The following is a 115,343-nucleotide window of genomic DNA, read 5'->3' as shown; positions in this document are numbered from 1 at the left end:
CCGTTTTCCGTAAAGGCAGGATGAAGGATCACGTCCCCCAGTCCACCCTGCCCGCCATAAGCAATAGCAGGGAGCCCTGTAATTGCGCTCGAACGGCCGGTATCAAGATCCAGATGCTTGAGCGCGCCATGCTTTTCGGTAACGAGCAGCGTACCGTCAGGCAAAAAAGTCATAGCCCACGGCTGTTTGAAGGTAGCCTTAGCAGCTACGGTAAATGGCCATTCCTTTTCGGAAACACCTTGGGCGTGGGAAGGTCCACTAAAGGCTAAGAGAGCAACCGACAGTGCGTGAATGACAGGTCTGATGAAACGAGTCATTGGATTTTCTCGCAAAAAGACACTGCTAAAAAATAGCGCTCAACCAGAATGACGAGAAGTTTCTTTTGTTACAGAGCACGACATGGATTATTGAAGTATTCCGTTGTGCGATTACTTGATTGGATAACAAGACGTTCTCAAAGTTGTATAGATATATGCTTTCAGACGTCTAAACAGGTTCTGTAGCAACCCAAAGACTTCGCCTCATAAAATATAAACAGATTCGGAATGAGATACGCATGCAGCCGCTTGAAAGGCTGCATGCATGTTCTTAACGAGCGTTAAAGTTAATAGCTCAAGCCAAATCCAAAGGGGAATAACGTGTCCTTGGCAGGATAGCCAGGCGCATCTGGATCGTTATTGATCACGGCTTCCAGGTTGTTAGCCAGAGCAAATGGTAGCTTTCCACGAGGCTTATATTTACCTGTGATAACGTCCATAAGCACGGAATCGCTTACACCAAAGCCAGCTAAAATCGCCCCTGCATTCTTTAACCCACTTGCATCATCCATAACATATGGTTGGCGGAAATAAATGGCGAGGATAGTTTTTTTCGAGCCTACCTCTTGCATAACTGCCTGAATATCCTCCAGTTTCGGCGAAATACTCCACGACGCTGTTTTAGCCATTTCAGTAAACGACAACGCATTTACCTCCCAGGGAAGCGCACCGCCATAAATCAAGCCGTCATCAATACTGTCGGGGTCTGCTGCACCCCAGGTCTTTTGTGTTTGTGGATTAATATAAGCAGGATTGGCACCGGTAAGAGAATCCTTGCTCTTATAAGTACCGGTAATTTCTTGAGGATTGGATACTTCTATTCGAAGAATCGCATAATCAGCGCCAGACGCACTTGGTCGGCTCTGGCCTTTTTCAGCATCATAATCTCCGTTAACGACGGTATAGCCGCCATACTCGGCTCCCCCTACCACGTCGGCATTCATGTTCATTGTATAAAGCTTGAGTGGCTGCCCTGTGCTTGGTGCTGGAATAGGCAGTATTTTTTTGGCGCTTTTAATAGAGCTCTGCGCTAGATTCTGCAATAACACAATGGATTTACGCTGAGCTTGTAAAGCCTTGGCTCGGAACTCATCATTACCAATGATTCCAGCCGCTTTGCTTGCATCTACATAGGGATTTTCGAACAGTCCAAGTTCAAACTGCTCCTTGAGGAGTCGCCTGACTGCCTCATCGACACGTTCTTCACTCACTAAACCAGATTTGACTAGATCAATAATGGTTTGCTTGGTGTTGAAACCCGACAACACATCTGTACCACTATTGATAGCGGCTGCAGCTCGCTCAGCTACCGTTTTGTTTTCCAGGCCCCAGCCTCTCGCTGAAATTATGCCAGTGTCTGAATTTACGTAGCCTTTAAACCCAAGCTGCTGACGCAGTAGGTCATTTACGATTTGCTTGGAAAAGGCCATACCGGTTTGCTCGTATTTAACGCCTTTATAGGTCAGATCAATCGGTACACCGTAATAAGGCATGACTGATGAGACACCGGCCTCTATCGCAGCTCGCCATGGCTTGAGGTGATATTCGAAATTCCCTGCTGGATAAACCTGATTCTTACCAAAAGTATAATGGGGATCCAAGCCCATTTCCTGGGGACCGCCTCCAGGGAAATGCTTCATGGTCAAGGCCACAGGCGTGTTTCGGTTTACTGGTCCTCCCTGAAGATTTTCTACCAAAGTCTTCATGATTTCAGTCCCGAGGTCAGCATCCTCGGTGAAGGTTTCATGGACACGGTACCAGCGCGGTTCGGTGGATAGGTCTGCCATGTAACCATACATCCCTCTCAGGCCAATGGCTTTCCACTCTTCCCCCATGATGCGGGCAAAATCTCGAATTATCCGCATGTCACGTGTAGCAGCTAAACCGGCTTCTTTTGGAAACTCCGAGAAAGACCCCGCTTCGGTGTTGATACCGAAGCGGGCATTACGCTCGTAATGATTTCGAGCATTTGATTTGAAAAGAACAGGAATGCCGAGCCGTGTCTTTTCTGCCATTTCCTGAATTGCATTTGTCCACCGGGCAGCCTGCTCAGGCGTGACCTGCTGTCCATTCCTGCTCGAGGTTGTACTTTCTACAGGATTGGCCGTCACCACACTACGGAATATAAAGCGTGTCATTCTTTCCGAATTGATGTACTGGTCAGCGGGTGCGTCAATAGTCCCCCCAAAGCCCGGATTCAATGTATCAATCAACATCATGCCGGCCTTTTCATTCAGGTTCATCCGGCTTACCAGGTCAGCAGCACGTCTCTCAGCAGGAAGTCTCCAGTTCTCATAAGCATCCAACTGATTGTTGGCATTCAGATCCTTAAATTTAAATCCATTAATTACGATCAGGGGCTTTGCGTGAGTCTTAATAGGCGGCTGCTTGGAGTGAAGGGAACTACTATGGCTTAGGCTACAAACACTCAACAATAAGCTGCCAACCAAGACTTGAACACCAAGCGTGTTGAGGCGGAAGGTAAATGCAGGCATTACGTGTCCCTCTCATTATTCTTATGGAACATCAACAGGCATCTTGCTTATCGAACAAGACGCCTGTTGATTGGAGTTTTTCTTAAGACCTTAAAGAACTTCCAATACATAATTTGTTGACCTTGTTACCTTTTCGGTAAGGCCTTTAGCATGGATATGCGGCAACTCAACTATTTCATTGCAGTAGCTGAAGAGCGCCATCTTGGACGGGCGGCTGAGCGTCTACATTTGTCGCAACCACCGCTAAGCCGTCACATTCAGGCACTTGAGGCAGAGCTGGGCGTACAACTATTCGAGCGAACACCTAAAGGAATGGTGCTTACTCAGGCAGGGGAAGTGCTTCTTCATGATGCAACCAATATCCGAAGCCTGGTTAAGCACGCAGCCCAGCGTGCCGTACGGTTTGGTAAAGGGCAGGTCGGATTGGCAAACGTGGGAGTATATGGATCATCCATGTTCGGCCCTGTTCCGCAAGTGCTTGCGCGCTTTCGAATGACACATCCTGAGGTAGAGCTCGCTTTACATCCCGCACAAACACCTGCTCAAGTGCTGGCTTTGAGGCAGGGACGGGTTTTACTGGTATTTGAGCGGCTCCTGCCTGAAGAAACGGATATTGCGGTAGAGCTGGTCGCTCGCGAGCCACTGTGGTTGGCGCTAAATGAAGACCATCCGCTCGCGGCTTACGACAGGGTTGATTTTCTGGCATTACGAGGCCAGTTGTTAGCCGTCGGCAGCTCACCAATTGCAACAGCGACGGCGGTCGACTTATGTCGTCGGCATGGTTTCGAACCACGCCTTACCTCTCCCTGCACCGATATCATTACTGCTACTCTCCAGGTGGCCATTAGTTCCGCCATGGCGCTTGTCCCCGAGTCGATGACTCATGTGAAATTTCCAGGGGTTGTCTATCGCCCTTTGAGAGTTCAAGGCGACGCCTATATGGAACTCCACTGTTTTTACTTGAAAAACGAGCGTTCACCCTTGCTGTCTGCTTTGCTGCAAACGATACGGGAATTTCGTGAGTCCGCTTCGTAGCCCATAAGAAAGCTCATAGCCTGGACTCAATAAAAGTTGGCTATACAAAAATTACTCGATACCAACGCTCAGTAAAATGAGTTCTATTTCCACTGATCACGCATTACGTTTTTCCGTCAGTTGAATAGGCAATTCTTGATTACGTTACGTTGCCGCCCCTGAAGACAATTAGGGCGAGTCTGATGGAAGTCAAGGTACGTCGCATGCCGCGTTAAAAGTGCGGCCTGCTTAATTACAGGCCGCTTGACTCAGATGACAAACAAATCGACGAAACGATGGACCGGAGTGCTTTCCAATCTTTGCTGGTCTTTACAGAGCGTAAAGATTTCCTCGCAACGTTGCCCCGGGAAGCGTGTAGCCAGATTGCTGCGAAACTTGGCTTCCAGCAGCGGGATGCCTTCATCACGCCGCCGCCGATGGCCAATCGGATATTCCACCGCAACCTTTTCAGTATGGGTGCTGTCTTTGAAGAACACCTGTATGGCGTTGGCAATGGAGCGCTTATCGGCTTCGAGATATTCGCGGCTGTAGCGTTCGTCCTCAACGATTTCCATTTTCTCACGCAACAGATCAATCAGTGGATGGGCTGCATGGAAGCTGTCTTCATAGTGCTCGGCAACCAGATCGCCATACAGCAGCGGCACGGCGATCATGTATTGCAGGCAGTGGTCACGGTCTGCTGCGTTGGCCAGCGGGCCCACCTTGGAAATAATCCGGATAGCCGACTCATGAGTCGTGACCACGATCCTTTCGATCTGATCCAGTTTTTCGCGTACCTGAGGATGCAGAATAACAGCCGCCTCGGCTGCAGTCTGAGCATGAAACTCGGCCGGAAAGCTGATCTTGAACAGTACATTTTCCATAACATAGCTGCCGAAGCCCTGTGAAAAACTGAACTGGCGTTTATCTTGCGGCTTGGTTTCCAGATCCTTGTTTGTATGGCTGAACAAGACATCATAGAAACCCCACTGTGGCGCACTGAGCACACCGGGAATTCCCATCTCGCCACGCATGGCAATATCAGCCAACCGCACGCCACGGCTGGTTGCATCGCCAGCCGCCCAGGATTTACGCGATCCGGCGTTGGGCGCATGGCGATAGGTACGCAGGGCTTGGCCATCAACAAAGGCATGGGAAATAGCTGCCAAGAGCTGTTCGCGATTCGCCCCCATCAATTTGGCAACCACAGCAGTTGAAGCAACTTTGACCAGGATAACGTGGTCCAGGCCGACCCGGTTGAACGAGTTCTCCAGTGCAAATACACCCTGGATTTCATGAGCCATGATCATGGCCTCAAGCACAGCGCGCATAGTTAACGGCGCCTCGTCTTGAGCGATACGCTTCTGGGACAGGTGATCCGCTACAGCCAGAATACCGCCCAGGTTGTCGGAAGGATGCCCCCACTCAGCTGCCAGCCAAGTGTCGTTATAGTCTAGCCAGCGGATGATGCAACCAATGTCCCAAGCGGCCTTGACTGGATCGAGACGAAAACTGGTCCCTGGCACCCGAGCGCCATAGGGGACAACAGTGCCCTCTACAAACGGACCAAGATGCTTGGTGCATTCGGGAAAACGCAAAGACAAAAGACCACAGCCGAGGGTATCCATCAGGCAATTACGTGCCGTGTTCAGGGCCTCGGTGGATTCGACCTTATAGGTCAGGACGTAATCGGCAATATCCTGCAGTACTTTGTCATACTCAGGACGATTGTTCAGATCGACATTGGCGCTCATGCTTTTTTCTCAATAGGCTCATTGGTATACGGAAACGGCAACAGCCACCGTTTACTTGATTAACGCTGCTCCAACGGAACATAGGGCCGTTGCGCCTCGCCTGTGTACTCAGCGCTGGGGCGGATAATTCGATTGTTGGCACGCTGCTCGAATACATGTGAGGCCCAGCCTGTTACCCGTGAGCAAGCAAATATAGGCGTGAACAGCTTTGTAGGAATGCCCATGAAGTGGTACGCCGAAGCATGATAAAAGTCGGCATTGGGGAAGAGCTTTTTTTGCTCCCACATGGTGTGGTCAATGGCTTCGGACACGGGAAACAACACCGTATCGCCCACCTCCTCGGCCAGCCGTTTGGACCAGACCTTTATAACCTCGTTACGAGGATCGGACTCTTTGTAGATAGCATGGCCAAAGCCCATGATCTTGTCCTTGCGCTCAAGCATGCCCAGCGTCCCCTCAATGGCCTCTTGGGGCGATGAGAAACGCTCAATCATTGCCATAGCGGCTTCGTTGGCTCCTCCATGCAGAGGGCCACGTAAAGTGCCAATGGCTCCTGTGATACAGGAATACATGTCTGACAACGTAGACGCACACACTCTGCCGTTGAAGGTAGAGGCATTGAACTCGTGTTCGGCGTAAAGGATCAGCGAGACGTTCATGACCTTGCGGTGCAGCTCGCTGGGCGCTTTTCCATGCAAGAGCCTTAGAAAATGGCCTGCGATAGAAGGCTCATCCGTGACGCACTGAATGCGCTTGCCCTCATGGCTGAATCGATACCAGTAGCACATGATGGCTGGCAGTGCTGCAAGCAGCCGATCAGCAATGGCCTGTTGCTGGCTGAAGTCTCGCTCAGGCTCTAGCGTTCCCAGCATGGAAGCGCCTGTCCGCATGACATCCATGGGATGAGTCTGCGCCGGGATACGTTCGAGCACCTCTTTGAGCGCCAGCGGCAGCTCACGTAGCTTCATCAGCGCATTCAAGTAGTCATTAAGCTGTTCACGCGTCGGTAAGTTACCTTTGAACAAGAGGTAGGCGACTTCCTCGAATTGGGCATGTTCGGCAAGCTCACGAACGTCATAGCCTCGATAGGTCAGCCCGGCGCCCTCTTGGCCCACCGTCGATAATGCTGTCTGGCCAACGACCTGGCCTCGCAGGCCGGCTCCGCTCAGTACTTTTGCTTCAGCCATTGCGCTCTCCTTCTTGGATTTGTTCTGAGATGATGCAACTGCTTTAAAACGAGCCCGCTAAACGGATCGTTTCGATTTAACGTCTAGTTTGGGCGAACAAGGCATCCAGCTTCTGCTCGAAATCGTGGTAACCAATGCTCTCGTACAGCTCCTGACGGGTCTGCATGGTATCGAGTACGTTCTTCTGAGTGCCGTCGCGTCGGATAGCGGCATACACATTTTCAGCTGCCTTGTTCATGGCACGGAACGCCGACAAGGGGTACAGCACTAGCGATACATCAGCTGATGCCAGCTCTTCGGTAGTGAAGAGCTGTGTCGAACCGAATTCGGTAATGTTGGCCAGTACCGGTACTTTTACGGCGGCAGCGAATTCCTTATACATGCCCAACTCGGTCATGGCCTCGGGAAAGATCATGTCTGCCCCAGCCTCTACGCAGGCACAGGCACGGTCAATGGCTGACTGCAAGCCTTCCACGGCTAGCGCATCGGTACGCGCCATGATCACGAAACTATCATCGGTCCGTGCATCCACGGCGGCTTTAATGCGGTCGACCATTTCCTGCTCGGAAACGATTTCCTTGTTAGGACGATGCCCGCAGCGCTTGGCCCCGACCTGATCTTCGATATGCAGGGCGGCAGCGCCTGCTTTTATCATTGACCTGACGGTCCGCGCTACATTGAAGGCAGACGAGCCGAAACCGGTGTCCACGTCTACCAAAAGCGGCAAGTCACATACATCCGTGATACGACGAACATCGATCAACACATCGTCGAGATTGGAAATACCAAGGTCCGGCAGTCCCAGCGAGCCTGCCGACACCCCACCTCCCGAAAGATAAATCGCCTTGAAACCGGCCCGTTTGGCAAGCAAGGCATGGTTGGCGTTGATGGTGCCGACTACCTGTAAAGGATGCTCAGCAGCAACCGCCTCGCGGAAACGCTGCCCAGGACGACTGGATAACGCCTGATTCATGACTCACCTCTGTTTTTATAAGCCCGGGCAGCCGGTCGCTTTACAGGCGCGACCGCAGCACGAGTCTGGGTTCCGAGTTGGTGCTCCATGTTGCGGCGAGACGCCGCGATATGACGACGCATCAGTAGTTCGGCCAGTTCACCATCGCGCTCGGCAATAGCATCGAGAATCCGGTGATGTTCAGTGAAGGCCTGCCGTGGCCGATGGGGTGTAGCCGAGAACTGAATCCGGTACATGCGCACCAGTTGGTACAACTCATCACAGAGTAGTCGTGCTAGGGTGCGATTGCCGCTGCCCTGAATGATTCGATAATGAAAGTCGTGGTCGCCTTCCTGCTGATAATAGCCCTGCCCGGCCTGAAAGGAGGCGTCACGCTCGTGAGTATCCAGAACGTTTCGGAGCTCAATGATTTCGCTTTCGCTCATGCGCTCGGCAGCTAGACGGCAGGCCATCCCCTCGAGAGATTCACGGATCTCATACAACTCGACGAGCTCCTCCAGGCTTAGCGACACTACCCGAGCGCCAACATGGGGAATGCGTACAACCAGCTTTTGCCCCTCCAAACGGTGGATCGCTTCGCGTAATGGGCCACGGCTGATGCCATACGTACGAGCCAGCTCAGGTTCGGAAATCTTGGTGCCCGGAGCAATTTCCCCCTTGATAATGGCCGTCTGAATACGGCGAAAGACATGCTCCGAGCGTGTCTCACTTTCGGCGGGAAGATCAGTAGGTGTTTCACTTGACTGATTCATACTGTCAACAATATTAATTTTTATTGTTATCAATATTTTCAGATTAGGCTTTGAAAACCTTATGTGTCAACAATCCAAAAGAGAGCGTCGATAGGCTGCACTGCTCTTATCTGCCTTGTTAGCAGAGTTTTTCACAGCGCAAATGAACACGTGGCTGGCGCACTGTTACAAGCAGTTTTTTGAATTCCTATTAAGCTCAAAAAGAATTCTCTGATGACATGGACTAAGGAACCTCTATGCGCTTGGCTCTCTCAAGGATCTTGACCTTTACTGCTGCTCTTACCCTTCCTTGCTTTACCTCTGCCGCCACGCTGGAAGGTGGCGCCGTGGCCGCCCCTAACTCCTATGCCGCTGACGTTGCTGCCCAAGTCCTTAAGGCTGGCGGCAACGCTGTAGATGCTGCCGTAGCAACTGCCTTTACTCTAGCCGTTACGTATCCCGAAGCAGGTAACATCGGCGGCGGTGGATTCATGACTCTCTACGTTGACGGCAAACCCTACTTTCTCGATTACCGAGAAACAGCACCCAAAGCCGCCACCCAAGGCATGTACCTGGATGAAAAAGGTGAAGTCATCGAGAACATGAGCCTGATCGGCGCCAGGGCCGCTGGGGTTCCGGGTACAGTGATGGGCCTATGGGAAGCTCATAAACGATTCGGTAAGTTACCCTGGAGCGAATTGCTGACACCTGCCATTGGCTATGCTCAGAAGGGCTTTACAGTCGCGGACAAACAGTTCCAGTACCGTGACGATGCCATCGCCTTCTTCGATGGCAAGACCAACTTTACTGACTACTTTGGCAGCATGCAGGCCGGTCAGCTCTTCAAGCAGCCCGAACTGGCCCAGACCCTGGAACGGATCGCAGATAAAGGTCCCGAAGACTTTTATACGGGCAAAACGGCTGATCTCCTGGTCGCTCAGATGAAGCACGACGATGGCTTGATCACCAAAGAGGACCTGAGCGGTTACCGTGCCAAATGGCGTGAGCCGATCCGTGTCGACTGGCAGGGCAATACGCTGTATACCGCACCGCTACCCAGCTCAGGCGGGATAGCACTGGCTCAGCTGATTGGTATCAAGGAAGCACGCGCAGCGGATTTCAAAGATGTAGAACTCAACTCAGCCCGATACATTCACCTGCTAGCCGAGATTGAAAAGCGAGTATTTGCCGACCGGGCGGACTACCTGGGCGATCCCGATTTTACCGAGGTTCCGGTAAACAAGCTGATCGATCCTACCTACCTCAAGCAACGGGCGGCCGAGGTGAACCCGAACGCCATTTCGCCAACCGAACACGTGAGGCCCGGCCTTGAATCGCACCAGACCACGCACTTTTCCATTGTTGATGCTCAAGGTAATGCGGTGAGCAATACCTATACACTTAATTTCGATTACGGCAGTGGCGTTGTGGTCAAGGGTGCAGGCTTTCTACTCAATGATGAAATGGATGACTTTAGTGCCAAACCTGGGGTCGCTAATGGCTTTGGCGTAGTGGGCAGCAATGCAAACGCCATTGAGCCCGGCAAGCGGATGCTGTCGTCGATGAGCCCTAGCATTGTTACGCGGGACGGCCAAGTCACCCTAGTACTCGGTACACCAGGCGGCTCGCGTATCTTCACAACGCTGTTCCAGGTACTAAACAACCTCTACGACTTTAAGTTACCTCTGGACAAGGCCCTTGCTGCGCAGCGTGTCCACCATCAGCTGCTACCCAAGGACACGATCTATTATGACGACTATGCACCTCTCACCGGCAAGGTCGCCGATGAGTTGAAAGCCATGGGATATACCTTGGAAGATCAGGGTTGGCGCATGGGAGATGTCCAAGCCATTCGCATCAACGGTACTTCACTGGAGACCGCATCGGACCCACGTGGCCGTGGTGTTGGCATGGTCGTGAAACCGTAAAGGTACGTGGCGCCCGATAAATGTTATACGGGCGCCTATTTACTCTACCTATCCCCTACTGTCGCGTCTGGTCGTAGATTTGAGCGGCTTGGTGCGTCAATTTGATCTTGGCTTTGCCTCAAAACTTAGGAAAGTTGGCCAATAGAGAATCGGCACCGCGCTTTCTTAAAGCCATTCCAATAAAAGCGGTTGTTACGCTGATCAGCACCACTATTAACTATGTTCTTTCTGAAGAACCAACTCTCTAAACTTTATTGTCTTTTTCGAGCGGAAATCAGAGATGACAGTCCGTTACGGGTTAGATGATTAATCGTGGAGCTGAATAGCAATTCAGTTTCTTCCAGGCAGCAGCGGAAGTGGCTTTGCAAGGATGATCGCTTGATGCTCAACGGTTTCTTTTGGGGCTGTCTTCAGAGGATAAGTGGCCTGAGATTCCAGATCACTTAGGAACATGGCAGACGGTCTGCCACAGTTTTCGTACATGGCGGGCCTGCTCAGACGGCTTCACATAAGTCTCAGACAGGACGGTCGTATTGATCCGTATACCATTTGCCAAACTCCATTCTGCGAGCTTAGAACTTTTCCCTAACTCCGATGGTACAACCAGTCATTGCTGATAATGGATTTCTCAACCAACACCTAGTGTGGTGAATCACAACCATCAGGCATAAATGTAATCTGGATGGTGAGTTCGGCTCATCGATTGCCTGATATGGAAAGGACGGCTTGCGCATCCTCTCTGAGCATCAACTCTGAGAAAGCACTTGCAAGGTACGTCAGCATAGACGCACCTTGCTCTGTGGGAGCGTTAGTCCGCTCAGTTCCAGGGACGATCCCCGTGCTCGTCTTTTATCCGTGTGGGCAAGCCCATCACGTCTAATGCTTTAAGGAACGGCTCAGCTGGCAGCTCCTCAACATTGACCATGCGTTGCACATCCCACTCGCCACGGGCAACCAGCAGGGCTGCGGCTACCGGCGGTACGCCTGCCGTGTACGAGATGCCTTGGCTGTCAGTTTCAGCGTAGGCTTCCTCATGGTCAGCTACGTTATAGATAAAGACCTCACGCGGCTGGCCATCTTTGGTGCCCTTGACCAGATCACCAATACAGGTCTTTCCGGTATATCCTGGCGCGAGCGAAGCAGGATCAGGCAGCACAGCCTTAACTACTTTCAATGGCACAACTTCCAGGCCTTCGGCTGTTTTGACCGGCTGCTCGGAAAGCAAGCCCAAGTTCTTCAACACAGTGAACACATTGATATAGTGCTCGCCAAAACTCATCCAGAAACGCACATTCGGCACATTGAGGTTCTTGGATAAAGAGTGCACTTCGTCATGACCGGTCAGGTACAGGTTCTGAATACCTACCACTGGCAGATCATCAGTACGCTTAACCTCGAACATACTGTTACTGGTCCACTGGCCGCCCTGCCAGCTCCATACCTGCCCAGTAAATTCGCGGAAATTAATTTCCGGGTCGAAATTAGTGGCGAAATATTTGCCATGGGAACCGGCATTCACATCAAGAATATCGATAGAGTCAATGCGGTCGAAATACTGTTGCTGGGCAAGCGCTGCATAGGCGTTAACTACGCCTGGATCAAAGCCCACGCCGAGAATAGCGGTAATGTTTTTCTGCTGACATTCATCAAGATGCTTCCATTCGTAGTTGCCATACCAAGGTGGCGTCTCACAAATCTTTCCTGGCTCTTCATGAATCGCTGTATCTAGGTAGGCTGCGCCGGTATCAATACAGGCACGCAGTACCGACATGTTAAGAAAAGCGGAACCAACGTTGATGACGATCTCTGATTCAGTTTCACGGATAAGCGCTTTGGTCGCCTCTTTATCCAGAGCGTTCAGCGAGAAGGCCTTAATATCGGCGGGCTGCTTGAGGCTGCCTTTGGCCTTGACGCTATCGATGATGGCCTTGCATTTGGAGATGTTGCGCGACGCAATAACAATACGACCAAGTTCATCGTTGTGTTGCGCGCATTTATGGGCCACCACCTTGGCGACACCTCCTGCACCAATGATAAGAACATTTTTCTTCAATTGCTTTATTTCTCCTTAGAAATAGCCATCTTAAGAGAGGCTGGAAACGTAGTCTTCGAAGCCAAATTCACGAACCAGCTCAACAGTACCGTCAAGCTGTTTCACTGCAATGGATGGCATTTTCAAACCGTTGAACCAGTTTTTCTTAACCATGGTGTAACCTGCTGCGTCGATAAACGACAGCCGATCACCAATTGCCAGCGGACGATCAAATTGGAACTCACCAAAGATGTCTCCGGCTAGGCACGACTTACCGCATACCATATAAGTATGCTCGCCCTGACTAGGCTCCATCTTGGCGTTAAGGCGATAGATCAGTAGATCAAGCATGTGGGCTTCAATGGAGCTATCGACCACCGCGAGATTTTTTCCATTATAAAGGGTATCAAGCACGGTGACCTCAAGCGACGCGCTCTGGGTAATAGCCGCTTCACCCGGCTCAAGATAAACCTGAACACCGTACTTTTGAGAGAAGGCTTTGAGCCGTGCACAAAAGGCGTCCAGCGCGTAACCCTCACCAGTAAAATGAATGCCGCCACCAAGGCTGACCCACTCTACCTTGTGTAACAAGTGGCCAAAGCGCTCCTCAATAGTACCTAGCATTTTATCGAACAGGCTGAAGTCACCATTTTCACAGTTGTTGTGAAACATGAAACCAGTGACCTGATCGATGACCTCCTCAATCCGAGTCGCATCCCACTCACCCAAGCGACTAAACGGCCTGGCGGGATCAGCTAGCAGGTAGTCGGAGCTACTGACTTGCGGATTAACTCTCAGGCCGCGCACCTTGCCTGCAGATGCCTCAGCAAAGCGCTGAAGCTGTCCGATAGAGTTGAAAATAATCTTGTCGCAGTTGTCGAGCATCTCTTCGATCTCGTCATCCGCCCAGGCCACACTATAGGCATGAGTTTCGCCAGCGAACTTTTGGCGGCCGAGCTTGAGCTCATAGAGCGACGAGGAAGTGGTGCCATCCATGTACTGCTGCATCAGGTCAAATACCGACCAAGTGGCAAAGCACTTAAGTGCAAGTAGGGCTTTGGCATCCGATTGCTCGCGCACATAAGCGATTTTTTGCAGGTTGCTTAATAGCTTGTTTTTATCAATAAGATAATACGGCGTTTTGATCATTTTAAAGGCCTCCGGCAAGGCCGTCCAAAAAAGACGCGAATTGTGCCGTTAATCACTACATATCGAAAGGGTTAAGGCTTGCTTCCCAAGAATTTTTCTAAATGACTTTTGAAATTAAGGGCTAGAGTATTACGAAATAGATGACTAGCTTATGACTGTCCATAACGTACTAAGCCCCGGTCAAAGCCTGAGCAGTAAGGAGACGCGCTATTGCATCGTATGGGTCCTACGTGCCGCGTCTTATGGGAAAACCTGCTTTAGGATGATTCGGTCATATCTGAACCAATGGCCGATACCTTACTAACGCATCAAGGCCAGATCAGGCGGATTTCACCCAGCTCAATTCCAATTTTCAGACGGGTATCATGCCGTACGCAACGACACAATCGTTACCGGATTTGAGATTTAGGCCAAGCCCTACCAGAATGAATCAGGTATCGCCTCGTTTTATTCGGCCTATCCAATACATACTTCTCTTTAGGACACTGCTCATGACTACAGACGATAACGCTGCCATAGGATCGGTTGATGACCAGCCTTTCGACAAGACGGCTTCAAACAACAAGCGGCTCGAAGCCCGGCAGGCTGTGCTTCATGATCCTAATGTACTGGACTGCACGGTCTATCGACCGGACGAGATCGATCCTGACGCGGAGCCCATTGATTTAGGGGACGGCAAGATTCTGTTCACTGGCGTGTTTCGCACGCCTGAAGAATGGGACGAAGAGGTGCGAAATGACTTTTATGGTGATATCGACCCTGAGCTGTTCATGACGGCCCACCTTGAATGCGAAGCCGAGCCCAGAACAGCCAATTTTTTCATGCCTGAAAGTGGCGATCTGGTTGCCGTCATGCCGGGAGCAGGCGTGGTAGAAATGTTCTACGTCTACGATTACAACGAAGACGATAACGGCAGGACATACATCCTCATCAAGGAAATCGACACGATGGAGTGATGGGCCTGCCCCTTAACTACTGATAAGCGTATCAATGCTCGCTCATGCTCTCGCTACACTGCTTCGAGCAATGAAAGAGTTACTCATCGTTAGCGTACAACCTTGCGACACTGGCCAGGCTGTCCGCCTATCCTTGTGCATACCGTATTATGCAGCTTGCGGTACAACATGTTTCGACTGGCACCTAGCTGCTCATCGCCACCTCGCCTAGGCCAATGCTGGGATCGGTGCATCATGCTCCGCCACTCTCAGTGGAGCCTTTAATGTCGAGATGAACTTCTGCCAGCGGTTTCTTCAGGCGACTGCTTACCAAACCAAGACGGTCATGCTAGAGGTAATAGGCTGAATCAAGGTTATCTTAATACGAAGAATACCCTGGGAGTACATTACAAGAAGATTTTACCTAAAAGAGCGACTAATCAGTATAGCTATAAAACTTACTCAAGCGTCTGGCTCGCTCACTCTCGCTTTCAAGTACATAAAGCCTGCGATAAAACTGGCTCCGGCTCACAGCGTTAGCTTCGCAGGCTTCAGTTGCCGCTATACCTTTTATGAGAAAATCTTCCAGCGCGCGAATGATTCGCTCTCCTCGGATAGAGGTTCCTTCCAAAAGCAGGTCGAAGTGTTCGCGCTCAAGCGTTCCAGGTTTTAAAAAGGATAAAGTGCGGGCACGCATATTGTTTCCTCAATCTTGTAATAGTGCTGCATATATCGCTGCTCCTTAGCCCCAGCACTTTGACAAGCTCAAAATACTTTTAGTGTTCAATACAAATCTTAGATCAGAAACGTATTATAAGTGAATAATAGTTACCTCGTAAGGTTACTTCAACCCTGCAAGAAAATGTTTCCCTAAAAGGTCACACCAGAGCGGATGATACTGGAAGTATCCACATTCTTATTTGGAGAAAGAGGGGCTGGGCCAACGCTAACTAATGAGCTCCGCTACCCCCCTTCGGCGCTAGATCGCTGCAGGAAAAACAATCCATTTAGTCAGGTACGTGAACCCAGCCATCAAAATTTATTTGAGAGCTGGTTCTTAATTACTACGTTGGCAGCTCAGGATATTTATAGAGATTCTTAAACCTTTTTCACCCCAAAACCGAATACATATTTCTCAACTTTCCAGGCAGACAAACAACGCTACCGGCTTTTAAAGATTTACAGCAAAGGCTTTAATGGAATATGCATAAAACGCCATTTATGATATGAAAGGCGTTAGCATTTCTTGCACTTTGCTTGCCAACGCGTCAATAGCAACCGGCTTTTTGATAACTTGAACATCCAACAGTGAATAATCCTGAGCCCCTAAAACTTCAGCATAAGCTGTAGCAAACAAGACTTTTAAAGTAGGCCGATGTTGCCGGGCAATATCTAACAACTGTCGCCCACTGAGACCTGGCAAACCTACATCTGAAATCATTAAGTCAATGTGCTGCTGGCTTTGGATGAAATAGATAGCTTCGTAAGCATCCGATGCTTCAAGTGTCTTATAGCCAAGCTCAACGAGCACCTCCAAAATCAACGAGCGCACAACAGGCTCATCTTCCACAACCAGAACTACTTCATTAGAGCCATGGGAAGGTACATAAGCGGCGTTTGTGCTCGTTTTACTTACTATACCCGTATAGGTCGGCAAATAAAGATAAACCGTAGTGCCCTGTGCTGGTTCAGAAAACACACGAATATGGCCCTTGTTCTGTTTAACAAAGCCATAGGCCATGGAAAGACCTAGACCTGTACCCTGCCCTAACGGTTTGGTTGTAAAGAAAGGCTCAAATACTTTAGCTAAAGTTTCACAGGTCATGCCCATGCCGGTATCAGAAATACGCAGCACGACATATTCGCCAACCTCAAGCTCGCTAAAGTCCCGGCTATTGCCTTGATCCAGAGTCAGCGTTGAGGTTGAGATAGTGATAGCCCCCCCGGTAGGCATGGCATCCCGGGCATTAAGAACTATGTTTAATAGTGTGGTTTCTAACTGATTAATATCTGTTAGAGCACACTCAACATCAGCTGACAGATTTGTATGAAGACGTATGTTCTCGCCTATAGTCCGCTGAAACAGATCCTCAAATGACGTAATCAGCTCATTTATATGGACAGGTTTTAAATCAAGGGATTGATGACGCGAAAAGGTCAAAAGCCGCTGAGTCAAGGCTGCCGCATGCTGTGCGGAGGTTAGCGCGCCGTTCATATGGCGCTCAAGGTTAGCTGTACGCCCTGTTTCATAACTTCGACGCATCAACTCTAAGCTGCCCATAATGCCCATCAACAAATTGTTGAAATCATGGGCAATCCCTCCGGTAAGCTGCCCAAGTGCATCCATCTTCTGGGCCTGAACAAGCGCTTCACGGGTTTGCTCAAGTGCGAGCTGTGCTTCTCGCTTTTCTGTAACATCACGTGTGACTTTTGCAAACCCGATAAGCTTGCCTGTCTCGCTGCGAATAGGGTCGATTACGACATGAGCCCAGAATCGCGTACCATCTTTGCGTACTCGCCATCCTTCTTTCTCACTACGCCCTTCCCGAACAGCTGTTTCAAGTCCCTTGGCAGGCTCACCGGCCTCTTGATCTTCTTTTGTATAAAAACTTGAGAAATGTTTTCCTATAACTTCCTGAGAAAGATAGCCCTTGATTCGTTGTGCACCTGAGTTCCAACTGGTGATATAACCTTCTGGATCAAGCATGTATATCGCGTAGTCGATTACTCCCTGAACAAGAAGCCTGAATTGCTCTTCGCTTCGTTGCAAAGCTTCTTGAGCCAACTTACGCTCTGTAAGGTCTCGGGTAACCTTTGCATAGCCTAAAAGCTTTCCTGAAGGTTCACGTATAGGGTCAATTACTACATACGCCCAGAAAAGAGTTCCATCTTTACGAACCCGCCAGCCTTCACTTTCGAATCGGCCTTCACACGCAGCGGTTTTAAGTGCGTGGGCGGGAATACCTTTATTTTGATCTTCAGCTGTATAGAAGCGGGAAAAATGCTGCCCAATAATTTCAGACGCCTCATATCCCTTGATTCGCCTAGCACCAGAATTCCAACTACTGACAAAACCGTTAGAGTCTAGCATGAAGATGGCATAGTCGATTACTGCATCAATAAGCAGGCGGTAACGATTCTCATCAGACAAAGAGGCCTCAAATACCGGACCATGTTCCATCAGGAATTCCTTTATACGTTAAGCAAGGCCACGTTATCGGCCACTCCAACGAGATGCTTAATATTTATTAAGAAGAGGTGCTTATTAGCCAAATAAGCATTGCCGCTAGGCTCAGCCTGAAAAGTCGACGTATAGACCTGGCATGCTACGGGCCGAACGATACCAGTCAAGTCAAATGCAGACCTTGTAATCAGGGCATTGAGCAAGACTCAATGAATTATGCAGGTGCCTTGATAGCAGTATGGTTTACTCCGATTAAGATAGCCAAATGCGAATCGGTATTTCCGTCTACGGGTGCTGATGTTTTGCAGCTCGAGAATCGAACGGACAACAAAAGGGAGCCATATGGATACCACGCTAACAGCGGCAGGATGGTAGCCGTTAACTGATACTTCAATAAACGGCCCCATCCGCACACTCACACTACCGTCTTTCTATAGCTCTTAACGGGAGCGGGATGACGACAGGTTCGTGTGACGAACCTTTTACCTTACCAATCATTTTAGCCAATGCCGCCTGGGTAAAAGGTTTTGTCAGCCTAGGCCAGCTCCCAGCCTTGATAGCTGAGGGCTCCGCATAACCACTCATAAGCAGGATGGAAAGGCCTGGCCTCTCAACCTGCACAATCTCAGCTAATTGAGTACCACTTATCCCAGGCATTACTTGGTCAGTAAGAACCATGTCTATCTGAAGCCCCTGCTTTATCAAAGCCAGAGCCGCCTTTGCCGATGCAGCATGAAACACCGTATGATCAAGATCCTCGAGCATGGCTATGGTATTTTTAAGTACCAAAGGGTCATCATCAACCACGAGGATTGTTAAAGGCATAGACGGCATAGTTATCTGTGTTGGCTCTATGGGTGTTAAAACAGATAAATGCTCAGCACAAAGCTCTGTCTGGGCGACTGGAAACCATAATTCAACCGTAGTACCTCTGCCCTTCTCACTTTTTATTAAAAGCTGCCCCCCTGATTGCTCAGCCAGCCCTTGCGCCATAGAAAGGCCCAAGCCTGTACCCTTGCCAACGCCCTTAGTTGTAAAAAATGGCTCTGTGGCTCGACTTATGGTTTCAGGATCCATTCCTTCACCTGTATCGGTTACAGAAAGGCACACATAATTACCGGGATTCAAACGACTTGTTGGGTCTTTATCCAGATGCTGTTCGGTTGTAGTAATGTTGATAGTACCGCCGTTATCCATGGCATCTCTTGCATTAACCACCAAGTTCAAAAGAACCATTTCAAGCTGATGTCCGTCGACATACGCCTTGGGTAGGGTGATTGGGAAATGAATACCGATTTGTATGGTCGGGCCAATAGAGCGCTCAAGCAGTTGGCTCATGCCACGCAAAAGATCAGGTATATCAACAGTGGTAGGGTTAAGCTCCTGCTTACGGGCAAAGCCCAACAAGCGCTGTGTAAGCGTGGCTCCTCGTTCAGCGCCGAGCAAAGCATTTTCAATCAGGGCGAGAGCTTTTGGGTCGTCGGCCAAGCGCTTGCGTAAGAGCTCGAGATTACCCATTACAACCGCTAAGAGATTATTAAAGTCATGCGCAACACCACCGGTAAGCTGGCCGATAGCTTCCATTTTTTGTGCCTGACGCAAGGCCTCTTCTGCCTGCTTGCGTTCGGTAACATTGATGAGCCCTCCCAACACATAAAGAAAGCCCCCATGCTCGTCCCGCTCAAGGCGTGCTGAAGCGATCACGTCCAGAATCCTGCCTGCACGGGTTACCATTCGGCATTCAAGGTCCTTGACCTCACCGCTCTGAAAAAGATTAGGCCAGTCCTGAGTAATAAATTGGTGGGCTGAAGAGTCCGTCATGAAGTTAGCCAAAGGCCGACCAATGATCTCTCCTCGCTCATAACCAAGCAATTCAAGCCAAGCTTCACTGACCGACTCAATTCGCCCTTCATAATCTAGAGAATGAAGGGGAAGCGGCGTTCCCTTATATAAAGATCGAAAACGAGCCTCGCTCAGCCGCAAGAAACCCGCCTCACGCTCCGCCATTAAAGCCACACGCCTGTCATACATAGCCGCAACAAGAGCTAGAAACAGGATAAGCAGCGTTGAAGCCGCTATGGCAGTCGCAAGCGTAATCTGATCTAAAGCATTGTGATGATTTAAGCTAGGCGTCATAGGTGCTGTAAAACTAGCGCCATACATAGCCGTGTAATGCATGCCTGAGATGGCAATTCCCATGGCAAGTGCGGCAAATATTCTTGCCGACAACTGGTTCATCCGTCTGGACAGCCATAGCGAAACGATAGACGCTACTATAGCAATCAGTAGCGAAACCCCTACCCAAAGCGGGTCGTTACTGATTTCCAAGGGCATCTCCATCGCCGCCATGCCTAGATAGTGCATGCTGGCAATCCCAAGCCCCATAAATAGACCGCTTGATAGTAGACCGGCAGTAGAATGGATGTGATTAACAGCTAGAAAACTGACGCATGTTACGGCTATTGGAACTACAAGCGAGGTTACCGTCAGATAAACGTCGTAGTGCATAGGCATTTCTGGTATCTCAAAAGCCAGCATGCCCACAAAATGCATTGCCCAAACGCCCCCGCCTAATGCAGTCGCTGCCGTTAATAACCAATAATGCCGTGGCCAACCAGAAGCCAAGCGAGCACGACTGGCAAGGTCTAAAGCGGTAAAACCAGCAGTGATGGCGATAAGGATAGAAAGGCCTACAAGAACAGTGTTATAGGTTCCAAGCATCTTAAATTAGATCACTTCGCTGGGCGTCAACCTCCTTTCAGGAGTCCGCAACGCCGCATGAGTAAAAGGTGGCCTTGTCATATCTCCCTTGATCAAAGCTTGTCCAGACCATTTAGCAAAAAACGTTCCGCTGGGTTATTGCGGCAAACTTTTACTGCATTGAAATCGACAAGTGGCTTATCCCAGCAGGGGATGCCATCCTTTTGAACCGCAACCTACTTTAGATATGAGCCAAGCGGGCCAGCAGCTATAACGTATATAGCATTGTTGCGTAGTATCGAGGTATTCATAGCATATCGGCCCTCTCCCTTTTTCACGCTGCATTGACGAACGTACCTATAGCAACAGATTAGTTATCCTTGATCGTCTAATTCATCAAAAAACGAACGGGCTAGACTCAGTTTGGCGAGCTCAATTGCACCCATAATGGCCTCCATAGGAACGCCTTGGTCTAACGCCACCTGAATAGCATCATCAATCGCAGCGCCCAAAGCCTCGATATCATGAAACATCTTTGGTGGGATGCCGTTTTGCATAGTCAAATTAGTAATTTTGCTCATGGGTCGCTCGGCCTAGAGGAAGAGAAGATGTTGATGATAGCGCATAGCAGCCTTGTAAAGGCTCGATATGGAGAGCCCCCCATCATCGTAGCTCTTACGCATTCACGGCTTTTTACTGTCGGCACTAACCAGAACATAATCTAGCTTGGTGCTTAACCAGCTCCTCTTTCTCAACCAAAGCCCACCGGCATATAGCAATCTGGCCTCTGGGTCCAAGCTGAGGTAGGCATTTAAAAGCAAGACGACCTATACTTGCCTGTAATGGTGCCTCGCTCTTGTTTCTGCTCTTAACAAGCTAGATAAAGAGTAGTACAGCAGCCTAGAACCTCAGGTAGGCGGCTATACCAACTAAACATTGCCATATACCCTCAGCACAAGATAAATCGGGCTACGCTAACTATTGACTATTTAACTAGCAACTAAAAGGCATTATCAATGGGGGCTTGGCTGACTAACCGTCATAAGAAAATCCCAATAAAAAGCCCGACGCTAAGGCCGGGCTTTTTATTTACAGGTGTATTTAATCAAGACGGTTATAGATGTAAAAAGCCGAAGCGATAAATGCAGTAATGCCTAAAACCAAGGCAGACAGCATAGAAAACATTACTAATGTAGAAAATCCATTTATCAAGCCTACAAGACCTCCCATCATTAGAATCCCAGCTAAGCCGACTCCTAAAGCAATTACTTGAGGTAGCAAGAAATCGCTCATTTTTTCGAACATAGCCATATCCTCTGAACAGCACATTCTGGCTGCCAGGGAGAAATAGCATGGAATCGTGATATACCAAACAAAACTTAGGTCGAATAGCCTACCATTGGTCGTTATGAGCAATATTCAAGTACTGAGTAATTTAATGCACTAAATAGGCTCGTTACCCTGTTCATCTTCAACATTAGCTTCATCTGGGGCCCGAGTTGGGTCAAGGGGACTCATATCATCATCATTAGCACCTGCCTCGTCACCTGGACCTAGTGGATCAGAACCTTGCAACTGCCATGCTTCACGTTGATAAGCTTTCATAAACACCTCTCTAGAGGACACGATTGGCCTCTATTGTTGGAGGTGATCTAGTAGACGTCGTTCTTACGCAACGAATCAATTCTATGTGACCAGACGTAACAAACTTTGATTCCACTTGGCCTGTATACGAGCTTTCTTCAGAAAGCCCACTCAGAAGAAACTTAGGCCCGGTTGATTAACCCTCGCCATGCCTGATTCTGGCTAGCCAAGGCCTTACAGTCTACTAAAAAGCAACCGTAATTTAGCGGATTAAGCTTTCCATACATGGCAACTTATCTTCTAAAACTTTAAGATTCTAGAAAGCCATCATCGATAGTTATTCTTCAAACTAGCAAGGCGCTTATAAATACTTCTGAAAATAAATCAGGCTACTGGCTAGACCACTCATTCATATCAAGTTGATATCGCCATATTTATGACTTCCGCACAGGCTGGAAGTTTTAGCCTAGAGCCATTTAAGCCTGCCGGGCCCTCCCGCACCGAACTCGACCAGCGGTCAGTTTATTAAAAGCCTTACTATCCAATGCTTTATATACATCACTAAGTATTATTTCATATTTACTTCAGCGAGCTACCAAGTCTTGGCATATAGCTTGTATTCGCAGCCACATGGACCTGAGAGCCCAAATCAATTTCAAACTACAAACACTTTTTGGTTTGGTTTCATGTTCAAGCAGAAAGGGATACCTACCTTTTATACCACTTAGTAGTACGGTGATCATGACCATGTCTGTACGTTTTACGAGAGATTTATTAAAGAGCCTTCCTATCATGCTGGCATTGGCGTTTGGCAGTACAACCGCACAGGCCGAGCAGATTGATTTGGTTAGCCTAAATCTATCTGGTGCCGGTTTCGCACCGCTGACATTGCCGGGCGTCAACGGCACCCATTACATATTCCCGGTGGAATCTTATTTCCAGCAGTGGAGTGCCAAAGGCATTAAAACGGTACGCTTCCCCATTCGCTGGGAGCGCTTGCAGCCCACGCTCGGCGGTGCGCTGGATTCCACTTATGCGGCGTTGATCGACCGCACCCTTAACTATGCCCAGAAGTACAATGTGAAGGTTATTCTGGATCTGCACAATTATGCTCGTTACCGGGGAGAGATCATCGGGACCACTAATGTCCCATACTCGGCTTACCAAAATGTAATGTATCGCATTGCTTACCGCTGGAATAAATATCCAGCCCTGTATGCCTACGACATCATGAACGAGCCCAACGGTGCGATGGCCTATTGGCCAACCGCAGCCCAGTACGGTATCAATGGCGTTCGAATTGTAGACAAAACTCGCCCTATTTTCATCGAAGGTAACGGCTGGGCCAGTGCTACGCGCTGGGCCTCATGGAACGACTCTTTGCTGAGCCTTAAGGATCCGTCCAATAACCTTATCTTTGAAGCGCACTCGTATTTTGATGAGAATGCCGGCGGTAGCTATAGCGATGTGGATGTCAATACGCTTGATGAGATGTATGGCGTCAATCGGGTCAAGCCGTTTGTGGAATGGCTAAAGAAAAATGGCAAGCGTGGCTATATCGGTGAGTTCGGCGTACCGGATGATAATCCGCGCTGGAATATCCTGATGGACAATATGCTGGCGTACCTGAAGCAGAACTGCATTCCGGCATCGTATTGGGCGGCGGGTCCGGGCTGGGGCAGTTACTTTATGTCGGTTGAACCCATCAATGGAGTAGACCGTCCACAATGGCCAACCTTGAAAAAGTACATTGACAATACCAGCTGCTCAGCCTACGGACCGCTGTAAGGTATTACTCGCTCTTTCACGATAGCCCGTGTGATGCAGGGCTCAGCCATGTTTCAGCCCTGCATACTGTTTTCAACTTTAGCCGTTAAGGCTGTAATCATCAGCGCATACCTCAGCGCCTGTAGTCGCCGGAGTAAGCAACAGGTTTATACGAGCAAGATCGGTGTTCGCTATAAACTGCAACTGCAACTGCAACTGCAACTGCAGGCAAGTATTGAGTTTTAGGCTATGTTTACATAAATCTTTTCTGGGCTTGTATTTAAGCTTTGATTTGATAAATACCATAACCGAACAGGATTTCGACGTTGCCTTCTTTCCTCTATAGAACTGCTTATCGTGTCGGTCTTTTAATCCCTTTTTGGCTTTTTACAGGCGTCATGGCCTCGGGGTTTCTTTATCCAGGCTACAGTCAAATCAACCAAGCCATGAGTGAGTTAGGGGCACAAGGCGCTCCTACTCATGTGCTTTCCCCACTTATCAACAATTACCCCCTTGGTTTCCTATTTATTTTTTTTGGTATCGCTGTCAGCAAAACTTTTCATGAGTCAAAACTGGCTATATTTACCGGGCTGCTGATTATCATTCATGGCATAGCCAGCTTTTGCACAGGCTATTTCTCCTGCGATGTAGGTTGCAGGCTTGAAAGTCCAAGCACCAGCCAAACGATACATAACTACAGTGGCTTAGTTATGTTCGCATCGATATTTCTAGCCAGTGCTATCTGGAGTTATCTCGGACGCAAACTTTTAAACTCGCTACCCTTTACTCTTTTCTCAATATTTTGCTCACTGGTCGCATTAGTTACCCTTCCTCTTATGGGAAACGCACTAGAGGCCGGCCATTTTTTTGGTTTATATCAGCGCATCAACTACGGTGCGTCAGTGGTTTGGATAGCCGGCTTGGCTCTGCTAATGCTAAAACGGTATTAAAGCAGTATCAGTTTATTGATCCGGCAAATGAAGGCCAGTGTCGGAAATAAAACGCGCCTCTTCATCGGATTGCGCATAGATAGCTGCAACGGCGAGCAGTCGAGGTGGAGAGGTCTGATAAACTGCCTGCCGATCACCATTAGCGTAATGCTTTAAGCTGGCTGAAGAGGAAACTTCTGGTGAGATGAGCTTTGCCAGGGCCATACTCATACCGAAATGTTCTGCAAGAGTGAGGCTATTCCTCCTTCAGACCCAAGCATCCATAGAGGCGGCACAATGGCCGTATCAGTTTGGACGGCGAGCGCAGCACAAGAATGAGTCACTAGAAATCTTCTCGTAGAAATGCCCAGAGTTCAGCGGCCTGTCGCGGAAAGCGATCGTACTCCACAGGGCTGCCCGGCGCCGTCAGTGCAACCGTACCAAGGTAGTTTCCGTTAGGAGTTCGTATGATGCCCAGGCCAATGTGCCCTGGAAAAATCCCAACCAAAAGGGAAATGTCTCGGCGAGCGTCTCACCCCAAACCATATAGATAAGCTGTCGATTATGGGATGGTATACATTTACAGTTACTCATAAGCTTTTCTTGTTCGAGGATTATGACAAGCCAATATGCAAAACAAGTTTCCCAAGGTTCCTCATTGATCCCACTCCAGAACCTTCCCGTCCCCGCGCTTTTTTCCGAGACCGAGCCCAGCGTCAGTTGCGATACGTGCAGTGCCAAATGTTGTCGGCTAGAGGTCATGCTTATTACGGACACCGGCGTTCCTATGCGTTTTATCGACACGGATCAGTGGGGCTCCATGACAATGGCTCGGTTGGATGATGGCTGGTGTAGCGCGCTTGACCGGGAAACGATGCGTTGCAGTATCTACGAGAACCGCCCGTTGATTTGCCGCGAATTCGAGATGAAGGGCGACGACTGTCTGGAAGAACGCAAGGCTGATTGGTAGTGTCCCGGTACGGCTTTTTTAGGAAACGCCGGAGAGTCCTTGGCAACCCTCCTTAGCGCAGGAGAAATGTACAAGAGACATGAGCGGATGAGCCAGAGTGAGCGTGTGAATTAGACGATACCCTTGATGACAGGGTGCTCGGATCACCAAAAACCTGCTTGCGAAAGATCAAGGGTAATACCAAAGAGTTCGGGTGCGACCAGATCGGAATCGTGACGGTTACCCACAAACTCGAGACCGTTTGCGAAGCTATCAATTGCCTGGTAATGGAGAGCGTTTACATAAACTTTTCAGGAAAAATTAAGGCAAAAAAAAGCCCCGCTAAGCGGGGCTTTTGAGGTTCAAGTCTTAGGCGACTTGAACCTGATCAGCTTGCATACCCTTCTGACCCTTGACGGCCATAAAGGTAACACTCTGACCTTCGCTTAGGCTTTTGAAGCCAGCGCTTTCGATCGAACGATAATGAACGAACAGATCCGGACCACTCTGGGGAGTGATAAAACCGAAACCTTTCTCATCGTTGAACCATTTAACTGTGCCAGTTTGACGAGTAGACATAATGTATCTCCAAGGTAAATTAAGACTGCGACACTGAAGTAGTCAGGCCGAGACTGAGTTGCGAAAAGTAAAACGAGCCGAGGAGATGAAACAAAAAACAGAACATCAAACTGGGTATCGAAGTGACAATTGCAGAGCAGTGACTTCACTGTACGCTATTTTAAGGAAATGTATACATTTATTTTAATTTTATAATTTTTTATTTTAAAACAAATAATCACTGGACTTTATAGAAAACATATGAAGCAAAATAAGATCATTCAAAATATATTTTTATCGAATAAACAAAAGAATGACTAAATAGTAGCGCTTAGGAATTCTTCTCTTTTAGCCTTTATAATTAATATTTACTAATTAAGTTTAGTGCAGATGGTTAGCTACGGAGACTACCCGAAGGGCTTAAGGAAAGAACTCATGCAGGGTACTACTTTTAACAAGAAAACCCGTTAAATTAATCGCTATTCCTACGATTTGGAATTTTTCGTGGAAGGCGTACGGTAAAAACTATGCCCTCCTCTTTGCTAGAGGTAACAGTAATCTCACCCTCATGTGCAGTAACGATTTGCTTAACCACATAAAGACCCAATCCTAAATTTTGGGCTCTTGAAGGGGTCCGCTCACTGACTGGGCGAATGGCGAAACGCTTTACCGGGTCAAAGAAGGTTCGCAACTTAGAAGGAGGTATGACATCGCCTTCATTTTGCACCGTGTATACCACTTCATCAGGAAGGCCGTACGTCGACACTTTGACTACGCTTTCCGGCTTGCCATGCTGAAGGGCATTTGCAATCAAGTTTGAAAACGCCTGAGCAATGCGTGCCCCATCCCATACGCCTATCAAATGGCCATCTGTTGTCAGGATAATTTTACGATCTGGATGGAATGTTCGCGCTTCCTCAACAATGTTTTGACATATTTCTAACAGGTCAACTGTATGAGGATCTACCGGTATCCCATCGCCCAAATGAGACGTCGAAAAATCCAAAAGATCGCGCACAATTTTATCCATTCGTTGCGAACTGTTGAAAATACGCAACCCTACTTTTAGTGCCTTGGACGGTAGGGTTTGATCGTGAAGCAGTACCTGTGCGCCCATGGTAATTGCGCCAAGTGGCGTTCGAACATCGTGTCCAAGAATAGCAAGAAACAAGTTCTGCGCTTCGCGCAGCATCTTCGTATAGCGTACCATTGACTCAGACTGCGCCTGATCAATAGCCTCGTTGAAGCGGATCATGTCTTGTATTTCGCTGGGCGTCGTTATTTCGACACGCTTCGACCATAGTCGAAGGACACTCGAGCGAAGAGCCCTGAACTCCGCCATGACTTGGTCGCTGTTCAAACCTGATGCTACACGATGAGCCGCGTGAAGTTCCGCAGCCGTATCCTGTACTCCTATTCCTGGAGGAGCAAGACCTCTGGATTTGGCGATGCTTTCCAGCTCTCCTTGATCCGTCTCCAGATCAGCGGCAATAACCTTTAACACGGCTGCCGCATGATCGCGCAGTTCAATCTTGTCTGCGTTATGAAGAGGCTCCAACGTAGATGCGAAGCCCTCCCACTCCTGCAATATGTCTTCGAGGTTTGACAGGATAAAAATTGATAACTTCATTTGTTTTCCTGGGTACCCTCACGGCGGGATAAGAAGTTTCTAGCAAGTAACGCTTGAACCTTGCTCAGCAGACTCTCAGCCAAAAACGGTTTCTTGATGAATGCGTCATAGCTCTTTACTGTAGCGGCAACCTGGCATTGCAACGAGCCACTCATCAGTAGAATGGGGAACGGAGAACCGCTTGGTGTGGCGTTTAATCGCTGGCTCAGTTCAAGGCCAGTCAAGTCAGGCATGCAACAATCGGAAATTAGGAGGTCTGGTTGCCGCTCTTTAATTTGCAACAAGGCTTCCTCCCCACTTAATGCAGTACTCACTTCATAGCCATACGCTTCCAATAACATTGAACAGTTCTCGGCTAAGTTTGAATCGTCATCTACTATTAAAATCATTAACATCATCCTGATGTGCCAAGCTCTGTTGCTAAACGCTTTAAAAGCGGCTTAGCTGTGCGTAGCGGAAATAGACAGGTTGCGCTTTAGTGGATAAAGGACACAACGGCCCAAAGCAGCCCGGATAAGGCGTGACTTAACTAAAGGGATTTAAACAAAATAGCTCTTTTGAAGAGCGAGACGGGACGATAACACCGGCAATAAGGTACGTATTACGGTACCAAGAGAAGAGACTTAGTACCGTACAGGAAACCACCACAATGTCCATTTCTTTCTTCTTCAGCCGCCGTAAGGGACCGCTTGCAATAGGCGCAGGTGGATAATTTAAGAAAATTTCATTTGTGTATTGGCATGAACTCCCACCACTACTTTTTGCTTTTTCAAAAACTGCCTGATTGGGCATTAATCGTTTATACGAGCCCATCTCATTGGCCAGAAATGATAGGACTGCTCGCTCTGAAATATTAAAGCTGCATTCCTACAGCCAAGCGGTTGAACGCGTTCATCAATGAAACGGCAAAAGTCAGGTCAGAAATCTGCGTATCGTTGAAATGCTCTTTTAGTGGCTGATATAGCGCATCGGGCGCCCCTTGATGAGAAATATGCGTCAGAGCTTCCGCCCAGGCAAGGGCAGCTTTTTCACGCTCATCAAACTGCTCACTGATGCGCCATCCAGCCAAGCAATCCAATTTGCTTTGAGCCATCCCCGCATCACGTAGAGCTTTGGCATGCATACCTAAACAATAAGCACAGCCGTTGATCTGCGAAACACGTAAATAAATGAGTTCGACTAGCGAAGCGCCAAGGGAACTATCGGCCAAGGCCTGGCTGGTTGCTCTTAACCCTTCATAGGCTGCTGACGAAAGAGTAGTAAATGGAAGACGCAGCTGACTCATGTGATTCTCCTGCAATGAGATATGACCAGGATAGATAAGATGTTTCAGTCAATTTGGCGCTAGTTCCTGAAATAAGGGCTTTAGATCCAATTGGCTCACTCATAGATGCTCTCCGGAACCTAAGAGCACTGTAGGCATTCAATGCCATACGCTATAGAGTCAAGAAATGGATAAATGACTAGGACATGGAATCTATTACCCAACCATTAGCATGCGGCGAGACGGCACCCATCTATCGGCAGATCTATCAGCGCTTTCGTGATGCGATCATTAATGGGCAACTGCGGCCTGGTGACCGTGTTCCGTCGGTACGTGCACTTGCGGCAGAGCTGAATCTAGCCAAAGGTACGATCGAGACGGCTTATCAGATACTTATTGGCGAGGGGTATTTAACCCCTCACGGGCCCAGCAGGAACCATAGTCGCGCATGACCTAAAGCCTGCCGCACTGCCTGCTATTGCACCACCAACAAAAGAGCATTCGGCCAGGATACATACCGGTTTTTCACCACAACCCCTGCAAATGGGCTTACCTGCATTAGATGCTTTTCCACGTAAACTCTGGAACCGCCTGGCTAGTCGTACGCTACGACAGGGTGGGCTGGATGGGCTTATTTATCCTGATCCGAGTGGTCATGCGTCACTGCGCGCCGCTGTGGCTGGTTATCTAGGAATTGCGCGAGGTATTAATTGCTTGCCAGAACAGGTCTTTGTGTGCGCTGGTTATCGTGCATGCCTGGAGCTTATCTATCGCAGCCTATTGCATACCGGAGACTTGGGTTGGTTCGAGGAACCTGGTTACTTCATTGCACGCGAGTTCCTAAAAACGACTGGCCTGCAACTGGTACCGGTTCCAGTGGATACTGCCGGTCTTAATGTACAGACTGGTATGGTTCTGGCACCAGATGCACGGTTTGCAGTAGTCACTCCAAGCCACCAAAGCCCTCTAGGGATATCGCTCTCTCTATCTCGTCGTCAAGCTCTACTCGAATGGGCCTCACAGCAAAAAAGCTGGATTATCGAGGACGACTATGACGGCGAATACCGTTACCAAGGACATCCACTACCGGCACTCAAAAGTCTTGACGCCGAAGGACGAGTACTCTACATCGGAACTTTCAGCAAAGTGCTTGCGCCTGGATTGAGACTTGCTTACGTGGTTGTACCTGCAGCCCAGGCAGAACGCTTCGCCTATGTAGCCGACACCCTGTACAACCATTGCCCATATATCCTGCAGTCAACAGTCGCAGCCTTTATTGAAGAGGGGCACTTTGGGCAACATCTTAAAAAGATGCGCAGCCTTTATGCCCACCGGCGCACGCTATTGATCGAAGCACTTCTCAGCACTCTAGATGACGCTGTTCACCTTGACCCGCAAGCTGGCGGCATGCACTTATTGCTACGGCTTGCCGCCGGCTACGACGACAGGCTGATCGAAGAGCGCGCTCAAAGGGCTGGCTTGGCAGCACAAGCTCTCTCCAAATGGTACGCCACATCAGAGACTTCGTCTGGTTTGCTGTTAGGCTTTACCAATGTCGTAGACAAGATTCAGGCAGCAGATCTTGCTACGCGCTTATCCAAATGCTTTTAACAGCAACCCACTCTTTGCCCTCCATTCAATACCAGTGGAGCTTAAACCTCTGGCAGTGGCTGGCTTTATTACCGGCTCATACGGTTAAGGCTATAGGCACCCGACATTGTGTTTCATCTGGGTTAAGTAGAAGAGTAAGTAAAGAACCACAATGAAAGTGCGACCATACTCACTGGGCGCTGAGTATGCGTTTATCTTTTTTCAATTTTCATTAATAAGCGCAACGTAACACCTTTAGCCTGCTTACGATAAAGACATTAATAAGGTAGCACTACAGTATCAACATCCAAAAAATTAGTTTGCGCGTCAAATTCTCTTCACATGCCAAATATAAAGCCAATTTTTTGACCAGACTGGCTTACAGAGAATGGTAGAGGCTTCGCCTAAGCCTGCACGAATTGCTCTATAGAGTCCTCGACTGACGGTCGTTCTTTATAAAAACCATTATATATCAATAAGTTATCTAAGCAACTAAAGATAATTTTCATATCTGACTCTCTACTTTTGTTCTTTTGGCATAGAGCTTGTATTAAGGATTGCATGTGCCTGGAGGCGCTTCTAACTGTTTCTAAAACTGGAAACTTAATTTTTGGTCTGGCCTCACGCTCATGGAAAGGAGATGCCTACACCTTCTCGCGCAGTAGCACGGTGATCATAAATATGTCTATCCACTTTCCAAAGAAGTTACTAAAGAGCCTTCCAATTTTAGCGGCCCTGGCACTCGGTACTACGGCCGTACAAGCCGAGCAAGTTGATCTGGTCAGCCTGAACCTGTCGGGTGCTGGTTTTGCCCCGCATGTGCTGCCAGGCATCAACGGTACCAACTACATCTTCCCGGTGGAGTCTTATTTCCAACAGTGGAGCGCAAGGGGCATCAAGACGATGCGTTTCCCCATCATCTGGGAACGCTTGCAGCCCAAACTGGGCGGTCCGCTTGATCCGACCTACGTAGCCCTTATCGATCGCACCTTTGGTTACGCTCAAAAGCACAACGTCAAGATCATCCTGGACCTGCATAACTACGCGCGGTATCGCGGCCAGATTATTGGTACGAGCAGCGTTCCGTATGCCCGCTACCAGGAGATCATGACCAAGATCGCTCAGCAGTGGAGCAAGCAGCCAGCGCTGTATGCCTACGACATCATGAACGAGCCGAACGGTGCTCTGGCCTACTGGCCGACTGCCGCTCAGTACGGCATCAACGGCGTGCGTGCAGTAGACAAGACGCGTCCGATCATTGTTGAAGGTAATGGCTGGGCCAGTGCTACACGTTGGGCTGAGTGGAACGATTCGCTGCTGAACCTGAAGGATCCGTCCAACAACATCATCTTCTCGGCGCACTCGTACTTTGATGAAAACGCGGGCGGCAGCTACGGCGACGTTGATGTGAACAAGCTCGACGCCATGTATGGCGTCAATCGGGTCAAGCCCTTCGTTGAGTGGCTGAAGAAGCACGGCAAGCGTGGCTACATTGGTGAGTTTGGCGTACCGGATAACAACCCGCGCTGGAACCTGCTGATGGACAACATGCTGGCATACCTGAAGCAGAATTGTGTCCCTGCTTCCTACTGGGCGGCGGGCCCGGGCTGGGGCAGTTACTTCATGTCGGTTGAGCCAGTCAATGGCGTGGAGCGTCCGCAGTGGGCAACTCTGAAAAAGTATGTAGATAACACCAGCTGTTCGGCTTATGGTCCAAAGACGACGGCTACGTCGACACCTGTGGCTACAACACCGACAGTTACCTCACCGTCTACCAGCACTAGCTCGACGGTTACCAGCACGATCAATAACTTCACCAACACTGATTGGCTGAACGGCGTATATCGCAAAAAGCCCGGCTTCTCGCTTCCAGCAACTGCTGCAAACAAGACAGCATTTAAGGTAGGCGCCTCGGTGAAGATGGCTAATGGAGAGGTTCGCAAGATCACTTCTGTACAGATAGGCAATAACCTAGGTGTATATCTGGAGGGTGCTGCGGTGAATGGCTCGACTGTAGGTTATCCGAAGACGCTGACACTAGTGTCTAATTAACCACTTTCAACCTAGGCTGATGGTCGTCATCAGCCTAGGTTGGCTCCATAGCGTATTCTGAAGCGGTATCGTGTTTGACAACTAGGCGTAAGAGTCAGCCAACGCTCTGAGTCATCAGCAGTACCCCTTCCCTATTTGTATTCAGTCGGCTTTAGGCAATCCAGGCCTAGAAAATATTGTTACCTGGCCTGCCTAGTGTTATGCCATCAGATTACCCAAGCACGACATGAGGCAAGAACCGGCTCGAATCCTTGGTAATAAGGCTGTCGTCCTCACGAATCCCAATCCCTGACGCCACATCCGCCACTACCCACGAACCAACCAGGGTATAGCTATCGCCAAAGCGTGGCAGCGGCGAAAACGCCTGCAAAATATAGGGCGCATCGGTATAGGGACCGTCCTCCACTACTACCTGGTCCTTATCGGTGCGGATCTCGATATTGGCCCCTTCACGTGAAAAGAAGGGCTTACGCACCCAGCCCTTGGGCACAGGATTCTTGGGATTGCTGTCGACATAAGCCGGTAACAGGTTAGGGTGGCCCTCATTAAACTTCCATAACAGTGGAAGAATACCCTTATTGCTGATGACAGCCTTCCAGGCAGGCTCCACAAATTGCGTGTCGCAGGCCGGTACTGCTCTGCCGAACTCCTCATTGAAAATATGTTCCCAGGCATGCAGCTTGAAGAGTCGCTCGATCCAGCACCCCTCCAGATCAACGAAACGGCCCTTGGCAGTGAGACCTATGTCTTCCACATTGATATGTCGGGCGTCGATTCCAGCATGGGCAGCCATCCGACGCAGAAAATCTGTAGTACCGCGATCCTCAACCGAGCCGGACATGGCCGAAAAATAGAACGCACCTCCAACTGGAAAAGCCGCAAAAGCCCGCACTAGATCTTCGGCAATGGTGTTGAATTGGGTTGCTTCAACCGGCAGCACGCCACGCGCAATCTGGTCTTCCAACCACAGGAGTTGAATCGAACCAGCCTCGAGCAGTGACGTTGGGGTATCCATATTGGCTTCCAGCAATTTGGCTGGCCCTGTCCCGTTATAGGCGAAATCAAAACGCCCATACAAATGCGGATGACCCTGCCTCCAGGAGTTCCGGACCAGATCGAAGAACTCAGATGGGATAGCCAAGCCTGAAAGAAGCTCCTCACTGCTGACAACCCGGTCTACAACGTCCAGGCACATCTCATGCAGCTCCCGGGTTGGCTCTTCCAGATCACGGGTAATTTGCGCTTCCGTAAACTCGTAGTAGCCACGCTCATCCCAGTAACGTTCACCATCAATGGTGTGAAAGTTGAAACCCTCACGCTCTACGGTTTCGCGCCAGTTCGGGCGTTCTTCGATACTGATCTTTTTCACGGCCCCGCTCCTTAGCTACTGCTGAACCCACCACTGCTTTTGCCGCTCCAGCCGCTTCGTGCAGTCGCCTGGCTACCAAAACCTCCCCGCGAGATCGTTGACGATACAGAAGAGCCCGTGCTGCCGGAACTTCTACCCAAGCTCCTACCCAGCGTTGACGATGTATAGGAATTTGTTGGACTGGTCCGGGCTTGGGTCGAGCGACTGAAAGTCTTACCCTGCTCGATCTGGCGAGAAAGGGTCGAGTTGTAATAGTTGCCCCGATTGTCGCGCGTCCGATAGATTGGCTGCGAATAATAGTGGTTACCACCCCGACCACTGAGCATATTGCCAATCAAAAGACCCATCAGTAGATTATCGAAATGGCCACCACTATTCTGTGCAGCCACCTGATCTACGGTCTGCCTGGGCAGATCTCCAGACATGGCCAGTTCAAAGCCACCGAGCTTAGGCATGTACTTACCGTCCGATGTGACCTGGCAATAGTCGGCCACGAAGTCGGCATCACAACTGGCCTGATCATCATAGGTAGGCGCGATGCGCTTGTGGTCAGCCATGGCCTGCATGTAGGCATCAGAGCAGATATCCACCGGTATCTGGGTATCCGCGCACTCCTGAACCGTGCTGAAGGTTTTTGTCACGTTGTAGGTAGCGGTGTCATCCGCCTTATTGCCGCACGCGGCAAGTGCCAGCGGCAGGGTACTGGCCAGCACCAGTTTGACGGAACTACGGTTTCTCATCCGATTCTCCTCCTGGCTCAGGCCGACGGGGTCATGCAGGCGGAATTGATAAAGCCAATGCTGATCGCAACCGAGGCCGAGTACACGGCGGCCGCTAGTTCGCCTCGAGCGATCCGGGCCGAAAGGTCCTTTACAACAAGGCTTGTACCCAGAAAGGTCAGCAGTTGGACAATGGCGGCAATCACAACCCAGACCACAAAATCAAGCACGCTTACGCTGTAGGCGATGATGTTGCTAGCTGGCAGGGCAAAGCCGATCAGCGAACCGCCCAAGGCAATAGCCGCTGCAGTATTGCCTTCGCGGATAAGCGCGAACTCCTTATGTGGCGTAAGCCGGGTATAGATAAGCTGGAACAGAGCGAACAGGATGACGGCTACGACTATATAGACAACAAAGCCGGTGACCGCGCCGGCGTTTAGGGATATACGAAGTGCTTCTAACATAGGATTTCCTTATCAGAGGACCGACAGGTCCGTGGGTTGCAGCGTTACGCCGACTGCAGTCGACAGCGAGATGACACCCTCTTCGTCCTCCTCTACCGAGAGCAATAGAAACTCCCGACGATTGACTAGGCCGATGTCGCGTGCATACAGCATGCAATTATGCCGGATGCGATAGGATTTCTCAGGGCTCTTAACGTACTCCAGCAGAGGCGTCAGCTCCGTCTGACCATCCTCGCTCCCCCACTCGCGCCCGTACTCTTCACCGTCAAGCTCATACCGCGGCATGCCCAGCTTGGCACCGGGACCCGAAAGACGCAGCAACTCTTGCTCACTATTGATCGTGGTCACGCTGTGATAGCCAAACAAGATGATGTCCTGAATGTCGCCATTGCTTGGGCCATTCATGACTACCTGAAGAAAATAGTCCTCGTCATCCAGATAGAAGCGCAGCAGACGCATGGACTGACCCAAGTCGATATTGCCGACCGCCCAGACTTTTTCATCGCCAGGAACAGTGACATGGGAGTGGCCGTCGAGCAGCAGCTTTAGCGAGCTGTCCAGACAAATCATTCTCCCTCGCGTTAGCCCCATGGGGCTTGCATTGGTAATAGCTCCCCCTTCCGTCTTGTCATTCTTGGGAAGTGGCGCCCCCATGCCGAGCGCTCGCTTTATCCAACTCATTAAACACCTCCTATTGTGATGAGGAATCGTTAGGCCGAACCAGAAACTAGCCGTCTGGAATGCATGAGCCAGCTGGCCAACATGCCTGCGATCGCCCCCATAATGTGTGACTCAAACGAAACGCCTGGCACAGGTAAAAATCCAAAAATCAGCCCACCATAGGCCGCCAGTGCAATGGCCGCAATGAGGAGGCTTAAAAGACTGCGCTGGAACCATGCCCGTGTCAGTACGTATGTCCAGAGCCCAAAGATCAGCCCACTGGCACCCACGTGAATACTGGGTCGTCCGACCAACCAGACCAGAAAACCGCCTAGGCCTGCGATCAGGATAAAGACCCGAACGTACCGCCCCAGACCTTCACTCGACACCAGCCAACTCAGTACTACAAAGGCTGGCAAATTACTCACAAGATGCCCTACTGAGCCATGCAGAAAGGGCGCGAACACGATACCTTGAAGGCCATAGGTAGTTCGCGGGATGATGCCGTGATAGAGAAGACTGTTGGCCGTCAGCATGTTTACCAGCTGTACGCCCACCATGACGGCAGCGAGCGCAGCGATAACCTGAAAACGTTTTACTAATCGCAAAGACATATGTCCCAGGGCAGGCAAAAGGGCATCCGGTGTGACCCGCCTACCCTTCTTTACAGTTATTGCGCTGGGCCGGCGTTCTGTTTTGCCTTGAGGCGCGCCAGCACATCGGCACCGCTACCCGCTTGAGAACCTATACCAGCATCTTGCAGGCGGCGCTCCAGATCGCCGCCCTTGGCGGCACCGGCCAGCTCCTCAGCAGCCTCAAGCCTTGCGTCCTGTTCGTCCTGACGCGCCTTGATACGGGCGAGTGAATCCACTGCTGTCTCAAGCGCACCATTGGCACCGCCAGTAGCGGCTGCGGTAGCTACACGGGCCTTCTGCACAGTTTCGCGTGCTTTGGCCATTTCGATCTGCTGTTTGAGGCCTTTGATCTGCGCTTCCGCTTTAAGCACCTGCCCATGCAGGACTTCCACCTGCTTGCTGAACTGGTCAGCCAGGGCCTGCTCCTGGTTACGCTGGGCCTCGATTTCAGCCACCTTGTTGGCACATTCGGTTGCCAACGCTTCTTCGCCCTTGTTCAGCGCAGCCATAGCCTTGCCTTCCCAGTTCTGAATATCGCTATTGAAAGCGTCCAGACGCTGCAGGGAGAGCTTGTGCTTGGCCTTGATTTCGACCAAACCATTACGGGCTCTAAGAAGCGCAGCCTCGGCATCACGCACTTCCTGATCGAGGATACGAATCGCGTTCTTGTCAACAATCGCTTCGCCAACTTCAGAAGCACCACCACGAAATGCGGTCACTACTTTCTTCCAAATGCTCATTTGTTCACTCCGGTGTTACTAAGGGGTTAGGCCTTGATATGGTCTTCGAAGGCTTCGGCTGCGCGAATCACGTTTTCAGCCAGGGTGTAGATTTCCTGAACGATGACGGTCAGCGACGACGCCGCACTTAAGGCGCCAAACATGCAATAGATTTCCTGGTCATCTACCGGCTCTATCCCAACAGAGGACAGCGGAAACATATCGCGGCTGCGTAAGAGCAGACTATTGAATTCATTAACATCCTTGACCTTGGCTACCTCGAACAACGTGGCATCAACCAGGATTTGATCGCCGGACACTGCCAAATAAATAGGCAGGTCGCCAAAGTCAGTCATGGTGAGCTTGATGCTGGGTACGGCCCCCTCGGCAATAGACAGAACAATCTCGCCCCTTTCCACTACATCAAGTTCCAGCAGGGCTTTATGTAGCGAGCTGATACTCCAATTAGTGCTCTCGGTCATGAAACTCTCCAGTTTTATTTTGTCGCCCAGAAAGGGCTGCCGTAACGCTTTCTCAATACCCCGGAGGGCATTTACGTTCTCAGGAAGAATCCAGAACTCTCGCTTGACCAAGCCCGCCTCACGCAACCGCATGCGCATCTCGCGAACATAGTCAGCAGTAGTCTTGCCTTTGCCAGAACCTGTTTTAACCATGCCATCATCCGGCAATTTCTTACGAGGCATGAGACCTCCTAAAACCTTACATATAAGCAAGATAGACTCTAAACGCCAGCTTCGCAATTATTACATGTAAGAATTTATAAATCTTACATGTAATGTGAAAAGCATAGCTTGACGCTGTGGTGACGAAAGGAATATTTCTCTAGCAGTGGCACCTATCTGAGACGAAACCCTTGGAACTCATCCCTCCTTTCAATAGCTGGAAGAAAGCCTAATGGCGCCAGTAGAAGTCAAACATCTAAGGTGACTAGCTCAGTATCGCTAACAATAGCGTCTGGTATATGACGAAAGCAGGAAACGGCAGGCAGAGGCAACGGGAGAGTTACAAACTTACCCCGTTTTCAAGGTAGGGCCGGACCGGCACGGCCTTGCCCTCCGCCCCTCAAATAGGTAGGTCTTATAGGTGAAACTAACGCCGCTAGTTCGCTTATACAAAAACCTTTGCTTTACCCGCCTCTGCCTCATAAAGATAACCGCTTGACTACCAGCTTAATGACGACACAAAACAGCTATTACAAAGGAAAAAGAAAGGTTTTCTGGCAAGTATCATTAGATCAAGGCGCTGATCTGCCTGACGTATCTTCCGCTCCTGACTGCTCATTGCTTAACGTCGAATCTGTCGCATCATTAGCCAGCCCCTGCTTCATTCTAGCCAGCATATCGACCAGCAATGCTCGTTGAGCCGAGTCAAGATGCCTAAGCATCTGAGCGATGACTACTTTTCTACGACTATTGAGCAAATCATAGACCTCTTTCCCTTGAGCGGTAAGCCGCAAAAGGATTGCACGACGATCCAACGGATCGGGGCTTCGCTCAATTAATCCATGCTCTTCCAGATCCCGCACGACACGCGTGATCTGGGCCTGGTCCCTACCACTGCGCTCAATCAAATCACGCGGCCTCGCCTCAGGACGCTTTGCGACAAACGCCAACGCACGCACTTGAAAATGGGCTAGCCCTGTTGATTCCAGATGAGCAGCATCCTTCATTCGACCCTGAAAGGCGTCGGTGATATCTGCGAAAAGCTCGGCGATGCGTTCTTCCATAAAGCCTCTCATTGACGACTGCGAATTACTTGATATTGTCAATTAAACTCGATTTATGTACCTCTCACGCCGGGTGCGCTTTCGTTAAAAACTGCCTCGAGGCGCAAAAGTTGTTTTCATTAAAGTCCTAAAAACATGATCTCACTAAAACATCTATTGATAGGCCTTGCCGCAGGGGCCGCCCTGACGGGTCTTGCTTCTGTATCAGCCACTGAAACGCAAGCCTCCCTGCTCGTCAGCACTGACAGCGGCCCAGTAAAAGGAAAGATGCAGCTGGACTGCATAGTTTCAAAGGGATCCCCTTTGCCAAACCGCCCGTAGGCGATCTGCGCTGGATGCCTCCCGTGCCTGTACAGGCCTGGAAGGAACCTCTTGTTGCTAACAAGCTTGGCAATACCTGCGGACCTGATTCTTGAGAAAGGTCCAGATTACATGCCGGTTGCCCAAGTCGTCGTAGACGGACAAATCATACCCACAACCTTCAAGCAAGCCTTTACCAGCGGCCAGTTCAATCAGGTACCAGTCATCAACGGATTCAACAGCAACGAAGGAACCTTCTTCGCCGGGTTCGCCGAGTTGATGATGGGTCGGAAGATGACTATGGACGACTATAAACCAGTACTGCAGGCATTTTTGGGCAGCGAGCGTGGTGCCAAGTTGTTTGGGATCGCTCAACAAACCGTTCTTCAACAGCCCCCCCCAGAAAACGTTGGTGAGAACTACGCCAGCTTTTTCGGGCGCGCTAAATTCATCTGCCCAGTCCCGATCTCAAGCGCCATGCTGGGTAAATTTGTGCCTGTGTACACCTACGAATTTGCTGACCCCACGGCACCTCAGCTATTGAAACCCGCCTTCTTCCCCTACCTAGCGTCCCATACTGCTGAGCTGCAATATCTGTTCAAAGGCTTCCATGGCGTGACGGGCAACCAAGGCGCTTTGTCCGGCGTACAGCAGAGTCTTTCCAGCCAGATGATTAACCACTGGACGAACTTTGCCAAAACCGGCGTTCCTGGCGGAGCTAATACTCCAGCCTAGGAGCAGTACAACGTTGATAAAAAGACTATGCGCTTTTCCCCACCTCAGGGTGAAATGGTGAAAGGTGTAGCTGAAAAATATAATTGCGCTGAACCCGAGGCAACACTCATTAATTGACGACAGCACCAAGTCGCCAATCATTGCTTCTCCCTCACCAGAGGGCACCGGGATACGCCCTGAGCTTTCGAGACGGGGCGTATGCTAAGTCGCATATCGCCGATCTTTTAAAAGGCTACGGTTATTAGGCTTGGGCAGGCATTTTCAGCACTAGTTAGGTCTCAGGAAAAAGGGATTTGGATCAGTTAAAAAGAGCCGTATCTATTTATGCTATTGCCCAAGGATAAAGCCAGTCGACGCTTGTGCTCTAAGCCAACGTAACGGACACCGTTACAGACCCATAGGTAGCCCCTGTATGATCCAGCAGCTGCCTAAGCGAGGCGCAATAAAATGCCTTGGCGTGCTCTGCTGATGGCCCGCTCACGCGTTCGACCTATTCATTGTCCAGGAATGAAACGGCTTGGTTAACCGATGCTCAATGCCATGACGATGACAGACTATTTTCTCCCTGGGATTAAACACCCAGGATCCTCAGAAATTTCGAACCTATGGACTCTACCGGTCCAACTGGTTTATCAGCATTCCTGGCGGCTCTCATCGCGTGCACGAGTATTTGCAGAGTGGGCATGTCCACAGCTGGAGAGATCGACGCCCCACCCTGCTAGTGGCTAGTTTCGTTTATGTCTTTTAAACCAGCTGTCTCAGTATTGTTAAATACGAAATCCAGTTAAGACCGAACCCTGTAATAAGCTGTAATTCTGCCTGGATAATGGACGCAGTCATAGCGCATTAAAGAGAACCAGGGCACGGCTCCTTTTCTTTGAGACTACATACTGAATGTCATCACCAGACCTAAGACGCTGCTATAAACATCTGGCAAAGGACATGGGTTGAATCGTCCGGCTCTTGTAGCGACCCTCTATAGATTAGAGAGGCAGAAGCGAGAAGAATAAGATTTCTGATTCGAGTTTTGCAAAATCCTCCTATGAGTGCTAAACGCACCCGCTACTTATAAAAGAAGCTACAACACTACCGTATACCGTAAAGCGCAGCTATTGCTTCGACAGCTAAGAACCTGTCGCCTCGAAGATCAATATGCCAATCTGGGCATAAGAAGCACGGAATTTAAAGTAAAGCTCGGCCAAGAGCGCGTACAAACTGTACGCAATGGAAAACTAACTATTCAAGCTTATAGAGCGGGACAAGCGCTAGGGGTATATTGGGTTGCTACCGTGAAATGCCCCATTTTCCTTCGAAACTAAAGAGATAGCTTTTCTTTTACTTAAGTGAGATGGAGTACTGCCAAAGCATTATGGGATGCCTATAGCAGAGCCGCTCTGCATGGGCACAGAACGGCTCGCTTTAAATCATGCCAGGGCTTATTGAAGCCAGCCCTCTACAACATCAGCGCCATGCTCGGCTTTCCACGCCTTTAACACCTTGTGGTTACCACCCTTGGTTTCAATCACTTCTCCTGTCTCAGGGTGCTTATACGTTTTTACCGTACGTGTGCGACGAGAAGCTTTTTCCGGATGTGCAACCAGACCCTTAGGTTTACGAGAATAGGCAGGATCAATAATCTCGATAATATCGGCAAGATTCTTGCCGTATTCGCTCATTAACTCCTGAAGCTTGCTTTCAAACTCTATTTCACGCTGAAGCGACTCATCTTTTTTGAGTGACTCAAGAAGCTGTAGTTGAGCTCTTAATTGTTCTTCGGCAGCACGAAATTCAGCTAATTTAGACATATTTTCTCGTTAAACTGAAATAAAAGACTTGGAGATAGCGCTTTTCAAAGGGCTACCTATTGGCAGCACATTATACATACTGAAGTAACGCTGTTGACTATACAATTTAAGTATATATTTCACTTGGCTGAAGCTCGACCACTTAATACCTGTAGGCCTAAAGGCACGAGTCCACATACTCATCCTAGGTATATGGCTAACCCGGCAAAAAAGCTTGGATTAATCAAGAAAAACTTCACGAGTTTTGAGCTGCCTGCTGTATTCGTTATTCTCTATCCTAAAATAAACTTGTCTTACTTATTTGAATGCCCTTACATCCCTCATAGATTAGTGGAATAACGCCGCTCACTGGTTCCAGCCTTGATTACCTGACCTGGAACATCATGTCCGATTAAAGCTGGCAGATCACGCGCTACGCCTAACAGACGCTCTAAATCAACGCTTGTGTCATACCCCATGCGCTGAAACATATGCACCAGATCTCCAGTACAAATATTACCGCTGGCACCAGGCGCATAAGGGCATCCACCCAATCCGCCTAAGGACACATCGAAGCGGTCGATGCCAGCATTAGCTGCCGGCCGGCTCGCGGATATACCCAAAGGCATCGTACTCAGGAATCAGGCTTTCCATCATGCCGAACACTGACTCGTAGAGCGCCACGTCGATCATCTGCCCTTTCTCGCTGCGCTGCCGCTCCTGCAAGGCCAGAAGAACGCCAATGACGCCGTACAGCGAGGACAACGAATCGCCAATGCTAATGCCAACCCGTACAGGCGGCTGGCCGAGATAGCCCGACAGGTGACGCAAGCCTCCCATGGCCTCGCCGATGACACCAAATCCAGGAAAGTCACGGTAAGGGCCATCCTGCCCATAACCAGAAATACGCAGCATAATGAGACGCGGATTGATATCGGCCAGCGCTTCCCAGCCCAGCCCCCACTCCCCCAGCGTGCCGGGCCGGATGTTCTCAACCAAGACATCGGCTTCGGCAATCAACTGCCGGGCAATGCCCTGTGCTTCGGCCTGCCGTCAACCTCGATACCGGCCGCGGGGCTGCTGAATAACTGCCAGGCCAGGTAGGTCAGCCAAAGCACGCCAACTCCGGCCATGGCACGCTGAAGCAGTGGATAGCGCAGTAAAGACTCGCCCACACCGAGACCAACCGTTACCACGATGGCCGCCGCACCTGTGCAATCCCCCAGGATGATCAGTACGGCTGCGCCCCATCCATAGCGTGAGCTGTTACTGAGGACAAGAATGTTCGTTGGCCCTGGGGTAATGGACGCCACAAAGGCGAATAGAATGAATGAAAGCATCTGACTCAGACCTCCCTGCTCGCTTGACCGCACCCGCCCCCGTACTGATGAATGACATAACATCCCCTCCACCAGTGTATAGAGGGTCGATTTTGCGACGGGGCGGGTCAGACGTCTGGAAGATTTGAGCAACGCCTGCGGTAATGGGCCGGGGTCAACCCATACGTGCGGCGAAACCAACGGCCGAGATGACTTTGATCGGCAAAGCCCAGCGCTGCAGCTATATCGGCTGGCAAGTCCCCGCGTGCCAGCAAGTGCCGCGCCTTGGCCAGGCGCAACTGGATCAGATAGGCATGAGGCGCCAGACCGAATGCAGCCTTGAAGGCACGAGTCAGTCTGAAGCGATCGGTACCGGCCATACGGGCCAGATCGTCCAGCCCTACATCCTCATTAAAATGTGCATGCAGATAGCCACGAACCCGCTGCGCCAGCACGGGTAGACGGGGGTCAGGATTCAGGAGGGTCCGCCATTTCAGATGCCGGGTCAGCTGGCACAAAAGCGTATCACGTGCGGCCTGCCGAACAATTCGCAGCTCCGACTCCCTCAAAGCGCTGAAGGCCTGGGCGATAGCCTCCAGCAGGGCAGGATCATGCATCAGTACTTTAGAAAATCCTGGCTGGCAACAGGCGGGCGCATTCTCGAAAAGAGCCCGGAGCTCACGTTCGATCCAGTTCGGGTCCAGGTACAGCATCGAGTAGGTGAATCCACCCGGCGTCGGTGCATGACCATCGTGAATATCGCCCGGTTCCAACAGAAATACCTGGCCGGGTGTGCTGTGGTGCACGACTCTGCGACACTGGATTTGCTGAACGCCCTGCTCCGTGAAACCGACCAGATAGCTGTCGTGCCAGTGCGGATCATAGGCAGCCCTTCGAAATGGGCACGGATCTTCTCGATGCCCGTCTCGGCGTCCTGGGTCAGGTCAACCCATTAATAAAGGCTCATGATGATGTCCGATATAGCGCTCATGTAGAGAGAGAGTGGTCTATCCGTACACCCTATCCTAGATCCTGAGGCCGCTGATGTCTGGAAGATTTGTGCAGTCTGAAAGTTATGCGTCTTGTGCCTCGCTCCTGCCAGGCTTCGGCTTCTCATGCCATAACTCGAGACCGTCAGTTTTTCTGCCTGCCTCCAGCACGGGTTCATCCTTTAACCGCTCCACCAGAAAATCAATGAACACTTTCAATTTAGGTGGCAAATGACGCGTGGCAGGATACAGCAGCCAGGCACCGCCGCTGTAGGAGGACTGGAATGTCCAGTCGGGCAAAACCTGAACGATACTCCCTTGCTGCAAGGCATGGCGCGCCGTGAAATACGGCAAGCTGCCAATGCCGATGTGGTGGAGCACAGCATCCAACCTTGCCCCGGTATGATTGGCCGCGTACCGCCCACGCACATTGACGGTGACAGCCTTACTACCCTGCTTGAATTTCCATCGGGCATCCGCTGGTTCTTCGCCCAGGTAAATACAGCTGTGGCGAGCCAGATCACGAGGATGCAGCGGAATACCGTGCTCTGCCAGATAGTGAGGGGTCGCGCAGATCAGATGGTCGATACGCATGAGCTGCCGACCCATGAGGCCTGGTGGCGGACGATCTGTAATACGAATAACAAGATCTACTTTGTCATCGATTAGATCGACATAACGATCATCAAGCACCAGTTGCACATCTACCTGAGGGTAACGACGCAAAAATTCCGGTATATGCGGATGGATGACGAAGCGCCCTACCGCCTTGGGCACACTTAACCGAATCAGCCCTTCTGGAGCCTGATTGAATTGACCGCCGATTTCCATCACGGCACGGGCGGCGTTTACCATGTCCACGCAACGCCGGTAGACCTCTTCACCGCTCTCGCTCAGGCGGAGCTTGCGCGTAGTCCGGTGCAACAGGCGCGTCGCCAGAGCCTTTTCCAGCCGCGCCACACTGCGACTGGTTGACGACGGGGTGGTACCGAGCTGCCGGGCCGCATCAGAAAAGCTTCCAGTTTCCACGACCTTGACGAAAACCACCATTTCACCCATCAAGGCGACTGGAGTACTTGTGCTCACGGTGCAAAAATCCTTTGGTGTGTAGATGAATTATCACACGTTCGCCCTTTCCCTAGAATGTGTATTCATGCTCAAGGGGAGAAGGCAATGACTCAGCGACTGTATTACTTTTCCGATCAATTGGCGGTAGAGGTGCAGGTTATCTCCTGCCATGCACAGGACGCACTGTTTGCCATTGAGTTAGACGCGACCCCCTTTCATCCTCAGGGTGGCGGCCAGCCCAGTGATACGGGATCGCTCGGTGAGGTAGAAGTTGTTCAGGTTCGCCATGAGGAAGGCCGCATCGTCCATTATGTTACTAATGCCATCAAACCTGGCCGTACCATTGCCCAGGTTGATGAAAACCGACGTCGCCTGCATACCCATCTCCATTCAGCAGGACACCTGATCGGCCACATAGGCGAAGCGTTTGGCTGGCACCCTGTCAAGGCACATCACTGGCCTGGCGAGGGCCGCATCGAATTTATTCCTGGTCCAGAGGCACAACCGTTAGAGGCCTGGATGCTGCTAAAGCGTTTCGAGCAGTTGGTTACGGAGGACTTGCCCGTAACGATTACTCTCGACGAAGAAGGCCTGCGTGAAGTGCGTTTCGGAAGCTTTTCACCGTATGGCTGTGGAGGAACCCATGTACCTTCGCTTGGCTCGCTTAACAGCTTGAGCGAGCTAGCCCTTAAAGAGAAGAAAGGAAGGCTGTACGTTCATTATGACGTGACAGCCTGAGCCTAACTGCTTACTCGGCCAGCCATACTCCCGTTTTCAGTCTGTTCTCTGGCAGGTGCACAGGTGACAGGCTTATGCTTTCAGGAACCGAAATGTTCTCTTCCTATATGACCGAGTTTCTGAGCCTGGCCATTATTCATTTTTTGGCTGTTATTGCTCCAGGGCCCGATTTTGCCGTGACAGTGCGTCAAAGCGTTCGCTTCGGTCGACTGGTAGGTTTATTCACTGCGCTAGGGATCGGTGCAGGCATCTCGATCCACGTGCTTTATACCTTGTTGGGCATCGGAGCACTCATGCATGCCTGGCCATGGCTACTGGGCATAGCAAAGCTTGCAGGCGGCGCGTATATCCTTTATCTCGGGATCAGTCTTATCAAGAGTAAAGCATCGCCACCTACAAGCGAGGTCGCTCCAAACGCTTTTCATACAGAGCAACCCACTTTTGGAAAAGCTTTTCTGGTGGGCTTTTTGACCAATGCTACCAATCCCAAAGCCACACTCTTCTTTCTAGCTATTTTTACAACACTCGTCAGTAGTGAGACTCCGATTCATGTCCAAGCGCTGTATGGCCTCTGGATGTGCAGTGTCAACGCCGCATGGTTCATGCTGGTGGGCCTGCTGTTTTCAAGCCCCTATATACGCGCCGCGTTTTTGCGCCTGGGGCACTGGTTCGAGCGCACCATGGGCTTGGTGCTGGTCTTCTTTGCTGGCCGACTACTGCTGTCAACTTTTTGATGTCTCAAGCGGAGCGGGCCCTACTTTCTTGCGACTTCACTCCCGAAAGGGATAACGGAGCAATTCGTCATAAGGCAGCGGCTTGGCAAAAAGATATCCTTGCGCCTCATCGCAGGTCGCTTTTTTCAGGAGATCAAGCGTGTCGGTATCTTCGACGCCCTCCGCGACAACATATAGATTCAAGGCATGCGCCATGTCAGTAATAGCTTTGATGAAGGCATAGCGGTCCATGCCCTCCGCTGGCTGGGTAACGAAAGTACGGTCAAGCTTTACGACGTCGATAGGAAAGCGTCTGAGATAGGACAGTCCAGAATATCCTGTACCAAAATCATCGACGGCCAGGTACACCCCAAGCGCCTTTAGCTCACGCATGACGTGAGTCGACAGATCCATATCCTCAATAAAGGCGCTTTCAGTAAGCTCTAACTCAAGCAGTGCAGGGTCTAGGCGTGAGTGCTCGAGGGCTTGCCTTACTTGCTTTATTAAATGAGGCGACTTGAGTTGCCGTGGTGAAAGGTTGACAGATACACGCAACGAACAGCCAAGACAGGCGTTCAATGCGCTGATATCCATACAGGCCTTGTGCAAAACCCAAATTCCTAACTCATTAATTATCCCGGTTTCTTCTGCTACCGGTATTAGTTCTAGAGGAGAAATCACTCCCCGCTGCGGATGATGCCAGCGAATCAGCGCCTCAACACCTTGAACCTGCATATCCGGCAGCCGGAGCCGCGGTTGGTAATGGAGTGCAAATTCTTCTTTCTCTATCGCTCCCCGCAATGCCATTTCCAAAGCCATGCGCTGTTTCGTTTCGATGCTCATTTCCGCTGAGAAGAAGCGATAGCACTGACCACCTGCTGCCTTGGCTCGGTACATGGCGATGTCCGCATGCTGGATGAGCTCTTCCTTTGTCTTACCCTGCTGGGGATACAAACAGATTCCAATGGAGGCACCTGGAAAAAACGGATGCCCTGCGATATCGACAGGCAATGCAATTGCTTTCATCAGCTCATCAGCAATAGCCTCGGCTGATTTAAGACCAGAAGAGACGTGTGCAAGCACCACGAATTCATCCCCACCCAGCCGAGCAACTAGATCGCCTGAGGGCAAGGCCGCTTTGAGCCGATGGGCGACCTGACGCAACATAGCATCGCCTGATTCATGCCCCATTGAATCGTTTATATACTTGAAGCGATCGAAATCGATCAGCATGACTGCAATCGATTCATGATCCGGCGTGAAATCAATCAGTTCCTGAAGGTGTTCGTTCAGGTAGATCCTATTAGGTAATCCTGTCAACGTATCGTGCGTGGCAAGATGGTGAAGACGCTTCTCGCTCTCCTTGCGCTCGGTAACATCTGTATAGCTTCCAGCCCACTCCTTCAAAACGCCTTTGGCGTCATAGATCGGCACGACATAGCCACTCAAATACCGATACTGACCATCGCCTCGACGTAACCGGTACTCGGCATATACAGGCCGTGGGCTCTGTAACATACTCATTCCCAGGGAAGAAGTTTCTGCCTGATCCTCAGGATGAATGGTCTCCATCCATCCAAACCCCTGCATCTCTTCGTAGGTCTGCCCAGTGAAAGCGGCCCAGTCAGGTTGGGGCGACACGATTTCCAGCGTTGGCGAGGCTGTCCAGACAATTGCATTCGTAGCCTGGACAAGCGAGCGAAAACGCTTCTCGCTTGCCTGTAAGGCTTGCTCGGCTAGGGCCCGCTCCTTTGTCTCCCAGTCACGCTCGATCACCAGCGCCGCGGTATTGACCAGCAGTGCCATAGCAGCCAGTTCACTGGCAGTTGGCTCACGAGCCTCATTACAATAAAAAGCCATCGTACCCAGCACTCTGCCCTGCGTTGACAGAATGGGTAGAGCCCAGCAGGCACGTAGGTTGTAACTTAAGGCCAGATGGCGAAAATCAACCCAACGCGGATCGGTCTCAACATCACTGACAATAACAGGACGACGGAAAAACGCGGCTGAACCGCAAGAGCCCGCCAATGGGCCAATGGCCAAGCCATCAATGGACTGGTTATAAGCCTCAGGAAGCGAAAGGCTGGAACCCATCCGCAAATGCTTACCGCTTTCGTCTATTAGCAGGACGACAACATTAACGTTTCCTCCCGACTGCTCTTCCGCCGACTGGGTCAGAATATTGAGAATAGAGTGCAAAGGTGCCCCGGATACGGCTAGCTCCAAAGCGCGCTGTTGGCCTTGTGCGATCGCCTCAGTGCGTTTTTGCTCGGTAATATCGATGACGATTCCTTGCAGGCATCGCCCTTGTGCGCCGTCATCGCGACCACTGCCTTTTACACAAACCCAACGCATTCTCTGTGCAGACAACTGAATTCGGCATTCGAACCGAAACTCCCGAAATGACTTCGCGGCCTCGCTGATAGCCGTCTGAACCAATTTCCTATCTTCTGGATGAACGCGCTCAAGAAAAGTGGCAAGTGTCTGGCTGTCAGGGTAACCGGGATAAACAAATAGAGAGTCATCACGTAAAGAGCAGTTCAATAAACCACTATCGAGATCAAGCTTCCACTCACCCAACGAAGCGGCTTCTACAATAAACTGCAGTCGAGCTTCAGTTTCATACAAACGTTTAATACTGCATATGGCCGATTCAGCTGTCGAATCCATGTCAATAACGGTTTGGGCAGTACGTTCGGACATCGCAGGGAACTCGGCTCAATTACGCAGATACTTTTAGTCACTCACTGCTAACACATCAGTAATGTGAGCAATGCTTGGTGTGCTGGCAGATTATCCGCAATAGTCCTACAGACTTTAGATGCGAAAGCATTACCATAAAGCCTAATGTCTGAAACGGATAGCATTAAGTGACTACCGAACCGGCTTAATGAATAAGCGGGTTACCTTTAAAAACACAAACTAAAAACCATAGTACTTACAAGGGTAACCTTTATTAAATTACTTCAATTTTTATTTCTACTTATTACATACCGATGGTGTATTAAGACTGCCTAACTCATTCTCAATTCCGCTTCGATTGCGGACTGCTTATCCATTAAGCATATAGCTTAGGTGGAAAACCCAATTTTACTTATAAGTTAGCTCACAAGATTACTTCTGCCGGTTAGCCGATGAGAATACAGGCTCTATATAGGTGTCCGATAGATGACATACCGCTCCTCTAACCCTACCGGAGCGGACGAACTTTTCCGTCTATCAGGAAGGCACCGCTTATGAAGCAGAGAGACGTTCAGGATCGAGAGAATACTGTCTGGACCTGCGTGCAAGCTTTCTCAAGTAGTAACGCCAAGCGTAGTAAGGCCGCAGAAAAACGAGCACAAGATAATAATGGCCATGTTGCGGTGAGCTGTACGCCTAGTGGAGGGGCGCAGTCTGTACGACTGTCATTACCTTTAGAATGGCATGAGCGCTTTTCCGATGAAGAACTATTACAGGGAATTCAGGCAGCACGTCGCTAGAACTTCTTTATACCTACAAGGTGTATAAATATACAGATAAGAGTTGCTCCTAAGTTCGCCATTGCGCATGCTGTATGTCACGGTAACAACTTTGACTCATGGCAGCTATGCGGCTTTTTTTGTGTGAAAAACCCTCCCAAGCAAAAGATATCGCTAAGGTACTCGGTGCAAACCGACGTGGTGAGGGATGCTGGGTAGGCGCGAACGTCACAGTGACCTGGTGCATTGGTCATTTGTTAGAGACAGCACCGCCAGATGCTTATGATGCCCGCTATAAGCGTTGGGACCTGAACGATTTACCTATCGTACCCGAGCATTGGAAGATGCTGGTCAAGCCCAAGACAGCCAGTCAGTTTAAAGCTGTTAAACGCCTGTTGGGCGAAGCGCGGGAACTGGTTATTGCTACCGACGCTGACCGTGAAGGCGAGATGATTGCCCGCGAGCTGGTCGAACATTGTCGCTACCGTGGCCCCATACAGCGGCTCTGGCTCTCAGCCCTGGATGAAGCGTCTATTCGTAAGGCCTTGGCAACCCTTAAACCCGGGGCTGAAACCTTCAATCTTTATCATTCGGCGCTTGGTCGCTCACGGGCGGACTGGCTGATCGGCATGAATATGAGCCGATTGTTTACCCTCTTGGGTCGCCGCTCCGGCTACCAAGGCGTCTTACCTGTAGGCCGGGTGCAGACACCTACGCTGCGCCTGGTCGTTGACCGTGATCGTACCATCACAAATTTCGTACCGGTTCCTTATTGGGCCATTGATGTTCAGCTACTAGCGGAAGGCATTCCCTTTATTGCGCAATGGCGCGCCCCAGAAGATGCTTGTGATGAGCACGGGCGTTGCCTGCACCATGAGCTGGCCCAAGTAGCGGCTGAGACCATGCGTACCGTAACGACAGCCCAAGTGACAAAACTCACGACGGAGCGCGTACGCGAGGCGCCGCCCCTGCCCTTTGATTTGGGTACATTACAGGAAGTGTGTTCGAAAAAGCTTGGCCTCGGCGCTCAGGAAACGTTCGATATTGCCCAGGCGCTGTATGAAACTCACAAGGTCATTACCTACCCTCGCAGTGATTGCGGTTATCTTCCACTAAGCCAACATGGCGAGGCGCCTGCCATTTTGGCTGCGCTAGGGCGCGCAGACCCGTCCTTGAACGCATTGATGGAACATATAGAACCGCAACGCCGTTCGCGTGCCTGGAACGATACAAAAGTCAGCGCCCACCATGGCATCATTCCTACCGCAGCGGCTGTGGCCCTGGATCGGTTAGTAGGTAAGCAACGTGCCGTCTATACACTCATCCGGGCGCGTTATTTGGCTCAGTTTCTGCCCAACCATGAATACGATCGTACTCAGGCGGATTTTGAGTGCGCCGGCTATGACCTGCGCGCAGTGGGCAAACGCGTTATCGAACCGGGCTGGAAGCGTGCATTACCGGAAGCGCTTACGCCTGCTCGAGGACGAGAATCCACATTGCCCCAACCCCTGCCTACCCTAAGCAGAGGCCAAAACTGCAGCGTAGCGGAAGTAACGCTCAAGGATCTCTGGACCCAGCCGCCCAAGCCTTTTACCGAAGGTGACTTGATCAAGGCCATGAAGAACGTCGCCAAACTCGTTGAAGATCCTCGTTTGAAGCAAAAGCTCAAGGACACAACAGGTATCGGTACGGAAGCGACACGGGCCGGTATCATTCAGGGATTACTGGACCGTGGCTACCTGACCAAACAGGGTAAGGCACTGGCAGCCACTCCGGCCGCCTTCACTCTCATCGATGCGGTGCCCCGCGCGATTGCCGACCCGGGTACGACTGCTATCTGGGAACAGGCGCTCGACATGGTGCAAAACGGTGAAATGAGCCTGGAAGATTTTGTAGCTAAGCAGTCTGCTTGGATGACTAAGCAAGTGGAGCGTTGCATGGGACTACACCTAACCATCACCGGACCGGCTCTTTCAATAGATCGTACAGCGGCGCCCTGGAAGAAAAAACGTAAGGCTAGCCCTCGGAAACCTTCAACGAAAGGTACCCGATCAGCAGGGAAACGGACAAAAAAACCGGTTGCACCCGCTTGAGGCTCCAGGTCAGCTGGCTTATCAACGAACGACCTATTTGATAAGAATCCAAGTGTGACTCTTCAGCCCCTGTCGTCAATCTAAGAATCGCTATACGTTCGATGCGCGTTACTCTTTGCTTTACCTACGCGCTGATCTCGCTATGGCGCACACTACGCTCATTTGCTCCGGTAACTGCCATGTCATCGTTAATCAGTCGTAATAGCCTGGGGCTCGCTCTTTTTTTCTTGGGCTTGGCAGGCTGTTCATCACAACCCGCCGTGTATGAACATGAGAATTTTGACGATTCCGGAACGTTCTCGCGTAACTATTCCATCAGCGATACAGCTGCTTGTGAAGCCGCTCGCCGTGCGCTTCTAAGTCAGGGCTACATCATCACCAACAACGATCCCAAGCTCGTCAGTGGCCGAAAAAGCTTTCAGCAAACCGGCGAAACGCACATGGAAATCAGCTTTAACGTAGTGTGCGTGGCTAATGGCGCTACAGGTTCGACCATGTTTGCCAATGCGCTGCAAGATCGCTACGCACTGAAAAAGATCAATAACTCGGCTAGCCTGGGCGTAGGAGTGTTAGGCTCAGTATCGATGCCTATTGGCTCTACCAGTGATTCAATGGTTAAGGTTGCCAGCGAGACCGTAACGGCCGATAAATTCTACGACCGCTATTTCATTCTAGTTGAAAGCTTCCTCCCGCCTCATATCAAGCAAAGCGCGCATCTTCTGGAAAAACCGAAAGGAGATTTAAGCCTACCGGAAGCGAAAGCACAAACTCCTGCTCCTGCTGCTGCCACAGTCCAGCCAGAGCCAGCTACTTTCCAAGCTCCGCCCGATGAGATTGGCTTCTCTTCAGTGCCGCTTGCGCCGCCTCCAGAAGCGGCTCCACTTATAACGACCGACACAGCTTTACCAGCTGAAGCAGAGAACCTCGTATCAGACGACACGGCTCAGCAACCAGCCGAACTCGCTGCTCCCTCGCCTCCAACTGCATTACCTTAGTAGCAGGTAAAGTTATCCTGACGGATGAATCCGCTGGCCAAAGCACCCGCTACAGGACAGGCGGCCGCCCTAAAATCTATTTCACCCAATTGCATTGTTATCATTAAGCAATCGGAAGGCGGCAGCCACCCGCCGCCTCGCATGCGCTGGCTGTTTAATCCTGAATTACAATATGGAAATGCCGCTTCTTACCCAGGCTCAGCCGCCCTCCTTCTACCTCTTGCGTCAGAAGAGCATCCGGATCCTGGACAACCTTGTCGTTAAGACGCAAACCGCCACCGTCTGCTAGACGACGTACAGCGCTACGTGAAGACTGCAGTTCTGCATTTACCAAAAGATCCGTCAATGACAACCCAGCCTGTAAATCGGCACGACTTACAATGATCGAAGGCACGGCTCCGCTTTGCTCACCCTGGCCGAACAGCTCACGGGCGGCCTTTTCAGCATCGCGCTGAGCAGCCTCACCGTGGCATAACCGAGTCGCTTCGTTAGCCAGAACGATTTTCGCCTGATTGAGTTCAGCACCTTCCAATGCACTCAGGCGGCGAACCTCATCCATAGGCAGTTCAGTGAACAACGCTAGGAAACGGCCCACATCACGATCATCGCAGTTACGCCAGAATTGCCAGAAATCGAAGGCTGGCAGCTTGTCACCGTTGAGCCAAACCGCGCCCTGAGCTGACTTACCCATCTTTTTGCCGTCACTGGTAGTCAGCAGTGGCATGGTCAGGCCGTACAGTTGCGGGCCGCCCTGGCGACGGGACAGCTCGACTCCATTAATGATATTGGCCCACTGATCCGCACCGCCCAGCTGTAATGTACAACCGTGACGGTGAGCCAGCTCGACGAAATCGTACGCCTGAAGCAGGGTGTAACCAAACTCCTCGAAGGACAACGAATGCTCGCGGTCCAAGCGATTACGGACAGCATCAAAGGTTAACAAACGGTTGATCGAGAAATGCCGGCCGACTGTATTGAGAAAACTCAGGTAGCCCAGGCCATCAAGCCAGTCGGCATTGTCTACGACCTTGGCCGAACCATCGTTATCGCCTACTTCCAGGTACGCTGAAAATACCTTGGCGATGCCCGACATGTTATGCGCGATCTGCGCATCGTTCAGGACCGGACGGCTGCTGTCGCGAAAGCTGGGATCGCCAATACGGGTCGTCGCGCCCCCGATGAGCAAAAGGATATTGTGCCCAGCGCGCTGCATCCAGCGCATCAGCATCAAGCCCTGAAGATGCCCGACATGCAGGCTGTCCGCCGTGGCATCGAAGCCAAGATAGGCTGTTAGCGGGCCGCTGCTGAGCGCTTTACCCAGACCATCACGGTCGGTAATTTGATGCACAAAACCACGTTCTTCCAACAGATGGAGAAGGTCTTGCTGAGAGGTATTCATGGGTAGGTCTCCTAGGCTAGTGGGCCTGCAGAGACTTGAGTGAGAGTGCATTCACTGAGCCGCAACAGGCGGTTCGGAATGCTGCGCAGCACCTACCACCCGAAAGAGATCAGGTAGTAATAATACGCGGCGATAGGATTGATGAAGGTTTGCATGGGCGCCCAAACTAAACAATTTACCAACAAAGTCAAGCGAAACGGCGCTTTCTATAAAACCCATACTATTACTGGCAATAAAAACAACCAACATTATTACCTTCCGCAAAGCTTCCTAGCCTACAATATGGTCTTGGCCAAAAATCAGGTGGGCTTCAGCTCAAAAGCTGATGAAGGCCTTTCTGACTCTGCTATATGTAGTCGCTACTCCGCCACGGTCAGCTCTTTTTTAGAAAGGGATATGATCATGCTTACGCTTAGGTACAACCTAGGTGCAATACTCGATAGGTCAATATATTCCTCCGGTGAATGAAGCCCAGCCCCAACGACACCCATAGTTTCGAGAATGGCAGGCTTGTTTGTACCAGGTATATAGGCATAACCCGCATCAGTACCAAATCTCATTGCAACAGGTTCTAAATTACGTCCAATGGCCGAATAGAGACTTTGGGCTCGTTCAGCAAGTTGTTTTGAGCCTGGGTTACTTACCAGGGGAGGCCGGCCTTTATCGATACGAAACATAACTTCTGTATCAGGAATCAGCTTTTTCTGGATAAGCTTTGTGCCCTCTGAAAGGACGCGATCATATTCAGAGAGATCTGAATAACGCATATCCCCCTCAGCGACAGCTGAAGCCGGAATAATGTTTCGCTTATCTCCTCCCCTTACAATGGTCCAGTTCACGGTAGTTCCTTTTTCAGGACTCCCTAAATCTTTAAGCCTAACAAGCTGATAGGCAAGTTCCATCACAGCATTTCGCCCCGCTTCGGGAGCGGAACCTGCATGAGAGGCCTTACCTTTAACAGAAAGATGAACGGCATTGATTCCGTTTGTAGCTACGGTAACGGCCTCTTTTTCAGGCGGTTCATAAGAGAAAACATAGTCGTGCTGGCGCGCCAGATCTGCGATAACCGCCTTCGATCCAGCCGAGCCGGTCTCTTCATCAGGGTTGAAAAGAACGGTAATGGTCCCGAACTGCTCAAAGCTTTGCTCTTTCAACAACTTTAACGAATGAAGAATCATTGCTATGCCCCCTTTTGCATCCGCTACGCCAGGCCCATAGGCACGCGCTTCATCTTTGCGGAAAGGGCGTTCAATGACTGTCCCGGGCCCGAATACAGTGTCGTAGTGCACCATTAACAGGAACTTGGCCTTACCCGTGCCTTTAATCGTACCAATAATATTACTGCCGACTGATGGGCTGGCCGAGGTTACACTGACATCGGCGCCTAGCGCCTCAAGACGGTCAACCAGTATTGTCTGGACCTTAGCAATCCCCTCCTCTTGGCCTGTGCCAGAATCAATCGAAACCAACTGTTCCAGCGTTCTGAGATAATCAGGCTGATGGGCTTCGGCTCGATCGAGTAGAGTATTAGGAATCTGATCAGCCGCTGGCGCCATGAGCGGAGTGAAAGACAACATGAAGGCCGCGGCCAGTTTTAACGGTTGCCCTATCATAAGGGGAGCGTCCTAAAGTCAGTGATCTACAGATTCAGGGATGTGCTTAGGCAGCCTGAAGTTCAAATTATTACTGACTTCTACCTGTAATAGGCTCACCTATGAAAGTCTTGCTAGGAATCTACAGCTACCGAGATTCGAAGACCGGTTCCTTGTTGGATGTTCTGCCCCTAAACACATGGCGTTCAATCACAAATCATAATCTTATTGTTATTTATATGCCGAAAGGAACCAAGCAAAGGAAGCTGGGAAGGAAGCCAAATCGTACTCTGGCAGTCTGTAAATCAGAGGTAACCTTCGCCTAGCCCTGTCTAAAGTCGAGACCGCCTTCAGTCGCATAGTAAGATCTTTTCCTAATCACCCTTTTGATTTCTTTATGCCGCAAAGGGGGAAGGTCTTATCTATTAAAACTAAAACGCTCCACTAGCACCCGAAGATCTTGAGCAACTTTTTCAAGTTCCTGCCCACGGTTAACTGTAATATCAGCATGGCCAGCGCTAGTCTCGACTGTTTCAGCAACCTTGTTAATTTGCTGTGCGATATCTTCAGCAACAATAGACTGTTCTTCGGATGCAGTAGCCATTTGTTGACTCATGTCGCTGATTCGCTCAACAGCTGTACGTATTCCTTCTAACGCCTGTTGAGCTTCAACTACATACTAAACTCCCTGTTCTGCTTCTCAGCCACTACCGCAAATCCACGCCCGTGCTCTCCGGCTCTGGCTGCCTCAATTGCAGCGTTCAAGGCCAATAGATTGGTCTGATAGGCAATGCTTTGAATCATGCCTGAAGCAACAGTAATCTGGTGAGTTTCTTCTGCTAACTGATTAACTGCACAGCCGATGCTTTTCACTGTGCTGGCCAAACGCTGGGTAGCTGTATGAGAAGCCCCTGCTACTTTATCTCCTTGAAGAGCCAGCTCATAAGCCTTATAGACCTCACTTGCTGTTTGCTGTACATGGCTTGCCACTTCATTAATAGAGGCAGCCACCTCTGTCATAGCCGCTGCGGTCATGTCAGTTTCAGCACGCTGCTTGAGCAAATCGCTTTGCATTTGCCTTCCGGATGTGTGTTTAGGCGCTAACTCTCTGGCTTATAGGCTTCTTTGGCCCTAAGTAAGACCGAACGGCCGTATCGATTTAAATACGCGGATGGCCAAGCTCAAAATCTGTCCGAGCTGATATCGGCAGCATCGTGCTGTTACCCAATAGCGTTTACTGAGCAATCTTTTCAAAAAATCAGCTACTGATACATGCCGTCTGCCCTGTAAAAAGGGAACTGATGACCTTTTAGCGTTGCACTCTTTATCGCTGACCTGGCAGCCTTGCAATAATGGCATTTAGCCTATACTCATAAGGGGCCGAAAGCATTGAGGCTCATGGAAATTACTTTCTCAAAGTCCGCTCAAGGCAAGGTTTTATTAGAGCTAGACTACGATAAGAACATACGTATTTTAGAAGCGTAGCCTTTCGCTTACATAGCCCGGCAGATGAGATCAAGACCGATGCCTAAGGATCCACAAGAATCTGCTCTGGCTACTACTGAGTACAAGCGTTTAGCTCGTCTGCGTACACTGGGCCTGCTGGATACTGACGCTGAGCCCGTTTTCAACCGCGTCACGGAACTGGCAGTGCAAACTCTCGACGTTCCTATCGCCCTGGTAACCCTAGTAGATAGTCATAGGCAATGGTTTAAGTCGCGAGTGGGCATGCGGCTTACCGAGACGCCTCGTGAGCAGAGTTTTTGTGCGCATGCCATCAAGCAAAATAAGCCCTTGATTGTTACGGATGCATTGAATGATCCCCGCTTTGCAGAAAACCCGCTTGTTGTAGGTGAACCCAAGGTTCGTTTTTATGCCGGTATTCCTGTGACAACCATGGATGGGTATGCGCTGGGTACGCTTTGTATTATTGATACCCGCCCCCGCCAACTGACAAACAGCCAAATAAGAACCTTGCAGGGCCTGGCCGACATCGTCACGCATGAGATTCAAAGCCGGGAAGCAGAACTTGTTAAAAGCGCTCAGCTTCTTACCGCTCAAGAACAGGCACAAGCCAACGCATCAAACTTTCGCACTATTTTTGAACGCGCCGGTGTTGGAATTGCTCTGGTTTCACTTAAAGGGCAATGGCTCGACGTAAATGACACTTTATGCTCAATGTTGGGGTATAGCCGAGAAGAGCTTCTTAAGCTGACCTTTCAGGACATTACCGTACCAGCAGATCTCCCCATAGGCCTAAGCCTGGTTAAAAAGATGGCTACTGGGGAGATCGATCAATTTCAGCTGGAAAAGCGGTATATCAAGAAAGATCGTAGCCCTATCTGGATCAACTTGATGGTTACGAAGCAACAGGACCACCAGGAGAAGTTAACCCATTATGTCTGTGTTATTCAGGATATACAGGACCGTAAAAGCGCTGAGGAATCGTTGACTGCTTTTCAGCATAAACTTGAGCAAACAATTGAAGAGCGCACCAGCGTTCTGCTCAAGCGCGAAGCTGAGCTTAGCGCAATCTTGGAAAATACAAGTGACGCTTATATTGGGATGGATGAAAACGGAATCGTTACCGCCTGGAATCGTAAAGCTGAAGAGATTTTTCTTTGGAGCCGAGAAGAAGCCGTGGGCAGACTGATTGAAGATCTTATTATCCCGCCCGCTTTTCGAGTAGCTCATCGAGAAGGTATAAAACGTTATTTTACCGCAGGGGAAATCCACCTTATCGGTAAGTCGCTAGAGTATCCTGCGCTACGCAAGGATGGGGTACTTATCCCTATTGAAATACGAGTTACTGCTGTACACATTGAAGACCGCACGATCTTTACCGCGTTTCTCCAGGATATTACCGAGCGGAAACTTCAAGAAAATAAGCGCCTCCAGGATGCTCAGGAAGACGCCCTGACAGGGCTGGCCAACCGACGTGCCATGTATAGCTTTCTTGAGGCCAAGCTCAAAACGCGGCCTACCCTGGAAAATCCATTACAGCTTTTCTATCTAGATCTGGATAGCTTCAAACCTGTTAATGACACACTGGGTCATGCCGCTGGTGATCAGGTCCTTGTAGAGATTGCACGGCGCCTTAAAGAATGCATGCGTGACGATGATCTCGTCGCCCGTATCGGTGGTGATGAGTTTGTTATCGTCGCCAGTGGTATGTCAGGCCAGTTGACTATAGAAAAATTTTGCCGACGTCTGCTTGAAACCCTGCGAAGCTCGATGGTAATAGACAAGCACGAAGTCAATGTCGGCTGCAGTATAGGTATCGTCTCGGCACCTCAAGACAGCTGCCAGGCCGATGATTTGCTGCGTTTTGCTGATATAGCCCTTTACGAAGCCAAGGCAGCAGGTCGTAATACCTGGCAGTTTTATACAGCCCAGATGAGTAATCGTCTTTTACTGCGTAGACAGATTGAAACAGATTTGAGGCTCGCGCTACGGCGAAGCGAGCTGCGCCTGGAATTTCAGCCCCGTTATGAGGTGCAAAGCGGCCGTCTTATGGGGGCCGAAGCCTTGGTGCGGTGGCAACATCCGATCCGTGGATATCTGAGTCCAGATGACTTTATTGTGATTGCCGAGGAAAGTGGGCTGATCGTACCGTTAAGTGATTGGGTACTGCACCAGGCCTGCCTGGAAGCGACCACCTGGAAGGACTCGGCTTTTGTCTCGGTTAACTTATGCCCTCTTGAGTTTAAGCAAGGGAATCTCGTATCTCGTATACGGGCCGTTCTGGATGGAACTGGTCTTTTACCTGAGCGGCTAGAATTAGAAATAACCGAAAACGTTATGCTTGAAGATGCCGACGAGGCGTTACTTACTATGAACGAACTCAAGGCATTAGGTGTCCGGCTGTCCATGGATGATTTTGGCACGGGCTATTCATCATTGAGCTATATCCACACATATCCTTTCGATGGCATCAAGATCGACCGCAGCTTTATTGCGGCGCTGGACGGATCGGCCAATGGTGAGGCAATCATTGAGGCCATTGTAGGCTTGGGGCAGGCCCTGTCGCTTACGATCACTGCTGAAGGAGTTGAAACCCAAGAGCAACTGGATCTGCTAATACGTCTGCATTGTAATCAGGCGCAAGGCTTTTATCTGGGTCGACCAATGCCAGTAGAGGGACTAAAAGTACATTAGCCACAACCAGAGGCTATGCAGCTTTAAATGCTGTAATACCTATCAGCATGCAATGTTAAGAACTTATGTGTGGTTTACGCTTGAGTGTTTAAACATTCAGCATAATCGCTTAACTAGCCGTTGTTCTAGGGGTGGAGGGGCTTGGTTAGACGTGCTTAATACTATGCCGTAGCAGACCACATCGACAGGATAGGCCTGGTAGCTTTCAGTATCGGTCTTCTTCGCCCAAAGGATTCCATCAGAGCATAAAGCGCATAAAAAACCCCTGCTCTGCTAGAGAACAGGGGTTTTCCAAAGATCAGGCTGGTTTCGAAACCGTAGCGGCTCTTTTGTCAGCTCAAACTCAGACCTTAACAACCCAGCCCGCTGGACCTTCGACATCACCAAACTGAATGCCGGTAAGCTCGCTGTAAAGGCGGCGCGTTATTGGCCCTACATCGTCCTGACTGTAGAAAACGTGGAGCTTTCCGTTGTACTCAATGCCTCCAATGGGCGTGATCACGGCTGCGGTTCCGCACGCACCGGCCTCTTTAAAAGTATCGAGCTGATCAATAAAGACATCACCTTCAACTACCTTCAGCCCTAGGCGAGACTGAGCTAACTCGATCAAGGACAAACGAGTAATCCCAGGCAACACCGAGGCGGATTTAGGTGTCACGAACTCATCGTTATGGGTAATGGCAAAGAAGTTTGCGGACCCCACTTCTTCGATCTTCGAATGCGTTTGCGGGTCCAGGTAGATACAGTCAGCAAAGCTTTGCGCCTTAGCCTGCATGCCCGGCATTAGGCTGGCAGCGTAATTACCACCAACCTTGGCCGCACCAGTACCGTTCGGTGCGGCACGGTCATAGCTGGAGATCACAAAGTTGTGCGGCTTTAGCCCGCCCTTGAAATAAGGGCCAACCGGTACGCAGAAAATCGAGAAGATGAACTCAGGCGCTGTACGTACGCCAATGTTGTCACCGACGCCAATGATGAAGGGACGCAGATACAGGGAGCCACCTGAGCCATACGGCGGGATAAAACGCTCGTTGGCCTGTACGACCTTTTTGCATGCTTCAATGAAAACATCTGTCGGGACGGAGGGCATCAGCAACCGTGCGCAGCTACGCTGCATGCGCAGCGCATTTTGGTCTGGCCGGAACAGGTTGATCGATCCATCCTTGCAGCGGTAGGCCTTGAGACCCTCGAAGCACTGCTGACCATAATGAAGCGCGGTAGAGCCCTCGCTGATATGCAGCACGTTGTCTTCCGTCAGCGTACCTTCCTGCCAAGCGCCATCACGCCAATAAGACAGATAACGCAGATCGGTCTTGATGTAATCGAACCCTAGCTTGTCCCAGTCAATGCTTCCCTGAGTCATGGCATCCCCTCAATCGAAAATCTGATAATCACTTCGAGATGAACGCCTCGGCCTTTCCGCTAAGGCGGTATCCAATCTGTCACAGGCGATCATAGCCCATCCGACAAACAAACTCATAACGGTTTGGCAGTCTACGATAGCGGCTTGGCCCTTTTGTCAGCTTGAGTATTGCTTACTTTCAACCTATTGAATCTAAAGCCAATTCATAGGGTCAGGACAGTTCCGGGTGAGGCGCTAAAGCATTGCAAAAGAAAGTAGCTACTAGCGTAACGCTGGTTCTCGGCAGAATTAAAAATGTGCTCGTAAACAGAGTAAGCTTATGCTGTTTACCCACTCGCCTGGCTTATGGGCGAGCGCTGAGAAAACGCTCTAGACACCGAAAGAGCCCTTTGTATACATCTGAAAAGTCGAGTTCCTTATCAGACTCTGCTACTTCTTCATCTACAGCTGCATCCTCGCTCCGCACATAATAAATGCCACCCTTTTTACGGATGGATAGCCTGATCCAGACAAGACGCTTGGGAAAAATATCAGCAGCCTTTTCGAGGATGACGCCTATACCAAAGTGAATAGCTGAATTGATACCTGGCAGATCCGTAGAGTGCGTTTCGATGAATTGATCATCTTCAGGCCTACCCAGCCGAACATAAGATTTTTCGGCGTGGTCACTGTCGTGAAAGGTACGTTGCGGTAACTCTAGATAGGCTTCGAAGCCGTCTCTGATCTGTTGGGCTTTATCTGAAAGATCTGACCAGTATTCGTTCGTTTCTCGCTCCTGATTCGTGAATGCCGTTTGCAAGAGTTCATACCTGGACATCAAGGGCCTCCGTTGAGTGAACGCAATCCTGGAATCCGAACGCTAATCTCTTACGAAAAAGCCTCGCATAAAACGAGGCTTTCAAGACTATCTTTTATAAGGAGACTTAGCTTGATACGTATGACCTCATCGATAGGACAGATGTTCATAGAGTCTTTTTTCAGGCATAAAGACATATTTTTTAGCGATAAAACATTGAATGCCTGTCGCTTAACTGCTCGCCTAGGCAACCTACGTAGTTACCGGCGTCACGCTCTGCTTCTGCATCCTTTCTCAGCTGCCGGTATTCCCGGTAAACCGCACGCAGCGCCAGGCGCAGCTCCTCTTCATTCATATCGGTATCTAGCTTCTCAAAAACCTTGACCGGTTGGTTCTCGAAATAGTCTGATTTGAATAGCTTGAACCAGTTTTTCATGGCATCCCCTCTTTTTATTGTTCAGGCGCGCTGGCAATAACCTGTCAGAAGGCCTTCAGCAGAGTGATAGCATGAATCCATAGTAACAAGCCAAGCGCCTAGAGAGCTTTCCTGACATAAGGCTGCCTACCCATGACCGATGCGTAGCTTCAATTCTGCAGGCGGAAGTGAAAAGTATTCCGTACATTGGTGACTTTTACAGCGTGGCCATTAACGATCCGGGGCTGGTATTTGAAACGGGACGCCGCCGCCATGGAGGGCCGGGCAAATACCTCATCGTCACACGCGCCGCTGACGATATGCGGCTGCGATACAGTACCCTTGGCCGTGACCGTATACTCGACCGTACAGTCGCCTTCCAGACGTTTCCCCAACGCGCGCTCCGGATAGACCGGCGCTTTTTTTACCAACGGCTCGTAGTTGATGGTCGAGGATGCCCCCTCGGTATCGGCCATGTGGGCACGAGCTCTTTCAGCAGCTTCACGCGCAGCCCGTGCCTCGGCCAGACGGGCCTGATCGGTAGCTTGTCGCTCCGCCTCGGTTCGTGCCTGTACATCTGCCTCGTGTTGCCGAGCCAGCTGGCGAGCCTTTAGACGCTGCGCTTCACGGCTCCGCTTCTCTTCGGCGAGACGACGCTCCGCGAGGCGTTGCTGCTTTTCGGTGTCCAGTCGCTTGGCCTCGGTACGCCGCCTGGCCAGCAAGGCCTCGTCGACAGGGGGCGGCACAGGGACTGGTCTGGCTATATCCGGCTGAGGACGCGGCGCCGCAACCGGCTCCCTAACTGGAGCCTCGGTAGGCGCAGGTTCAGGTGGCAACTGGACAAGTGTAGTCTGCATGGGTGACGGCATAGGCAATGGTGGTAGCGTCGGCTTCAATCCCAGAATGAGCGCGGTGATCACGACTCCATGCACTGCCAGCGCTACACCAGCCGGCAACAGCCTTTCCGCAGCAAAAGTGGCCGTGGTCACGACTGTGGCGCCTCCGTAATGAGCCCTACGTTAGGAACACCGCCCTTCTGCAAGGCCGCCATGGCCGAGACGACAGCATGGTAATCGACGGCGCTGTCGGCGCGGATCAGAACCTGCGTATCACTACGGACGCGCATGATCTGGCTGACCTTGGCTGTCATTTCATCCAGACTTGCCGCCTCATCGGTCCGCCCGTTCACCTCGACAGCAGGCCCCAGGTTCCAGTGGTAGTGCCCATCAGCCGTGACCGTCAGTGTCAATACCTGCTGATCGTGTAGCGTAGGCAACGCTTCGCTGGCTACCTTCGGCAGGTTGACCTTGACCCCTTGCTGAATCATGGGTGCGGTGACCATAAAGATCACCAGCAAGACCAGCATCACGTCTATATAGGGTACGACGTTCATCTCGGACTTGGGCTTGTGCTTGCGAGTACGCGTAAGAAGCATGGCCGGACCCTCATGCTGCCGCGGTTAATGGCTGTGCCGCCGCGCCATGGGCCCGGCGATGGAAGATGGCCTGCAGGCGGTTGGCGAAGGCGTAGTACCGCCCCATCAGCGTCTCGGCACGAGAGGCGAAACGGTTATAGGCGATAACGGCCGGAATAGCGGCGAACAGGCCGACCGCTGTAGCGATCAGCGCCTCGGCGATGCCTGGCGCGACGGTAGAAAGGGAGACCTGCTCGACCTGGGACAGCCCGAGAAAGGAATTCATGATGCCCCAGACCGTCCCGAACAGGCCAATGTAAGGGCTGGTCGACCCTATGGTTGCCAACAGGGACAACCCCTTTTCCAGGCGCTCCTCCTCGGACTGGATAACGCCATACATGGCTCGCTCCGCGCCCTCCGTCATCGCTTCGGGCGGTGTACCCGCTTGGAGATGAAGCTGCTTGAATTCACGATAACCGCTTAGGAACAGCGCTTCTGCACCAATGGGCTGACGGCTGGAGGCGTCTGCGGCGAGACGATCGAAATCCGACTCTGCATTGAAACGCGCCTGAAATATCTGCAATTGACGAGCAGCGGCTCGTAACGTCATGGCCCGCTGCATGATCACGTACCAGCTGATGAACGACGCGGCGACCAGAATCAGCATGACGGTTTTGACGAGCAGGCTGGCATCACTGACGAGGGTCCAGACACTCATGTGCTCAAGGGTTGTGCTCATCACTAGCTCTCCTTGTTAATTCGGCCACCCATTCGGCCGAACTCTTGGGGTAAGGGATAACGGATCAGGGCAGCTTCAAGGCCTGACTGATACGGCTCCACGGCACGTATTTGAAATTCTGGGTACCTTCCGGCAACCGCTTGTAACCGTCCTGAACCACCAGCATGCCCTGGCTGTAGGCACCGCCCAGATCGGCGGATGTCACTTCGAGGCCGTCGGTTTCAGACGTGCCGTCGATACCAGCTTCAGCATCAAGACCTACCTGGAACGTGCCGCGAAGCCGGTATGGCGCCTGGGCGTCGAGGACCACATAGCGGTTGTTTCCCTGGCTGGACACGATCAGGTAGTCGTGCTGATCACTGCGATAGAGCGCAAGCCCTTCGATATCCGCCTGGACGCCCTCCCCGGCGCGGATGACCGGCTCCAGCGCGGCGGGTGTGAAGGGATCAGCCGTCAGGGTCCAGACCGCAACGTCTTCCTCGCCGACGAACAGCCGGTGATGCCGGTCGTCTGCGACGCATCCTTCCGGCTGGGAGCCAACCCTGAACTGGCGCAACATTTCGCCACGGACCTGCCCACCCGTACCGCTCAGGCGGTATTGGAGAAAGGTACCGTCCTTGTCGTTCACGATGGCCTGGATGTCGCCGGGCGCCGGCGCATAAAGGCAGAAGCCATAAACCTCTTTCAAAGGCGTGGGAACCCGGCCGATTTCCGCTACATTACCGGTAGCCGGATCGATGGAAAATAGTGTCAGGCTGTTATCGGTTCGATTGCTCGCGACGGCCAGATCGACGCGCTCGTTGCCCCATTTGAACCCGGGTCGAATATCCACGTTATTGAGCAGCCCGCTCGGCAAGCGCTGCAACATGCGACCCTGAAGATCGTAGACGATTAACCCGTATTGCTTGTCCGTACCCAGCACACGGCTGTGCGTGGCCTCATGAGAACTGACCCAGATAGCCGGATCGTCTGCCGCATCGCCATGACGGCCGACTTCCTCCGTCTGACCACTCGGTAAAACGATCGGATCATGGGAGATCGACTCCACGTGGTTGGCGCCAGCCAGCGTCCCGGCGAGCAGGCCATCGCGGTCATCGTCGCGCATGAGCAGCGCCACGCGATCACCCTGCGGGCGAGCGGAAAGCTGGTCGACCGTGCCCTCCCCACGCACGGCCAATGGCGGCTGGGGCTGCCAGGCCTGACCGTCATAGGCATAGCGATGGAGCACGTTGGCCTTGGGGTTCATGACCAGCACTCCGCCAGGCACAGCGGCTACCGCTCCGGCGCTTTTGGCCAGCGATCCAAAAGGCTTCACCAGATCGACCGGACGGCGCTCGAAGCGGGCCTCAGGGTGTGCCTCATAAGCCCAGACCCCGACTGTTTCCTCGTTTACATACAGCACGCCTGCCTGATCATCGACACTGCAGGTCGTTACATTGGCGGGCATGCCCAACTGTCGGACTTCACGGGCCGCAGGCAGCAATCGGTCGCCATACCCCACCAGATACTGCACGCCCTGCCCGCCCTGCCCGGCTAGAAAGACGAATAGATTCTGGACATCGTCGCGGTAGAGGCACAGAGCACTGACGGTAAAATCCATTGTGGGCAACACCTGCGGCGACTCCCACTGATTGCCGTTCCGGACCAACAGGGCGGGCGCATCCTGTGCCTTGTCGTAGGTGGCGATCACGACGCCCGCGCCCAGGGTCCGGGTATCGAGCCCTTCATAACGCCCGGCCTGACGCGCCTCGATCTGGCCGTTCGGAGCCAGCAAGAGCAAGCCCTCCTCATCGCTGATGAGTGCACGGTCGGCCTTGAGGGTGTCCAGGGCAGGCAGCCAGGCGACGGCTTCGACTTCCAGATGGGTGGGCAGCGCCTGGACGTACATGTCGAGCTCAGAGGCCGACGCGTTCTGGTAAACGGCCAGCCCCAGTGTAAGCAACAGGCACCAAGGACGGTAACGTGAAACGTGGTATGGCATTGCATTCTCGATAGGCGCTGCCGGGCGAAGCCGTACAGGCGCCGCATATAGGATTAGAAATGGGTCAGGGTCAGGCCAACGGTGAAGGTGCGTCCGTACTCTTCGTACTGATAGTTGTAGCGATGCTCATCCTGGAAGACGTAGTACGGCTGATCCGTCAGGTTCTGGGCCTCGAAAAAGACCTGAAGGTTGTCGGTCAGGAAATAGCGTGCGCTGAAGTCGACGAAGAATTGATCGTCTACGTAGGTGTCGTAACGCTTGTCGCTGACATTGCCGACCTCATAGAGATAGTCCGACTTGTAGTTGCCGGTCAGCCTCAGGCTGACCTTGTCCTTTTCGTACCCGACCATGAGGTTACCTGTAACATCCGACTGGCTCGGCAACGAGATACTGCGCCGATTTCCCTGCGCATCCTCGATGTCGGCACTGGATCGGCTGAACGTGGCATTGGCGCCCAGCAGCAACCCGTCCCAGGGGGCCGGTAGCATTGTCATCTTTTGCGAATAGGCCAGCTCGAGCCCGTACACCTCGGCCTTGTCACCGTTGGCATAGGTCGCCGCTTCGGAGAAGTCGGCATAGGCGCCGCTTCCAGCCAGGTCGGTGTTGTAGATGAAACTTTTGATGTCTTTGTAGAACAAGGCAGCGGATATCACGCTGGCGTGGCCCATGTAGCGCTCGATGGCTAAATCCAGATTGCTGGACTCCAGGGGCGACAGATCGGGATTGCCGAATTCGGCCTCGTCATCGTCAATGACAAAGCCGGGCGCCAGTTGCCCGAACGTAGGCCGTACGACGGTGTTAGTCCAGGCCGCCCGGACCTTTGTATCCTCATCGAGTTGATACTGGGCATGTAATCCCGGTAACCAGTGATGGTAACGACGCTGCCGATCGATGCTCTGGAAGGTGCCGTCGATGATGCCGGTGCCCCTGGCCTGGAAGTCGGTTCCCTCGTAGCGCACACCACCGATCAGGCGCCAGTCCCCAATATCCACCGTGTTCATGACATACGCTGCGTTAATGTCCTCATGCATGGTGAAATCATTGATCAGGGACTCTTCTTCATCATAGAAATCGCCAGCATTCAGGCGAGCGATCACACCGTTGACGGCATCACTGTCGATTCCATAGCGGTCGGCCCCCAGGGCATAGTCGAGCGTGCTGCCCTGAAAATTACTCAGACTGAGCGCGTCATCGGTCAGGCCGTAATCACTCAGATCCTCATAGCTCCATACATCCGTGTCGTTCTTCTTGGTACGGCGGCTCAGCTTGCCGCCGAACTTGACCTGGGAGTCGTATCCGGCCATCGCATAGTCATAAGCTAGGTCCAGCCGGATGTTCTTTTCGGTATCTGACGTGTACGAACGCGACCGCTCGATCTCGTCCAGGGTGTAATTACTGGAAGCAAGGGCCGTTGTGCTGCTAACGGCGTGCGGTTGTTCACCATCATAGAATCCGGCATCCAGCGCATCGGATATGAAAGACGCCGAGTCGGTATGGAGCGGTGTACGTTCTTCGGCCTGGCTGTATCCTGCCTGTGCCTTGACTGTCCAGTTCTCGAGCTGGCGCTCTCCGCCCAGCACATAGGACTGGATATTCTGGGTTTCAGTCCGATCCTTCAGCTCACGGCTGATCACGGTTTCACCGGTCTCGCCTTCGGCAAGCGCATCCTCGAAACTGAAGACCGTGGCATTACGGGTTTCGGTATCCTTGAAGCGGCTATACAACGTGCGTAGGTAATAGCTGGTGTCATCGTCCGGCCGGTAGTCAAAGTTCACGGCACCACCGGCTCGTTCCCGGCTGATGACATAGTCACGCTGCTCGAAGCCTTCCAGTCGGTTTCCATTATCGAAGTCCCAGTCCCCTCCGGTTTCGACGTTATCGGAACCAAAATGGCGGTCCTGCCAACTCAGCGCGGCGGCGACGCCGAAATTGTCGAAACCCTCTCCCAGACTGAAACGTTGACTGATGGCACCCGAATATTTGGGACTGAAGCGATTCTGGTTCTCGTCGTAACTGGTTTGTGCGGTGAGCGAATAGAACAGATCATCGTGATCGAAGGCTGACAGGCTTTCAATTTCGATGGTGCCGCCAAGAGAGTTCGCGTCCATGTCCGGCGTCAGGGTCTTGATCACCGACATGGACTGAATGAGTTCGCTGGGCAAGACATCCAGAGCCACGGCGCGACGATCACTTTCCGGAGCAGGCACCAGCGTGCCGTTGATCGTGACACTATTGAGATCCGGACCGAGGCCGCGAACCCGAACGAAGCGGCTTTCGCCCTGGTCCCGCTCGGTAGACACACCGGGTACCCGCTGCAAGGCTTCGGCAGCGTTATCGTCAGGCAACTGACCGATGCTGTCGGCATGTACCACGCTCTCGACACTGTCGGAGTCGCGCTGCTCCTGCAAGGCCTTGTCCAGGCTATCGGCCTGGCCATAGATGGTCATGTGCTCGGTGACGGAGGTGGCATCCTGCACCTCCTGGGCCCATCCCTGCATGGCGGCGGTAATGGCCCAGGTCAGCGTGCTGATCTTGAACGCGGCGTAGGCGGTACGTTGCTGTCGTGTACTCACGGTAAGGCTTCCTGCGTCGTGGGGCAGATGGAATGGCAGCGGACGGTAGGCGGCGCATGTGTCACTTCCGTTACACAGGACAGGCAGACAGACCCGAACAGGCCGTTTTGAAGCACAACCGTGGTAAAAATGAGCTGATCGGACCCTGCATAGGTAGGTAGTCGTGGTTCAGCCACTCGTGAAGACGGGACGTCACGGCCGAGACGCCCCGTACCGGAACATCAGCGCCGATGCGCCTTTCAGCGGGATGACTCGGCTCCTTTCTCTGATGGACAAGGGCAGGTGCCGGGTCGGATTTTTCGCTTTCCGGCCTGTTTTTGCCTGAGCCGATTGCACCTGCCCCAGCATCACCAAACTGTCACAGACATCTGCTCTGCTTCCGCCATCTCGTTCGGAACCACGGTCATGCTCAGCTACTGGAAATTTCATCGCCTCAAATTACTGTCGATCATCACCTGCGCCCATGCCGGGCTATTGAGTTACCTGTTGGCAGGCGCTCTCAAACCCCTCGATGAATTCGTGATCCTCGATATTCTCGGTGAGGGCGGCTCGGCCATGATGGCGTTCATCTGGATCTGTCTGATTCTCAAGAGCCGACCCGCCGGCCGCGTGACGACCCTGCTCACGGCCGGACTGGGTTGCGTGTTTTTTTCCCTCTGGATGGACTTTCTAGACGAATTCATGCAGTTGCCCGAGGCATTGCACTGGGATCACTGGCTGGAATCGACGCCGATGCCGATCGGCCTGCTTCTCCTCACGATCGGGTTGTACCACTGGCATCGTGAGCAATTGGGCCTCAACCAGCAGATGCGCAAACGGGAACGCCTGTTCCGCGAGCACCTGCACTTCGACACGCTGACGCCGTTGAGCAGCGCGGACTATCTCAAGCGCCAGATTGAGCTTGAGCGCAAGCGTTACCTTGAGACGCAGCAGACCTTTTCCCTGATCGTGGTGGACATGAATGATTTCGCCGTACTGAATCGAGTTCACGGTCACGCCGAAGGTGATCGTGTCCTGCAGGCGGTCAGTCAACTCCTCATCATGAACCTGCGCCAGCATGATCTGCTCTGCCGCCTGGCCGGTGATCGCTTCGTCGCCCTGCTGCCCAATACCGGCACGTTTCTGGCGCAAACACTGGCCCAGGAACTCGAACGCGCCGTACGCCACTTCGCCTACAAAAGCCAGTCGCACGGCGAAACGCTGACCTTGTCGATCACCGCCGCGGTCTGCATCGCGGGGGACGAATCAGCCGAGCAGGTACTGGAACGGCTGCAGTCGGCCCTTGCCCAGGCCAAACAGGACACCCTTCGGAGAGCGGCCTGATGATCTGGTATGAGCGGGACCAGCGTTGTATTCCGGCGCACCATCAACCGGCCTGCCTGATTGACCTAGCCTTGAGCAGGGGGATCGAGCAGCATCGGTTAATGCGAGGTACGGGCCTGTTCTATGACGACGTGCTGGCGGGGCAGACTCGAATCAGTCCGGAACACTTCCTGCGTTTGCTACAGAATGCCGAGCATCTGCTGAGCGCACCGGACACCAGCTTTCTCCTGGGTCAACGGCTATTGCCGGGGCACTACGGCGCCGCGAGCCTGGCCTTGAGCCATGCGGCCAACCTTCAGGAGGCCCTGGACCTGCTGGTCAGACATCGCGCCTCGCTGAGTCCTCTGTTCGCGCCCCGTCTGGTCCACGATGAGCAATACTTGTGCCTGTACTGGATCGACAGCTGTGGGGCCGGAACGACCCGCCGCTTCATGGCCGAAACCTGCCAGACCACTGTTGCCGCCATGTGCCGTTGGCTGTCAGGCGAGCATCTGCCTTGGCATTTCCTGTTCAGCCATGCACAGCCCTCGTACCTCGAACAGTACCAGGCCCATCTGGGCAACCAGCTTCACTTCAATGCCCAGATAGATGCCATGATCATTGCGCGGGAATACCTGATTAAACCCTGGCCGCGCGCCCAGAGTACAGCCGGGCGGATCGCCCAGCGGGACGCACTCACTGAACAAGCCAGTCAGGCTATGGAGCAGGGCTTTCTGGAGCATATTTATGCTTTGCTCCAGGCGGATGCACGCCAGCCGGCCAGTCTGGAATCACTCGCCGTCCAGTTGGGCATTAGCCCTTCTACGCTCAAGCGTAAATTGCACAAGCATGGAACCCACTTTCAGGCCGTCTATGATCAAGTGCGCAAGCATGTGGCCTTGTACTTGTACTGGTCCAGGGGACTTACAAATGAGGAAGTCGCCGATTATCTCGGCTTTCACGACACCACGAATTTTCGGCGGGCATTCAAACGGTGGACCGGGTGTGTACCAAGCATATTAAAACCTCTTGCCTAAACCAGGCATCCTAAGGCACGGCTTTGACCTAATGCCAAAAACCATACCCTTATATGCAGCGGCCTCCAAAAAAGGAGGCCGCTGCAATAAGTAAGTACTAGGCTTAGGTCGTTTTTTTGATTATGGCTTCAACGATGTTTCTCGGCGCTTCGGCATACTTGGAAAATTCCATGGAATAGCTGGCCCGCCCTTGGGACATCGAACGCACATCCGTTGCGTACCCGAACATCTCGCCTAAGGGAACTTCCGCACGCACTACCTTGCCGGACAAAGTGTCTTCCATCCCTTGGATCAGCCCGCGCCGACGATTAAGGTCGCCCATCACGTCGCCCATGTACTCTTCCGGCGTGACAACCTCGACCTTCATGATCGGTTCAAGCAGAACAGCACCTCCTTTCTGAGAGAGCTGCTTTGTCGCCATTGAGGCCGCAATTTTGAACGCCATTTCGTTCGAGTCTACATCGTGATAGGAACCGTCAAACACCGTTGCCTTTAGACCCAATAAGGGATAGCCGGCAATAACACCGTTCTTCATCTGTTCTTCGATACCCTTTTGGATCGCAGGGATGTATTCCTTTGGAATCACGCCGCCTACGACTTCGCTGGTGAACTCGAGCCCCTCCTGACCTTCGTCAGCCGGTGCGAAACGAATCCAGCAATGACCGAACTGACCACGACCACCAGACTGGCGCACAAACTTGCCTTCGATTTCACAGGTATTGCGAATGGTTTCCCGGTATGCCACTTGCGGCTTGCCGATGTTGGCCTCAACGCCAAACTCGCGCCTCATCCGGTCGATAAGAATATCCAGGTGCAACTCACCCATACCGGAAATGATCGTCTGTCCGGACTCCTCGTCCGTCTTGACCCGGAAGGACGGGTCTTCTTGAGCCAGCTTGCCAAGCGCAATGCCCATCTTTTCCTGGTCCGCCTTGGTTTTCGGCTCTACCGCCACCGAAATGACCGGCTCCGGGAAATCCATTCGTTCGAGGATGATGGGATGCTCAATTGCACATAAGGTATCGCCCGTCGTGACGTCCTTCATGCCGATCAGGGCTGCAATATCGCCCGCACGAACTTCCTTGATTTCTTCACGAGTGTTGGCGTGCATCTGCACCATCCGCCCCACGCGCTCCTTTTTGCCCTTCACCGAGTTAAGGACCGAGTCACCGGAAGACAGCACGCCGGAATAGACGCGGGCAAACGTGAGCGTGCCCACGAAGGGATCGGTCGCGATCTTGAAGGCCAGGGCGGAAAACGGCTCGTTATCGTCCGCATGACGCTCGTCAGTCTTTTCCGCATCGTCCGGATGGACACCCTTGATCGCCGCGATTTCAATGGGTGCAGGGAGGTATTCGATCACCGCATCGAGAACCAGCGGTACGCCCTTGTTCTTGAAGGAAGACCCGCAAACCGCAGGGACCACCTCACCGGCCAATGTGCGAAGGCGTAAGCCCAGGCGAATTTCGTCATTCGTCAGCGGCTCGCCTTCAAGATATTTACCCATAAGATCTTCATTGGCTTCCGCCGCCGCTTCCACCATGCGCTCGCGCCATTCTTCCGCCAGGGTACGAAGCTCATCGGGAATCTCCTCCTCGCGGTAAGTCAAGCCCTGATCCTCATCGTTCCAATAAATAGCCTTCATTTTGAGCAGATCGACCTGCCCTATAAAGTTTTCTTCCCGCCCGATCGGCAACTGGATGGGTACGGGCGTATGCCCCAAGCGTTTCTGGATCTGCTCGACTACACGCAGAAATTCAGCGCCGGCGCGGTCCATCTTGTTGACGTACGCAATACGCGGCACGTGATATTTATCGGCCTGGCGCCATACCGTTTCGGACTGCGGCTCGACGCCATCCGCACCGCTAAACACTACGACGGCGCCATCCAGTACACGCAATGAGCGTTCGACTTCAATGGTGAAATCCACGTGGCCGGGGGTATCGATAATATTGATACGGTGACGATCGAACTGCTTGGTCGAGCCGGCCCAAAATGCTGTAGTAGCAGCTGACGTAATGGTAATGCCGCGCTCCTGCTCTTGGACCATCCAATCCATGGTTGCAGCACCATCGTGCACTTCACCCATCTTATGGTTGACCCCGGTGTAGAACAGGATCCGTTCAGTAGTCGTGGTTTTTCCGGCATCTACGTGGGCGACGATGCCAATATTGCGATAGCGATCGATGGGGGTGGTACGAGCCATGGAGCTTTCCTCTTGAATTACAACACGGGCATTGCCTGCATTGACAGATGAGGTTCTACACCGGAACAGCAATACCCGGCATGAGCATGAAGTATGGATCGTAATTAGACGCTCAATGCGACAAAACGTTTGGCTTAGATAGTTATGATCCGTCGGATTTCAAGAACCTCTCTTTGGTAAGACGTTATCGAGCCCGCAGGCGTATGGATCTTCCAAATCCGGGTCTAGCTGTCCGCCGGCCTAGCACATAACGCCTGTCCCTCCACTAAATACCCTTATTAAAAACACTGTTGATTGCCAAGCGCGCTCTATAGAATGCCCGGCTTTTTCACCAGTACCTGTTAGCCCGCCTCAGATGCCTCTTCTATCAAGCGCTTACTCTGCCCAGAAGCCGTCTCGCTTGGCGTGGATATTGCTAAAAGCCAACACTAGAAACCTGACCAATCCGCCAGGTTCAATTTGAAATCAGGAGCACCTTTGATGAGCCGTACCGTTTCCTCATTAACCTTGGCCGCAAGCCTGCTGGCGACTGGGCACGCCATGGCTGAAAGTCCAATGCTGTGGCATGGCGAGAGTCTGACTTACCTGTATGGCCAGAACTTTCGCATTGATCCCGCCATTCAGCAGACCGTGACGTTTGAGCATGCGAGCAATTGGACATGGGGCGATGTTTTTCTTTTTGTAGATAGCATCTGGTTTAACAGCGGTGCTACGGATTCCGATGGCAACCATGGCTTCTACGGTGAGTTCAGCCCGCGGCTATCCTTTGGCAAGCTTTCCGGTACGGACCTGTCTTTTGGGCCGATCAGTGATGTATTGCTAGCGGCAACTCTCGAATACGACCAGAACGATGGCAGTGGTACTCGGGATAATCGTAACTACCTGATCGGTCCTGGCTTCGATTTAAAGATTCCCGGCTTCGATTATTTCCAAGTAAACATCTACTACCGCAAGCCTGACGGCACGACAACTCCTTCCGGTGCCTGGCAGGTTACACCAGCTTGGTCCTACACCATTCCCGTCGGCCGCTCGGATATCCTGATTGATGGATACATGGACTGGGTAGTCAACAACAAGGGAGACTACCATGCCAATCTGCATTTCAATCCGCAAGTGTCCTATGACCTTGGTAAGGCGTTGAATCTGGAAGCCAAGCACTTATATGTCGGGTTCGAATACGACTATTGGAAGAACAAGTACGGTATCAAGGATGGGGGCTACGTCAGCGAGAACTTTGTAGGCACGACGGACCAGAATACTGCCAGCCTAATGGTCAAGTATCACTTCTGATCTTTTCAGCCGCGCCGCCAGAAATCGCTGGCGCGGCTCATCAAACGTACCTGCAAAGGCGGGTACACCTTCTCCCTCCGCTTCCTCTAACCTTTTCTACCATTCGGTTTACATAAGCATAAACGTGCAACTGGCGGCTCAATCACTCAGCCAGCACTCTCACCTATAAAGCACTAAAACAGCGCGCATGGAGGCATGCACGCACCATGGTGAAAAAAAGGGCCTAGAAACGTTTCTATCTGTTATCAACTACGCTGGAGAAAATGGCTTGTTTCAGGCGTAACCCGCCCCGCCACTGCCAAGCACGAGCCTGAACCTAAACCTGAGTAGAATGTTCGATCCTTTCATACTTCGAGCATGGGGATAGGGCTTTTCCTATAACCATGGCCCTTGGGTTTGAATCCTGCGGGATCGAGGTGTCTATGTAGATACAGACCCACCGAAGGAGAGACAATGACGACACATCCCGCACCCGGCATTCTGAATACCATTGAGGGTCAGCGGCTCGCCGGGCCTGAAGCCGATCATTGGCGAAAATGGGGTCCGTATCTAAGCGAGCGGCAATGGGCAACTGTACGTGAAGACTATAGCGCCTCAGGTGATGCCTGGAGCTATTTTCCTCATGACCATGCCCGCAGTCGCGCGTACCGTTGGGGTGAAGATGGACTGGCAGGCTTTTCTGACAGAGCCCAGCAATGGTGCCTGGCGTTGGGGCTATGGAATGGTCGTGACCCGTTTCTTAAGGAGCGCCTATTTGGCCTGACTAACGCCGAAGGTAATCACGGCGAAGACGTCAAGGAGTTGTATTTCTATCTGGATGGTGTTCCCAGCCATGCCTATATGCGCATGCTTTATAAATATCCACATGCCGCGTTTCCCTATGCCGATCTAGTAGAAGAAAACGCTCGGCGCGGACTGGGAGATGCCGAGTATGAAATTCTCGATACAGGTGTGTTCAACGACAATCGCTATTTTGATGTCACCGTTGAGTACGCCAAAAATACTCCTGATGACATCATTATGCGGGTAACCGTTGAAAACCGTTCGGCCGAGCCTGGGCGGCTGCATGTTCTACCGCATCTCTGGACACGAAATACCTGGTCTTGGACGGGCTCACCGAAACGGGCGCACTTGGCACTACAAGATGACGGCCATGTTCTTGCTACCAATTATGACTGGCACGATCAATGGGCAACAGCCTGGGGGGACTCCTCCCATGAATGGTTGTTCTGCTCCAACGAGACTAATGTTCAAAAACTTGAAGGCCGTGACGATGTAACGGGGCCTTTCAAGGATGGGATCAATGATTACGTTGTGGACGGTGTGGCCGACGCCGTTCGCCGCGATGAAGGAACCAAGGTTGCGGCTCATTTTGTACTCGACCTTCCTGGCGAAGGACGCGCACAGGTGTACTTGCGTCTGGCTCCCAAGGAAGCTGGGCCGGTCGAGGCCGACGCCGTTATTGCAGAGCGCCGCGCAGAGGCAGACGCCTACTTTGCCGAACTGCAACGCAACATTACCCATGAGGATGAACGCAACGTTCAACGGCAGGCGATTGCCGGTTTGCTCTGGTCCAAGCAGCTCTATTATTTTGAGGTGAACCGCTGGCTGAACGGCGACCCCAACTTGCCTGCGCCGCCTGAGGTACGTAACCACATCCGTAACGGTCAGTGGCGTCACCTGGTCAACTTTGACATCGTGTCCATGCCAGACAAGTGGGAATACCCCTGGTATGCCTCATGGGATCTGGCCTTCCAGGCCGTTGCCTATGCTCTTATTGACCCTGGCTTTGCCAAACGGCAGTTACTCCTGCTGGTCAAGGACCGCTTCATGCACTCCAATGGCCAGTTACCGGCCTATGAGTGGAATTTCGAGGACTCCAATCCTCCTGTACATGCCTGGGCTACCTGGCGTGTCTATCAGCAAGACAAGTCTCTTACCGGCAAGGGTGATCGCCAATTCCTGGAGCGCGTCTTCCATAAACTGCTGCTCAACTTTTCCTGGTGGGTGAACCGTAAGGATGCTGAAGGCCGTAACCTCTTTCAGGGCGGCTTTCTAGGCCTCGACAACATCGGGGTGTTTGATCGCTCAGCCAAACTGCCGCCCGGTTATCACCTGGATCAGGCAGACGGCACGGCCTGGATGGCCGCTTATGCTTTGGACATGATGCGTATGGCCCTGGAGCTAGCCAAGGAAAACCCCGTGTATGTCGATATGGGTGTACGGTTCTTCGAACACTTCTTGCACATCGCAGGAGCGATTAATTCGGGCGAAGAACGTCACGACGGCTTGTGGGACGAACAGGACGAGTTCTTTTATGACGTGCTGCACCGCCCTGATAACACGTGTGAGCCCTTGCGGCTGCGCTCCGTTGTAGGACTTATTCCGCTTTTTGCCGTACAGGTTCTGGAGCAGCGGGAATACGAGGACTTGCCCGGTTTGTATGGCCGCCTGCGCAGCTTCCTACGCTACCGTCCGGACCTGGCAAAATTGGTTTCGCGCTGGACCGAACCTGGCCAAGGCAACCGGTTTCTGCTTGCCCTTCTTCGTAGTGAGCGCACCAAGAATCTGCTTACTCGTATGCTTGACGAAAGCGAATTTCTCTCTGAATTCGGTATTCGTTCTATGTCCAAGGCGCATGCCGAATCGCCCTTTGAAATGCGCCAGTCGGACGGGAGCCTGATTAGTGCACGTTATCAACCTGCGGAATCCGATTCGCGTTTGTACGGCGGTAATTCAAACTGGCGCGGTCCACTGTGGATGCCGATCAATTACATGTTGATTGAATCGCTGCACGAGTTCGCTCGTTACTACGCCAGTAATTTCTCAGTAGAGTACCCGACCGGCTCAGGCCAACTGGCCTCGTTGGAAGATGTAGCCAACAGCCTTAGCCAACGGCTCACGCGCCTGTTTCTTAAGGATGAAGAAGGAAATCGACCTAGCATGTCGGCCTATCCGCAATTGCAGAACGATCCGGCCAGTCGGGATCTGGTGCTGTTCCATGAGTATTTTCATGGCGAGACGGGACGAGGTCTGGGAGCCTCTCACCAGACAGGCTGGAGCGCACTGGTAGCGCTGTTACTCCAACCGCGTTAGTACATCCAACTGCCAGACATACGAAGGGACGGGCTAATGTCCCTTCGTATGGTCCAATCCTAACAAAACCCTACTGCCGCTGCGGTAAAAGCGACTCGATGAGCCCAACGCAGCATGACTTCACGTTAATAGTTGTTAAAACAACATCTCACCGCGTCGAGATCACATAGACACCATTAACTCACAGCAAGCATAGGGAAGGATGTATGCGGTTTCGGCCCTGCTCCTTGGCTGCATAAAGTGCTTCGTCGGCAGCTTTTATCAGTATGTTGGGAGTAAGTCCTTTTTCGCTAGGCGAGTATGTGTATGTACCTATACTGATAGTAACGTATCCATGCTCACTACCGGCGTGCACGATGCGGAGCTCACGAATAGCCTCGGCAATATTTTCTGCAACCTGATAGGTACCTACTTCGTCTGATCCTGGAAGCAGGACCATGATCTCTTCCCCCCCGTACCTCACCGCCAGGTCGCCTGCTCGCCTGACAGAAGCTTTGACGGCATCGCTCACTGTCTTGATACAAGCATCACCGGCAGGGTGTCCGTAGAGATCGTTGTAGCGCTTGAAATGATCGATATCAATCATGACCAGACCGAGCGGAGTGTGCGTACGACGCGCCCGGCTTATTTCGAGAAGGAGTACGGCGTCCAGATGCCGCCGATTGGCCAGCCCCGTCAGGCTGTCTTGTAAGGCAAGCGTTTCTAACGCGGCATGTGCCTGCCGCAGCTCCTTCTCCGCCGCTATACCAAAGCGGATCTGACGAAGCAGTACACTACCAAAAAACAACAGGGCCAGGATAACAACAGCCACGACGACAGCTGACCTGTAAAGGTCCTGATACCACGGCGCCAGAACAGCCTGCCGCGACAGGCCTGCCTGCACAACCACGGGATAACGCTCCAGCTGTCTATAGCTGTTTACCCTTTGTACTTGATCGACTACTGACGTGATATGAGCAGTACCCGAAAGCGCATAAGGCAAATGCTTGGTATAGATTTCGCCTTTCGCCAAACTTGTACCGATCATCTTTTCGACGAAGGGGCGGCGGGCCAGAACGGTGCCATCCCGTAGGGCAATAACAAAGATCCCTTGTTCGTCCAGGCGAAAGCTTTCATAAAATTTAATGAAATAATCTACATAAAGCGTCACTAGAAAAACGCCCGCGAAACTTCCGTCTGGGTTGTTAATGCGTCTGGAGACAGGAATGACCAGGTCACCTGTTGAGCGGCTTTTAATGACGGGGCCGATATGCAATTTATGATCGTTATGGTGTGACTTGTGATAGATGAAGTACTCACGATCCACGCTGTTGGCGTTAGGCGGAATCGTATCCTTATCAGCTATTAGCCAGTTTCCCTCCTGGTCATAGATAAATATGCCATGGATCTGACTCATGACGCGGGCTTGATTCTTAAAGAGCCGCTGCATTCTCGGCTTATCTACATTATCCAGCCCATATGATTCCAGGCGCTCAATCATGCCAAACGAAAAAGCTTCAAGCTCCTTGATCGCATCTTCAGCATGCTGAGCCGCAGCGCGGGCAAGATTTTCGGAGTTCACCTCGCCCATTTCGAGGTACTGCCTGTAACCTGTCCAGCTCTGCCATCCTCCTACAGTAAGGATGGCTACGATTACAAGAGCTAAAAAGGCTAACGCCTGACGCTGTATACGTAAATGCTGAAGATCTCTTCGGGAGCGTGGCGGGTTGGGCATCAGAAGGCTCGGCAATCGGCTCTACATATAGCCGTTCCATAATAGATCGTTTCCCTACGCAATTTCTTAAAGTCGGCGAGGAAAAAAGTAGCATTCTGCCTTCGTAAAAGATTAAACGGTGTCCCGACAGATCATGGGCAAACACCCTAACAAAAAGTTCAGCTGTCAGGCGCATCATGCTGAAAGATACAATTTAATGGAGCAAGAAAGCATGTCTTGCGCCAGGTATGGCCCTGGAAGCGAGCTGAACAGCTCGCAGGGTCTCCTCTAAAAGGTAACGCCAGCAATCAGCGCGATATTGGTGTAAGGATGGCACTCACCCGTACGGACTTGCACGCGGGCTTTTTTGCACAAAGCCTTGAGCTCTTCATGAGTGACTAATTGACGCTTACCTAACTCACCCGCAGCGCTTAGTCGCTGAATTTCCGCCAGGGCTGGCGGCTGTTGGGCAACGGTCTCCTCTGCCAGCACATGAGACTCAACATTCATCTCGCTCAAGATGACACGCAGCGTAGTAGCGAAGTCAGGCACCCCGTGGGTCACGGCCAGATCAATACATTCCACGCCAGGCGGGACCGGCATACCGGCATCACCGATAGCAATGACGTCACCATGGCCGAGACTGGCAATCACGCGGGACAGCGCACTATTAAGCAGAGGTGTCTTTTTCATAAGCGCCCTTAGAACTTCAATTCGCGGCGATAGGGAATGGAGGGTTGCGCACCGGCACGGGTAACGGATAGCGCGGCAGCCTGCTGGCCCAGGCGGACGGCCTCCTCCAGCGGCAAGCCTTCGCCTAAGGCTGTGGCAAAACCACCAACAAACGTATCGCCAGCCGCTGTGGTATCAACAGCCTGAACGACTTGCGCCGGGAAGTGCTGTTGGCGCTCGGTATCCTTGTAGAACACACCCTGCGAACCCATTGTCAGCAGAACACGTTTGGTGCCTGCATCAAGTAACTTCTGTGCAGCCTGAGCGGCCGTCTCCTGCGAGTTGACCTCAATACCGGTTAAGAGGCTGGCTTCACTCTCATTAGGCACTAGGTAATCCACATAGCCGTACCACTGTGCCGGTAGCGGACCGACAGCGGGCGCAGGGTTCAAGATAACGGTCTTACCCAACTCATGGGCGCGTGTCAGGGTTTTCTCGACCGTTGCAACCGGCACTTCCAGCTGGGCGATGACTACATCAGCCGCCTGAAGCGTCGCGTCGTATCGGGTCAGGTGCTCCGGAGACAGCTCACCATTGCCGCCAGCGACGATTACGATGCAATTCTGCCCTTTGTCATCAACCAGAATAGAGGCGGTGCCAGTCGGTACGCCGGGCATAGATTCGACGGCTGAACATTCGATACCTTCGGCTTCAAGACCGCTGCGCAGCTCTTCGCCATAGGCGTCGTGGCCGATACAGCCGATCATGCTGACCTGTGCACCCAGCCGGGCGCACGCTACGGCCTGATTAGCACCCTTACCGCCGGGTGCGGTGACGAAACTGTGCCCAGCCAGAGTCTCGCCCCCTACAGGTAAACGTGGAGTCCGTACTACCAAGTCCATGTTCAGACTTCCCACGACAACAATCTTTGCTTGCATCTTATGAATTCTCGCTCAATTCGATAGCCGCGGTGGACTCACGCACCACAAGGGTTGGAGCCACCACGGTATGGTTGGGTGGAGTGTGGCGCCGCTGCTCAAGTCGAGCCAGAAGCTGCGCAGCAGCGCGCTCGCCCAGCTGCAGAATCGACTGCCCTACCGTGCTCAATGCTGGATAAAGGTAGCGGCTCACAGCAATATCATCGAAACCGATCACTGACAAATCGTGCGGAACACGTAGACCACGCTCAGCGGCGGCACGCAGAACCCCGATTCCAATCATGTCGTTTCCGGCAAAAATTGCGGTGGGGGGGGCTTCTTCCAACAAGCGCACCGCAGCCGTGTAGCCAGCGGCGCTGGTAAATTCGGTGTTGAGTAACCACTGCGGCTGAGTGCTTTGCCCTGCTTCGCTCATTGCCCGGCAATATCCAGCCAGACGCTGCTGAGCTACTAAGGTCTCGGCAGGACCGCCTACACAGGCGATACGACAATGGCCTAACTCCAGCAAATGCCGGGTCGCCAGATAGCCACCCGCCTCATGATCGATCTGTACAAGATCGGCCTCGACGCCTTCCAGTGGACGGTCTACCAGTACCATTGGAACCTTGACCGCGGCCAACGCCTGGGCGAACTCACTATCGCCACCGACGGTTGCCACAATCAATCCATCGATACGTCGCTCCAGGAGTACACGCAGGTAACGGCGCTGCTTGATGTTGTCATCGTCGGAATTACAGAGGATAACACTGTAACCGTTACGCTCGCAGTGATCTTCAATGCCTCGCGCCAGCTCTGCGAAGTACGGGTTGCTGCCGTTGGGTACGAGTAATCCAATGGTACTGGTTGCCTTGGCCTTGAGCGAGCGGGCTACCCCGCTAGGGACGTAGCCCAGCTGGACGATAGCCGCTTCGATCTTAGCCCGCGCCTCGGGGCTGACGGGACGAGTACCATTGAGCACATGCGACACTGTGGTATAGGAAATGCCGGCCAGCGCCGCGACGTCCTTGATAGTTGCCATGCTTAGCCTCGGCGCTTGGCACGGTGGCTGCGGTAGGTATCGAGCACCACGGCAACCACGATCACTGCACCGGTGATGATGCGCTTAGTCGGCTCACTGGCCCCAATCTGGGCTAGGCCTGCTGCCAATACCGAGATAATCAAGACGCCAAAGAAGGTGCTGATAACCGAACCGCGCCCCCCCATAAGGCTGGTTCCGCCAATTACCACTGCTGCGATAACCTGCAATTCGAGGCCCGCACCCGCATTAGGATCAGCCGCTTCCAGACGCGACACTTGAAACAATGCCGCTAGCCCCGCCAGCAGCCCCATCAGGGCAAACACCAGGACTTTGTACGGCTTAGGGTTGATACCTGCGAGGCGCACTGCCTCCTCGTTGGTGCCAATAGCAACAAGGTAACGGCCAAACACACTGCGGGTCAGCAAGGCGTGAGCGATCACGATCACCAAGAGCGCCAGGATAAAGGACGGCGATATCCCGAAGGCAAACGGTGTAGACAGCCAGCCGTAGACGTCACCAATATAGGCTGTGCGTGAGTCGGTCAGCTGATAGGCCAATCCTCGTGCCATTTCGAGCACGCCCAGGGAGACAATAAAAGATGGAATCCGCCATGCCACGGTTACGGTGCCGGTCACGGTACCGGCCAGCGCGGCGCAAAGCATGCCCAAGGCAGCTGATGGGAAGATGCCCCAACCCCAATTTAATGTTGCAACACTGACGACCGATGCCGCCAGCGCCACCACCGAACCCACGGACAAATCGATACCGCCGATGATAAGGATTAAAGTCATCCCCACCGACAACACCATCAGATCCGGAATCTGGTTAGCCAGCATCGTGAAGGTGTTATAAGACAGAAAATGACTGCTCATTGCAGAGAACAGCACAATCATGGCGAGCAAGGCGCCTGCTAGTCCCAGGTAAGTGCCGAGGCCAGATACGCTACTGCTGCGCTTGGTCACAGCCGGAGTTACGGTAGTATTCATACGGAAAGATCCTGTAATGGAGCGGTCGCTTCGCTCAGCATGGCCTCGCGACTGCTATATCCAGCAAAGGCAGCGGCCAAAAGGCGGTCCTGGCTCCAGTCGTTACGGTCGAAAGTTTCCATCAGGCGGCCAGCAGATAACACAGCGATCCGATCACAGATCAACATCAACTCACGCAAGTCGCTAGATACCACGACGAGTGCCTTGCCCTGCCGAGTCAAGTCGCCGAGTAGGCCGTAGATGTCGAACTTAGCGCCAATATCGATGCCCCGAGTGGGCTCATCGAACAAAAGCACCTGACAATCACGTTCGAGCCAGCGACCGATTACAACCTTTTGCTGGTTACCACCGGAAAGCTCGCCTACTGCCTGCTGCGGACTGGAACTGCGAATACGCATGGCCTTGATCTGCCGTTGGGCCAGCGCCAGCTCGGAAGAGGACTGCACTACACCATGCTTGGCGATAGCAGGCATGTTGCCTAACGCCAGGTTTGCGCAGATGGATTGGGTGAGCAACAACCCCTCCCCTTTACGGTCTTCGGTGATCAGAGCAATACCGTTACGCACAGCTTCGGCAGGCGACGTTACCTTTACTTCACGCAGCGGATCGCCGATGAAAATACGACCACTGTCAGCCGGGTCGGCCCCGTAGATCAGCCGCAGCAGCTCAGTACGACCGGCACCAATCAGACCGGAAATGCCCAGGATTTCACCAGCGCGCACCTCGAAAGAAACATCACAGACCTTGTTTGATCGGCTTAGCTTTTCCACCCGCAATACCGGATTGCCGATATGGCGTTCGCCTAGATCGATATGTTCACCTAACTCACGACCCACCATTAGCGCGACCAATTGGTCGGTGTCATACCGGCTGATTTGCTCAACCGCAACAAGCTTGCCATCCCGCAGAACCGCGATGCGCTGGGAGATACGTTTTAGCTCCTCCAGCCGATGAGAGATATAGACGATAGCAACGCCCTGAGCCTGTAAGCGCTCAATTTGCTCAAACAAAAGATCGACCTCACGCGCCGTCAGCATGGCCGTGGGTTCGTCGAGAATCAGAATGCGGCAATCGCCGATCAGGTTGCGGGCGATTTCCACCATCTGTTGGTGGCCTACGCCCAGCTCGGAAACTAAGGTGTCCGGGTCGATAGCATCCAGCCCGACCTGTGCCATGGCCAACCGCGCCTGCTCGCGCAAACGTCCGCGGGAAATCCAGCCACCTCGGCTAGGCAGGTTATCGAGAAACAGGTTTTCGGCAACGGTCAGGGTGGGCAGCAGGTTGAGCTCCTGCATAACCATGCGTACGCCCAGACGCTCGGCTTCGGTGCGGCTACCTGGCGTGTACGGCTGACCAAGAAAAGTCATCTGCCCAGTCGTGGGCGGTGTCAGCCCTGCAATGATCTTGGACAATGTGCTCTTGCCCGCGCCGTTCTCTCCTGTCAGCGCCAACACTTCGCCAGGATATAGCTCAAGGCTAACATCACCCAGGACGGGCTGCGCATAGGTCTTGCCGATGCCGGTAATAGAAAGGACAGGCCTGTCCGACATGATGGTCTCCTCTAAATACACCTTATACGGAGCCGGTAAGTACCGATCCGTATAAGGCCAGGGCTACAGGGGGTTACGGCTTGGTCACAAGCTCGACAGGCGTTTCGATGACACCGTCAACCGCCCCGGTCGATTCGCCCTTGATCAGTTTGAGCGCCGCGTCGATACCAAACACCGCCTGCTTGCTGCCGTATTGGTCGGCAGTTGCCAACACGCGACCGTCCTTAAGCATGGGCTTGATCGCGTTGATATTGTCATAGCCCACTACCAGCACTTCGCCCTTCTTGCCTGCAGCGCGTACAGCGGAGACAGCGCCCAAGGCCATACTGTCATTACCTGCCAGTAGCGCCTTTAGGTTGGGATGTTCGTTGAGCATGGCGGACGCTACGGCGTTGCCCTTGTCGATTTCCCAGGAGCCAGACTGCACCCCTACAATCTTCATACCGGCGCCTTCCATCGCATCCTTAAAACCTGCGGTGCGCTGTTGAGCATTGAAGGTAGTAGAGACGCCTTCGATGATGCCAACTTCATCCCCAGCCTTGAGTTGCTTGGCAAGGTACTCACCCACCAAGCGAGCCCCTTTACGGTTATCCGGGCCCACGAAGGGCACTTCGAGCTGTTTGCTCTTGAGCACGTCCTGATCCAGACGGTTGTCGATATTTACAACCTTGATGCCAGCATCCATGGCTTTCTTAATAACAGGTACCAATGCCTTAGAATCTGCCGGCGCGATGACGATGGCATCGACTTGAGATACGATCATCTGCTCAACGATACGAATCTGGTTGGACGTATCCGTTTCATCCTTGATGCCATTGGAGATCAGATCGAACTGGTCAGAGTGCTCTTTCTGGTAGCCCTTGGCACCGTCTTCCATGGTGCGGAAGAACTCGTTGGCGAGGGACTTCATCACCAGCGCGACCTTGGGTTTATCCGCATCCTGAGCATAAGCCGCGGACAAGGGCAGAAAAGCGGAAGTCGTGGAAAACAGAACAGCAGCAGCGAGAAGCCGCATAGGGCGGGATGCGTTCATGGTGCACTCCATTGTTATCTTTGTTATGGCGCAAACGTTTGCGTGGCAAAACTATGAGAAGAATTGGCAGGATTGTCAATCTGCGAAGTGTGATGACGGGCGGGTTGCCAGAGAGAGAAAAAGAAAGGAAAAAGGCACGTCGAGCCGGCCATGACCGGCTCGACGCAATGGCTTACGGTTTGGTGTGCTGAGTTTTCTCGATCAGGTCAAGGCGCTCTTTCCAGGGGTCCTCTTTAAGGACTGGACCTTCATCGGCCGTGAAATCCAAGACCAGATTGCCTTCACGGTTGAACGGCAGCCAGCGTGCCACATTTGTACCGTTGGGATTACCGGTCTTGATGAAGTTGACGAAGATGGCGTGGGCATCGCTGGCCATGGCCTGATCCTTGCCCGTTACCTTGTCGCCATATCGCGCTTCCAGCGTTTTGAAGAAATAGGGAATTTCGCTGGCATGCTGCGCCCCCGTGGTCTCACTGCGCAGCGAATCGGCAACGTAGGAGAAGCGATAGAGAAATGCCCGGCGATCATGCTGGGAGATCTTAGTGGCGACGAAACGAGCCGGCTCGGTCATCATCCGGTCGATTCTGTTGAAAAAGTCGATTTTTACAGACACGGGTTGTCAGAGGTCGAAAAGCGCTCGATTTTCGCATTGCTATGTAAAATCCGATGCATCTCTGCCTTCTGAGCGAGTCAGATTTCAGCGTCGCTTACCTTCTTTCATAGGCGAGCGTCGCTACGGGACTTTTTCAACAGAATCGTCCCATTGCAGCCGTTCGTTACCTGCGCAGATCGACCAAAAGCAGCCAGTTGCTTTATTTGGCTGGAGGCTTTAAGCCAGGAGAACAGCGCGTTGCGGCTCAATCAGTAGCGCTTCGCCCGAGCGGATTTCACACGCAATCCACCGCCTCGCTGAAGGACGTTGAATCTGCTGACCCATCCCGCGAGTTTAGAAAATGCCCCAGAAAGCGATGCATGTTCAAAGCACGGATAGCTGAGGGGCGTTCTGACCGCCGAGCATGGTTGCGCAATACTATATAGTGCGCTATATAATAGCGCCTAATAAGGATGTTGGCCGTACCGGGTCGCGCTCTGTTAAGCCGCTGAGCGAGCTGTCGAGGTGTTTTTGAAGTGGACTCTGTGCCCTGCCCGCGCGACTTGGTGGCGAAGGCGGAGGGACGAACTCTGACCAGTTATTTGCTGCTGGGTATGCCATCTGCTTCAGCGCAGCGGTTATCTAGGTCACCCATGCTTAAACCAACCGAGTGCGCGACAGTGACATTGAGGTGATTGCCCAGGTTGATGTCAGCCCGGACGGCCGGGGCAGTTCTAGGTTTTCAGTAATGTTGGAAGTGACGATTGCAGGTGTTGATCAGACAACTGCAAATGCAGTAGTAGCGGCGGCGCACAAAGTGTGCCCGTACTCGAGCGCGATCAAGAGCAACATCGATATCTGGTTTTTGGTCACCGTACGGTAACGAACCGGCGACTCGAAACAGTGTTAACTCGACTGATTATTTGCAGAGGCTTATGAAATCTATCGCCCCAGATCAATTTGATGCCTATTCGGATGCGATTAAGCATGGCGCCGGGAAAGAGCTCTCGTTCGCCTTGTACGGCGCGGCCAACCGCATGGTGCGACTCCACAAGCCTTTTCTGGAACCCCTCGAACTTACCTTTCCACAGTATCTGGTGCTACTGGAACTTTTCGCCGATGCGCCTCGTACGGTCGGCGAGCTTGGTGCCAAGCTGAGCATGGAAACCGGCACGCTTACCCCCTTACTCAAGCGCCTAGAGGCCTCCGGCAGAGTGACCAGAAAGCGAGATGTCGCTGATGAGAGGCGAGTAGTAATCGACCTCACCCCTGCGGGCGAGGCATTGCGTGAAGCCGCTCTGGCTGTCAGTGGACAGATCAAAAGCGCTTGCCACCTCGACGAGCGAGGAATTGTAGATCTGAAGAACACACTCGATGCGCTCGGCTGGCCAGCTGACAGAGGCGCCGACTTTTAACCGTTCGTTCAACAAGAGGTATTCATGGCTATGCAGTCTGATCAATCCGCAACCCAAGCGATGCCCGGCAACACAACAACTTTTGAGGACGCGGTACGTATACGTCGTTCCATTCGCGGTTTTCTCGACAAGCCCGCCGCTGAAAATGTCATCCGCGAGGTTTTGGAGGACGCCCAACACGCGCCCTCCAACTGCAACACGCAGCCATGGAACGTTCATATCGTACGTGGCGAGAGGCTAAAGCAACTCTCTCAACTGCTTCACGCAAAGAACGATGCGGGTGAATTCACCCCGGACTATTCATTCGATGTGAACGACTTTTACGGCGAGTATCGGGAGCGCAATAACGCGCTCGGAAAGGCTTATTACGAAGCTATGAATGTGATGCGCGAGGATAAGGAAGCTCGGCATCGTGCGGGTGCGATGAACTATTCATTCTTCAATGCTCCCCATGCTGCGTTCTTGTTCATGCCGTCTTTCGGTGACGATGTTCGAGTAGCGGGCGACATGGGTATGTACGGGCAGACATTTCTGTTGTCGCTCGCCGCCCGTAATCTAGGCGGCATCCCGCAGACCGCGCTCGGCTTCTTCGCGGGTACGATCCGCGAGTTCCTGGGCATCCCTGACGAGCTGAAGCTGCTGTTCGGCATCTCATTTGGCTACCCCGATGAAAATGCTCCGGGCAATCGTGTGCGCATGGATCGCGTGCCGCTCGAGACAAGCGTGACCTTTCATTCCTGACTGATCCCGGGGATAGGCAGCGCGCCATCCCGGTTCCGAGACGAAACTGTCCAACGTCGCGACGTCATCCGCTGTGCGGATCGTGGCGCATTGATGATGCATGTACGAAGAGGATAAGCACATGAAAATCGGCATTCTTGGCACTGGCCATATCGGCAAGACGCTTGTTCGCACGCTGAGCGCAGCGGGTCATGACCTCAAAGTTGCCAATTCGCGCGGTCCCGGCAGCATAGATGCGGACATTCTGATGAACGGCGCTCGCGCCGTGACGGCGGAGGAAGCAATCGTCGACGTCGACGTCGTCATTCTCTCCATCCCGCTCAACCGTATCCCCGACGCGGCAAAATTGCTGGCCGCGATCCCGGACGAGACGGTGGTGATCGACACGTCCAACTATTACCCGCATCGCGACGGCAGGATTGACGCAATCGAGGCCGGGCAGGTCGAGAGCCTGTGGGTTGCCGAGCAGATCGGCCATCCGATCGCCAAGGCCTGGAACGCGATCGGCGCCGCGTCATTCGCCGACAAGGGCAAGCCCACTGGCGAGCCAGGCCGTATCGCGATCCCCGTCGCAGCGGATCGCGACACAGATCGCGAGGTTACGATGAGGTTGGTCGAGGACAGCGGCCTTGATGCGGTCGCTGCGGGCAGCCTTGCGGACTCGTGGCGGCAACAGCCCGGCTCGCCGGTCTACTGCACGGACCTTAGCAGGGACGAAATACCGGCGGCACTGGCTGCGGCGGAAAGGGGCCGGCTGCCCAAACGCCGCGACCTGGCGGTGGCGGTCATCACTGAACGCATGGGCGACGGGACGACCAATCCGGACGCGGATTACCTGTCGCGTCTTAACCGGGCGATCAACCAATAGATCGCGCCCTGCTGCGCGCGCGGCCAGTCCTCGGCCGAGCGCGCGGGTGACACACCTGAAATGACAAAGGAGCTTTTATGAAGATTGGCATCCTGGGCACCGGCAATATCGGCCGAACGCTGGTGAAGACGCTCAGCACGGCAGGCCACGAGGTGAAGATCGCTAACTCGCGCGGCCCTGAGACGATTGACGCGGACCTGCTTGCGAGCGGTGCGCGTCGGTCACTTCCGCCGAGACTGTTACTGGAGTTGATGTGGTGATCATGTCCACGCAATTTAGCGCCATTCCCAAGATCGCGCCGTTGTTCGCAAATGTTGCCGACGAGACGGTGGTAATCGACACGTCCAACTACTACCCCAAACGTGACGGCGTAATTGAGGCGATCGAGGCCGGCCAGACCGAGAGCGCGTGGGTGGCGAAGAGCTCGTCCGCGACTCCGGTGGCGCGCGCATTCGGATCGGTGCGCGAAAGCAAGAGGATCTGGATCGACTGCGCGCCGAGGGGCACGATGCGGTCATGTTCGATCTCGACGATCCGCGCACATTCGGCCCGGCGCTCTGCGGCGTAGACCGTATGAACATTCTCACCGGCTATACCATCACCATGACGCATCAGACCAAGACGGTGGTGGACGCGGCGAAGAAGGCGGGTGTGCGGCATATCGTCAACCAGGGCGTCTTCGCGGCGGAGGATGCGACAGATTCTAAATACTGCTGGTTCGCTTTAGTCGAAGCCTACATTGAGGCCAGCGGCATTGCCTGGACGCACCTGCATCCCAACGTGTTTCTCGAGAACATGCTCAGCGTATCGCAGCCCATCGGCGGCACGTTCTCGACATTCGGGGGGGGGGGAGAACCGCGTGGGTTACGTCGCGCTTCACTATTTGGCCGCCGTTACCGCCAAGGTCTTGCGCGACGGTCCGGAACGCCATGGTTCGAAGGACTATTATCTCAGCACTGAAACCATGACCGGCTCGGAACTGGCCATTGCGTTTAGCGAAGTGCTCGACCGTCCGATCCGCTGCGAAATGCTCGGGGCTGCGGAGCTGGAAGAGCGGTTCAAGAAGGGCACGGTGCAGGTTGAGGACTGGTATGCCCGCAGCGGGTTCGAGCTTCTGACGCAGTTCGCCGACGGGCGCATGGGCTATATGGGCACCGTCAAGGACGACGTGCCTTACTTGCTCGGAAGGCCCGCGATCGGCGTTCGTGCTTGGGCGGAGATGCATAAAGCGCAGTTGCTCGCACTCGTTGCCCAACCTTTCGCCTGAAGCGTTTTCCGGCCGCTCGCCATCATCGCGATCCATCACCCTTGAAGATGAGTGTTTTCCTATAGGGAAGATGGCTCTCAAGGCTACGTCGATGCGTCCATGCCGTGAGCGCTGGAGACGGATGAGGCGGCTTGCGTTAGGTCCGATTTCGCAACGGCAGCCCGCAACGCCGCGGCCGCAGACTTTGATGGTGTCTAGCTGTGGCAAGCAATCCAGAACGGGTAGGCGGTCGCGGTGTCTTCTTAATGATTCCATTACGGGTCACTCCGTCTACCTGGACGCTTGATCTTACGCGGAAGCGTTCCCACCAAGTCATCAGTGCTACTCGCTCTTCCCAATAGGCATGGTTGTAAGCTGCCTTCGTCTTCTGTCTGAATCACGGCGGGTTTTATAGACTAGATGACCGCTTCTGGCCGACTCTGTTGAAAAAGTCGATTTTTACAGACACGGGTTGTCAGAGGTCGAAAAGCGCTCGATTTTCGCATTGCTATGTAAAATCTGATGCATCTCTGCCTTCTGAGCGAGTCAGATTTCAGCGTCGCTTACCTTCTTTCATAGGCGAGCGTCGCTACGGGACTTTTTCAACAGAATCGGTCCATAGCAACTGCCGCTCCTACTGCCTGCACATCGCCTGTGTTTTCCGGGTCGTATAACTGACGGGCCCGCTCTGCCTCACGCCCAAACGGTGCGAACAGCTCTTCCATTGTCTTGGCCGTATTGAAGCCAAGATCGGCGCTTGTCGAACCGATCAGCATGGGCACCTTGTTTTCCTGACCGGCGCTGTAGACCTGCTCCGGTGTACCCACCACGACTCGACCGTCGAGCACCGGTCCACCCACGTAGGTAGAGGCATTGCTGCCCATGGTCATCATGTTCAGGTCGCCCAGCACACGGCTGGCAGGCAATTCGCGCAGCGCCTTCAATGCCTCGGGGCCAGTGCCTTCAATACCAACACTGCGGGCAAAATTCTTGCCGATGGTCTCGGCGGAGGGATTACCGGGCAGGTCACGGCTGACCTCGTGCAACTCACCCATCAAGGAACGTCCACCACCCGACATGACGATGGCGCGATCAAACAGCCCCCGCGTCAGCGGCGTAGTCGTGATATTAAGCACCGAGCCGCCACCAGCAGACTCACCCATGACGGTAACGTTATCCGGATCACCGCCGAACTGACGGATGTTGCGCTTCACCCATTGCAGCGCAGCGATCTGGTCCATGTAGCCATAGTTGCCCAGCGGATCTTCCTTTGCAGCCGTCAGCGCGGGATGGGCGAAAAATCCAAAGCGGCCGATTCGGTAGTTGAAACTGACAAAGACCACGCCATCGCGGGCAAAGGCGCTACCGTCGTAGACCAACGGCGAAGCACCGCCATTGACGTAACCACCGCCATAAATCCAGACGACAACTGGCAGCGTGGCCTTGCGGTTTGCCGTCTCCTGGGCCGGACGCCAGACGTTGAGGTACAGGCAGTATTCAGAAGGCTCTACGCCCAAGGGAGCCGCATCGCTGGCCATAGGCTTTTGCATGCAATCTGCGCCATAGGCAGTCGCTTCACGCACTCCGCGCCAGGGTTTTACGTGCTGAGGCGCACGCCACCGGTTCTCACCCACGGGCGGGGCCGCAAAGGGAATGCCCTTGAAGGAGATGACATCACCCGACTGGCCGCCTTTCAAACGGCCACTGTCGATGCTTACCTCGGTCAACGCGCCGGGTTGAGCAAAGGTACCCAGAGGCGCCATGAGCAGCCCCAGGGTCATCAGTTTCTTTAGGGACGGAGTCATTGTTTTTCCTTTTAGCGCTGATTAAGGGGCTTCCCTAGCGCTATCTTTGCGCTCCCATCGGGCTGCAAACCGAATGCCCGACGGGAATGCTTGTTGAGCCGAGACGTCAGCCGGCCAGCACGCTATCGACCAGAGCCTTGGCTTCCGCCTGGATACGCGAGAGATGTGCGTCGCCTTCAAAGCTCTCGGCGTAGATCTTGTAAACATCCTCGGTCCCGGAGGGACGCGCGGCGAACCAGCCATTGTCAGTGACGACCTTGAGCCCTCCGATGGCAGCGCCGTTTCCAGGCGCCTCGGTAAGGATTTGCGTGATCGGCTGCCCAGCCAACTCCTTTGCCGTAACCTGGGAAGCCGAAAGCTTGCCGAGCCTGGCCTTTTGTTCCCGGTTGGCCGGCGCATCGATACGCTGGTAGACCGGTGCGCCAAAACGCTCGGTCAACGCCTGGTAGCGCTCTCCCGGGTCCTTGCCGGTAACTGCCGTCATCTCAGCTGCCAGTAAACCCAAGATAATGCCGTCTTTGTCGGTAGACCAGGCACCGCCCGCTTTGCGCAGGAACGAAGCGCCTGCTGACTCTTCACCGCCAAAGCCCAGACTGCCGTCCATCAAGCCGTCGACAAACCATTTGAAGCCAACCGGCACCTCAACAACCGATCGCCCGATCCCCTGGGCAACACGCTCGATCATCGACGACGATACCAGCGTCTTGCCGATAGCGGCTTGCGTGCTCCAGTTTGGGCGGTGGGTGAAAAGGTATTCGATCGCTACCGCCAGGTAATGGTTGGGATTGAGCAAACCAACCGAGCGCGCCACGATGCCATGACGGTCATGGTCGGTATCGCAGGCAAACGAGACATCGAAGCGATCCTTGTTTTCAATCAGACCTGCCATCGCATGAGGAGAGCTGCAATCCATGCGGATTTTGCCGTCCCAGTCCAGACGCATGAAGCGGAAGGTTGGATCAACCCGAGTCGAAAGGATTTCAAGAGGCAGCCCGAAACGCTCGGCGATACGAGGCCAGTAATGCACACCGGCACCGCCCAACGGATCGACACCAAACTTAAGGCCGGAGCCCCGAATAGCCTCGATATCAATAACTTGCTCTAGCCCACCCACGTAGCTATCGATGAAATCGAAACGTTGCGTAGTCGGAGCCCTGAGCGCCTGATTGAAATCGATCCGCTGGACGCCCTTGAGCCCATCGGCCAGTAGCGCGTTTGCGCGATCCTGAATCCACTTGGTCACGCTGGTATCAGCCGGACCGCCGTTGGTGGGGTTGTACTTGAAACCGCCATCGACCGGAGGGTTATGCGACGGTGTGATGACGATGCCATCAGCCAGCCCACTACGGCGGTCGCGGTTGTACTCCAAAATGGCATTAGACAGGGCTGGCGTTGGGGTATAGCCCGGCTCACCGTTGGTTTCGGCACAACCAGCATCAATGCGTGTTTCAATGCCATTAGCTGCCAGGACTTCAAGCGCCGAGACGAACGCAGGCTCGGAAAGCGCATGTGTATCCATGCCGACGAAGAGCGGACCGTCGATACCTTGAGCGCGGCGGTAGTCGCAAATTGCCTGGGTCACGGCCAAGATATGCCATTCGTTAAAGCTGACCTTCAACGATGAGCCGCGATGGCCAGAGGTGCCGAACGAAACCTGCTGCGCCGGATCTTGAGGATCCGGACGCTCACTGTAATAGCGCGCAACGAGACGCGGGATATTTGCCAGTGTATGTTCCTCAGGGAGGCGTCCTGCATTGAGGTCAATGCTCATCTGTCGTTCCTTTGATAGGTAAAAATATCGCTTCAGGTTGACCGGGGCGGCTTCCAGAAGACTGTTGCCGGTCTATATGACTTTGTCGAGCGCTTTGGGTTTTCGCTTCGACCCCTTCTCTGCATTGTTTATTCGCAGCCAGGCTTTAACAGCTTGGAAAAGTGATCCGGTTATCACCTGTAGTCATCCATGCGTGATTTGCCATTGACGTCAAATCCTACTGAATTGATACAGCCCTACCCTCGCTATGCTCTGGTCTTCTAATGCTTGAGGTTGAATGACCACACGAGCGCATGCAGTTGACATGCGCCCTTTCTCCCGCCGTGATAAGCCAAGGGAGACTTCGTTGAAGAAACCGTTGGAGGCTACGCCAGATAACGCCGGAACCAGTTCAGCGTCCGTTCCCAGGCCAATTTGGCGGCAGCTTCGTCGTAACGGGGGGTAGAGTCGTTGTGGAAACCGTGATTGACGCCTGGGTAGATATAGGCTTCGTAGGTTTTTCCAGCGGCTTTCAAGGCCTCCTCATAGGCTGGCCAACCTTCGTTGATACGTGTATCCAACTCGGCGTAATGCAGCAGCAGAGGCGCCTTGATACTGGCAACATCCTGCGGTTTGGGCTGGCGACCATAAAAGGGAACGGCGGCACCTAATTCGGGATAGGCAACTGCTGCCGCATTGGCAACCCCTCCGCCATAACAGAACCCAGTTATGCCGACTTTTCCGGTAGTTGCAGAATTAGCCATAAGCCACTCAATACCGGCGAAAAAGTCGTTCATAAGCTTTTCAGGATCAACCTGCTGCTGAAGCTCTCGGCCCTTATCGTCATTTCCCGGATAGCCGCCAACAGAGCTCAGCCCATCTGGCGCCAATGCCACAAATCCAGCTTTTGCCACGCGACGGGCAACATCCTCGATATAGGGATTAAGCCCTCGGTTTTCATGGACGACCACTACTCCAGGCACACGGCCCGTAGCCTTGGCAGGACGCACCAAGTAGGCACGTACTTGCCCATGCCCTTTAGGCGAGGGATAGGTGATGTATTCAGCCACAATATCCGGATCGGTAAATTCTACTTGCTGGGCCAGAGCATAGTTCGGGCTTAACGACGTCAGCAGGGTAGCTGCCGTCAAGCCGCACACCGTGAACGCCGCTGCACGATCCAGAAACTCCCGGCGGTTGATCTTGCCGTGCGCATAGTAGTCATACAACTCAAGCAGTTCCGGAGAAAAATCTTTTGCGGTAAGACGGTCCATAAGCGCTTTTCCTTAAAAGGTAGACGATAAAGTCACGTTGCCCTGCTCGGCACGGGTTGTTAAATAGAGGCCTTGCTGCTCCCTACTTCCCTGACCTCCCCAACGGGACGTTTCTGACCGCAGGCACACAGGCCTATGCCCAAGAGTCAGAGTAGTTAGAGAGGATCTGCCAGTAAACGTCTTGACCACAGCAACAATTCGACCTCGATATCTACAGCTGTTGCTGTCGATTTGCCGGCTGCTGTCTCTGTTCACGTTGGATGACCCTTCTTAACATGCTTATCACCCTGACTGCTGTTTAGGTGCATCGGGTTTAAGTTCTTTATCGCAAAGATTCCATGGAGATTGCCGTGCCCCGCTCGCGTCGTTTCAAGCAGGTCGATGTATTTACCCAAACGCCTTTCCTTGGCAACCCGCTGGCCGTTGTGCTGGATGCCGAGGAGATGACAGATATACAAATGCAGGCCATGGCGCGCTGGACAAACCTGTCTGAAACGACCTTCGTCCTCCCACCTTCAGACCCACGCGCGGATTACCGTGTGCGTATTTTTACTCCTGAATATGAACTCCCTTTTGCCGGACACCCTACACTTGGCACCGCACATGCGTTACTGGAAGCGGGAATACTCTCCAACGTCAGCAATCGGATAGTGCAGGAATGCGGCGTGGGGCTCGTTACTATAGAAAAGACGCCCCATGGCGCCCTGGCCTTTCAAGCGCCTGAAGCGCAATTCCAAGCCCTGAGCCGGGAAAGCGTTGTACAGCTCGAGGCCGCTTTGAACACCAGCAGCCTGCACCCTGAGCATGCTCCTGCCCTTGTGAACATGGGCATACGCTGGCTTGTGGTACGGTTGACCAACGCAGCAGCCTGCTTGGCCGTGCGCCCTAATCCGGTGCGGTTTGCAGAATTGAGGCGCTGGTGCGAAGCCGATGGCATTGCTCTTTATGGCACTCATCCAGAAGGCCTGCCAGCCTACTACGAGGTACGAGCCCTGATTCCAGAACATGGCATGGTTGTAGAGGACCCGGTGACCGGTAGCGCCAATGCCTGTATTGCCCGCCTCTTGCAGCAACAGGGTTTTCCCGACGGTCTTTCAACGCGACAGGGCTATTCCGTTCGCCAAGGCACCGTGTTGGAGCGCGACGGTCGCCTACAAGTGCGCTACGCGAGCAACACGCCCTGGATCGAAGGCCATTCGGTCACAGTGATCGATGGCACCCTGAATGCTTGATTAATACCTCAGGCTACGCGCACTTGCCCAAACGTCTGCACGACGAACTCGACAAAGCTGCGTAACGTGGGCGAACGGTACCGCTCCTGGGGATACACCACATGCATAGGGCGGCTCGGGAGCTGGTAGTCGGGCAGCAGTGTTACCAAGCCGCCTTGTTCGAGGTCTTGCCAGACCAAGGCGTTCGGCAGCATGGCTACGCCCATTCCGCCCAAGGCGGCGCGGCGAAGCCCCTGGGCATTATTCACGACAACCCGGCCGCCGACCTCGACGGCAACCTCACCTTCAGAGCCTGTCAGGCGCCAATGCCTTTCCGTCCAGCGCCATTCCGTCCCGGCAGGGTAGGCAAAGGACAAGCAGTCGTGCTGCGAGAGATCATGCGGCTTTAATGGCTGACCTTTCCGCTCCAAATAGGCTGGCGAAGCGCAGATGGTCAGGCCATAGTCCATGAGGGGCCGGGCGATCAGACTGGACGTCTCCAGCGTGCCGAGCCGAATCGCCGCATCGAAACCCTCATCGACCAGATCGACGACCCTGTCGGTCAGCACGATGTCGAGTTTTACAGCGGCGTACCGACTCAAGTAGTCAGCCAAGCTAGGCATCAGGCACTCTGAACCAAACGTGGGTGGCGCAGTGATCCGCAGCGTACCGCGTGGCTGAGCCTGCATTTCTTCGGCGAGACGCTCCGAGTCGGTCACCAGCCCGAGGATTTCTACACAGCGTTGATAATACATTGCACCAAACTCTGTCAGGCTTTGCCGGCGAGTCGTCCGCCTAAGCAGGCTGACGCCCAGGCGTGCCTCTAAAGACCGCAAGTAGTTGCCCACCATAGTTGTGGAAATACCGCTCTGCTCTGCTGCTGCGGTCATACTGCCGCTATCGACCACACGGACAAAAATGGTCATGGCCTGATACAGATCCATTATCAACCTACGCTTGAAAGTTATCGAACCCAGTAGGCATTTATCGCGCCCAGCTTGTTGAAGATACTTCAAAAGCCCTGACTTTGGAGTGTTCTTATGAGCAAGACCGCTTTCTTCGATCAAGCCCCTTCTTTCTCTAGTTCTCGCCTAATGAAGACTTATCAGCCTTTGCCTATCCGTTTTGTCAAGGGCTTGGGTACACGCCTATGGGATCAGGAAGAGCAAGAATATCTTGATGCAGTGGCCGGGGTTGCTGTAACCAATGTGGGGCACTCTCATCCGAGCGTTCTGGAAGCGATTACTCAGCAGGCTGGAGCGCTGTTGCATGTTTCCAATCACTACCACAACGATTGGGCGGAGCAGTTAGCCTACCGACTGACAAAGCTGACCGGCATGCAACAAGTTTTCTTTGGCAATTCAGGTGCCGAGGCCAATGAAACAGCGCTAAAGCTGGCCCGTCTTCATGCAAAACGCCTTGGAGTTGACCACCCACTCATAGTGGTAATGGAAAGGGCTTTTCATGGCCGGACCTTAGGAGCCCTCTCTGCCAGCGATGGGCTTTCGATCCAGGCTGGCTTTTCACCCTTGCTGGAGGGATTCGTCCGGATTCCCTTTGGCGATACCATAGCCCTGGAAACCATCACGAGCCGCTACGGCGAGCGGATCGTGGCTCTGTTGACCGAACCCATTCAAGGCGAGAGCGGAATTCATTTGCCACCTCCAGGCTATCTCAAGACCTTGCGCCGGCACTGCACCTCTCACGGCTGGCTGCTCATGCTTGATGAGATTCAGACTGGCCTAGGACGGACCGGCGATTGGTTCGCCTTTCAGCGAGAAAGCATCGTTCCCGATGTGCTGACCCTGGCGAAAAGCCTGGCCAATGGCATACCAATCGGCGCTTGCTTGGCCATAGGCGAAGCCGCAATGCTCTTTAGCCCCGGCCAGCATGGAAGCACCTTTGGCGGTAACCCATTGGCCTGCCGGGTTGGTTGTACCGTACTCGATATACTCGAACGGGATGCTCTACCCGCCCACGCGAATCACCAAGGCCAACTGCTTCTGACTCGACTACAGGAGGCCCTACGGGAAGCTTCCCATGTACGTTCTATACGCGGGTGCGGCCTGATGATCGGGATTGAGCTGGCACAACCCTGCAAACACCTGATGCTAGAAGCACTGGAACAGCACCATCTACTAATCAATGTGACGCGAGACACTACGATCCGCCTGTTACCACCCCTCGTTTTGGATAACAACGACCTGAACATCCTTGTTGACGCCCTTCGTGACCTGATTGTTTAAGGAGGTACTTTTATGAAGCTTCAGTTAGAAGGCAAACGGGCCCTGGTCACAGGTGCAAGTTCAGGTATTGGCTCGGGAATAGCACTGGCCCTGGCGCGCGAAGGGGTTCGGCTAGCACTTACCGCCCGCGATAGACAATTCTTAGAGACTGTTAGTAAAACCATCGTATCGGAAGGATTGCCTGCTCCCCTGTTGCTGTCAGCTGACTTGACGCGCCCGGAAGCGATTGACGAAGTGACCGACCGGATTTGCATAGACCTCGGATCGGTAGACATTGTGGTCAACAATGCCGGAGGTGCCAGACCTGTGGGACTGGCGTTAGAAGATGACATCTGGCTCGAGGCTTTCGCTCTCAATTTTCATGCCGCTCGAAGAATCACTCAGGCGCTGTTACCCGACATGCTCAAGTGCGGTTGGGGACGTGTTATCAATATCAGCGGCTCCATGGAGCCTCGGCACCTGAATGCGGCTAGTGCAGCTAAAGGCGCGTTGCATCTTTGGGCCAAGGGGTTGGCCTGCGAGGTCGCGGCAGACGGCGTGACAGTCAACTGTATAGCTCCCGGCCGAATCAATAGCCGACAAACGCTGACGTATCTTCATCCGGACCAAGCCGAGCGCGAAGCCTTCATAGCAACGAACATCCCGGTCGGCTACTTCGGAGAGCCTGAAGATATAGGCCATCTAACCGCCTTTCTAGCCTCACCGCTGGCACATTATATGACAGGTGCCGTTTTTGCCGTTGACGGAGGGTTTCACCGCTTCGCTCATTGAAAGTGCCCTATTCAAAAAGGCCTAGAGCATTGCACCATGGCCTCGCTCATTCTGATCAGTGCCGGGTATAGTCCTAATTGCTGCTCGGCCCTGCTTCATGTTGGTTATGACGGCTTTCTCCCCCCAGGCTTACTGTTACCCCGCGACTCCTATGAGTACAGGGTTCGTTGGGTCCAATGTCAGGAATCGCGGCAATGGATTTACCAGAACGAATAAAGTAACAAGCGCCTCAAGATAGCTGTCACAAATAATTCATCATTAATTACCCCTTACGAGGTCAAGCTCCTTCGAAACGTGCCGATAACGCTGAATCCCTCCACCTTATCGATACGAGCCCATTATGCTAAACCGCTCCCTACGCACACAGGTGCTGGCCCTGCTTACCAGTAGCCTGGTGCTCTTGCTGATCATTTCGATCGGCTGCTTTAATATGCTGTCCGGCGGAATAAAGCAGTACCAGGGCCTGTTAAGCCATGAGCTGAAAGCAGTGCTGTTGATTGAAGAAGCCAATCTTGAGTTCAAGACTCAGGTTCAGGAATGGAAAAACGTGCTTTTACGCGGTCAGGACCAGGAACAGCTGGACAAATACTGGAACCAATTCCTCAACCAAGAACGCAAGGTTCAGAGTTTTCTGGGCGAGTTGAATGGTCAGGTGTTCAGCAATCCTGCCATTACGCAAGCCATTCATACGCTTACGCAGGAACATCAGGCGCTCGGCACGGCCTACCGTAAAGGGTTGGAGCAATTCAAGGCCGCAGGGTTCGACCCCCGAGCTGGCGACAAGGCGGTAACGGGAATCGACCGTGAGGCCACCGCGCAAATGAGTGCGCTGGTCGAGGCTCTCCGCCAGCAAAGCAACTCAACCGCTGCTGTTATCACGGCACAAGCGGAAAAGACCGCCATTATTGGCCAGCTCGCGCTGATCCTAGGCGGCATCGGTATTCTCCTATTGAGCCTCTGGTTGGTAAATCGCCGTCTGGTTACGCCGATCAGAACATTGATCGAGCAGATCAACCAGCTCAGCCGTGGCAATTTCAGCGTAAACATCGAGTCTACCCGTCAGGATGAGTTAGGCCATCTGGCCGGTGCAGCTGGGATTCTGCGTAATTTCCTGTCCGATACGTTTACACGCTTGACGCAAAGTGCCCATGAGCTGGACGCGGCCAACCGTAACCTTAACGTGATTGCCAGCCAGATGGCTCAGGGCAGTAACGAACAATTCTCTCGTACCGATCAGGTAGCTACAGCCATGCACGAGATGGCTGCCACTGCTCTGGAAGTAGCTCGTCATGCCGGTGAGGCGGCAGAGGCGGCTTCCGAGACCGATCAGGCGGTCCAGCGTGGTAACCAAGCCATGCATAGTTCCATCGAGACGATTGTCAGCATGAGTGAGGAAATAGCCGGGACGGCTGTTCTAATCAATCAGCTGGAAGAAGACAGCGCACGCATTAGTAAGATAATGGACGTAATCCGCGGTATCGCCGAGCAGACCAACCTGCTGGCGCTCAATGCGGCCATCGAAGCGGCCCGTGCCGGCGAGGCTGGCCGCGGCTTTGCCGTGGTGGCCGATGAGGTTCGCAGCCTGGCTCAGCGCACTGCCCAGTCGACCAATGAGATCAATCAGATCGTCGCTAACGTACAGAACGGTACTTCTAATGCCGCACGAGCGATCAACAATGGACAGAGCATCAGCCAGCGCAGTGTTCTACAGGTCAAGCAGGCGGGTGAAGTACTGCACGCTATTTCCGCCTTGGTCGAAGCCATGCGAAACAAGAACATACAAATCGCGACGGCTGCGGAAGAACAAACTGCCGTTAGCGAGGATATTGCCCGCAACCTGACCGAAATTACCACCATCGCTCAAAGCAACCAGCAGCACGTGGCGAATACACAACACGCAGCCAATCACTTGCATGAGCTATCGGGTGCGCTGACAGAACTCACCCGGCGGTTATCTGCACATTGATCGACAGCAGGCGCAGAACCGATTACTTCAGGTTCTGCGCCACGGTCCGGTTGCGGCCTTTTTGTTTAGCCTGGTAAAGCAGCTCATCAGCGGCACTCATAAGATATTCCGGCGCTTGATGCCTTTCAGGTAGACATGCCGCAATTCCAATACTAACCGTCAACCATTCGTAGGCCGCCTCTTTGGCAGAGGGGATATGCAGGTCCATAACCGCCAGGCGGCAACGTTCCAGAATCAGCCGGGCCTGCTCAGACGATGTTCCCGGCAGGATCAGAGTGAACTCCTCTCCACCATATCGGGCCAGACAGTCGCATTCCCGAGTACGACTCTCCAGAACGCTTGCAACTCTGGCCAAGGCTTCGTCTCCCGCAGCGTGGCCGTAGGCATCGTTGAATTGCTTAAAGTAGTCCACATCAATCATCGCGATCGATAAAGGGATACGTTCCTGCGCTGCAAGAGACCACTCTTGAGCCAGTGTCTCGTCCAATTTACGCCGGTTGGCCAGCGACGTTAGCGGATCGATGTGCGCCAGTCGCTCCAGCATGTCTCGCTGGCGGGCCAGCTGTAAATGCAGACGCACCCGCGCCCGTACGGCAGGCGCGTTGAAAGGCTTGAGGATGTAATCACTAGCGCCTAGTTCGAAACATTCAACCTCCTGCTTTACATCGTCCAGGCCACTGATAAACAGCACGGGAATACTGGCCGTCTCGGCGCGCTGCCTGAATAATCGGATCAACTGCAACCCATCAAGCCCAGGCATGACCACATCAAGAAGGATCAAATCGGGACGCTCTCGTGCTGCTTTGTCCAGCGCCTGCGTACCGCTCTTGGCAAGTACCACTTTCGCCTCGCCGCGCAAGACTTCAGAAAGCAGCCGCAGATTGGTCTTCTCGTCATCCACAATCAGCACGACGGGTGTTCGCCCAGCCATGGCGTTCATGCCTGAACCACCTCTGCACGCAAACGTTGAATCAGGTCAGCAACGGCAATAGCGGCCCGCTCGAACTCGACCTCATCGACCCAGCGCTCAAGTTGCCGAATCATTGGCTCTACCGTCGAGCCTTTACACATGCGTAGCAGGTTGGGCAACAAGACCTCCGCCTCGAAGTCGGATGCCTCCAGCAATGTCAGCAACCGTTCCAGCATAAACACCAGAATATGCCGGTCAGGTAATGGCATAACCGCATGCTCCTCCTGAGGCTGACGGAGCCCTGACAGCTCGGCCATGAGCGGCTCGAGGGCGCTAATGATCGGCTGTACGGATGTAACCGGCACATCATCACCCTGGATCAGAGCATGTTCAAGCGCAGCACAGGCTTCCGACACCTCGTAGGCACCGATATATGCCGCGGCGGATCGTAGACTATGCACTTTCAATTGCAGGCTTGCCGTATCACCGGTTGCCTGCAGTGTATGCATCGCCTCGACCGTACCCGAGTGGTCATGGATGAAGTCGAGCACCAAATGCTGATACAACGCACGTCGCCCTTGTAACCGGGCCAGCGCCCTGGCCACATCAAGCCGTGGGCTGGTCTCAAGCGTTGCCAAGAACGTCGGGCTCCAGGCAGCCGGCGCAGTGTCTTTGGTGTGCGGTGGCATAGCTGGCCGAATACCCGGGTTACCCCAGGAAACCAGCAGCCGATACAAGTCGGTTGGGTTAATAGGCTTGACCAGATGATCACTCATCCCGGCAGCCAAACTCTTCTCGCGATCCTCCGGCAAGGCATTGGCCGTCATGGCAATGATCGGGATCCGTCTTAATGCCGGGCGCTGCCGGATCAGCCGCGTTGTTGCCAACCCATCGAGACGCGGCATATGAATGTCCATAAGCACCAGGTCATAGGCTTGGTTCTCAAGTTTCTCCAGCGCTTCCTGACCATCCTCGGCCGTCTCGATTACGATACCTGTGTCTTGCAGAAAGCCAATAACAACCTGCCGATTGATCGCATTATCATCAACCAACAGGATCTTTATGCCGTGCAGGTCAAGCCAGGAGGGCTCTTGCGACAACGACAGTGACGGCGATGGCAGTTGCTCCTGCTGCAAACCGTCTAGCACGCGCTGCAAACCAGCGGGTGTAACGGGTTTTTCCAGGAAACCGACTAACTCTACATCCATCGCCTCGCTTTTCGCCTCTTCCAGCTCATAGGGAGATACTAGAAGCACAGTGGGCACAGATGTCTTGAACTGACGCACCGCGGCCAACCCATCACAGGTGGGCATATGCCAATCCATCAGCACAAGGTCGAAAACTTCTCCGGTCTGTAGACGGCTTACCGCCTCCGCACCGTTATCGACGGCAACAGCCTCTATGCCTAATGCCGTCAACTGTCGTACCAGCACTTCACGAACATGCGGGTGGTCATCCACCACTAACACTCTCAATCCCGTAGCAACACGGGCGCCATGGCCCTCGTCCACCGATTCGATAACAGGCAGCGTTAAATCAAACGTAAAGCAGGAACCCTGCCCCGGCTCGCTCTGAACTCCAATGTGCCCTTTCATCAGTTCAATCAGCTGCTTGCAGATCGCCAGACCCAGACCGGTCCCGCCATAACGGCGCGTAATCGAGCCGTCCACCTGAGTGAATGGCTGGAACAGGACCTGCTGCTGTTCTAGATCGATACCAATACCAGTATCTTCCACTTCGAAACGTACATAGGCCCAACCACGCCCAGCCGGTTCGGCCGTAATCCGCAGCCGTACGTGACCATGATCAGTGAATTTGATCGCATTACTGACCAAGTTGATCAGTACCTGCTGAAGACGCAGCGGGTCACCCTGCAATACCTGCGGGACCTCTGGCGCCAGATCAAGAATCAGCTCCAGTTGTTTTTCATGTGCCTTAAGGGCACAGATAGTAAAGGCCCGCTCAATAACCTTGGCGAGGTTGAAGCGGATATGCTCGAGCACCATACCGCCTGACTCGTTGCGAGAAAAATCCAGGATGTCATTGATGACACCTAGCAACACCTCGCCAGAGCCAAGGATTTTATCCACATAGCCCTGTTGTTCACTGCTCAAGGCTGTTTTGAGTGTCAACCGACTCAGACCAATAACGGCATTGAGCGGAGTACGGATCTCGTGGCTCATGGTGGCAAGAAACAAGGACTTGGCCGTTGCGGCCTGCTCCGCCCGGATACGCGCCTGATCGAGCTCGGCCGTACGCTCGGCGACCCGCTGCTCAAGGGTCTCGTAAAGCATGGCATGCTCCAGCGAAATTGCCGCCTGGGCCGCCAGAATATTCAGTGCCTGCAAGCGTGCCGGCGTAAAGGCATAAGGCAGCAAGTTGTTTTCCAGATAAAGCACGCCAATCAGCTGCTCTTGCCGCATGACGGGTAAACAAATTACTGAACGGGGCCGATGGGTACGGATATAAGGATCATTCACGAATCCGCCTTGCGCAGCAGCATCATCGAGAATCATCGGCAATCGCGTCCGAATCACCTGGGCAATAACCGTGGGTGGTACCAGGATGGGCAGCGCATCGCCTGTCCCTATCGCAACAGGCATGGCCTGCCGCACCACCGGCGCTGGCTCGTCACTACGGCATACAGCTTGAATACACCACTGGCCCTCATGCGGCAGCAAAAGCATACCCTGCTGCGCCCCGGCGTCCTCCAGCAGGATTCGCATGACCTTGCCTAGAAGCTGATCCAGTGCCAGTTCAGTAGAAATGGTTTGCAGGGACTTGAGAATTGACATCCAGTCCAGTCGGGCTACTTCGCCTGCGTTTGATGCCGTGACCGGCCATTGTTGGGTTGCCTGGGTATCATCGCGCTGGGGATAGAGCCAGCGGGCGAACTCGTGCTCCAATGCCTGCACTTTGGCGGTCGCGCCCCAGTGACCATAATCCCGGTGTGCATCCTGAAGGTACGCCTGGGCAATACGGGGCTTATCCTGAGCCAGCCAGAAGCGTGCACACAGTTCTTCGGCGAGTGCGGTCCCCTGGCGAAACCCATGCTGGCGCGCTGAATCGATAGCCTGGTCGTACAGGCTCATTGCCTGAACCGTATCGCCCTCCAGCCGGGCCTGCTCTGCCTTGACCAGAAGCTGCTTGTGTTCGAAATTGGCTGGGCAATGCTCGGCCCATACGGCCATGCGCGCCTGGTTTTCCCTGATCTTCTGCTGGTAGCTGGCTTGTACGTCTTGCGCGGCTTCAGGCAGTAGTGCCAATAGGATCAGAGACTGATAGAAATTATGTTCGGCAATGCTGAACCAGCCAAAAGTAGATGCCAGTGTGGCCTCAGCCTCACAGGCATGCAGCAAGGCCTCATCCAACCGGCCAAACAGGTAGGCGCCCTGCATCTTGTTGTAGTGATAGTAATTAAGACACAACGCATGCTGATTACGCTGCATGCTGGCAAGTAATGCTGCCTCGTCGAAGTCGGCCGTATTCCAAGTGCCTGCATGGTCTGTCTTACCCTGGAACAGCCGAATGGCCTGGCATAACAAGGTGAAGACTTCGAGCGTATTGGGATCGCCGATCCGGGTCAGGATCGGGCGGACCCGCTCGCACTCGGTTACCAAGTACTCAAGCGGCGCCCCGCTATGCTGCAAGTGCTTGAGAATGTGAAAGGCACTGTAGCTCGTCCAGATCGCGTCACCGATTTGCAAACCTGCCTGCAAGGCCGTCCGCAGCAAACGTACGTTTTCCTCCAGCGGGCTGGACCACGGACTGTTCGTCACCGCGAACATTGTATGTACCTTGCAGGTCATCGACAGATTACCCGTCTGCTCCACCAACGCCACTGCCAGCTTGCCAAAGCGGTAACCCAACCGATAATTGCTGAAAAACGCCGATAGCATGGAGCCGTAATTGGCATAACCAAACGGCGACAGATCGCCATTTCCGTACCGGATCGACAAGGTAACGATCCGCACCACGGCCAATGTACTCATGGACAGATTGACGTTGATCGCCGGCCCCCAGAGTAGCCCCAGTAAACGGACTACGTGTTGCGCACGCTCATCCGTCATCACGGGCAGCTCAAGTAATTGCTCCACTTCGTGCTTGGCCAGGTAGGCCTCGATCAAGGCACTGTCGGCTGCGGTAGCCTGCTGGAGCTCCTCTTCCCGCTCGGGCCAGGGTTCATCCAACAGCCGCAACCCTTCCACCGCGGCTGTCAGGGCTTCGGCGAACCGACCATGGGTTGCGTACAACTCGGTGCGCAACCCATGGATATCCGCCCTTGTGAGCGCCGTTTGCGTATAGCTCAACAGCATGTCGCACAGGGTCAAGGCCTGCTCGATGTCGCCGCCAAGCTGTACGCAGAGCACCTGAGTCCGGTACAAGGCAAAGGTTAAGGCATGGTCACAATCCCATCCGGTTTCGCCCACCAGAGCCAACCCCTGACGGCTCAATTCAAGAGCCGTGGTATAAGCATTGGCTGCCAGAGCCCGACGTGCCGCCGCCAGGTTCAGCGTAGCCAGGACACAGCGCTCCCCGTCTTCCAGCAGTGACTGGGCGGCGTTCAGATGATTGACGATATCAAACAATTCATCGGACGCCGTTGGATCGTCAGCCGTTTGTTGCAGGTAACGACCGATCCGTAAGTGCATGGCCTGGCGCTCGGGATCAGGCAAATGGAAGTAGGCGGCCTTTCGTACCTGATCGTGGACAAACAGGTAACAGGCGGGCTCGGCGCGTTCCTGCCGAGGCGCTAATAACAGCCCTTCGCGTAACGGATGGGCCAACTGCTGATGGACATCTGCCAACGGCATATCGGCCAATAGCGCCAGCCGCTCCGGCATAAAGCTATTACCCAGGCACGCTGCCCATTGGAGCAGATGCACGCTAGTGGGCGGCAGCTGATTCAGAATCCGCACCATGAACGCAACGACGTTGTCAGACACGTCCCAGGTTTCTATACGGTGAAGATCCCAGACCCACTGACCTGTCGTACCGTCGAATTCGATCAGCCGTTCTTGATACAGCGCTGACAATAGCTGCCGAAGGAAGAAAGGATTACCTAACGTCTTGCGATGACATACGGCAGCTAGCGCCTGAGTCTCGACAGTCTTGGGAAAGACCGTCTCTATCAGTTGCTTTACCTCCTGTAGCCGCAGCGGTTGCACATCGACCAAGATAAAACCGCCCCCGTGTCTGGAGGCTAGTTCGCCCCAGCCATGAAGCGGATGTTCCGGCCCAACCTCGTTATCCCGATAGGTACCGATGAGTAACATGTGATGCTGGGTAGGATCGTGTAGCAGAAGGCCAATAAGACGCAACGATGCTGCATCGGCCCACTGAAGATCGTCCAGGAACAGGATGAGAGGTGTGGCAGGCGAGCAAAACGCCTGAATGAAGCGCTGAAAAACATAGTCGAACCGATTCTGCGCTTCGCCTGCAGGCAACTCCATAACCGGTGGTAGCGGCCCGAGCCAGACATGCAACTCTGGCACCAGATCAGCGATTAGCCCCAGGCTTACTCCCAACTCGCTACGTACCGCCTCGATCCGCTGCGGCTCATGAGCAAGGCAGTGCTCGACCAGCCTCCGCACAGCTTGCCGCACAGCCATATAGGGAGTGTCACGCTGTAGCGGATCGAACTTACCGTTACCAAAGAGACCATGAATATCACTATGGTCACGAAACGCTGTTACCAGCGCAGACTTGCCGACTCCTGAAGCACCGCCAATCAAGACCAACTCTACTCCGCCCCGCCGAACGCGCCTGAAAGCCTCTGTCAAACGCTGCAAAGGCTCGTCGCGTCCGAAGAGAACAGATGGTAGCTCCAGGCGAGCAGGCACATCCTGCGTAGCAATAGGGAAGGCATCGATTCGACCTTGCCGCTCCCACTCGGTCAGGCAGCGGCGTACATCGCAAAGTAATCCGTACGTGCTCTGATAACGCTCTGCGGCCGCCTTGGCCATAAGCTTGGCGACAATAGTGGCCAGAACGGGAGGCACGAGCGGAGCCAGCGCTTCCAGTGGCGGCGGTGTTACGGCCAGGTGACAATGCACCAGTTCGAGCGGGTCGGTAGCCAGAAACGGCTTCCGCCCGGCCAGCATTTCGTACAGCGTCACGCCTAAGGCATAGAAATCCGCTCGGTGATCCGGAGACTGCCTCATACGCCCGGTCTGCTCGGGGGCGATATAGGCCAAAGAGCCCTCAAGCCGGTCGGTTGCAGGCTCGGTCATCTGCCCTAAGTCACAGGCAATACCTAAGTCGGTCAGGCGAACCTCACCCGTGTCCTGGTTATAGATGATGTTGCGAGGGTTGAGATCGTTATGGCTAATTCGTAGCCGATGCAGATGACATAACGCTTCTGCCAAGGCCACGGAGAGGCGCAAAGCTGCACCGATCTCCATCGGCTGCCCACTCAAGATAGCGCTCAAGTCATGGCCGCCAATATCCTCCAGCACCATCACAAGCGAAGACTCTACCTCAAGCAATTCAAGCGCCTTGATCACACAGCCGGTCGCCTCGGCCTGCCGGGTCAACACATATTCACGACGGAATGCTTCCATAGCTTGGGACGTAGGAAAATCCGGCATTAGCCGCTTGAGCACGACCGGCTGCCCGTCGCTGATGCGGTGCCCTCGGTAGAGTTGTGCAGCGCGCCCCTCAGCCAACTCTTCTTCACACCGATACCCTGGTAATTTCAACACGTTCCTATCCTCACCGTGTCGTTGCTCTCATCCTGCCCGTGCGTAACATCCGGCCTGGCCTGTGTACTAGCGCACAAAATCCAAACGACGCATAGTATTAACGCTTCGCTGACATAGCGCTTGCGGAACTACTCATTTGCTTACACTTTACAAGGATGTTGCTATGACCGTTGACGCTTCTGACTCTCCCGCTTTCCGCAAGATAGCCATCCTTGGTGGTGGTGTCTCGTCTCTGACCACAGCGTTCCGCCTGACATCCGAGCCTGACTGGCAGACACGCTACTCGATCACGCTCTACCAGATGGGGTGGCGATTGGGCGGCAAAGGTGCCAGTGGCCGGAATGAGGCCGAACACCAACGCATTGAAGAGCACGGTATCCATGTGTGGTTCGGCTTTTATTACAACGCCTTTCATCTGTTACGTCAGTGCTATAAAGAGCTTGGTCGCCCACCCGAGGCTCCGCTAGCCACTCTCGACAAAGCCTTCTTTCCACATCGCGATACGGCACTGGCGCAACACTTCAAGAACCACTGGACCGTGTGGCCCATCGAAACACTCGTTTTACCGGGCAAGGTCGGCGAAGGGTGGGAGCCCAAGCCCATTTTCGAGGCGGTTGCATGCTGGATCGATTGGCTGTTGGCTCATACCGGCTCAGAGCACGTCACTGCACCATGCTCCCTTCCGCTTCTACAACGCCTGCGCCAGGACTGCATTGATCTGCTGCACCGAGAGCAGTTTGAAGCTGCGCAGGCTCGCTTGAAACATGTTCGCAATACCCTACCCAGGCTCGACTCCGTACCAGGCAAACAACATCTCGATCTGATAGCCCTGCTTACAGGCATACGCACCTGTTTCCGCGATATTACCAGCCACTTCATCGAGCACTCTTTAGAAATCTGTCGCTTCTGGATGCTGATGGATTTCGGTCTGACTGCCACCTTGGGCTTCCTGGCGGATGAGCTATACGCCAAAGGCCTGGATGTCATCAATGATTGTAGCTTTCTAACATGGCTTGCCGGCCACGGCGCCAGCCCCAGCACGCTTGAAGGGCCGATTCTGACAGCCCTGCATGGCGGTATCTTTGCTTATCGCGACGGCGACATGAGCCAGCCCGACGTCGAAGCCGGAACACTGCTGCGTGCTGGTCTGACTGCAGTCTCCTGCTCTAAGGAATCCTTCATATGGCGTATGCAGGCCGGCATGGGCGACGTAGTGTTTGCGCCCTACTATGAGGTACTCAAGCGGCGCGGGGTCGAGTTCCGGTTCTTCCACCGCGTCAAAGCGCTTGAAGCTGTAAAGGACGCCACCGGTTCTCGAATCCAGACTATCCGTATCGCCCAGCAGGTACCGTTGAAGAACCCCGCCACGCCTTATGACCCTCTCGTCATGATTGAAGGTTTGCCCTGCTGGCCATCCACCCCCCGTTATGAGCAGATCAGCGAGACCGTTGCCAAACGGCTGCAGGAAAATCAAGTCAATCTGGAGTCCTTTTGGAGTGACTGGCCGGAACAGTACGACGAGCCGGAACTCCTCCTGGAGCAAGGTCGTGATTTTGATACGGTCGTGCTGGGGGTCTCCTTGGCTGCCCTACCCTCACTCTGTCCGAGCCTGATTACACTCAACCCGGCCTTCAAAGCCATGACAGATGGCGTTGCCACGGTAGCCACGCAGGCCTGTCAGCTCTGGCAGAACAAGGATGCCCAAGGGCTTGGCTGGATCGGTTACAAGCCGAATGCCGAAGCGCCAGAGTTACTAGGCTTCGCCGCCCAAGCCATGGACTCTTGGGCCGATGTCAGTTATCTGGTTGACCGGGAGACGTGGCCGACTAAGGGGGCGCCTAAAAACATCAGTTACTTCTGTGGCGTTTTCACGCCGGATGCCGCACCGCCTGTACCGGCACCGGATTATCCAACGCAGCAGGCCGAGCGAGTCAAGCAGTCTACCCTGGGCCTGCTTACTGGCAGCCTTTCCGCACTCTGGCCCCTTTCCAGCCCACCGGGCAGCAACCAATACCGCTGGGACTTCCTGATGGCACCCGATACGCTAGAGGGCCCGGCACGCTTTAATGCGCAATACTGGCGCGCCAACGTAGACCCGACCGAGCGCTATGTACAAAGTGTGGCTGGCAGTAGCGTTTATCGCTTACCAACCCACGCCTCGGGTTTCGACAACCTATACCTGACGGGAGACTGGATCCGTAACGGTTTCAACATGGGCTGCGTGGAGTCAGCCACACTATCAGGCTTGCAGACAGCCCGCGCTATTCTGAACACTAATGAAGTGATACCGGGCGAGGACAATCTCTACTAAATCCTTTGGCATCAGAAGTCCCATCGTCGGCGAACGGCGATGGGAGCGCAGCTTCCTGGCTTTTATGAGGTGCTGACATCGACCAAGCCATGCCTACTCAAGGCGGACGTAAGGGATAGCGATATAAAGTCACTCCTACACGTCTTTTCAACCGAGACCATTGAAGCGCACGAATCAATCGTGTACATGAATGCACACTGTCGTTCGGTGCTTGGAGTACGAGCAGGCAGCCTATCGGATTTGTACTAAAGGAAATGACACATGCAAAAGGCCGCCGAACTCGTTGTGAGATGTCTTGAGAACGAAGGTGTGGAATATATCTTCGGGATTCCTGGCGAAGAAAACCTCGATCTGCTGGATGCTCTTTCCCGCTCTAACCAGATCAAACTCATCCTGACACGTCACGAACAATCGGCCGGCTTCATGGCCGCCACCTATGGCCGTCTTACGGGCAAAACCGGTGTCTGCCTGTCAACGCTGGGTCCGGGCGCGACTAACTTGGTGACTGCTGGAGCGTATGCCTATCTGGGTGGCATGCCGATGATGATGATCACCGGCCAAAAGCCCATCAAGAAGTCCAAGCAGGGTCGATTCCAGATTCTGGACGTATGCGGCATGATGGCTCCCCTAACCAAATACACCCATCAGCTTGCATCCGCGGACAACATTCCTTCCCGTATCCGCGAAGCCATCCGCTTGGCAGAGGAAGAAAAGCCCGGCTCCGTGCACCTGGAGTTGCCGGAAGACATCGCAGCCGAAACGACCGAGAGCACACCGATTGCACCAAGCCTGTCGCGGCGCCCGGTGGCCGAACACAAGGCGATCCGCGCAGCCGTTTCCAAGCTCGAAGCGGCCCGAAGCCCAGTGCTGGTGATCGGCGCCGGTGCCAACCGCAAGATGACGGCGCGCGTGTTGCGCCAGTTGATCGAGAAAACCGGTATTCCGTTCATCACTACGCAGATGGGCAAGGGTGTGGTTGACGAGCGTCACCCACGCTTCCTTGGCAATGCGGCCCTGTCTGCTGGCGACTTCGTGCACCGCGCACTGGAGTCTGCCGACCTGATCGTCAATATTGGTCATGACGTGATCGAGAAGCCACCGTTCTTTATGGTCCGTGGTGGCACTGAAGTAGTCCATATCAACTTCCGCTCCGCCGAAGTGGACCCAGTGTATTTCCCTCAGATTGAAGTAGTAGGCGATATCGCCAACGCCATCTGGGAAATCAAAGAAGCGATTGAAGTTCAGGCAACCTGGGACTTTTCGCGCTTGCTGGAAATCCGTGAAGCCAACGAAACCCACGTCGCCGAGGGCGCTGATGATGACCGCTTCCCTGTCTATCCGCAGCGCTTAGTAGCCGACTTGCGAAAAGTGCTGCCATCGGATGGCATCGTGGCGCTGGATAATGGCATTTATAAAATCTGGTTCGCCCGTAATTACAAGGCGTACATGCCCAATACCGTTCTTCTGGATAATGCTCTGGCTACCATGGGCGCCGGGCTGCCATCCGCCATGGCTGCACGCCTCGTTTATCCACAGACGCCGATCGTAGCGGTCTGTGGCGACGGCGGCTTTATGATGAATAGCCAGGAGCTGGAAACAGCAGTACGGCTGAAGATGAACTTGGTCGTGATCATCTTGCGTGACGACGCCTATGGCATGATCCGTTGGAAGCAGGCTCAGATGGGCTTCGAGGATTACGGTCTGGACTATGGCAACCCGGACTTCGTGCGCTATGCCGAAAGCTATGGTGCCTTGGGTCATCGTGTGGAAAGCGCCGCGGCCTTCGGCCCGTTGGTAGAGCACTGCCTGAGCACTCCCGGCGTGCATGTTATCGATTGCCCAGTCGATTACTCCGAAAACGACCATATCCTGCATACTGAAATAAAGGAACGCAGCGCTCAGGTCTGATCAGTCCACCTACCGAATTACGCCCCGGCTCATGCCGGGGCGTTTTTGTATAGCCGACTCCCTCTATAGAGCTTTTCCTCTCAAGATTCGCAGCCAGTCTCAGCTGGCATTAGCGTATCTGCTGAACGGTACCTAAAGCCGTAGTGTCAGCGCTTCACCAGGTAACCTGTTGATTGCATTTAAAAACGCATTCTGGAACGAGCCATCTCGCTTTGCCTGTGTACTTACAGTACTCCCCAGTGGTCGGAAGCCCCGTTGACGCAAACTTGTTATGACCTACTCTGCCATCCATGTGGATGGTAAGGAGATGGTAATGGGTGTACATGCGTTCAAGCCAAAAGCAGGTGAGACCACCGAAAAGATCACGATTAATCTTGGTGTCGTGGATCTTGGGCAGATCGACTTGCTGGTCCAGGAGGGTTTTTATTCGAACCGGACAGATCTTATTAAGACCGCGATTCGCAATCAGTTGGCCGCCCATGCCGATGTCATTCGCGAAACGGTAATCCGCAAGACATTCATTCTGGGACTTCAACACTACTCACGGCAGGATCTTGAAGCGTTACAGGCTTCTGGAGAACGGCTTCAGATCCATGTTGTCGGCCTCGCCAGTATTGCAACAGATGTTCCCCCCGAACTCGCAAAAGCAACAATCGACTCACTTGTCGTGCTCGGTGCTTTTCATGCCAGTGCTGCGGTCAAAGCCGCCCTGGCTGATCGGATTCGGTAATCAGCTCTGGAGGCACTTATGAAAACACCACTTAATTCTGAATTTCTCGACGCCCTACGGTTAACGCAAAGTGGTCAGCTTAACGAAGCGACGTCCCTGATTCAGCGAACCCTGGGAATCCCAGCGGTATCGGATACAACATCCAACAACGCTTCACCATCACAGGGAAATGCCTCAAACGAGACGGTACTGGAAGGCACTTACCGTGTAGTGGATGAAGAGACACCTACAAGAAAGGCAACAGGCTTTTCCGAAGAAACTGAAACCGTCTTGCAAGCGACTCGCTTTGGTGCAGCCTTACGCAAGAAGCTTGGAAAGCTTAAAGGGCTGGCCCCCCTTCTGCATCCGCAAACGCCACGATCGGCACCGGAGCCGGTCCCTGAAGGCGCCCAGTTTCTTGCAAAGTCGTACAGC

The 115,343-nt window shown here is 53.0% G+C and carries 88 protein-coding genes and 9 pseudogenes (2 of these 97 cut by a window edge); 36 read left to right on the top strand and 61 right to left on the bottom strand.

From position 1 onward, the window contains the following. Nucleotides 1-317, bottom strand: the beginning of a protein-coding gene (locus tag IQ22_RS16405; protein ID WP_145143930.1) for a PQQ-dependent sugar dehydrogenase. Its footprint begins 817 nt before the window's first position; only the first 317 of its 1,134 coding nucleotides appear in the window; the start codon lies at nt 315-317; the stop codon falls past the left edge of the window. 287 nt (nt 318-604) lie between these two features. After that, on the bottom strand, nt 605-2,812 hold the full coding sequence (locus IQ22_RS16400) for a glycoside hydrolase family 3 protein (protein ID WP_145143928.1): 2,208 nt from the start codon (nt 2,810-2,812) through the stop codon (nt 605-607). A 150-nt stretch (nt 2,813-2,962) separates the two neighbouring features. On the opposite strand from IQ22_RS16400, the gene IQ22_RS16395 reads away from it, so the two are divergent. Continuing rightward, a complete protein-coding gene (locus IQ22_RS16395) occupies nt 2,963-3,847 on the top strand; it encodes a LysR family transcriptional regulator (RefSeq protein WP_145143926.1) in 885 nt (294 codons plus the stop codon). Between the two features lie 248 nt (nt 3,848-4,095). Here the strand turns inward: IQ22_RS16395 and prpD are convergent, their stop codons facing one another. From prpD to IQ22_RS16375, 4 genes are all read right to left on the bottom strand, one after another. Then, nucleotides 4,096-5,580 carry a 2-methylcitrate dehydratase gene (gene prpD / locus IQ22_RS16390; RefSeq protein WP_145143924.1) on the bottom strand — a complete coding sequence of 495 codons (1,485 nt, stop codon included), beginning with the start codon at nt 5,578-5,580 and terminating at the stop codon, nt 4,096-4,098. Between the two features lie 59 nt (nt 5,581-5,639). Beyond that, nucleotides 5,640-6,767 carry a bifunctional 2-methylcitrate synthase/citrate synthase gene (gene prpC / locus IQ22_RS16385; RefSeq protein WP_145143922.1) on the bottom strand — a complete coding sequence of 376 codons (1,128 nt, stop codon included), beginning with the start codon at nt 6,765-6,767 and terminating at the stop codon, nt 5,640-5,642. 76 nt (nt 6,768-6,843) lie between these two features. After that, a complete protein-coding gene (prpB, locus tag IQ22_RS16380) occupies nt 6,844-7,740 on the bottom strand; it encodes a methylisocitrate lyase (RefSeq protein ID WP_145143920.1) in 897 nt (298 codons plus the stop codon). Then, complete coding sequence (locus IQ22_RS16375) at nt 7,737-8,492, bottom strand: GntR family transcriptional regulator (protein WP_145143918.1); 756 nt, start codon at nt 8,490-8,492, stop codon at nt 7,737-7,739. Before IQ22_RS16375 ends, prpB begins: the two co-directional genes overlap by 4 nt. Before the next feature lie 236 nt (nt 8,493-8,728). Here IQ22_RS16375 and ggt point away from each other — a divergent pair, with 236 nt between their 5' ends. Next, nucleotides 8,729-10,399: a gamma-glutamyltransferase gene (gene ggt, locus IQ22_RS16370; protein ID WP_145143916.1), complete on the top strand. Its 1,671-nt coding sequence runs from the start codon at nt 8,729-8,731 to the stop codon at nt 10,397-10,399. An 817-nt stretch (nt 10,400-11,216) separates the two neighbouring features. Here the strand turns inward: ggt and IQ22_RS16365 are convergent. Both IQ22_RS16365 and nspC read right to left on the bottom strand, forming a co-directional pair. Beyond that, a complete protein-coding gene (locus tag IQ22_RS16365) occupies nt 11,217-12,452 on the bottom strand; it encodes a saccharopine dehydrogenase family protein (RefSeq protein WP_145143914.1) in 1,236 nt (411 codons plus the stop codon). A gap of 30 nt (nt 12,453-12,482) precedes the next feature. Next, nucleotides 12,483-13,580, bottom strand: a complete 1,098-nt coding sequence (nspC, locus tag IQ22_RS16360) for a carboxynorspermidine decarboxylase (RefSeq protein ID WP_145143912.1) — start codon at nt 13,578-13,580, stop codon at nt 12,483-12,485. Nucleotides 13,581-14,071: 491 nt separating this feature from the next. Between nspC and IQ22_RS16355 the strand changes: the two genes are divergently transcribed. Beyond that, nucleotides 14,072-14,536, top strand: coding sequence for a hypothetical protein (locus IQ22_RS16355; RefSeq protein WP_244309213.1), 465 nt, complete (start codon nt 14,072-14,074; stop codon nt 14,534-14,536). A gap of 415 nt (nt 14,537-14,951) precedes the next feature. Here IQ22_RS16355 and IQ22_RS16350 read toward each other — a convergent pair whose 3' ends face one another. The 6 genes from IQ22_RS16350 to IQ22_RS23205 form a co-directional block, all read right to left on the bottom strand. After that, nucleotides 14,952-15,212 carry a PapB/FocB family fimbrial expression transcriptional regulator gene (locus tag IQ22_RS16350; RefSeq protein WP_145143910.1) on the bottom strand — a complete coding sequence of 87 codons (261 nt, stop codon included), beginning with the start codon at nt 15,210-15,212 and terminating at the stop codon, nt 14,952-14,954. Nucleotides 15,213-15,734: 522 nt separating this feature from the next. Then, entirely contained in the window at nt 15,735-17,696 is a 1,962-nt protein-coding gene (locus IQ22_RS16345; protein ID WP_145143908.1) for a hybrid sensor histidine kinase/response regulator, read from the bottom strand. A 423-nt stretch (nt 17,697-18,119) separates the two neighbouring features. Continuing rightward, the gene (locus tag IQ22_RS16340) at nt 18,120-20,420 is read right to left on the bottom strand and encodes an MHYT domain-containing protein (RefSeq protein WP_145143906.1); all 2,301 of its coding nucleotides are present in this window, start codon (nt 20,418-20,420) and stop codon (nt 18,120-18,122) included. Between the two features lie 353 nt (nt 20,421-20,773). Next, on the bottom strand, nt 20,774-20,980 hold the full coding sequence (locus IQ22_RS16335) for a hypothetical protein (RefSeq protein WP_145143904.1): 207 nt from the start codon (nt 20,978-20,980) through the stop codon (nt 20,774-20,776). Nucleotides 20,981-21,500: 520 nt separating this feature from the next. Beyond that, the gene (locus tag IQ22_RS16330) at nt 21,501-21,704 is read right to left on the bottom strand and encodes a hypothetical protein (protein WP_145143902.1); all 204 of its coding nucleotides are present in this window, start codon (nt 21,702-21,704) and stop codon (nt 21,501-21,503) included. 138 nt (nt 21,705-21,842) lie between these two features. Further along, nucleotides 21,843-22,004 carry a hypothetical protein gene (locus IQ22_RS23205; RefSeq protein ID WP_158635448.1) on the bottom strand — a complete coding sequence of 54 codons (162 nt, stop codon included), beginning with the start codon at nt 22,002-22,004 and terminating at the stop codon, nt 21,843-21,845. Nucleotides 22,005-22,775: 771 nt separating this feature from the next. Between IQ22_RS23205 and IQ22_RS16325 the strand changes: the two are divergent. Both IQ22_RS16325 and IQ22_RS16320 read left to right on the top strand, forming a co-directional pair. Continuing rightward, a pseudogene (locus IQ22_RS16325) lies at nt 22,776-23,768 on the top strand (glycoside hydrolase family 5 protein); the annotation flags it as partial. Between the two features lie 308 nt (nt 23,769-24,076). Then, the gene (locus IQ22_RS16320; protein ID WP_145143898.1) at nt 24,077-24,700 is read left to right on the top strand and encodes a DUF998 domain-containing protein; all 624 of its coding nucleotides are present in this window, start codon (nt 24,077-24,079) and stop codon (nt 24,698-24,700) included. Nucleotides 24,701-24,712: 12 nt separating this feature from the next. Here IQ22_RS16320 and IQ22_RS16315 read toward each other — a convergent pair whose 3' ends face one another. Further along, nucleotides 24,713-24,910, bottom strand: coding sequence for a hypothetical protein (locus IQ22_RS16315; protein WP_145143896.1), 198 nt, complete (start codon nt 24,908-24,910; stop codon nt 24,713-24,715). A gap of 385 nt (nt 24,911-25,295) precedes the next feature. On the opposite strand from IQ22_RS16315, the gene IQ22_RS16310 reads away from it, so the two are divergent. Beyond that, entirely contained in the window at nt 25,296-25,649 is a 354-nt protein-coding gene (locus IQ22_RS16310) for a YkgJ family cysteine cluster protein (RefSeq protein WP_145143894.1), read from the top strand. Nucleotides 25,650-25,997: 348 nt separating this feature from the next. Here IQ22_RS16310 and IQ22_RS16305 read toward each other — a convergent pair whose 3' ends face one another. From IQ22_RS16305 to IQ22_RS16290, 4 genes are all read right to left on the bottom strand, one after another. Further along, on the bottom strand, nt 25,998-26,207 hold the full coding sequence (locus tag IQ22_RS16305) for a cold-shock protein (protein ID WP_145143892.1): 210 nt from the start codon (nt 26,205-26,207) through the stop codon (nt 25,998-26,000). Nucleotides 26,208-26,658: 451 nt separating this feature from the next. After that, nucleotides 26,659-27,816, bottom strand: coding sequence for a sensor histidine kinase (locus tag IQ22_RS16300; RefSeq protein WP_145143890.1), 1,158 nt, complete (start codon nt 27,814-27,816; stop codon nt 26,659-26,661). Beyond that, nucleotides 27,813-28,205, bottom strand: coding sequence for a response regulator (locus tag IQ22_RS16295; protein ID WP_158635447.1), 393 nt, complete (start codon nt 28,203-28,205; stop codon nt 27,813-27,815). The genes IQ22_RS16300 and IQ22_RS16295 overlap by 4 nt, the downstream gene beginning before the upstream one ends. Nucleotides 28,206-28,669: 464 nt before the next feature. After that, complete coding sequence (locus IQ22_RS16290) at nt 28,670-29,101, bottom strand: carboxymuconolactone decarboxylase family protein (RefSeq protein WP_145143886.1); 432 nt, start codon at nt 29,099-29,101, stop codon at nt 28,670-28,672. A 185-nt stretch (nt 29,102-29,286) separates the two neighbouring features. On the opposite strand from IQ22_RS16290, the pseudogene pdxR reads away from it, so the two are divergent. Next, nucleotides 29,287-30,691 (top strand): annotated as a pseudogene (pdxR, locus tag IQ22_RS16285) (MocR-like pyridoxine biosynthesis transcription factor PdxR). A gap of 660 nt (nt 30,692-31,351) precedes the next feature. Beyond that, nucleotides 31,352-32,710: pseudogene (locus tag IQ22_RS16280) on the top strand (glycoside hydrolase family 5 protein); the annotation flags it as partial. A gap of 223 nt (nt 32,711-32,933) precedes the next feature. On the opposite strand, the gene IQ22_RS16275 reads toward IQ22_RS16280, so the two are convergent. From IQ22_RS16275 to IQ22_RS16240, 8 genes are all read right to left on the bottom strand, one after another. Then, nucleotides 32,934-34,091: a glutathionylspermidine synthase family protein gene (locus tag IQ22_RS16275; protein WP_145143884.1), complete on the bottom strand. Its 1,158-nt coding sequence runs from the start codon at nt 34,089-34,091 to the stop codon at nt 32,934-32,936. A gap of 11 nt (nt 34,092-34,102) precedes the next feature. Continuing rightward, entirely contained in the window at nt 34,103-34,831 is a 729-nt protein-coding gene (locus tag IQ22_RS16270; protein ID WP_145143882.1) for a DUF1190 domain-containing protein, read from the bottom strand. Nucleotides 34,832-34,848: 17 nt separating this feature from the next. Beyond that, a complete protein-coding gene (locus tag IQ22_RS16265) occupies nt 34,849-35,274 on the bottom strand; it encodes a DUF350 domain-containing protein (protein WP_145143880.1) in 426 nt (141 codons plus the stop codon). 12 nt (nt 35,275-35,286) lie between these two features. Next, a complete protein-coding gene (locus IQ22_RS16260) occupies nt 35,287-35,955 on the bottom strand; it encodes a DUF2491 family protein (RefSeq protein ID WP_145143878.1) in 669 nt (222 codons plus the stop codon). Nucleotides 35,956-35,984: 29 nt separating this feature from the next. After that, on the bottom strand, nt 35,985-36,542 hold the full coding sequence (locus IQ22_RS16255; RefSeq protein WP_145143876.1) for a rhomboid family intramembrane serine protease: 558 nt from the start codon (nt 36,540-36,542) through the stop codon (nt 35,985-35,987). Between the two features lie 62 nt (nt 36,543-36,604). Further along, nucleotides 36,605-37,309 carry a PspA/IM30 family protein gene (locus tag IQ22_RS16250; RefSeq protein ID WP_145143874.1) on the bottom strand — a complete coding sequence of 235 codons (705 nt, stop codon included), beginning with the start codon at nt 37,307-37,309 and terminating at the stop codon, nt 36,605-36,607. Between the two features lie 26 nt (nt 37,310-37,335). Continuing rightward, a complete protein-coding gene (locus tag IQ22_RS16245) occupies nt 37,336-37,992 on the bottom strand; it encodes a YjfI family protein (RefSeq protein WP_425298873.1) in 657 nt (218 codons plus the stop codon). Nucleotides 37,993-38,543: 551 nt separating this feature from the next. Next, complete coding sequence (locus tag IQ22_RS16240; protein WP_158635446.1) at nt 38,544-39,035, bottom strand: MarR family winged helix-turn-helix transcriptional regulator; 492 nt, start codon at nt 39,033-39,035, stop codon at nt 38,544-38,546. 278 nt (nt 39,036-39,313) lie between these two features. Here IQ22_RS16240 and IQ22_RS24165 point away from each other — a divergent pair, with 278 nt between their 5' ends. Both IQ22_RS24165 and IQ22_RS16230 read left to right on the top strand, forming a co-directional pair. Further along, nucleotides 39,314-39,451 carry a carboxylesterase family protein gene (locus tag IQ22_RS24165; RefSeq protein ID WP_208733662.1) on the top strand — a complete coding sequence of 46 codons (138 nt, stop codon included), beginning with the start codon at nt 39,314-39,316 and terminating at the stop codon, nt 39,449-39,451. Then, the gene (locus IQ22_RS16230; protein WP_208733657.1) at nt 39,408-40,070 is read left to right on the top strand and encodes a carboxylesterase family protein; all 663 of its coding nucleotides are present in this window, start codon (nt 39,408-39,410) and stop codon (nt 40,068-40,070) included. Before IQ22_RS24165 ends, IQ22_RS16230 begins: the two co-directional genes overlap by 44 nt. 1,436 nt (nt 40,071-41,506) lie before the next feature. Here the strand turns inward: IQ22_RS16230 and IQ22_RS16225 are convergent. From IQ22_RS16225 to IQ22_RS16200, 6 genes and pseudogenes are all read right to left on the bottom strand, one after another. Next, complete coding sequence (locus tag IQ22_RS16225) at nt 41,507-41,875, bottom strand: histone-like nucleoid-structuring protein, MvaT/MvaU family (protein WP_145143868.1); 369 nt, start codon at nt 41,873-41,875, stop codon at nt 41,507-41,509. A gap of 320 nt (nt 41,876-42,195) precedes the next feature. Further along, nucleotides 42,196-42,453 (bottom strand): annotated as a pseudogene (locus IQ22_RS16220) (hydroxymethylglutaryl-CoA lyase); the annotation flags it as partial. Next, nucleotides 42,449-42,907 (bottom strand): annotated as a pseudogene (locus IQ22_RS16215) (CoA transferase); the annotation flags it as partial. The pseudogenes IQ22_RS16220 and IQ22_RS16215, both read right to left, overlap by 5 nt. 5 nt (nt 42,908-42,912) lie before the next feature. After that, nucleotides 42,913-43,194, bottom strand: a pseudogene (locus tag IQ22_RS16210) (LysE family translocator); the annotation flags it as partial. A gap of 107 nt (nt 43,195-43,301) precedes the next feature. After that, a pseudogene (locus IQ22_RS16205) lies at nt 43,302-44,116 on the bottom strand (AraC family ligand binding domain-containing protein). Between the two features lie 130 nt (nt 44,117-44,246). Further along, the gene (locus IQ22_RS16200; RefSeq protein WP_425298877.1) at nt 44,247-45,221 is read right to left on the bottom strand and encodes a LysR family transcriptional regulator; all 975 of its coding nucleotides are present in this window, start codon (nt 45,219-45,221) and stop codon (nt 44,247-44,249) included. A 114-nt stretch (nt 45,222-45,335) separates the two neighbouring features. On the opposite strand from IQ22_RS16200, the gene IQ22_RS16195 reads away from it, so the two are divergent. Then, entirely contained in the window at nt 45,336-45,968 is a 633-nt protein-coding gene (locus tag IQ22_RS16195; protein ID WP_145143862.1) for an alanyl-tRNA editing protein, read from the top strand. A gap of 92 nt (nt 45,969-46,060) precedes the next feature. Further along, on the top strand, nt 46,061-46,702 hold the full coding sequence (locus IQ22_RS16190) for a LysE family translocator (protein WP_145143860.1): 642 nt from the start codon (nt 46,061-46,063) through the stop codon (nt 46,700-46,702). Between the two features lie 36 nt (nt 46,703-46,738). Here IQ22_RS16190 and IQ22_RS16185 read toward each other — a convergent pair whose 3' ends face one another. Continuing rightward, complete coding sequence (locus IQ22_RS16185; RefSeq protein WP_145143858.1) at nt 46,739-49,384, bottom strand: sensor domain-containing protein; 2,646 nt, start codon at nt 49,382-49,384, stop codon at nt 46,739-46,741. Between the two features lie 886 nt (nt 49,385-50,270). Here IQ22_RS16185 and IQ22_RS16175 point away from each other — a divergent pair. Together IQ22_RS16175 and IQ22_RS16170 are read left to right on the top strand one after the other, a co-directional pair. Next, entirely contained in the window at nt 50,271-52,235 is a 1,965-nt protein-coding gene (locus tag IQ22_RS16175) for a DNA topoisomerase III (RefSeq protein WP_244309211.1), read from the top strand. 179 nt (nt 52,236-52,414) lie between these two features. After that, entirely contained in the window at nt 52,415-53,230 is an 816-nt protein-coding gene (locus IQ22_RS16170) for a DUF2242 domain-containing protein (protein WP_145143852.1), read from the top strand. 154 nt (nt 53,231-53,384) lie between these two features. Here IQ22_RS16170 and tyrS read toward each other — a convergent pair whose 3' ends face one another. The 4 genes and pseudogenes from tyrS to IQ22_RS23855 form a co-directional block, all read right to left on the bottom strand. After that, nucleotides 53,385-54,629 (bottom strand): tyrosine--tRNA ligase, encoded by a 1,245-nt coding sequence (gene tyrS, locus IQ22_RS16165; protein ID WP_145143849.1) that lies wholly within the window; start codon nt 54,627-54,629, stop codon nt 53,385-53,387. Nucleotides 54,630-54,680: 51 nt separating this feature from the next. Continuing rightward, nucleotides 54,681-54,878: a hypothetical protein gene (locus IQ22_RS16160; protein ID WP_145143847.1), complete on the bottom strand. Its 198-nt coding sequence runs from the start codon at nt 54,876-54,878 to the stop codon at nt 54,681-54,683. Nucleotides 54,879-54,988: 110 nt separating this feature from the next. After that, nucleotides 54,989-56,242, bottom strand: coding sequence for a M20/M25/M40 family metallo-hydrolase (locus tag IQ22_RS16155; protein ID WP_145143845.1), 1,254 nt, complete (start codon nt 56,240-56,242; stop codon nt 54,989-54,991). Between the two features lie 397 nt (nt 56,243-56,639). Beyond that, nucleotides 56,640-57,292, bottom strand: a pseudogene (locus tag IQ22_RS23855) (methyl-accepting chemotaxis protein); the annotation flags it as partial. Between the two features lie 453 nt (nt 57,293-57,745). On the opposite strand from IQ22_RS23855, the gene IQ22_RS16145 reads away from it, so the two are divergent. Next, a complete protein-coding gene (locus IQ22_RS16145) occupies nt 57,746-60,379 on the top strand; it encodes a bifunctional diguanylate cyclase/phosphodiesterase (protein WP_158635445.1) in 2,634 nt (877 codons plus the stop codon). A 343-nt stretch (nt 60,380-60,722) separates the two neighbouring features. Here the strand turns inward: IQ22_RS16145 and IQ22_RS16140 are convergent, their stop codons facing one another. The 8 genes from IQ22_RS16140 to IQ22_RS16105 all read right to left on the bottom strand — a co-directional run bounded on the left by IQ22_RS16140 (nt 60,723) and on the right by IQ22_RS16105 (nt 69,660). Then, nucleotides 60,723-61,742, bottom strand: a complete 1,020-nt coding sequence (locus IQ22_RS16140; protein WP_145143841.1) for a branched-chain amino acid aminotransferase — start codon at nt 61,740-61,742, stop codon at nt 60,723-60,725. 343 nt (nt 61,743-62,085) lie between these two features. Beyond that, nucleotides 62,086-62,559: a hypothetical protein gene (locus IQ22_RS16135; protein WP_145143839.1), complete on the bottom strand. Its 474-nt coding sequence runs from the start codon at nt 62,557-62,559 to the stop codon at nt 62,086-62,088. A 181-nt stretch (nt 62,560-62,740) separates the two neighbouring features. Then, on the bottom strand, nt 62,741-62,974 hold the full coding sequence (locus IQ22_RS16130) for a hypothetical protein (protein WP_145143837.1): 234 nt from the start codon (nt 62,972-62,974) through the stop codon (nt 62,741-62,743). A gap of 149 nt (nt 62,975-63,123) precedes the next feature. After that, on the bottom strand, nt 63,124-63,942 hold the full coding sequence (locus tag IQ22_RS16125; RefSeq protein WP_145143836.1) for an energy transducer TonB: 819 nt from the start codon (nt 63,940-63,942) through the stop codon (nt 63,124-63,126). Further along, entirely contained in the window at nt 63,939-64,388 is a 450-nt protein-coding gene (gene tolR, locus IQ22_RS16120; RefSeq protein WP_145143834.1) for a protein TolR, read from the bottom strand. Before tolR ends, IQ22_RS16125 begins: the two co-directional genes overlap by 4 nt. 10 nt (nt 64,389-64,398) lie before the next feature. Next, nucleotides 64,399-65,106: a protein TolQ gene (tolQ, locus tag IQ22_RS16115; protein ID WP_145143832.1), complete on the bottom strand. Its 708-nt coding sequence runs from the start codon at nt 65,104-65,106 to the stop codon at nt 64,399-64,401. 64 nt (nt 65,107-65,170) lie between these two features. Continuing rightward, nucleotides 65,171-67,087 carry a phytase gene (locus tag IQ22_RS16110; RefSeq protein WP_145143829.1) on the bottom strand — a complete coding sequence of 639 codons (1,917 nt, stop codon included), beginning with the start codon at nt 67,085-67,087 and terminating at the stop codon, nt 65,171-65,173. Nucleotides 67,088-67,140: 53 nt separating this feature from the next. Next, nucleotides 67,141-69,660: a TonB-dependent receptor gene (locus IQ22_RS16105; RefSeq protein WP_425298872.1), complete on the bottom strand. Its 2,520-nt coding sequence runs from the start codon at nt 69,658-69,660 to the stop codon at nt 67,141-67,143. Between the two features lie 405 nt (nt 69,661-70,065). Between IQ22_RS16105 and IQ22_RS16100 the strand changes: the two genes are divergently transcribed. Then, nucleotides 70,066-70,983 carry a GGDEF domain-containing protein gene (locus tag IQ22_RS16100; protein WP_145143827.1) on the top strand — a complete coding sequence of 306 codons (918 nt, stop codon included), beginning with the start codon at nt 70,066-70,068 and terminating at the stop codon, nt 70,981-70,983. After that, complete coding sequence (locus tag IQ22_RS16095) at nt 70,983-71,999, top strand: AraC family transcriptional regulator (RefSeq protein WP_145143825.1); 1,017 nt, start codon at nt 70,983-70,985, stop codon at nt 71,997-71,999. Before IQ22_RS16100 ends, IQ22_RS16095 begins: the two co-directional genes overlap by 1 nt. 103 nt (nt 72,000-72,102) lie before the next feature. Here IQ22_RS16095 and fusA read toward each other — a convergent pair whose 3' ends face one another. Further along, entirely contained in the window at nt 72,103-74,205 is a 2,103-nt protein-coding gene (gene fusA / locus IQ22_RS16090) for an elongation factor G (protein ID WP_145143823.1), read from the bottom strand. Nucleotides 74,206-74,685: 480 nt separating this feature from the next. Between fusA and IQ22_RS16085 the strand changes: the two genes are divergently transcribed. Together IQ22_RS16085 and IQ22_RS16080 are read left to right on the top strand one after the other, a co-directional pair. Then, nucleotides 74,686-75,495 (top strand): outer membrane protein OmpK, encoded by an 810-nt coding sequence (locus IQ22_RS16085; RefSeq protein ID WP_145143821.1) that lies wholly within the window; start codon nt 74,686-74,688, stop codon nt 75,493-75,495. Nucleotides 75,496-75,948: 453 nt separating this feature from the next. Then, nucleotides 75,949-78,591: an MGH1-like glycoside hydrolase domain-containing protein gene (locus IQ22_RS16080; RefSeq protein ID WP_145143819.1), complete on the top strand. Its 2,643-nt coding sequence runs from the start codon at nt 75,949-75,951 to the stop codon at nt 78,589-78,591. Between the two features lie 181 nt (nt 78,592-78,772). Here IQ22_RS16080 and IQ22_RS16075 read toward each other — a convergent pair whose 3' ends face one another. From IQ22_RS16075 to IQ22_RS16040, 8 genes are all read right to left on the bottom strand, one after another. Further along, the gene (locus IQ22_RS16075) at nt 78,773-80,305 is read right to left on the bottom strand and encodes a sensor domain-containing diguanylate cyclase (RefSeq protein WP_145143817.1); all 1,533 of its coding nucleotides are present in this window, start codon (nt 80,303-80,305) and stop codon (nt 78,773-78,775) included. A gap of 267 nt (nt 80,306-80,572) precedes the next feature. Beyond that, entirely contained in the window at nt 80,573-80,977 is a 405-nt protein-coding gene (gene rbsD, locus IQ22_RS16070) for a D-ribose pyranase (RefSeq protein WP_145143815.1), read from the bottom strand. Between the two features lie 8 nt (nt 80,978-80,985). After that, nucleotides 80,986-81,894: a ribokinase gene (rbsK, locus tag IQ22_RS16065; RefSeq protein WP_145143813.1), complete on the bottom strand. Its 909-nt coding sequence runs from the start codon at nt 81,892-81,894 to the stop codon at nt 80,986-80,988. A 1-nt stretch (nt 81,895) separates the two neighbouring features. Then, nucleotides 81,896-82,912 carry a LacI family DNA-binding transcriptional regulator gene (locus IQ22_RS16060; RefSeq protein WP_145143811.1) on the bottom strand — a complete coding sequence of 339 codons (1,017 nt, stop codon included), beginning with the start codon at nt 82,910-82,912 and terminating at the stop codon, nt 81,896-81,898. Between the two features lie 2 nt (nt 82,913-82,914). Beyond that, complete coding sequence (locus tag IQ22_RS16055; protein ID WP_145143809.1) at nt 82,915-83,898, bottom strand: ABC transporter permease; 984 nt, start codon at nt 83,896-83,898, stop codon at nt 82,915-82,917. Beyond that, complete coding sequence (locus IQ22_RS16050) at nt 83,895-85,448, bottom strand: sugar ABC transporter ATP-binding protein (protein WP_145143807.1); 1,554 nt, start codon at nt 85,446-85,448, stop codon at nt 83,895-83,897. Before IQ22_RS16050 ends, IQ22_RS16055 begins: the two co-directional genes overlap by 4 nt. Before the next feature lie 73 nt (nt 85,449-85,521). After that, a complete protein-coding gene (locus tag IQ22_RS16045; protein WP_145143805.1) occupies nt 85,522-86,481 on the bottom strand; it encodes a sugar ABC transporter substrate-binding protein in 960 nt (319 codons plus the stop codon). Nucleotides 86,482-86,653: 172 nt separating this feature from the next. Further along, nucleotides 86,654-87,094: a carboxylesterase family protein gene (locus tag IQ22_RS16040; protein WP_244309207.1), complete on the bottom strand. Its 441-nt coding sequence runs from the start codon at nt 87,092-87,094 to the stop codon at nt 86,654-86,656. Nucleotides 87,095-87,743: 649 nt separating this feature from the next. Between IQ22_RS16040 and IQ22_RS24160 the strand changes: the two genes are divergently transcribed. The 8 genes from IQ22_RS24160 to IQ22_RS16005 all read left to right on the top strand — a co-directional run bounded on the left by IQ22_RS24160 (nt 87,744) and on the right by IQ22_RS16005 (nt 91,364). Continuing rightward, on the top strand, nt 87,744-87,956 hold the full coding sequence (locus IQ22_RS24160) for an OsmC family protein (protein WP_208733655.1): 213 nt from the start codon (nt 87,744-87,746) through the stop codon (nt 87,954-87,956). A gap of 52 nt (nt 87,957-88,008) precedes the next feature. Then, nucleotides 88,009-88,488: a MarR family winged helix-turn-helix transcriptional regulator gene (locus IQ22_RS16030; RefSeq protein WP_145143803.1), complete on the top strand. Its 480-nt coding sequence runs from the start codon at nt 88,009-88,011 to the stop codon at nt 88,486-88,488. Between the two features lie 24 nt (nt 88,489-88,512). After that, on the top strand, nt 88,513-89,229 hold the full coding sequence (locus IQ22_RS16025) for a nitroreductase (RefSeq protein WP_145143801.1): 717 nt from the start codon (nt 88,513-88,515) through the stop codon (nt 89,227-89,229). A gap of 121 nt (nt 89,230-89,350) precedes the next feature. Then, entirely contained in the window at nt 89,351-90,097 is a 747-nt protein-coding gene (locus IQ22_RS16020) for an NADPH-dependent F420 reductase (protein WP_145143799.1), read from the top strand. Nucleotides 90,098-90,174: 77 nt separating this feature from the next. Further along, on the top strand, nt 90,175-90,357 hold the full coding sequence (locus IQ22_RS23435; RefSeq protein WP_208733654.1) for an NAD(P)-binding domain-containing protein: 183 nt from the start codon (nt 90,175-90,177) through the stop codon (nt 90,355-90,357). A 2-nt stretch (nt 90,358-90,359) separates the two neighbouring features. Further along, nucleotides 90,360-90,665, top strand: a complete 306-nt coding sequence (locus IQ22_RS23605; protein ID WP_244309228.1) for an NAD(P)-binding domain-containing protein — start codon at nt 90,360-90,362, stop codon at nt 90,663-90,665. Then, nucleotides 90,548-91,057 (top strand): NmrA family NAD(P)-binding protein, encoded by a 510-nt coding sequence (locus IQ22_RS16010; protein ID WP_244309222.1) that lies wholly within the window; start codon nt 90,548-90,550, stop codon nt 91,055-91,057. The genes IQ22_RS23605 and IQ22_RS16010 overlap by 118 nt, the downstream gene beginning before the upstream one ends. A gap of 4 nt (nt 91,058-91,061) precedes the next feature. Further along, nucleotides 91,062-91,364, top strand: a complete 303-nt coding sequence (locus IQ22_RS16005) for a Rossmann-fold NAD(P)-binding domain-containing protein (RefSeq protein WP_158635444.1) — start codon at nt 91,062-91,064, stop codon at nt 91,362-91,364. 581 nt (nt 91,365-91,945) lie between these two features. Here the strand turns inward: IQ22_RS16005 and IQ22_RS16000 are convergent. The 3 genes from IQ22_RS16000 to yghX form a co-directional block, all read right to left on the bottom strand. Next, a complete protein-coding gene (locus tag IQ22_RS16000) occupies nt 91,946-93,148 on the bottom strand; it encodes a carboxylesterase/lipase family protein (protein ID WP_244309205.1) in 1,203 nt (400 codons plus the stop codon). A 106-nt stretch (nt 93,149-93,254) separates the two neighbouring features. Next, on the bottom strand, nt 93,255-94,919 hold the full coding sequence (pgm, locus tag IQ22_RS15995; protein ID WP_145143793.1) for a phosphoglucomutase (alpha-D-glucose-1,6-bisphosphate-dependent): 1,665 nt from the start codon (nt 94,917-94,919) through the stop codon (nt 93,255-93,257). A 365-nt stretch (nt 94,920-95,284) separates the two neighbouring features. After that, nucleotides 95,285-96,172 (bottom strand): YghX family hydrolase, encoded by an 888-nt coding sequence (gene yghX / locus IQ22_RS15990; RefSeq protein WP_145143791.1) that lies wholly within the window; start codon nt 96,170-96,172, stop codon nt 95,285-95,287. 350 nt (nt 96,173-96,522) lie between these two features. Between yghX and IQ22_RS15985 the strand changes: the two genes are divergently transcribed. Then, entirely contained in the window at nt 96,523-97,404 is an 882-nt protein-coding gene (locus IQ22_RS15985) for a PhzF family phenazine biosynthesis protein (RefSeq protein WP_208733653.1), read from the top strand. 8 nt (nt 97,405-97,412) lie between these two features. Here IQ22_RS15985 and IQ22_RS15980 read toward each other — a convergent pair whose 3' ends face one another. Beyond that, nucleotides 97,413-98,327, bottom strand: a complete 915-nt coding sequence (locus IQ22_RS15980; protein ID WP_145143787.1) for a LysR family transcriptional regulator — start codon at nt 98,325-98,327, stop codon at nt 97,413-97,415. Nucleotides 98,328-98,423: 96 nt separating this feature from the next. Here IQ22_RS15980 and IQ22_RS15975 point away from each other — a divergent pair, with 96 nt between their 5' ends. From IQ22_RS15975 to IQ22_RS24150, 4 genes and pseudogenes are all read left to right on the top strand, one after another. Then, nucleotides 98,424-99,629: an aspartate aminotransferase family protein gene (locus IQ22_RS15975; protein ID WP_145143785.1), complete on the top strand. Its 1,206-nt coding sequence runs from the start codon at nt 98,424-98,426 to the stop codon at nt 99,627-99,629. Between the two features lie 12 nt (nt 99,630-99,641). After that, nucleotides 99,642-100,400: an SDR family oxidoreductase gene (locus IQ22_RS15970; protein WP_145143783.1), complete on the top strand. Its 759-nt coding sequence runs from the start codon at nt 99,642-99,644 to the stop codon at nt 100,398-100,400. A 340-nt stretch (nt 100,401-100,740) separates the two neighbouring features. Then, nucleotides 100,741-101,478 (top strand): annotated as a pseudogene (locus IQ22_RS24155) (HAMP domain-containing protein); the annotation flags it as partial. 117 nt (nt 101,479-101,595) lie between these two features. Beyond that, nucleotides 101,596-102,366, top strand: a complete 771-nt coding sequence (locus IQ22_RS24150; RefSeq protein WP_425298876.1) for a methyl-accepting chemotaxis protein — start codon at nt 101,596-101,598, stop codon at nt 102,364-102,366. A gap of 22 nt (nt 102,367-102,388) precedes the next feature. Here IQ22_RS24150 and IQ22_RS15960 read toward each other — a convergent pair whose 3' ends face one another. Together IQ22_RS15960 and IQ22_RS15955 are read right to left on the bottom strand one after the other, a co-directional pair. Continuing rightward, on the bottom strand, nt 102,389-103,306 hold the full coding sequence (locus tag IQ22_RS15960) for a diguanylate cyclase (RefSeq protein ID WP_145143779.1): 918 nt from the start codon (nt 103,304-103,306) through the stop codon (nt 102,389-102,391). Next, complete coding sequence (locus IQ22_RS15955; RefSeq protein WP_244309203.1) at nt 103,303-109,980, bottom strand: response regulator; 6,678 nt, start codon at nt 109,978-109,980, stop codon at nt 103,303-103,305. Before IQ22_RS15955 ends, IQ22_RS15960 begins: the two co-directional genes overlap by 4 nt. A 163-nt stretch (nt 109,981-110,143) precedes the next feature. On the opposite strand from IQ22_RS15955, the gene IQ22_RS15950 reads away from it, so the two are divergent. The 4 genes from IQ22_RS15950 to IQ22_RS15935 all read left to right on the top strand — a co-directional run. Beyond that, entirely contained in the window at nt 110,144-112,291 is a 2,148-nt protein-coding gene (locus tag IQ22_RS15950) for an NAD(P)-binding protein (RefSeq protein ID WP_145143777.1), read from the top strand. A gap of 261 nt (nt 112,292-112,552) precedes the next feature. After that, nucleotides 112,553-114,199 carry an acetolactate synthase large subunit gene (locus IQ22_RS15945; RefSeq protein ID WP_145143775.1) on the top strand — a complete coding sequence of 549 codons (1,647 nt, stop codon included), beginning with the start codon at nt 112,553-112,555 and terminating at the stop codon, nt 114,197-114,199. 271 nt (nt 114,200-114,470) lie between these two features. Continuing rightward, nucleotides 114,471-114,929: a CopG family transcriptional regulator gene (locus IQ22_RS15940; RefSeq protein WP_244309201.1), complete on the top strand. Its 459-nt coding sequence runs from the start codon at nt 114,471-114,473 to the stop codon at nt 114,927-114,929. A gap of 18 nt (nt 114,930-114,947) precedes the next feature. Next, on the top strand, nt 114,948-115,343 hold the 5' end (the start) of the coding sequence (locus tag IQ22_RS15935; RefSeq protein ID WP_145143773.1) for an extracellular catalytic domain type 1 short-chain-length polyhydroxyalkanoate depolymerase. Its footprint extends 846 nt past the window's final position; 396 of the gene's 1,242 nt are visible here — the first part of the coding sequence; its start codon is at nt 114,948-114,950; its stop codon lies beyond the right edge, outside the window.

Origin of the sequence: Pseudomonas duriflava, assembly GCF_007830155.1 — a bacterium.
GTDB lineage: Bacteria > Pseudomonadota > Gammaproteobacteria > Pseudomonadales > Pseudomonadaceae > Chryseomonas > Chryseomonas duriflava.
This window is presented reverse-complemented; position numbering and strand designations above follow the sequence as displayed.

Coding starts and splice junctions, on each gene's coding strand:
- rbsK (WP_145143813.1), bottom strand. CDS start 81,894: ATGCAAGCAAAGATTGTTGTCGTGGGAAGTCTGAACATGGACTTGGTA.
- IQ22_RS15980 (WP_145143787.1), bottom strand. CDS start 98,327: ATGGATCTGTATCAGGCCATGACCATTTTTGTCCGTGTGGTCGATAGC.
- IQ22_RS16350 (WP_145143910.1), bottom strand. CDS start 15,212: ATGCGTGCCCGCACTTTATCCTTTTTAAAACCTGGAACGCTTGAGCGC.
- IQ22_RS15975 (WP_145143785.1), top strand. CDS start 98,424: ATGAGCAAGACCGCTTTCTTCGATCAAGCCCCTTCTTTCTCTAGTTCT.
- IQ22_RS16335 (WP_145143904.1), bottom strand. CDS start 20,980: ATGAGCAAAATTACTAATTTGACTATGCAAAACGGCATCCCACCAAAG.
- IQ22_RS16000 (WP_244309205.1), bottom strand. CDS start 93,148: ATGACTCCGTCCCTAAAGAAACTGATGACCCTGGGGCTGCTCATGGCG.
- IQ22_RS24150 (WP_425298876.1), top strand. CDS start 101,596: ATGGCTCAGGGCAGTAACGAACAATTCTCTCGTACCGATCAGGTAGCT.
- IQ22_RS16195 (WP_145143862.1), top strand. CDS start 45,336: ATGACTCAGCGACTGTATTACTTTTCCGATCAATTGGCGGTAGAGGTG.
- IQ22_RS23205 (WP_158635448.1), bottom strand. CDS start 22,004: ATGAAAGCTTATCAACGTGAAGCATGGCAGTTGCAAGGTTCTGATCCA.
- tyrS (WP_145143849.1), bottom strand. CDS start 54,629: ATGAATACCTCTCAGCAAGACCTTCTCCATCTGTTGGAAGAACGTGGT.
- IQ22_RS16270 (WP_145143882.1), bottom strand. CDS start 34,831: ATGAGAAACCGTAGTTCCGTCAAACTGGTGCTGGCCAGTACCCTGCCG.
- IQ22_RS16080 (WP_145143819.1), top strand. CDS start 75,949: ATGACGACACATCCCGCACCCGGCATTCTGAATACCATTGAGGGTCAG.
- IQ22_RS15970 (WP_145143783.1), top strand. CDS start 99,642: ATGAAGCTTCAGTTAGAAGGCAAACGGGCCCTGGTCACAGGTGCAAGT.
- IQ22_RS16245 (WP_425298873.1), bottom strand. CDS start 37,992: ATGCCTCGTAAGAAATTGCCGGATGATGGCATGGTTAAAACAGGTTCT.
- IQ22_RS16020 (WP_145143799.1), top strand. CDS start 89,351: ATGAAAATCGGCATTCTTGGCACTGGCCATATCGGCAAGACGCTTGTT.
- IQ22_RS16290 (WP_145143886.1), bottom strand. CDS start 29,101: ATGAGTCAGCTGCGTCTTCCATTTACTACTCTTTCGTCAGCAGCCTAT.
- IQ22_RS16100 (WP_145143827.1), top strand. CDS start 70,066: ATGCTCAGCTACTGGAAATTTCATCGCCTCAAATTACTGTCGATCATC.
- IQ22_RS16185 (WP_145143858.1), bottom strand. CDS start 49,384: ATGTCCGAACGTACTGCCCAAACCGTTATTGACATGGATTCGACAGCT.
- IQ22_RS16060 (WP_145143811.1), bottom strand. CDS start 82,912: ATGGCAACTATCAAGGACGTCGCGGCGCTGGCCGGCATTTCCTATACC.
- IQ22_RS16050 (WP_145143807.1), bottom strand. CDS start 85,448: ATGTCGGACAGGCCTGTCCTTTCTATTACCGGCATCGGCAAGACCTAT.
- IQ22_RS16110 (WP_145143829.1), bottom strand. CDS start 67,087: ATGCCATACCACGTTTCACGTTACCGTCCTTGGTGCCTGTTGCTTACA.
- prpB (WP_145143920.1), bottom strand. CDS start 7,740: ATGAATCAGGCGTTATCCAGTCGTCCTGGGCAGCGTTTCCGCGAGGCG.
- IQ22_RS15945 (WP_145143775.1), top strand. CDS start 112,553: ATGCAAAAGGCCGCCGAACTCGTTGTGAGATGTCTTGAGAACGAAGGT.
- rbsD (WP_145143815.1), bottom strand. CDS start 80,977: ATGAAAAAGACACCTCTGCTTAATAGTGCGCTGTCCCGCGTGATTGCC.
- ggt (WP_145143916.1), top strand. CDS start 8,729: ATGCGCTTGGCTCTCTCAAGGATCTTGACCTTTACTGCTGCTCTTACC.
- IQ22_RS16140 (WP_145143841.1), bottom strand. CDS start 61,742: ATGACTCAGGGAAGCATTGACTGGGACAAGCTAGGGTTCGATTACATC.
- IQ22_RS16395 (WP_145143926.1), top strand. CDS start 2,963: ATGGATATGCGGCAACTCAACTATTTCATTGCAGTAGCTGAAGAGCGC.
- IQ22_RS16030 (WP_145143803.1), top strand. CDS start 88,009: ATGAAATCTATCGCCCCAGATCAATTTGATGCCTATTCGGATGCGATT.
- IQ22_RS16005 (WP_158635444.1), top strand. CDS start 91,062: ATGACCGGCTCGGAACTGGCCATTGCGTTTAGCGAAGTGCTCGACCGT.
- IQ22_RS16225 (WP_145143868.1), bottom strand. CDS start 41,875: ATGTCTAAATTAGCTGAATTTCGTGCTGCCGAAGAACAATTAAGAGCT.
- IQ22_RS16265 (WP_145143880.1), bottom strand. CDS start 35,274: ATGTTAGAAGCACTTCGTATATCCCTAAACGCCGGCGCGGTCACCGGC.
- IQ22_RS16300 (WP_145143890.1), bottom strand. CDS start 27,816: ATGAAGTTATCAATTTTTATCCTGTCAAACCTCGAAGACATATTGCAG.
- IQ22_RS16200 (WP_425298877.1), bottom strand. CDS start 45,221: ATGGGTGAAATGGTGGTTTTCGTCAAGGTCGTGGAAACTGGAAGCTTT.
- fusA (WP_145143823.1), bottom strand. CDS start 74,205: ATGGCTCGTACCACCCCCATCGATCGCTATCGCAATATTGGCATCGTC.
- IQ22_RS16075 (WP_145143817.1), bottom strand. CDS start 80,305: ATGCCCAACCCGCCACGCTCCCGAAGAGATCTTCAGCATTTACGTATA.
- IQ22_RS16340 (WP_145143906.1), bottom strand. CDS start 20,420: ATGCTTGGAACCTATAACACTGTTCTTGTAGGCCTTTCTATCCTTATC.
- IQ22_RS16330 (WP_145143902.1), bottom strand. CDS start 21,704: ATGTTCGAAAAAATGAGCGATTTCTTGCTACCTCAAGTAATTGCTTTA.
- IQ22_RS16170 (WP_145143852.1), top strand. CDS start 52,415: ATGTCATCGTTAATCAGTCGTAATAGCCTGGGGCTCGCTCTTTTTTTC.
- IQ22_RS16160 (WP_145143847.1), bottom strand. CDS start 54,878: ATGTTGGTTGTTTTTATTGCCAGTAATAGTATGGGTTTTATAGAAAGC.
- IQ22_RS16240 (WP_158635446.1), bottom strand. CDS start 39,035: ATGGAAGAACGCATCGCCGAGCTTTTCGCAGATATCACCGACGCCTTT.
- IQ22_RS16345 (WP_145143908.1), bottom strand. CDS start 17,696: ATGGAACATGGTCCGGTATTTGAGGCCTCTTTGTCTGATGAGAATCGT.
- IQ22_RS16400 (WP_145143928.1), bottom strand. CDS start 2,812: ATGCCTGCATTTACCTTCCGCCTCAACACGCTTGGTGTTCAAGTCTTG.
- IQ22_RS16260 (WP_145143878.1), bottom strand. CDS start 35,955: ATGAGTTGGATAAAGCGAGCGCTCGGCATGGGGGCGCCACTTCCCAAG.
- IQ22_RS16310 (WP_145143894.1), top strand. CDS start 25,296: ATGACAAGCCAATATGCAAAACAAGTTTCCCAAGGTTCCTCATTGATC.
- IQ22_RS16295 (WP_158635447.1), bottom strand. CDS start 28,205: ATGATTTTAATAGTAGATGACGATTCAAACTTAGCCGAGAACTGTTCA.
- IQ22_RS23435 (WP_208733654.1), top strand. CDS start 90,175: ATGAAGATTGGCATCCTGGGCACCGGCAATATCGGCCGAACGCTGGTG.
- nspC (WP_145143912.1), bottom strand. CDS start 13,580: ATGATCAAAACGCCGTATTATCTTATTGATAAAAACAAGCTATTAAGC.
- yghX (WP_145143791.1), bottom strand. CDS start 96,172: ATGGACCGTCTTACCGCAAAAGATTTTTCTCCGGAACTGCTTGAGTTG.
- IQ22_RS16055 (WP_145143809.1), bottom strand. CDS start 83,898: ATGAATACTACCGTAACTCCGGCTGTGACCAAGCGCAGCAGTAGCGTA.
- tolR (WP_145143834.1), bottom strand. CDS start 64,388: ATGCTTCTTACGCGTACTCGCAAGCACAAGCCCAAGTCCGAGATGAAC.
- tolQ (WP_145143832.1), bottom strand. CDS start 65,106: ATGAGCACAACCCTTGAGCACATGAGTGTCTGGACCCTCGTCAGTGAT.
- IQ22_RS16130 (WP_145143837.1), bottom strand. CDS start 62,974: ATGAAAAACTGGTTCAAGCTATTCAAATCAGACTATTTCGAGAACCAA.
- prpC (WP_145143922.1), bottom strand. CDS start 6,767: ATGGCTGAAGCAAAAGTACTGAGCGGAGCCGGCCTGCGAGGCCAGGTC.
- IQ22_RS15960 (WP_145143779.1), bottom strand. CDS start 103,306: ATGAACGCCATGGCTGGGCGAACACCCGTCGTGCTGATTGTGGATGAC.
- IQ22_RS16025 (WP_145143801.1), top strand. CDS start 88,513: ATGGCTATGCAGTCTGATCAATCCGCAACCCAAGCGATGCCCGGCAAC.
- prpD (WP_145143924.1), bottom strand. CDS start 5,580: ATGAGCGCCAATGTCGATCTGAACAATCGTCCTGAGTATGACAAAGTA.
- IQ22_RS15940 (WP_244309201.1), top strand. CDS start 114,471: ATGACCTACTCTGCCATCCATGTGGATGGTAAGGAGATGGTAATGGGT.
- IQ22_RS16155 (WP_145143845.1), bottom strand. CDS start 56,242: ATGATAGGGCAACCGTTAAAACTGGCCGCGGCCTTCATGTTGTCTTTC.
- IQ22_RS16145 (WP_158635445.1), top strand. CDS start 57,746: ATGCCTAAGGATCCACAAGAATCTGCTCTGGCTACTACTGAGTACAAG.
- IQ22_RS16190 (WP_145143860.1), top strand. CDS start 46,061: ATGTTCTCTTCCTATATGACCGAGTTTCTGAGCCTGGCCATTATTCAT.
- IQ22_RS16135 (WP_145143839.1), bottom strand. CDS start 62,559: ATGTCCAGGTATGAACTCTTGCAAACGGCATTCACGAATCAGGAGCGA.
- IQ22_RS16085 (WP_145143821.1), top strand. CDS start 74,686: ATGAGCCGTACCGTTTCCTCATTAACCTTGGCCGCAAGCCTGCTGGCG.
- IQ22_RS16175 (WP_244309211.1), top strand. CDS start 50,271: ATGCGGCTTTTTTTGTGTGAAAAACCCTCCCAAGCAAAAGATATCGCT.
- IQ22_RS16250 (WP_145143874.1), bottom strand. CDS start 37,309: ATGAGCATTTGGAAGAAAGTAGTGACCGCATTTCGTGGTGGTGCTTCT.
- IQ22_RS16095 (WP_145143825.1), top strand. CDS start 70,983: ATGATCTGGTATGAGCGGGACCAGCGTTGTATTCCGGCGCACCATCAA.
- IQ22_RS23605 (WP_244309228.1), top strand. CDS start 90,360: ATGTCCACGCAATTTAGCGCCATTCCCAAGATCGCGCCGTTGTTCGCA.
- IQ22_RS16315 (WP_145143896.1), bottom strand. CDS start 24,910: ATGAGTATGGCCCTGGCAAAGCTCATCTCACCAGAAGTTTCCTCTTCA.
- IQ22_RS16355 (WP_244309213.1), top strand. CDS start 14,072: ATGACTACAGACGATAACGCTGCCATAGGATCGGTTGATGACCAGCCT.
- pgm (WP_145143793.1), bottom strand. CDS start 94,919: ATGAGCATTGACCTCAATGCAGGACGCCTCCCTGAGGAACATACACTG.
- IQ22_RS16305 (WP_145143892.1), bottom strand. CDS start 26,207: ATGTCTACTCGTCAAACTGGCACAGTTAAATGGTTCAACGATGAGAAA.
- IQ22_RS16375 (WP_145143918.1), bottom strand. CDS start 8,492: ATGAATCAGTCAAGTGAAACACCTACTGATCTTCCCGCCGAAAGTGAG.
- IQ22_RS15950 (WP_145143777.1), top strand. CDS start 110,144: ATGACCGTTGACGCTTCTGACTCTCCCGCTTTCCGCAAGATAGCCATC.
- IQ22_RS16045 (WP_145143805.1), bottom strand. CDS start 86,481: ATGAACGCATCCCGCCCTATGCGGCTTCTCGCTGCTGCTGTTCTGTTT.